This is a genomic window from Ignavibacteriales bacterium, assembly GCA_016700155.1.
In the GTDB taxonomy this organism is placed as follows: domain Bacteria; phylum Bacteroidota; class Ignavibacteria; order Ignavibacteriales; family Ignavibacteriaceae.
Map to the genome: position 1 here is coordinate 749,727 of CP065001.1, position 115,343 is coordinate 865,069.

Here is a 115,343-nt window from a genome sequence, read left to right on the forward strand (position 1 = left end):
AATATAAAATCGCTAAGACAGTGTCAGACTATGTAGGTGTATTTGAAGATATTACTTCAAAGTTAAATATTAAACCTGTCTTTACCTGCAACTGTATTCTTAATTATATTTATTCTGGGTTGGAAGGAAAAAGAACTGGTAGTATGACAGGTCCAATGACCTTTGGTGAAATCGCTTACCAGTTATTGAATCAAACACTTGTTTATTTAACTATTGAAGATGCTATTGACTAATGATAAGAGTGTATTAAGGTGGCAATACAAATGATAGAGGGGATATGCCGGCAATTCAGAATCTACATAGAAGTTGTGACATCGTTCAATCAGAAATAATTGAAAATGCGCACTTAAAATTCGCATGGGAATGCATCGAAGATGGTGTATGCTTCTGGGATTCTAACCAAATAATACAATTTGTTAACCAGAGTTTCTGTAATATCTTTTGTAAGGATAAAAATGACTTACTGAACCACAGTGTTAAAGATGTTTTTTCATCCCAACCTTCGCTCAAAAAATATCTCCTAAAATTAGATCTGAACACAACTCCTTCAGATTCGTTCCATTGTGCAGTTTTATCTAACGGGAAAAAACTAATAATAGAAAATTTTGTTTACAAACAAGTTTTCACAAACACGGATCATTTTTTCTGCTGGATAATAAAAGATAAAACCGACTCTATCGAATCGGTTGAAAAGTTGAAATTAGAAAATGAAGAACTTCGGATTTCGATGAACAGCATTGGTGATGGAGTTATTTCAACTGACTATAATGGTATGGTGGTCAGAATGAATCCAGAAGCTGAAAGACTTACAGGCTGGAAAATTAACTATGCTAAAGGAAAACATATTAATGAAATCTTATTATTGCAGGATAGCACAACTCATTCTGATATAGTCTTCCCAATCCAAAAAATAATCAACGAAAAAATAAAATTAAATCCATCCAACCATACATTATTAATAGGAAAATCTAACACAAGAACACATGTGAGTTATACCGGGTGCCCTATATATGATGATTCAAAATTTATTAAAGGATCAATAATAGTTATCAGGGACGAATCTGAGAATTATAGAAAAGCCCACTTACTCAAGGAGAGTGAGGCGAAATTTTCCGCTGTATTTAAATCAAAATTAGCGGGCATCACGTTAAGTAAATTTCCTTCAGGAACATTCATTGATGTTAATGATACATTTCTGAGTATGACCGGGTTTATTAGGGATGAAATAATTGGTTATAGTGCAATAGATCTGGGCATTTGGGTAAATATTCAGCATAGAAATGAATTCATTAAAAAATTATCTGAGTTAGGGAAAGTAAAAAATCTGGAATTTGAATTCAGAATAAAAAATGGAGGATTACGCATAGGGCAGATATCTTCAGAAATAGTAGATGTAGGTGATGAAAAATTAATATTGACCATGATAAATGATGTAACTGATAGAATAAAAACAGAATTTTTTCTAAAAACAAGTCAGGCTCAATTGGAAACAGCACTAGAGTTAGCTTCACTCGGTCATTGGGAGTATGATTTTAATAGTGACGTGCTAATGCTTAATGATCATTTTTACAAGTTGCTTCATACGACTATAGATAATGAAGTTAGTTATAGCATGACATTTCAACAATATCTGGACAGATTTGTGCATCCGGATGATATTAGTAGTGTGAAAGAACAATTGCAAATTTCATCATTAAACCCAGACCCCAATTTAGTGCACGAGATGACACACAGGATCATTTATGCAGATGGAAATGAAGGCATTATCCTTGTGAAATATTTTATGTTAAAGGATAAACTCGGTAGCACACTAAAATCATACGGAGTTAATCAAGATATTACCAAACAAAAGTCGGCTGAACAGGTACTTAAAAATGAAAAAGAACAGTTAAATGTTACATTAAAAAATATTCGTGACGGTGTAATCTCAACTGATATAGATGACAAGATCATTCTAATAAATAAGGCAGTTACATTCATTACAGGCTATGAACAGGATGAATTAATAGGTAACTCCATTATTGAATTTTTTGAGTTTTTAAAAGCCGATTTCACTTCACTTTCAGGTAAATCGGAGTATAGCACTATTTTTGGAATGAATTTCGAAGATCAGAATTTAACCAGTGAAGCTATTGAAATAGTTTCTAAAACTGGTGATAAAAAAATTATCTATTGTAATTCAGCTCAAGTTAAGGAGGTTGACGGAAATTTAAGAGGATACGTGTATGTACTTAAAGACATAACTGAACAGGTTAAAACAGAGACACAGCTTCAGCTTTCTCAAAAAATGGAAGCAGTTGGTCAGTTAGCTGCAGGCATTGCTCATGAGATTAACACACCGATGCAGTACATTATGGATAATACAGCATTTTTAAAAAATTCATTCTCAAGTTTGAAGGAATATATCGCATTTTGTGAACACACATATCAATACTGCGAGGAGGCTTTTAATGAAATACAAAACAAGAAAGATCTGCTTGATATTATCTATCTGTTAGATGAAATACCGGCGGCAGTGGAACAGACTGAATCCGGAATCCATAGAGTGAGTAATATAGTAAGAGCAATGAAAGATTTTTCTCATCCCGGTAAAAAAGAGATGGTTCTAGGAAATATTAATAATGGTATTGAAGTAACTGCAACCATAAGCAAGAATGAATGGAAATATATTGCCGAACTGGAACTAGATCTTGACAGTAACCTCCCTCTTGTCCTATGCAATATAGATGAAATCAATCAGGTAATACTCAATTTAATTGTTAACGCTGCTCAAGCTATAAATGAAAAAATGATAAATAATAAAATGAGTGGAAAGGGTAAGATTCTAATAAAAACTTTCCAAGATGCAGATAATATAAATATAGAAATTAGTGACACAGGGACAGGCATTCCGAATGAAATAAAAGATAAAATTTTTGATCCGTTTTTTACAACTAAAGAAGTGGGGAAAGGAACGGGGCAAGGATTATCAATCGTACACAATATAATAATCAAAAACCACAAAGGAGCTATAACTGTTGAATCTGTTTTGAATTCCGGAACAACATTTAAAGTAAAATTGCCAGTGAACAAGAATCCTTAATTACCATTTTCCATAAAATGAGCATGAATCAAATATGCCGACTAAACTGCTATGATAAGTATCTTATTTGTTGATGATGAAGAAAATATAATCCTTGGGCTAAAGCGAATGTTACGCCCGATGAAACGGGAGTGGAATTTGTATTTTGCTGAAAGTGGTGAAGAAGCACTAAGAATCCTAGCAACAGAAAAGATTGATATTATAGTTACCGATATGAGAATGCCAAAGATGGATGGTGCAACATTATTGCAGCACGTTAAAAAGGAGTATCCGGGCATTACAAGAATTATCCTTTCAGGTTATTCTGAGAAAGAATTTATAATGCGCACTTCAAGTACGGCTCATCAATTTTTACCAAAACCATGTGACCTCGAGATTCTTAAGAGTGCTATATATCGTTTAATCAAGCTAAGGCAACTAGTTCTGAATCCGAAAATCAAAGAAAAAGTTTCTATAGTATCAAATCTTCCTAGCTTACCTAAATTATATCATGATTTAGAAAATGAATTAAATTCCAATACTGTATCGCTAAAAAAAATTGGGAATATCATTTCTCAAGACTTATCAATGACGGCGAAAATTCTTCAGATGGTAAATTCTGCTTTTTTTGGTTTACCGCAAGCTATTAGCGATATCATTCAGGCTGTAAGTTATCTGGGGGTTGATACTATTAAATCACTTGTTCTTTTCCATCATCTTTTTACAACATATGATAAGGATGAAGAAATGACAAACAGTTTAAAAGCATTATGGAGCCATAGTCTGTATATTGCCAATATTTCAAAAAAAATATTATCTCTTAAAGTGAGCAATGCACAACAAGTAGAAAATGCTTTTATCGCAGGTATGTTGCATGATATCGGAAAGTTAATCTTACTACAAATTCCTGAGTACAAAGAAAAAATATTGGAACTTAATAATTTGAGTGGAATGCAAATCAGAGAAATTGAAGAACAACTATTTGATACGGATCATGCAATAGTTGGTGGATATCTCCTTGGTTTATGGGGCTTACCTGATGTAATTGTCGAAGCCGCAGCTTTTCATCATATACCATCTTCAGTTGGAGAAACAAATTTTTCAATACTTTCTGCTGTACATTTAGCACATTTAAGTATGAAGCCACAGGAAATAGACCAGTCGTATATTAATGCGCTTGGTATAGAAAACGAAATCCCAGCATTTTTAAATACAATAGAGAATAGTGAGGTAAATAATATTGAATAACCGAATTTTATTCGTAGATGACGATGAAAGTATTCTTGAGGGATATAAGCGGAGTCTAAGATCAAAGTTTTTAGTTTCAACAAACTCCAATCCTCTCGATGCATTGAGCAAATTAAAAAATGCAGACACATTCAGCGTTGTTGTATCAGATTATAAAATGCCGGTTTTAGATGGCATCACATTTTTATCACAGGTTAAAGAAATCTCTCCTGATACAATTCGAATAATACTGACCGGATATGCTGATATAACTATAGCGATAAATGCGGTAAATGAAGGGAATGTATTTCGTTTTCTTACTAAACCTCTCAACAGCGAATCACTAATAAATGCATTAAATAGTGGCGTGGAGCAATATCGGCTAATCACCGCAGAAAAAGAATTATTAAACCGAACACTTAAAGGTAGTATAAAAGTATTAATTGATATTCTGTCAGCAGTTAATCCTACTGCATTCAGATTTGCAAGTGACATCAGCAGGATATCAAAAAGTATTGCAGAACGTTTGAAAATGAAAGAAGTTTGGGAAGTTGAATTAGCTGCACTACTTTCACAAATTGGATGTGTGACCATACCACAGGAATTAATAGAAAAAAGAATCTCTGGTATAGAATTAACTGTTGAAGAAAACAGAATTTATTCCTCTCATCCTACAGTTGGTAGTTCATTTCTACAAAACATTCCAAGACTTGAAGAAGTTTCCAATGCCATTAAATTCCAGATGAAAAGATATGATCAGCAGTCTGAAGAAACATTTAAATTTGTAAATAGTGATTCAGTTTTAAAACTTGCTGGGATTTTAAAAGTTGCTTCGGATTTTGATGCTTATATTAAATCAGGGTTGAGTGAACCAGAAGCATTAAAGCTGATGGACAAAGACAAGGGTAAATATAATCCTGAAATTATGAGTGCGTTGGAATCTGAAATGTCTGGAGTCGGAAGAAAATTTATGGTTAAAAATCTTAATGTTTCTGAATTACGGGATGGTATGATACTCGGGCAGGATATTTATGATAGTAATAATTTTATTCTCTTAAGAAAAGGCATTGAAATAAATAGTATTCTTAATATCAGGCTATTAAACCTGGCAACCGTAAAAAAGATAGTAGAACCCATCAAAGTGCTTGTGCCTATCTAAACAATATGAAAAAATTATATTCTTTTCTCACTTTTACTTGGAACTAAGAGTTAGTTATTTTATTCGTCAAAAAACTTTAAATGTAATAGTAATCTTTTTTTTCCTTGGTATTAAAAAAAATCAAAAAATATGAATTTTACTAAACTCTACAGAAAATCATTCGATTCTAAAATTGAGCTATTCCAGATTCTATTCCATGATGTTATTCCAAGGCTTGAAAAAATAATGAAAACGTATGGTTAATTATCCGGAAGTTTGGAACTCATTTTCCTCAATAATAATTTATCAAGAATAAATTATTCTTGATTTTTTTTGGATTTTGTTACTTGTATTATTACCTTTTAATTGATTGGGGAACAATCACACGTAAAAATTGGAGAGATATTTTCTGACTGATGATTGTAATTGATTTATTATACAACCTATCTACTTTAATTGCACTAAGCGCACTTTCCGGATTTATTAACCTCAGATTCAACCGAGAAGAAATAAAGGGAAAACTATTACAGGGATTGTTATTCGGAATAACTGCTATTATTGGAATGATGAATCCTTATGTATTATCTGAAGGAATTATTTTTGACGGCAGATCAATAATAATAAGTTTGTGTGCGCTATTCTTTGGACCACTATCAGGAATTCTCGCCTCAATAATTGCATTAGTTTACAGACTATCACTTGGCGGCGGCGGAATGATGATGGGATCATTTGTAATCCTAAGCTCATTTCTTGCTGGAATTTTCTTTTACAAAAGGAAGAAGTCACTCGCAGCAAAAAAATATCCAATTTTAAAGCTATATATTTTTGGATTAATTGTTCACGCATTTATGCTTTTATTCATATTACTCTTACCATCCAAAAGCATACTTAATGCATACCAGTTAATCACAGTCTCAGTGATTGGAGTATACCCTATCGTCACTGTAGTAATCGGGAAAATATTATTGGATCATGAAGAAAATCAGAAATTCATAAAACAGATTAAAGATAATGAAAGATTATTCAGAACAACACTCTACAGCATTGGTGACGGTGTTATAATTACAGACATTGACCGGAAAATTCTGAATATGAACCGTGTGGCGGAAGATCTTACAGGCTGGAAAGAGGAAGATGCCAGAGATAAAATATTAAAAGACGTTTTTAGAATTTTTAATGAGGACACAGGAGAAATAATAGAAAATCCTGGTGAACGAATTTTGCAGATTGGTCAAGTTGCAGGCTTTGCAGACAGAACGATATTACATTGTAAAGACGGAACGAAAAAACCTATATCTGAAAGTGGTTCAACAATAATAAATGATGACGGAAGTATTGCGGGAGTAGTAGTAGTTTTTAGTGATAAAACCGATGAGAGGATCAGGGAAACAAGACTGGCAGAAAGTGAAGAAAAATACAGAACACTTATTGAGAACCAAAGTGATCTGGTAGTTGAAGTAGACAACCAGGGATTATTTGAATTTGTCAGTCCAAGCTACTGTGTCCTTTTCGGGAAGAGACCAGAAGAATTAATTGGTAAATCATTTATTCCATTGGTACACGAGGATGACAGAGAAGTTACCCAAAATGCAATGAAAAAATTATACCTGCCGCCTTATACCTGTTATGTTGAACAAAGAGCAATGACTACAAAAGGATGGAGATGGATTGCATGGAATGATAATGGGATACTGGATAAGTACGGTAAAGTAAAATCAATTATCGGAGTTGGACGTGATATCAACGACAGAAAAAATGCAGAAATAGCATTGCAGCAAAGTGAAGAAAGATACAAGAGCTTATTCGATTCATCACCGGTTGGTGTATTACTTGAGGATGAAAAAGGTATTATTATAAGTGTGAATGATGCGTTTTGCAAAATAACCGGGTATGAAAAAAGTGAATTAATCGGAAACAATATCAGACTTCTTTCAACACCGGATAAGTATGGATTGATCGAACAAAACATTCAACAACTTCTTAGTGGATCTATACTTGATCATGATGTTGAGACCACCAGGAAGGACGGAACAATCATCATTGTTCATCTGAATGAAACTACAATAATACTGCCTGATGGAAGAAAAGGAATACTCTCAATTTCAGAAGACGTGACTGAGAAAAAAAAATCAGAGATGGAGTTAAAAAAACTATCAAGTGCGGTTGAGCAGAGTCCTGTTACAATTGTAATGACGGACCTAAAAGGAGATATAGATTATATAAACCCCAACTTTACAAAGAGTACGGGCTATACTTCAGAAGAAGTTCTTGGTAAGAATCCAAGAATACTTAACTCAGGAGAACAAAGCGGGACTAACTACAAAGAATTATGGGAAACAATACTTTCAGGCAAAGTGTGGCAGGGAGAGTTCCTGAACAAAAAGAAAAACGGTGAACTTTTCTGGGAATCAGCAACGATATCACCACTGATTAATAAGAATGGAGTGATTACAAACTTTATTGCAGTCAAAGAGGATATCACAGAGAGAAAACAACTGACGGAAGAACTGATACTCGCAAAAGAAAAAGCGGAAGAAATGAACAGGATTAAATCATACTTCTATGCGAATATGAGCCACGAATTACGTACACCATTTGTCGGTATACTTGGTTATTCTGAAATGCTTTCTGAAATACTGACAGACCGCGAACAAAAAGAAATGGCTAACCTGATTTTATCTTCATCAAAAAGATTGACTGAAACTTTAAATAAAATTCTCGACGTAACTAAACTGGAATTTGATAAAATAAAAACCGAAGCGACTAATTTTAATTTGTATGAACTGATAGTTCAACTGAAAACACTTTTTCAGTCGACAGCCGACCAGAAAGGTAATTCAATAGACATTGTATTTAACCTTGATAACAGAAAATTTTTAAGCGATGAAAAACTATTAAGAGAGATTCTGATTAACCTGTTAAGTAATGCAATAAAGTATACAGAGAATGGAAAAATAAAAATACTGGTTGAACCTGATGAGAAAAACCCCGATGAATCGATATGGATAAAAATAAGTGATACAGGTGTCGGGATTCCAAAAGAAAAACAGAATCTTATCTGGGATGAATTCAGACAGGTTAGCGAAGGTATTAACAGATCGTTTGAAGGCACCGGGCTTGGATTGACAATTACAAAAAAATACACCGAATTAATCGGTGGAGAGATAAACCTGCAAAGTGAACCAGGTAAAGGCTCCACATTCAGTTTAAAATTACCAATACTCAAAATTATGGATAACATTAAAGAGACAAGTTCTGGTCAGTCTGGAAATTTAATTATCAAAGGAACCCGGGATAAATCAAGCATAAGAATATTGTATGTTGAGGATGATCATATATCTCAGGAGTTTATAAGACTAGTACTTACAAGGGAAAAATTCAATCCTGAGATTGTTAGCACAGGTAAGTTTGCCTTAGAAAAACTAAAAGAAAAAGAATATGATTTGCTGATGATTGACATCAACCTTGGTATTGACATGGATGGATTAGAACTAACACATAAAATCAGAAATGAACTTGGACTGAAAACCGTTCCTATTATTGCTATTACTGCATACGCAACTGAATCAGACAGACTTGAATTTTTATCTAAAGGATTTACACATTATTTGAGTAAACCTTATACAATAAATGAACTCAGAAACACCATTCATGAAGCATTAAATAATTAGGAAGTTACCTGCTGAATGTGATAATAGATTTATTTCTTCGCATCACCCCAGACATTAAATAAACTGTCATAAATATTATTCAATAATTGCGGGAGGTTAACTCCAATTACGAATACAACTCCTAAACTGCCATAACCCTTATTAGTAACTGGTAAATCAGCAAGTAGTTCAAGAGAAGAAAATTTATCTACGCCCGGTAAAACAAAATCAACATGTGCTTTAATATTTAACCTGTTTGGATCCGATGCTATTGAATCACTCAGCTTCCAGAACTCGTCATAAAAATATGCTATATCAAGAAATCCATTGTCAAAATCTCCGGTAAGCGGGAAAAAGTCAATAGTAAATCCTGCACCGAAACGTTTCTTAAAAATAAGATCAGGACTATAAAAGGTTCTAACCCCGCCACTAAAAAAAACACCAAAATATTCCTGATGCCACGGCTTAAACCAGGGATAAAGGATGGTTCCAACCTGGAGATTCAAAATTGATCCTCCTTCAGTAAATATTTTATGCGAAGGGATATTAGCAGCAGAATCCTTGACAGGGGCAATTGCAGTGAAATAAAGCTCAGAGAATAAAGTAGCCCAGTTGGTTTGTTTGGAATAAGCAGAAAGAGAAACATTTGGATAACCCTTGATAATACCATCTTTACCATATGCAAACAAGATTCCGATATCAGTATAGAAGGTATGTAAATCTTGCAGCACAACAATTGTATCAGAATATCTGCTGGTTGAATCAATTTTATATTTGATTTTTACTTTTCCTGCATTTCCTACAATATCATAATCCTTTATTCTGAATACTTGATGAGAATATCCATCACACATAAAAATATCTTTAAATGTATAAATGGTGATTTCATCGTTGGATTCGCCAGGCAGTGAATTGATTTTTATCTCTGATATAAATTTCAGACTGTCAGCCTTGATAGTCAGTTGGATAAGATCAATGCCAATATAGTCTAATTCAAATGAAGGTCGTTTCCCTTTATACGAATTGGACCAAAGCAGAGGATTAAAAATCAGGATCAGAAAGAATACTATGGTAGATATGCATCGATAGTTCATATTATCTCCAAATAATAATTATGACCTTTGTTGATTTATGATCTCACGGAGTGAATTGATCAATAAGAAAGCGTAGAAGTGAATACTCTTTTATCTTTGTTAAGATGCTTAGAACTCACGTCAACAAATAAAATTATAAAACCATATTCTGGATTGTTATTTGTCTTCTCCTCACACCACCAACTGATCTCAATGTGCTTGCTTTTATTCTGCTTGACTTTATTTCGATTGCTCTTGTATCAGTAAACGGAAACTTTACATTCTTCCAGTTAAACTTTATCCCGGTTATTTTCTCGATAAATGAAACCGATACCTGGTATGATTTCCTGTCCTTGAATTCAATGTTTTCAAAAACATCTCTTTTCTTTAACACTGTCTTTGGTACGGATTTAGGTTTCTTAACAATTCCATCATCAACTAATAATTGTTTTTGACTCATGACAAATCCGACAGCGTGCAGTCCTTTACCTTTCTTATCCCAGACAATCACTTTCCAAAATCTGTCAGGGATCAAAACACTCGTCCCGCTTACCTTAGTTACAAATTCAGGATCATCCTTATCCAGGACGGGACCTGTAAATACACTTATCTTAAGTTTATTTGCGACCGCACCGGAATGTAAAACGTGATCTTCAAGTTCCTTCCAGGTGTATCCATTTAATTTATGTATTTGCGGTACAGCGTTGGTATAATGAAAAGTATCCTGGTCTGCTTTTGTTGCGATCTGTAAGTTATTACCCCAGGCAGGGTCTTCACGCCGGGTCATATGACCCTTATCAAAATCACTTTTAGAGGCAGAATAAAGTTTACTGCCCCATTGAAATGATTTTGCTCTTGGATCATTTCTCCAGTTGTTTTTCCGGCTTGTATCCTGAAAACTTGATCCATTGATATTGCACGCCGTAAACAAAGGAAACTTTCTTTTCATATTTAGAATAACACTGAAATTCTGATACGGAATTTCATAAGGACTACCAGGCTTTATCGAAGGTTTAAATAAATTTGATACACTGGAAAAATCAGGAAGGTGTAAGGTTTTATTATTCGCTATGAAATTTGCCTGGTATCCTGACCGATCTCTATAGTCATCAACTGCTTTATTCTTGTCTGCCATTTGTTCACCTCCTACAAAAATACTTTCCATTTTTTCATTTGACTGGAACCAAACAGATTTGGAGATTGTGGATATTGCTGTGAAGGTAAAATCTTTTTGATTGCTTTATACCAGTCTGAATAAGTTGCATTTGCTTTTAAGGCTTTTAAAGTTTTAAGAGCTGCAAAAGTAAATGCACCATTTGGTCTTCCCTGGAAGTATGCATCGTAACTATATTCAGTATCCTGACAGCCGGACATTAATAATCCTGCATAACGTCCCGGAGGACTTGATCTGCGAAGAGTTTTTGTAATTCCAAGTTTGGAGACTGTTCTTTTTGATAAGAAACTCTCCGGTGGTAAAAACCGAACTTTTCGCTGAGGTGGTTTAGGTCCTCTAACAGTTGGAGGAGTAGTTATAGGTGCGAATCTGGCAACAGATCCTGAATGACAGGAATCTGAAATAATAAAAAGTTTTACACCCGGGAGTTTGTTACTATATAATAAGAACAGTTCATCATCTGTAATATATCCCTTGGTACGCACATCATACGGACAGATACACTCATCCGTATTGTCTGGTTCATCACCATCTTCATCAGGCACAAATGAACCGTGCCCTGAGTACTAAATAACAACCGTATCGCCGTTTTTGCCTTTTGCAATTACTGATTTGATAGATTCTCTGATCCCCTTACCGGTTGCTTGTTTGTCAAATAATTTTGAAACTGTGAACCCACGATTCTTAAGAGCCTCCGACCAATCTTTGGCATCATTAACACACCCAGCAAGATCACTTCCTGTACCTGGATAGTCATTGATACCGATACACAAAGCATATTTAGACATATCGTTATCCTCCAATATTTTTTTTAATCCGGTGGTCTTCCCGGAAGATCAATGTACTTTGATAACCATTCCAGGCTGCCATCTTTTTTTGTGATGAGAACCAGCACAGGAAATTCACCATAAACAGATAGCCATAAATCAAATCCGGTTTTGTTTGATTTAGTTGAAATGGTTGGCTGATTAAAATCACCATATATCCTGTATGTGACACTTTCAATTCCATCCAGCGATTTGTCATTCCAGGATTCAATCCAGATTTTTACTTTATATCTGCCTGATCCCGGTACAGTCCTTTTGACCGTCACCTCAGCATTATGCAAAACAAAATAATTATCAACTAATTTTTTATAAGCGTTATCAATTTCAGATTGGATTTTCTCAGAAGGGAGTGATTTAATTCCGTCTTTGTCAGAAACAGCTACTGCGTCCGGACCACCATCAGTTAGCTTGCGGGGCGGCTCTCCTATGGATATTGATCCAAAAGTAAATGCAGCACCCTCACCAATCCTGCGTTTTAACAAATTAACGATTTCAAAAAGATTTTTTCTGAAAATAAAAAGCAGTGAAGACCAGAAGACAATCCAAAGAATTGATTCATACAGCGGTACTAATTTTTCATCAAACATAATTTTAAATGAAGTTTAAATTTTAAAAGCATTTGTATCGACCCATTCACTCTTAATAATACACCACCAATCTTCGGCAAGATCTGAAAGGATATATTCATACGGCAGCCACCCGTATCCGTTTTCACCCCAGGATTCTCCCCAGGAATTTCTTATTTGCAATGCGCCGGTGGTTTCCTTAGCTGAAAAAGTATTTTTTATTTTCAGTTTATCGTCGTAACCGATTGCGACAATCGCGTGACCACCGCTGATCCTATCTGTTTTTGCCGGGAAAGGTATGAGACCGGTATTATTTGCCTGCGAGATTGAGTTAAAGACAGTGAACCCAAACATTGATGGAAGTCCCGCCGCTAAATGTTTTTTTATATTGGTGAGAAGTACATCCTTTGAAATTCCGGGAGAGTCTAAACGATAGTAACTGATTGCCTGATAGTTCTGTGCATATGCATAACAAAATGCGGAAGGTTCAAGATCAAAATCAGCAACATTATATTGCCAGTATTCTTCAGGGGGAACACCAAACAAAACCAATGCGCCCATAGTGTTTCTTAAAAATGCGCCAGTATCACCGATCCAATTGAGTAAATTCCTCGTGGTTTTATAAAGAAATAATCTCGATGCGTCAATGTGTTTACCGAAAGCCCTTTTCTCAAAGTATTCAACAAGTCCAACTCCGGCGTGTGCAGTACAGGAGCCGATTGATTCCTGATCTTCTATCGGTGAACACCATTCTTTTAAACTTACTTTTAAAGGGAGTGATTTAGCTGCTTTGGTAACTCCGATGGCACCAAGCATTTTACTGATTGACTTTTCCTCCCCAAACTTTTTTACCCGCTCGGATAAGGTATCCTGATTTACAGTGTAATCCCTAAAATCCGGATAGTCGGGCAGCCAGCCCATGCTTAATGATTTTAAATTGCGATCCATATCTTTACCTCCTTTCGCTTTAGCAGTAAAGCGATTTGTTATGATTGTTAAAAAACAATTAGAACATTTTCCGGAAAAGACTATGAATAAATCAGATTGATATATGTGGAGATATCTGACTGAAGGAAATTTATCAGAACACTACTTCTTTTTAATCACCTCAATAAAAACACCGAAACAAAAACTACAGACAGTATAGTTTTTAATTTTTGATTCATAGAAATAACGGAATGCTTCATCGTTTCCGTTATCAATGATATCGTCTACTTTGCACTGAGGCTTTTCATTATCCAGGTCGTGAACTTCCTTTGTCAGTTTGTTCCCGACGTACCTCTCACCATTTGTATGGCTTTTATAGCGCCTCATCAATATTTGTACTCCTTGTAAATCGGGTTAACAGTTGTGCTGCCCGATTTCCCCCAGCCCCTCAACAATCGGGAAGATCATCCAGATTGTTTTTTGTCGTTCTGTCCGGATCTGTCCGCAAGTATTTCCCGCCATTACCCTTTATTACTTTAATATACACTTGCTGGTTCTCTACAATTACATAATAATCATATAGCTTCATTTCTAAATCATTGATCACTTCGGAAGCAATTCTTGGTGACCACCATTCCCCGTTATTACATAAAGCCAGGATATTTCCTGAACTATCCTTACTGCTGCTTGTCACTTTTCTCTCTACCATACTTTTTCTACCGGATTTTTTTCATTCCAAATGTCATATCATTTTTTGAAAATAGAAATACGTACTTATACTGATTTTTCAACTATGAATACGTATATATACTGATGACAGAGTGAAAATTTTATGGTATTATTACTTTTGTAAATGGGTGAGTTAATGATGGACATAAAATTTATTCATTTAATAATGTGTTATAATGGATAGCACGTCTTCAAAGTTCTTCGAGATACTTTCAAGCTGGTCAAGCCCGGTATTTATTCTGGTCATTATAGCTTTAGTTGTAATCGCTTTGATTTATTACCTGAACAGATATGTTGTTAAACCAACAGAAGAAAAGCATCTTATAGAAAAACAGGAGATTGAATTAAAGAACAGCCAGTTGATGGCATTATTTGCCACACTTGATCCGGATCCAATAATTAGAATCAATGCAGATGGAGAAATATTATTCTTTAACAATGCAGCATCAAAAATTCTGAATGTCAAAACAGGGGAACTGATCACGAATCATTTTACTAATATCAAGGAAATCAAATCCAAAATTGAAAACAATCTTGTTTTAGCTATTCCCGTTCAAATAAATGATATTCATTTTGACGGACTTATGGTTGGAAATTCAGATCTGAATATTGCTCAGATATACCTTCGTGATATCTCTACAATTAAATCCCTCGAAATAAAATTAAAACAATTATCTCAGTATTTACAAAATCAGATTGATGAGGAAAGATACCGGATTGCAAATGAGCTTCACGATGGGGTTGTTCAGGAACTTTATTTAATTAGAATGGGAATGAATAAAATAGAGGAAGAAAACCGTCTTGATCAGGATACTCATATGACGTCCGTTAAGTTACAGTTAAAATCTTTAAGTGATGAACTAAGAAGAATCATTTACGATCTTAAGCCCAAAGTACTTGATGAAATGGGATTGGAACCTGCTCTGAATACTTTGTGCAATAATGTAAGCGCTGAAAGCGGAATTGCCGGGAGTATACAATTGATAGGATTCACAGGAAGGTTAAATAAAAAACACGAATTATTTTTTTACAGGATAATACAGGAAGGATTGAGTAATATTATTAAGCATTCAGGTGCCAGTGAATTCAGTGTCTTTATGGTAAAGAATGATTCATCAATAAAAGCAATCATTACAGATAACGGGTGCGGATTAAAAGAAAAACACTCTGACGATAACACCAAGCACTTCGGGCTAATGAATATAAGGGAAAGAACCGAGGGCTTGGGAGGAACATTAAAAATTAACTCGAACACTAATGAAGGTGTTACACTTATTGCCGAGATACCATATAACTCTTAATATTTATGAAAAAAAATTCTATTAAACTATTAATTGCAGATGATCACGAACTATTCAGAAAAGGAATTATCAGTCTTCTTTTAGGCGAGGAACGGATTAACATAATAGGGGAAGCTAATAATGGGAAAGATCTCATATATAAAACCCTGTTGCTAAAACCCGATTTGATAATTACCGACATCGCAATGCCAGAACTATCAGGACTTGAAGCCGTAAAATTATTGCGTCAGCAAAACCAGGCAACAAAGATTATTTTTCTTACAATGTACAGCGGGGAGGATTATATCTATCACTGCTACAAATCAGGTGGGGATAGTCTGATCAACAAAGATATTTCCAAGACTGAACTTCTTCAAACTATTGAACTGGTTTGTGAGGGTGGAAAATATTTTGGGAGTAATTACTCCGGAGCTAAACTAGATGAGTTCATAACAAATTATGAGCAAGAACCTGCGAATGAAATCACGGCTGATCTGAATGAAATATCACCAAAGGAGGCCGATATACTTTTCCTGATCGCTGAAGGGCTAACGAGTAATGAAATAGCAGAGAGAATGTATATTTCAAAAAGAACCGTTGACACTCACCGGATCCATCTTATGCAGAAATTAAATCTTAAATCATTTCCTCAGCTGATGAAGTTTGCTATAAATTTTACAACAGATAATAAACGAAAATAATATTCTCTTCGATAACAGGCTATCAGTATAATTACTTACTTTATCTGAAATTCTAAGACAAAAAAGTCGAATTGCTTCATTATTCTCATTTTTCACTAATTTTAAAATACGTATATATACGTATATACTATCAGTTGTCAGATGAATAATTTTCTCTGAATTTTTTATAAGAATAAGGAGAAAAGATGTTCAAAGTTTTAGTGTCAGTTGTGATGTTTTTATTATTTAACATTGCAACTTTATCACAGGGGAAGATCATTTCAAAAGAAAAAGCAGATGAATTGTTCGGGCAGGTATTAGTATCAATTCAAATACCGTCAACCGAATTAAATGCTTTTGCAACCCAATCATCAGATGTTTTAATGTTTAAAATTCTGAATAATGAATTGTATATTTTAGATAATAAAAGAAAAACTTTAAAACCATTAGGTGTTACAGTTAACAGTACAGACACTTTTTCAGTTTATTCAGTTGAAATTGTTAAAAAATTATTAATAGATGGAAACAGTACAATTACTTATATTGAAAAAAGAAATGAAGTTTTAACAATGACAAATGGAATCTTTACTTTGGAATACTCTGCTGATTGCCCACCATTTTGTACTGATTAATGGAATTTTTAGAAATAATTATCTATTCAAATTTAGTAACCTGGTTTTTAGTGCCTATTAGGCAATACCGAACCAGGTTTTTTACTTTCTTTTTTGTTCTAGCATTATTTGATCCGATTGCAATAATCGCATTTTATATAGCCTCAATCAATATTCAACAAGTTTATATAGTTGGGACAATAATAATTTTTTATGTTGTGTTGTTTGATATTAGAAATGAAATAAAAATAGGTGCAATAACACTGTTAGTGCTGGCAAGTATATTTGTAGTTTTTTTTTCACAAATAAATGTCAGAGTAATTCATTTATTAGTTCATATAATTATACTTATTCAATTCTTAAAATTTTTAATTAAATATTTTAGTGCAAAAAGACGCATATTATTATTTCATATTGTGTTGATCGTTTATGAAGCGTCTATTCTTATAAAATATTTTATTATTATAACCGAAGCGGAAATCGGGCCGGTTTATTTTTATACCACTACTTTAATTCAGATTTTTATCGGAATTTTTTTTCTTTTCGTCAATGAGAAAAATAGTACTTCTATAAAAGTTTGAATTTTTAGAGTAAATAATATTCCCATTTTAAAAATTAGTATATATACGTATTTACATTAAGTCCAACTTGTTGTAGGTTAGAATAGTATTGAAATTATTGGGCTAATAAAGACGGGGTCACAAAATTGAGAGCACAATGTTCAGAGTTCCGAGATAAATTAAAAGCTGAATTGTTGCATCATAGGCAGATTTTAATTTATGAATTGATCATTTCTAAAAACTACTATTTATTACTTCCAAAAAATTTTAGGCTAAAAAATGATAAAAAGAACTAGATGCAGAATGAGTTTTATAAATTTGACTATTATTATTCTATTTATTCCATTTGGATATGCTTGCAAGGATGAAGCAATTCCGTCACATCCGGAATCAGTACTTACTCTTTCACTTGAAGATGTAAGTTGCGTAGAAGCGTGGTGAACACTATCGACGACCAATCTCCAACTTCCAACTAAATTGAGTTTATTAAAGGATGACAACATCATTAAAACAATAAGGTTGCTATCAACAGACACATTGTTTTATATTGATTCACTGCTTCTAAATCAATCATATAAGTTCCAAACGGCCATTTAGTCATTCAATCAATCAGGCAACGAAGTTAGTGTAATAACGTTTGACACCATAGCAACAACTTTACTTTTGAAATGTAGGAGTTTGGAACAATAGACAGTAATGTGCTCTATAATGTTGCTCTATAAATGAAAATACTATTTGGGCTGTTGGTAAAATATTGATCGCAGATACGAGCTAATGTGGTTAAATGATTTATAGTGGTGTGTATTGGGATGGGAATGAATGGGGCCTGAAACGAATAGTGTTTTATACATTTTGTGGACAGCAACATCACTACCCTTAGAAACAAACAAAAGGTAGTCTATATAAGTAAATGAATTACTCTGCCTTTTTATTTGCCTAATAAAACATTGCATCTTAATGAAAGATGTAACACCAAAATTATGAAGAACTACGTACTTCTACTGACATACTTTCAGTAGTTCTACTGATTTTTTCAGTTTCTTTTCGAATTAATTTACCGAAAAAGATTGTATAGTGAATTTTCGATCTGATTCAGGTTATGCCTTACCCTCTGTGCTATTAATAAGTTTACTTATTACCAGCATAATTTTATCACTTCTTGCAATTTTATACTTTTCCGCAAAAGGAACTAACCGAATACTCGAAAAGAAAAAACTTAAACTTGCCTGCTTTTCTGCAGTTCAAATGGTACTTGCAGACTCTTCATTTCTGACAACAGATAGTCTCCTTATTGAATCAAATTCTATAGAAGTCTCGCTTCAGATTCGCAACTACGGATTTTATAAAGAAATCACAACCAAAGCCAATGGACTAAATGATTCAATAAATCTACGATACACTATCGGTTTAGCACCATCAAGAGAAGATTTGTTTAACTATGCTATCGTTTTCACTCGTCCAAATCTACGGGCAACTGTGGCAGGTGATACAAAAATTAAAGGAAATATTCTATCAACCACCGACCGTATAACAATTGGAAACATATTCGGACTCCATCAGGCTTCAGAAAATTACTTAGAAGGAGCAATCAAAGTTGACAAAAAACTAAAAGCACAAATTATTCCTGACAGTCTATTCGATAATATAAAAAATTTAGGATTAAGTGGTTCTCAGTTTTTTCATAATCAAGCAGACTATTTACTTGATGAATTTAGTTTTGAAACAATATTACCAGAAGTAAATAATTACATGGAAATGAACTTAATCGTAAATGGAAAGATAAAGACTAGTGATCAGCGATCAAGGAACATACGGGCGCCAGGAATTATTGAATTCTCTAAAGGTACAGTGAGTAAGGAAAGACTTGAACTATTTTCTGATTCCTTGATTGTCATTAACCCAAATTGCCTGGTTGAGAATGCACTGCTGTACTGTGACGGGCCGATCATAGTTAAAGGTAAATCACATTTTAAAAATGTTCAATTGTTCTCGAGAGATAGCATATTCATCAATAAAAGCCAGTTTGATTATCCATCTACTGTTTGCCTTAATATTGATGATTCCCAAAATGAAAAAAAAGATAATGCTTTGGTAATTGAAGGGTCAGTAATAAATGGTAATGTAATTCTGATGACGAAGTCATCCGGTTTTATTAGTAATCGAACTAAAATTAAAATTGATAAAAGCAGTAAAGTTCAAGGATTGGTTTACTGTGAGAATAACCTTGAACTAATGGGCGAAGTTATAGGAACTGTTATTACCTATAATCTCTGGTATTATAAAGAACCCTCTGAATATCTTAATTGGCTTATAAATACAAAAGTCGATCGAAATAATCTGGATGATTGGTTTCTTTTGCCAACGGTATTTGAAAATAATGGCAGACTTCAAATTCTGAGGGAAGAATGGATCTACTGAATAATGAAAATGGATCAACGATTCTTGAAGCTTTGGTGGTGATTGTATTGATTGGGATTCTTGCAGTAATGACTACTTCTATATTTAACATTGTTTTAAACAACCCAGTCTCAATTAAACAAGAAGCTCTTAATTTCGCTTATCAAGAGATGAACAGAGTGATTAGTCAATCAGCAATGACTGATAGTGTCTATACTAATGATAAAGGCAATATGATCGTACAAAGAAATATTACTGAGTTGGATAGTAATTTAATTGTTGAGATAAGTGTAAAGAAGAGTTATTCCGATTCGACAATAGTATCGCTCAAATCTGTATACAAAAAATGAAATTCATAGTTGAAACTAAAGGGTTTACATTAATAGAAACACTTGTTGCGATAAACCTGTCATTTATAGGTCTCACATTTGTTGTTTCATTCTATCTATTTGTCCTTAAGTTTACGCAGACGATTTCCGAGCATAATACTAATTTATTTATATATCAAAATTTCTTTTTTGAACTTGAAAAATGTATCGAATGTTCAGACGCTTTCAGAATCGAATCCCATCCACAATATGCACTTCTAAGTACTACTAATTCAGATACCTTAATAATTTATAAAGACTCACTCATACTCAATGGTATTTTGAAACTCAGTGATATTGATGGATGTATAGCGAGTATTTTTAATTACAATATCGATTCACCAATACAATTATCTGGTAACAATAGTAGTTATGAGTCTCATCATTTTACAGCTAGCTCGAAAGAAATAAGATCAATCCACTTCCAGATTAAAACCACTCAGCAATTCTTCAGTTACGAAATTTTCGTCAGGGCATTTTCAGCTAATCGATTTATTGATCTGGTGAAAGAAGAATAAAGCAAAAATTCTTTTAAAATGAATCTATGCATGTCCGTAGAACTACGTAATAAAAATCGCGTAGTTCTACTGATTTTCTTTTGTTTTTTTTAAAATACTTTACTTCCCAAAAATTTTCTCTTACTACTGTTTGAAATTTAACTATTGGGAGGCACTATGCGTCTGATCTTCTCCATTTGCACCATCTTTACTCTATTCTCGATTATTAACTTTGCACAATCAGATCTTATCCCTGTAAGCACAGGTGAGAAACATAACGAAAGAGGTTATCAGAATAGTATAAGTAAAAATATTAATGGAAATGAAATAATAGGTGACTACGATGGAAATTTCAGCCTTTTATATAATCAGCGAATGAGTCTGCCTAATGAAATGAGAGGTGATCTTACAGTGACATACAACGCAAATGTAGAGCATCGTGTATTTTTGGAACAGTTTACAGCAGTTCCGACTGAATTAGAGGGATATTCAGTTAATGCCCCTGAATGGATAATTGGTTTTAATGGTTTCGCTCTGCAAACATTGAACTTCGAAGTTAATTTTTACTCGCATGCTTTAAACATACCTAGTCAGCAAATTAATTTAATTGGAGAAGAAACCTCAATGCTGATACCAGGATTTCATTATTCTAACAAACTTTGGTACTGGAGTGAACAACTTCCACATAGCTATCAACAATATGATTATATTCAATTCCTTCAGTCTGATGGTTCAAATAAAGTAATTTATAATGAAGTAGCAGGGCAATTTTCTGGTCTGTACCATGAAACAGGTCCCGATCAGATCGGTTATGCAATCGTAGAAATATATGATGAAGTCGAAAAACTTCGAAATATTTGGTACAAACCTGGGGATGGACTAACCTACTATTTTCAAGAGGAAGGAATAGAATTTAATGATGGAAGAATTGGAGGTTATTGGAGTAATGAATTTAAGCCAAAGACTATTTATCTTAAATCAATCAACAATGTATATGGTGACACGCTATTTATAAACTATGATCCTATAATGGTGTCACGTCCGGATCTCTTATTGGGAAGGAAATTGTTTTCTTCTGTGGATGTTAGTCAATACGCGAGTTTTGTTCCGCCCGGCACTAATTTTTCAGGAATCCTCGGCTCCAACATACTTCAACTTTTTTCAATCGACTATATTACTGTTGGAACTCCAGGAGGACAACCGAGTAATACACTTAGAGCATTCGACATTTTTGATAATTGGGAGAAAATAAAAACTCGATATACACTCTTATTGGATTATACTTCCGGATCTAACTGGTATAGTGCAGATCGAAAAAAATCATCAATATACAACTCAAAAATAAAGATGATAAATTTAATAACAGATGAGTTAGGTCGAACAGATCGGATTCATTATTTAAAGGATTCGAGAACATATCGATATGATCCTCAATCCACACCCTTATTTCAGTACTGTGTACCAGCTTTATTGATTGATTCAATCTTTCATCATAATAATAAAGTAACGGTGTTGACATATGAAAATGGAACAAATGATGTCTATACTTATAATCGGGGGACAGGTTACTTTGATACAAACGGTTTTTTAAGTGCTAGCAAGAGAGATCGAAGAACAAACTTCATGGTTAAATCTAAAGAGCTATTAAAAAAGGAAGAAAATCAATTAATCCGGATAGAAAAAGATAGTTATACATATGGAAGTGCTGATCAATTTACATATTCACACCAGATTCCATACTATGGTATTTGGACAGAAATTATCACTGAAAAACCATTCGGAGATAGTGACGATTCTTCTCCTAGTCAAGTAAGAGTAAAAAAATACTTTGATAAAATTTATATAGGTTCAAGACGTAATGCTTTACATGATATAACAACAACAATTAAAATAAGAAAAGAGGTTGTTGAGTTAAGCGCTGCCGAATACATTTCAACAGATTACTCCTACAATCTTGGTAACTTAGTTAATGGGTTGACGGATTGGCCTTACTTTGACGGAACACTTTGGCTAGCTTCTATTAACCAGAATACATGCAAAGACCAGCTTGTTGCACAGAAAACGACTACTTTCAACTATGAGTATAGCTCAATTTATTCACCAAACTTTCAGCAGCCTCGTTACTGTATGACTTCTAAGACTGAAATCGAACCGTCAGGATTAAAGACTCAATCACAGTTTAAAAATTTCATCCCAACAGATTTTTTGAATAAGACCAGATACTTTTCGCTTGGAAAACAGGAACTGAAAAAGATTTTTACTGATACAGAAATTCTTAGTAGTGATAAGAATGAATTCCACACTTTAGGTGCATTAATTGGAAGAGTTCGTAAAACAATCAAGAATAGTCATCTTGCCGATAACAGGAGGGACATAACAGAATACTTTTACAAGAGTGAGGGTGAACTACAGACGATCGGAGCTATATTGCAGTTGCAGCTGCCCAATGTCTACAAAGGTTTTTTGGACAGTACAGTTCACAATTCCCTTGTCAAGACAAAATTGATTTATAATATCGATAAAGCGGTTGAATCTACAATGTACGATCCGGGTGGATTCATGTATATATTTGAGGGTGGTAATATTGTTGACTCCATTTATATTCCACCAAAATATAAATACAGATATTCTTCTCCCATTCAAGCTAAAGTATTAAGAACTGATGGATCATACGTCGATTCAACTTTTGAACCTTACATCCCTTTATATTCCAATTCTCCTGTAAAAACGAGAATATTTTATAATTCGGATCAAGATACCCTCGAATTAATACAAATATTTGACGAAAAAAATAATTTAACCTTTGAGGTAAGTGCAAATAAATTTGCATCGCAATTTGACTATGATATTCTTGGAAGGTTGACAAGAGTCAGACTCCCAGGCAGTTATCCTACTACCGAAGAATCACAAGTATCGCAAATAATTGTTCAGTATAATGATGATTTTACCTTCACACGAAATTTAGCTATTCTAAGTGATGGATCGATCTATGAAAATGCAAATCACAATGCTAATATCTGTAGTTATTCAAATACTGAACCACTGGAAACAGATAATCCCATTGGAGGTGATGCAGAAGAAGATCCTGGTGAAGAAGGCGACGAGCCTATTGGCGGCGGCGGCGGTGGTGGAACGTATATCCCGCCAAACAAATACTATTATATTTTCTTGCCTGAGATGTTAAAAACAAACAACATAGAAGTAATTGATTTTGCCACACTCTTTTTAAATTGCAGACACTACAATATTTCCGAAGGACAGAATTTAACTTTTGAAGTGTATGCAATTACACAGGAATACCAATCTGGACTAAATACTTATCAATCTATCGGACCATTGGTCGTAACTTTTCAGGAAAATCAACTAATGAGTATAAATGTGTCCTCATTACTCTCAGAACTTAAAAATTCAAACAAAAATTTGTATGGATTTAAATTTGTCGCTGAAGGTGTGTGGACAAGAGATGACGATTATAAATTGTTCTTTTTTTCACAGGACATTTTGCCTACTATGTCACTGAGTTTAAAAATAAGAAAAGAAGTACCAGGTAATTCAAGTTATGAATATGTTTACGATGATTTAAGCAATAAAGTGGATATAATAAAAAATATAAAATTTGATATACTTTCTCCTTTAACCACTAACATCATTGACCAATATGATGTTAGAGGAAATCTCATAAAATCAGAAGTAAAAAATGAATCCGGTATATTCGAAACAAAATCATTAATGACATACAACTATCTTGGACTGACCTCAAAAGTTACGGACGCTGAAAATAGAAATCTCTTTAACAAATACGATTACTTCTCCCGGGCAAAAGAGACACGAATGGTGACCGATGATGTTGGAGCGTCCAAAATCAGGTATGAATATGATCCTATCAATCACACAACGGAATATGAAAAGCAGACAATCTTTGATGAATCGAATAATAAGACTGAAAAAATTTTAGATAAATCTGGAAAAATATTAAAAGAAATTAAGTATGATAATTCAGTGCCATTTATCACCACCTATTCATATAACACATTACAACGACTAGCCGCCGTAATTACACCTAATAACAAAACTACTAACTATTTCTACGATGATCTTGGCAATATCTCAAAGAAAGTGGATCCTAATTCCGGAACTGTACAGTTTAAGTATGATAGATTTAAGCAACTAAGATTTGAGGTTCAGAATAGTCAGCTTTTATCAACTGATTCTATTATTTTCAATTCATATGATAGTTTCAGTAGACTTAAAATAAGAGGAATGAAAGATAATGCATCGGAATTCTCTGCATTAAACCCAGATCAGACATATTCTTTTGAGAGTGATACTTCCAAACTCTTAGTTGTTAATATGTATGACAAGTATTACAAATCTGGTGTATTCACTAATATGCCTGATCCTTATGTATCCACAACAATACTAAAATACGGCAATCACAAAGGCAGATTAGTAGCTACTGCCTTTAGGAATAAATTAGGTGAGCCCTGGAGTTTTAAAGTATATAGTTATGATGCTGTAGGAAGAGTTGATGATTTTTGGGTAAAGTATGAAAATCAAAGTTGGAAATGGGTTAAGAACTCATATGATCATGCCGGTAACTTAACTAAACAGTGTGTTGAAGGTGATATGTACTACTGGTATGACTATGATTCACAAAGCAGGTTAATTGAGGTCAGGACCAGTATTCACGATAATAAATCCACTGCAAAGCTTGAAGCTGTTTACAGTTATAATAAGGATAATAAAATCTCCAGATTAATATTCAGTGATCTCCAAACTACTTATGATAAAATCAACTATACTTATGACAACAGGGGAAGATTGTTAAATATTTCAAACTTGTATAATTATACTGATGGAGAAATATTAATAAAAAATCATCCCAGATTTATCGAAGGTCTTACTTATTATCCGAATGGTAATATTGAATCCCAATATCTGAAAAATACAGGCATACCAAATTCACCGGATTTAATGTTCAATTATTATTACGATGAGCTTAATAGGTTAAGAACAACTAAGAATTATGGTAGCAATTTCGAAATGTACACTTACGATCCTGATGGAAATTTTATTACCAAGACAAGATCTGGAAAACCTATGATCTATACACCTTTTCCAGGAACAGATAGGTTACAAAAAGTTGATATAGGCGGGGTAGATAAATTCTATCAATATGATAACCGAGGTAACGTAATTAGTGATGGATTAAGACAAATAAGTTCCATAAGTTATGACAGAAGAAATTTACCGTTATCAATGACAACAACAAACGGAGCAAATTTTAAGTATAAATATGATGACAACGGAAACAGGTTACTAAAGCACGCAAATGGAGTGAAAGAATTTTATCTTAGAGATCATACAGGAAAAGAATTGGCAGTGTATAATCTTTATACAAACAGAATTAAAATGGCTAACTTATACGGCAATGGATTGCTGGGCAAAGCAAATGCAATATGGGATTCCGTACTCACAGAAGTTGATCCTGGAAACTGGGAATATGTTTATTCACGAACAGATGAACGCCACTATTATATAAAGGATCATCTCGGAAATATCAGGATTGTGCTAGACAAAGTTGGAGAAGTAGTAAGCGCACAGGATTATTATCCTTTCGGAGAAATCATATCGAGTAGAAGCCACGTAACCGGGGCAAGTATAAACGACAAATACAAGTTTACTGAAAAAGAACGTGATACAGAATCCAACTACGATTATTTTGGTGCAAGATATTACGACAGCGAACTTGGCAGGTGGCTGCAGGTTGACCCGCTTGCAGATAAGTATCCGGGTTGGAGCCCGTATAATTATTGTTTGAACGCTCCTCTTGATTTAATTGATCCGGATGGAATGGATATAAAGCCATCAAGGCCTAGGGCTGTTGCAGCAGCAGAACATCAAGTAAATGTTACAATGACAGAAGTCTCTGGACAAATTGGAGATTTTGCTGGAGTTTGTTATTGGGGGTTCAAGACTGTTGGAACCTTTTTAGAACTTAATCCGGTGATTGTTGCTCCAGAGCCAATGGTAATCGCTTCCGGACCAGCTAATACAGTAACAAAAGTTACAAGCAATATTCTCAAAAATGCTAAGATTGGAAAACAAGGAGAAAAAATTATCTCTGAAGTATTTGAAGAAAGTGCAAAATCTTCTAATACTACAATTGTTAATCAAGTTACTGGAAGATTTAAAGATGGAAAATCCATAAGATTTGATAATCTTGGTGTTAATCAAAGTACCGGAAAAGTTACTTTGATAAATGAAACCAAAACAGGGGGCTCTTTACTTAGTCAGAGTCAGAAAAGATTTTTTAATAATGGAGAGTCTGTTGTACTTACTGGGAAGAAATCAATTGATGCAGGAATTTATGGTCAAACTGTGAGCAAAGCAGATGCAACGACAACAGTAATAAGGATTAAATTCAATAAAGAGTGATTTTTTGGGATAAGGAATTACAAAATGGAAAAAAGATTGGTAAGAAGTTTAATTATTGAGAGATTAGGAAAAGTTTTTAAAGAACATAAATTTATTTGGAGTTCTAAATATGATCAATTCATAAGGAAAGAAGATGATATTATCTACATTTATTCCCTTAGTTTTTCAAAGAAAGATCAACATATTTTTATTAGGCCCTCAGTGAAGATGAAATTTAAGAAGATTGAAGAAATATATTTTAAAGCTGCTAGTCAAAAAGATAAGGATTATCAGCATTCAATAATTACATTAGGAAATACCATAAAACAAATAATTCGACATTTTGATGAAAATACTGATATATGGACTAATGAAATTCAGGAATTTTTGATTGAGAATGAAGAGGATACTAGTCGAACTGTTTTAGCACTCGAAAATTTATTTTTTGAATATGTTTTACGTTATTTCAATAATTATAATAATATTGAGAGTGTAGATAAATTACTTAATTCCGATTTGATGGTTTTATCGATACATAATTCTTTATATCCGTTAAGAGCTTGTATTGGTCTTATTACTGCAAAATTAATACAGCGGAAAGACTATGAGCTAATAAAATCTACTTACAGTTCTAAGATAATTACTTCGATTGATGAATACAGAAATAACTTTTCTCGATTGGTCAAATTATTAGACTGATTTATTTCATAAATAAATTTAAAAAAATGTTATGTGAATGTTTACATGTTTATTTTGCAAAATTTCCTGACAAAAAAGGAGTAAAATAATAATTTATAAAATTTATGTTTTAAAGATGAAAGATTTTTAAATTATAAAAATCACAATTATAGAGTATTTAGGTATATGAATCTATTCACAATAGAAACAAGTCACTTATAGTTTAAATCTATTAAGTAGAACTACGTACCCCAAATTCCGTAGTTCTACTGATTCCTTAAACCCGCCAAATAACTAAAATACCACCAGTAATTTTAGAAACATTAATTAACTGGTGTATTGTGTTCAAAAAAATACCACATAAAGAAATTGTAGATTTTACAAGAGTCTTAAGTCTCCTATTGTACTCAAGGGTTTCTATTATCCAGGCATTTGAGTTAATACATAAACAAACAAAAAATGAGAAGTTAAAAGGCATTATAAAGAGTATTCTCAAGGATATTAAAAGCGGGTCTTCACTCTCAAAGAGTTTTGCAAAATATCCAAATGTATTTGCAGATATTTTTATAGCCAACTTAAAAGTCGGAGAAGAAACAGGAGAGATAGCAGAAGTGATAGGCGAGTACTCACTGTTTCTACAAAAAATGCAAAGTTTAAAAGGTAAAATACTTCAGGCAATACGTTATCCGGTTATGGTGCTCGTTGTGGCACTTGGTGTTGTAATCTTTATGCTTGTTTTCATCATTCCAACTTTTGAAACTCTTTTCCAATCCGTTAATGCAGAACTACCGGGCATCACACAGTTTTTATTAATTCTGAGCAGAGGGCTTGTCGGCAACAGCACACTTTTGTTTTTCATTTTAATAACTAGTGCAATTGTAATTTATTTTGGAAGCAAGAGTGATTCATTTCAAAAAAATATTGTTGATAAAACATTAGTAAAACTCCCTGTAGTATCAAAGATGTATGTAACAAATCTGCTTGCAAGATTTTCATTAAGTATGGCAATATTACTAAAGAGCAGGGTTGGTTTGGTGGAGTCACTGAAGATTTCAAAAAACATTACATCAAATCACCTGTTCAGAAATCAAATAGATCATCTGCTTAAAAAGACAATTAAAGGTGAGACATTGTCTTCTAATGTAAAGGCTTCACTATTCTTTGATCCAACATTTACAAGGCTGTTAGCTGCAGGTGAAGAGAGTGCGGAACTCGATAAAGTTTTTTTGCAGATGAGCAACTATTACAGCAATGAATTCGACCACTACTTGGATAATGTAACATCATTACTTGAACCGGCACTCATCTTAATTGTGGGTGGAATAGTCGCGGTAATCCTGATTGGATTATATCTGCCAATGTTTGAAATAATAAATTATTTCGGAGTATGATATGTTAAAAAAGATCTTAAAAAATCAGTCAGGTTTTTCAATCACAGAACTACTCGTAGTGCTCGTAATTATTGGTGTGCTGGTACTTCTCGCACTTCCAAGATTAATGCCGGTTGTAACAAAAGCAAAAACCACTGAGGCGAAATTAAGTCTTAAACAAGTTTATATGCTTCAGAAGTCATACAAATTTGAATATGATAAGTATTCAGCCAACTTGAATGAAATTGGTTTTGAGCAAGAAAAATTTATTGAGGAAGGTGGTTCAGCAAGGTATAGAATTGAAATAACAGAAAGTGATATAAATAGTTTTAAGGCAGTCGCAACGTCAACGGTTGATTTTGATAATGATGGAACTTTCAATGTTTGGGAAGTTAACCAAGATGGACAAATTAAGGAAGTGGTACCTGATTAATCAACGCCTAAAAAAGAGAAAGAGTAAAATATTTATTTACGATTACAAAATATTTATAAAATGGATAAACATATGAAATACGAGATAACAATTTTTTTAATTCTTGTTTTTATAACGGGTTGCACTCCAACTAAAGAAGTAATGATATTGAAAGAATTTAATGGAGATGGAGTAGCAGTAATAAATTTTTCAACCCAGGGTTCATTTGTGGAATCGAGTATAGGAAAAAACGCTGCTGACAGATTAACAGATGCTTTTTTTCTTAAGAGAAATCTCAGAGTGATTGACCGTTCAAAAATAAATGATGTGCTTATTGATATGGAAATCAAAACTCCGGAAACTCTTTCAAAAGAGCAACTATTAAAAATCGGACAACGACTGAATGCAAACTATGTTGTTCTTGGTAGGATAATTCAAACCTCTGAAAGTAATTTGATTTCAACAACTAGTTATATGGGTTTATATATAAGTTTCAGAATTATATCAACTGCAAATTCAGATGTTGTAGGTATGGCTTCATATTCGACTACTTATAAATCAGATCTTTTTAAGGAAATAGATCAAGCGATGATTAAACTGGCAGAAGAAATAGAGCTATGATTGAAATAGTCATTGTCATTTTGTTTGCATCGGCATTAGGAAGTTTCGGGAATAATGTCATTTCATATTTTATTTCAGGCAATGGATTTGATTTAAATCGTTCAACTTGTTTTTGTGGTGAAAAAAAACTGAAGGCAATTGAATTGATCCCTGCTTTATCATTCCTGTTTCAAAGAGGTAAATGCACACAGTGTACAAAGAAAATTCCGATTCGTTATTTATTTGTTGAGCTTAGTTCTCTTGTTCTCGGTCTAATCATCTTCTTTAACTATGGATTTTCATTTCAAGGTTTAATCAGTTTCTTAATTTTCTATGTATTACTTCTTGTAAGTGTTATAGATTATTTCAAATATATTATCCCGAATAAACTAACTTCTGTTTTAATCATCCTTGTCACAATTTATTTAATTCTCAATTCTGAAAAAATCTTAGAAAAATTGCTGCTGTCTGCTATAATATTTACTGTTTTTTTAATCATTCAGTTTTTATTTGAAAGGTTAAAGGGGAAAGAAGTAATTGGAATGGGTGATATAAAACTGATTTTTGTTTTGTGTTTCTTATTTGAAATCTCTGATTCCTTGTTGGCGATTTGGATATCGAGCACTATTGCACTTATAACTGCGTTAACATCTCAATGGTTTAAGAAAAAAAGCATAAGTGCAGTCAAGATGCCATTCGGACTATTTCTATCAATAGGTTTTTTTACCGTATTCATATTAGATATTAAATATGAATTTCTACCTCTCCAAAATTTAGCAGAGTTAATATGGCACTAGATCTTAAAATTGAAGACGAAGCGGTCTCAAAAATTACTGCACAGCAGGCATTCGAATGGAATATCCTTCCTATTAAAATCGAGAATAAAATTTTACAAATAGGGACATCATCACCCAATGATAAAAAACTGATTGATGATATCACTTTTTTTACAGGTTACAAAGTCAAGACTCTGAAACTTCCAAGTGATATTATTCTGGAATACTTAAAAAAAATATATGGCAGTAATCCAAATACAAGCAGACAGAATGAACAGCAGATAAAAAATCTGCAAAACGAAAGTTCAAATGTTGAACTAATCAATAAAATAATAGAGGAAGCAATTGAAAATTTCGCGAGTGATATCCACCTTGAGTCATTTGAGAATAATTATAGAGTGAGGTTTCGTGTGGATGGTCATCTCCGTGAAGTTATGAATTTACCGATACAGAGAAGTGCACAGATTGGAAGCAGGGTTAAAATAATGGCGGGACTTGATATTTCTGAAAAAAGAAAACCGCAGGATGGTAAGATTAAATATAAGGTTAAATCAAATGATGTTGATATTCGTGTTTCAACTTTACCTACAAACTTTGGTGAAAAAACAGTACTTAGAATATTAGATAAGTCCCACCTTGAATTAGATATTGAAAAGTTAGGGCTGTTCAGCGAGCAACTGAATGTTATTAAAAAAAATCTGGAACGTCCATTCGGAATGATACTTGTAACCGGTCCTACCGGCAGCGGTAAGACAACTTCTTTGTATTCTTTCTTACAACACATACACAGGATTGACAAAAATATATTGACGGTTGAAGATCCAATAGAGTATAATCTTTATGGGATCAACCAATGCAACGTCAAACCAGATATCGGTTTCAACTTCGCGTCTGCATTAAGATCCTTTCTAAGGCAGGATCCAGATATTATAATGGTGGGAGAAATTAGGGATAGAGAAACTGCCGATATTGCGGTACGTGCAGCATTGACAGGACATCTTGTGTTTAGTACACTTCACACAAATGATTCAACTTCAGCGATTACAAGATTAATAGACATGGGAGTAGATTCGTTCCTGGTTGCTGCATCAGTAAAACTTATTATTGCGCAGCGATTGATAAGAAAATTATGTAATTGTAAAATAAAATCAACTGCTTCAGGTAATGGCTCACAATCTGAAATCTTTGTGAAGTGTGGATGCACTGAATGCGGGAATACCGGTTACAAAGGCAGATCAGCTTTATTTGAAGTTTTCGAGATTACTGATGAAATATCCGAAATGATTTCAGTTGATTCATCTATTTCACAAATAAAAAACAGAGCCCTTGAAAAAGGGTTTATGTCCTTAAGACAAGCAGGATTAAAAAAAATTCAGCTGGGAATTACAACTAATGAAGAAGTTATTAGAGAAACCACATTGTAAAGCTTTTTTCATCTGCATTTTATTATTGCTGTCGTGCATTGATAAATATATTTATGCTCAGTCAATTGATTTTCCTCCAAATAGTTCCTCACTTATAAATGCAATAAATATCAAAGACACTGATATTAAAGATATCTACCGTTCAATTGCCTTCGAATACGAAACAAACATCGTAGTTAATAATGACATAAATAAACGGGTTTCGGTAGCCCTATTCAATATGACTGTCTTTGATGCGATTAAAACAATAGCTGAAGACAATGAACTGGTTTTTCAATACGACAACCGCAGATTTTTTATTTCATCACCTCAAATTTTAAAAACTCCGGAACCATTACCTGGTATTCCAATTGTAGAGTTTTCAAAAGACAAGCTATCGATTGAACTGGACAATTCAGAAATATCAGAATTCGTGAAAGTTCTTAGAGAAAAGACAAAACAGAATTTTTTATTGACTCCCGGTACAAATGGGAGAATTACAGGTAAGCTTTTGAATGTCGAATTAGAAAAAGGTCTGAATAATTTATTGGGTAATAATGGATATTATTTGATAAATAAAGATTCTATTTATTTTATATCTCGCTCTGCATATTTCTCAAGCCTTGAGAATTCTAATGACTTAACAAAAAGACCTTACTGGGTAAGTGCCCAAAACAATTTAGTGACTCTTGATGTAACCCAAGCTGATTTAGGACGGATACTGAATGATCTTTCTAATCAGTTAAATCTACAGCTACTAAAACTGGCAGATCCTAATGCAGTTGTAACTATCAAATGTAAGGATGTTTCTTTGCGCACTGCGATGGATTATCTGTTTAAGGGAACTGAATTTACATACAAATTCGAAAATGGTGTCTACCTCATAGGAAACAAAACGAGTAAAGGGCTGGATGAAACAAGACTTGCATATTTAAACTATTTAAGAGCAGACCAGGTAAAAGAAAAAATTCCCGCGTCAATAATTCAGAATGTCCATACTAGTATTTCAATTGAACATAATGCACTTGTCCTGAGCGGATCTAATGAAAATATAAATGTCGTTATGGACTTTATAGAAAAGATTGATCAGCCCGTACCACAAGTTTTAATTGAAGCATTAGTTGTGGATTATAATCTCGATAATATTAAATCATTCGGAATCAATGCAGGGTTCGGTGATTCGACAAAACTTACCAGACCTGATAAATGGTTTCCCGGAATTGATGTTACTGCAAGTGGAAAAAAAATAAACAGCTTGTTGAGTGACATCGGCACAGTTTCAATATTCGGAGAAAATGTTGATATAGGTAAACTTGGTAAACTGCCGGATAACTTTTATGTAAATATAAAAGCAATGGAACAAAATGGATTGGCTAATATAAAATCCAAACCGATACTATCAACACTTAATGGGCACACTGCATCATTAAAAATCGGTACGGTTCAGAACTATATTTTTAAAGAAATAGTCCCGATTGTAAATGCAGTAAACTCTACATTTATTGAAAAGGAAAGAATAGAAAAAATCGAAGCAATAATTTCATTTGAGATAACACCATTTGTTGGAAATAATGGTGAACTGACTCTTGAGATTAAACCAAATTTCGAAACACCGGTTGGAAGTTTCTCTCCTGACAAGGATCAGATACCTGCAATAAATACAAGATCTTTTGTATCGACTGTGAGACTGAGAGATGGTGAAACTATTGTTTTAGGGGGTGTTGTCCAGGAATCCGAAATAAACAATGAAGCAAAATTTCCGATTCTTGGAGATATCCCGATTTTAGGTGAGTTTTTCACCGACAAGGAAAAGTCGGTCCGCAAGGGAGAACTAATGATATACCTAACACCTAGAATATTTTATGGTGATGAACTTACCATGAATCAAAGTAGAAATAAATGAATAAATGAATAAATGAATAGTAAAAAGTTTAAATCATATTTTGATGGAATAAGCACACTCTGGTTTTTAGGCATAAAAAATTATGTTGTAATCGATATCGATGATTCATTAGCGAGGATCTCATTATTCAAACTTGCAGATGGAACTTTAAAATCAATTTATGCAAAAAAAATTCCTGCTTACAAATTGATCTCCTCCCGTACCTGTGAAGTAAACGAAGATGGTTACGAAATCAGAAGACAGATTAACTTATTGAAAGAACAAAATAGTATTAAAGAATTTGTTCTTGCGGTGAGTATTAATAACTATAAATATTTTAACGTATCAATACGTAAGGACATTGATGAAGATGAACTTGAAATTGAAGATCTGATTCGAAAACAACTTCCGGAAAATCTTAATTCAGACGATTTTGTTTTGAACTTTGGTATATTTTCGAGTGATGAATCCATCGCCAACTATTTGGTTACAATATCACGAAGAGAAGAATTCTGCCAATATCTTGAGTTTACCGGAAGATCAGGTGCAAGATTCACTTTTTTAATTCCTTTTCATTTTTCCTTAATAGGCTCTGGTTTTATTCAAGGGGACAGCAGCGATTTTATTGATGTTCAGAATAATAAAATCTCCCACTACTCAATTGATGCAAATAAAGTGATCACTAAGGATGAGTATTTATTTAATTCAGAAAATGCACCTGATCGAAATGAGTATGATTTTCAGTTGCTCGAAGTGATCAAGAAGATTTTGGAGCGGAAGGAAAAAACTAACAAGATCTCTCAGAGAGTGCCTGGAAATTATTTAATTGAATCCAGTCTGGAGAATAGTATTAATGTAGGACGGGTATTACGAAATTTAACATTAGAGGATGGTCAAAAATTTAATTATCAATTTGAGCAGAACAGCAAAACAAATATAGTGTTTGAATCTCTTTTCAATGATAGTGTTTTCAACTTTGAGATGTCAAATTATGCAAATCAAAAAAAAGAAATCGACGTTGAGAAGGCAATCAGTACAAGGTTATTAATTTGGACTTTTTCATTTTTACTTCTGTCACTTCTCGTGATGAACATACTGGGGATGTTGACTGACAATGCATTATCCGAACAAAATTCTGAAACTCAGGTGGTAAAGGAAATCGAAACCGCTACCCAAAAAATGGTTGAAAAGAATAACGAGTTAACGTACGATTTAAATTCATTAATTAATGTTAAAAATAAAAAAAGTTCTCTTTCGGATGTATTAAAGATATTTTCTGAATCATCATTGCCTGGTTTGAGATTAACAGAAATCAAATTGAATAGAAATAATTCTGACGGATATGAAGCTATAATAATTGGAGAAGCTTTCGCAAAGGAAGAAGTGATCCAATACATCAAAACACTCTCTGGAAATTCGAACTTAAATAAAATTGAATTGTTGTGGTTTGATAAAAAGAAATCAGGATTTAATAAACCAATCGAACCTGAAAATCCATTTAGATTTTCCGTAAGTATGAGTTACCGTGAAAATAAAAAATCGTAAATACAAACATACAATTACAATTACTTCCATAATTTTTATTCTGGTTTTATTATTTGAGGTTATTCCCAATTACTGGAAATTATCAGAAACATTATATTCACTTGTATCAGAGAAATTAACTAAAACAAACGCTGAGGATTTAGAAGCAGAACTCAACAGCCTGAAAAGGAATCATATTCAACTAAAAAAAATGCTTTATGGAGAATTTAATTCTGTGTCTGACAAAGACAATTATTTGAATGCATTGGAAAAATTCAATATTGAGGACAGTAAGTTCAGAGTTTCGTTTAACTCCATTAAACCTATTAAGAAGATAAAAAAGGGAAGGTTAAATTTTCAACGATTTAGCCTTGAGTTCAGCTGTGACTATGAAAATGTGTATAACTATTGCAGGTGGTTGGAGTATAAAAATCTTGCAATGAATTTTGAAGAAATAGTTATTTCAAAACAAAAAGATTCAGAAAATCTTCAAATATCGGGAACAGTAGATGTGTTAATTGCAGGTGGGATTGATGAATAAGAAAATCAACTTACCATTAATTCTTATCACAATCACAATATGGGGATTGATATTATATAATTTTGCTGATGCTATCTGGTTAAAACAGAATGACGCAATCATTGAAAATAAAATTGAAAATTCGTTTTCTGATAAAAGGGATAAACCATTTCCCATTAAAATGTTTGAGTATGAAATCCTTGATCAGGATCCATTTGGGCGAAAATCGGCTGCCATCGTTAACGATAGAAGGGAACCGATACAAACCGAACTTCCGATCATAAACAATTATGACAGAATTAATTTTGGAGTGACAGGGATTGTTATTAATGGTGAGAACAAAAATATTGTTCTAAATGATGAGACAAATTCAAAGATTGTATTTCTTAAAGAAGGGGACATATATCAAGGATTGAAAATCCACCGTGTGTCAAAGCAGCAAGTTGAACTTGTTCACATTCTCTCAGGTGAAAAAATTATTTCACACCTCAAGTAATTTCCTAAATCTAATTTATTCACACTTGCCTTTTATATCCGTAGAACTACGTAAATAAAAATCGCGTAGTTCTACTGATTCATCCAAACTGTCAGCCCATTAAGTTAATTCTTGATATTTCAGAAAATATTTTTAATGAGGTGGAAAATGAAGCGAGCTTTGACATTTGCAATCATCGTTATCTGTGGAATGATTTCTTTTAAACTGTATGCACAATCCCAATACATTCCTCAAAGCACAGGTGAAAAATTTAATGAAAGAGGTTACATCAAGAGTACAAGTAAAAGTCTGACTAATAACGAAATAGTATCAGACTATGATGGAAATCTAAGTATTGTATATTCTTCTCCTGTTAAAGCTCCAAATGATATGGGGGGTGACATTACAATAACGTATAATGCAAATGTTGAACACAGAATGTTCGTTCGAGATGAATATTATTCTTGGGATAATAATTATGGTTATCCAGTCAATTCTTCAGAGTGGATAATTGGTTATAAGGGGTTCGCCTTACAGACTTTGAATTTTGAAGCTAATTTTTATTCTAATAAACTTAATGATCCTTATACCATTAACAATTTACAAGGGGAAGAAATTCCTCTACTTATTCCAGGTTATAGTTATTCAAATAATATTGGTAATAGTACAAACGGGTTGCCTCCCGAATTCTATCAAACAGATTATATCGTTTTACTCCTAGCCGATGGCTCCTCAACAACTTTAACTAATTCACAGGCAAATTCACGGGTCGGAATGTATGTATCAAATTCTCTTGATGATCCAACATACGCTATAGTGGAGTTTATAAATTCCAATCAATATTTAAGACGTATGTATCTAAAAAAAGGTGATGGTTTAACGTACTTCTTTGTTGAAGATTCTGCAAAATTTTATGACTACTCTCCATATTCACTTGAACGGGATCCAAGAATTATGTACCTGACTGAAATATGGTCACCTAATGGTGATACTTTAAGATTTAATTATGCATATGCAGGTGATCAACAATGTCTTGTGTCTGGTCATGATTATGGTAGAAAACTATTCACCGGGATGGGTGTCTCAAAAGGAAGTACTTTTTCCGGAGCTGAATTTTATCTTGATTATATTACAGTGGATTTATATGGCGTATCACATGTAAGACAGATTAAAATTGAGAATACTTCAAGAGATGATGATTATTATTTAAATATTTTGTGGGGTACAGAAACTGGGTCCTCTTGGTTCAGTCCAAACAGGGCAAACAGTATATCAAATACAAAATCAAAGCATGTGGCTTCAATTGTGGATAATATGGGTCGAAAAGACGAATTTTTTTATCAAAGTGATAAGAAATTTTATAAAGATTTTGATGAATATTTTAGTTTTTTTGCACCACTATATAAACTGAAAAGTATTGAATATTTTAATGGTAAAAAGTCAGTCTTCAATTACTTGGATCATCTCCCCAATATTGCGTTCAAATTTCAGAAGCCCGGGTCTTTCGCTTTCAATTCTGAATTCCTTAATACCACACAAAGAGATAAAGAAACTTCCATAATGATGGATTCGATTAATCGTTATAACAGTTTTGAGGAAATTCAATCAGAGTTTCAGACAGTTAAATATGAATATGGAAGTTCATATACAACTTTTAACCCAAATCGACTACAATCAATAGGAATATGGACCCAAACAAGAACAACAAATAAAGATTTCTTAGACAACTCATCTCCAAATGAAATTAATTCTGCAAAATACTTTTCGAAATATATAGCAGGCTTTGCCATTAACTGGAACATGGATTTTACTTCTGTGATAAAGCTTGAGAAAGAAATTGAAGTATCAGATAATATTCGAAGAGTTAAAATACATAATTATGATATTGGGACTGAACAATTAAATAGTTTTTATAATGGTACATTTAGGTTAATTAATGATATAGTGTCAGATAGAAATTTGGCGATGAATGATTCTTTGGTAAGAACTATTAATTATGAGTATGTTCATGAATCAATAAATTTTATGTCTTTACATCCATATTTTACGAAAGATTTCGTCACGATTGAAAAAACCATCGATTCAAAAGGACTGACAACGTCACGATTATTTTATAATATTTTTGATTCGAATGGTTTAATGAACCCAGAATCACGTTATAAAATGTCAATACTGAAATCATCCAAAATTTATAACGGATCTTTAATAAGTGATTCGGTAGTTTATAGTTATGATTTAAACTACTCTGGAACAAAATTCGGTAAATTATTATCCGAAATAAATTATACTGATCCTTCTAAACCGATTACAACACTATTTGAGTACAACACTTCGGGAACCTTGCCATCTCCATGGAATAACATGTACCCAAATCTTTATAAATGGCATTTGAACAGCACAAATTTAGACAATAAAGTGTTTACGCATTATAAATATTCAGAAAGTGCTTTTGATGTGGATTCGGTAGTATACGATCCTGGTGGTTATCAATATGTTTTTAATGAAAACTGGGAAATAATAGACACAATTATTGTCCCTCCTAGATATAAATATTTTTTAAAATACAGTATAAATGGAAAACTTGAATTGACAGATGGTACTATCAAAGATTCTACAATTAAGTGCTTGGTGAACGGTTTTTATATGCAGGAACCACTCAAAACAAGTGTTGTTTTCAATGGTGACGATACTCTTACTTACACTGCAGTGAGAAATTTAAAAGGAAATGTAACACAAGAAATAGATGTAAATGGTTTTTATTCAGAATATTTTTATGATGGTGACGGAAGGATAGTCAAAGCGAATCTGCCCGGGAGTTTTCCTGTTGGCAGCCAAGTGTTTATCGATACAACAGCAATCCGTTACATTGATGACCCAAAACTTGAACGAACTTTGTTAATGCGAACAGACGGTTACTTTTTTGTCGATCCGATCGGCATTAGAATTGAATCATATGCCGGTGATGAAGTAGCGCAGGGAGATGGTATGGTTGGCGAAGACTCAGAAAGCGGAGGCGGTGAAGAACTGCCGCAAAATCCGTGGGATCCGCCATTACCGGGAGAAACACCACCATCTGTTTTTTATTATGGCTTTCTAAATGAACCTATGATTTTATCAAATGTTATTACTGTAGATGAAGCAATGTTGACATTGAAGATGGACTGGTCACAAATTTCTGGTGATCAGGAGAAACGTTTCGGAATATATGGCATAACGCAATCGTACAACTATGGTCAAGCCAGCTATAACACTATTGGAAATATTACAGTTGACTTTACGGATAATTCCATATCAACAATTGATGTCTCCTCGATTGTGAATGCAATAAAAGCTGCCGGACAAAATTTATATGGATTCAAATTTATAGCATCTCTTGAAGACTATTCAAGAGATTGTTATACCACACTCACATTTTCAACCGATACACTTTTATATCTTGATGTTTCGTTAGTTGTAAATAGCATAGATACTTCTACAACCGCCGGAAGTGTATTATACACGTATGATGATATCGCGGACAAAATTGAAATGACAAAAAGATTTAATTTTGATCCACTAAACCCGCTTAATGAAGAATCATTATTCGAGTATGATGCGATGGGTCAGTTAAGACGAGCTAAAGTTTTAGGTACGAATGGATACGAAATTAAAGAAGAAACAAAACCAAATTATTTGGGATTGACTTCCGAGACTAAGGATGCAGAAAACAGAAAACAATTTTTTAAATACGATGGTTTTTCACGTCCGAAAGAACAAAGATATGTTACTGATAGTCCAAGTTCTCCCAAAAAAACCTTTACATATGAACCACTTTTAAATTATGAGGTTAGTACCAGTACTGATGAGGATAATAAGTATGTAAAAACATATTCAGATAAAGTTGGCAATATTATAAAAGAGGAGAAAGATTCTATTATCACCGAGTTTTATTATAACGGAATAAATCAATTGGATTCAGTTAAAACTCCGGCCGGAAAAATTCTTAAATATAAATATGATAGTCGTGGAAGATTATCCGAGAGAACAACACCGGATGATGGAACTTATAAATTTAAATATGATAAGCTGGGCAACCTGAGGTTTAAATATCACAACAGCGGCAACTACCCGGTATTCTTTACAAAGTATGATACACTTAACAGACCTGAGATAGTTGCAGAAGCTGTTGTCTCTGGTGGAATTGAATATCTTAATCCTGAGTCTACATATGCCTCAGAGACTAATGAATCAAATCGCTTAATGCAGTATATGTATGATAAGTATGAAAAAACCGGCGCATTTGTTAATATGACAAACCCAACAATTCTCAGTCTTATTAATAAGTTTAATCACAAAGGCAGGCTTGCTGCCATTGCTTTCAGGAGTAAGACTACAGATCCCTGGAGTTATAAAGTTTTTGCATATGACTCGAGAGGAAGAGTGAAGGAACTGTGGGTAAAATTTGAAGATAAATCCTGGAAGCAAATTATTAATAAGTATGATCATTTTGGAAATCTTGTCAAGCAATCAATACCTGCTGATTTTCACTATTGGTATGATTATGATCGTCAAGGCAGATTAAAAGAAGTAAGAACAAGCGCTGATGATAATAAATCTCTGGCTAAGCTTGAAGCAGTTTTAGACTATAATAAAGACAATAAAATCTTACAGCTGGCATACCCGGATTTACAGGAAACACAGGACAGAATCACGTATACTTATGATAACAGAGGCAGATTATACAGCTTGCAAAACTTAATTATCTTTGATACAGGAGAAGAATTAATTGATGAGTACGGACGGTTTGTTGAAAACCTTACTTATTCAGCAAATGGAAATATCATATCACAATACATTTCCAATATGAGTAATACGAGTTGGTCACCTTTAAATCTAAGTTATACATATGATGCACTAAACAGACTAACACAGACTAAAAATAATGGAATCGAAATAGAAAGTTACACTTATAACGCTGATGGTAATTTCGGCACAAAAAACAGACCTGATAAAACGATGTCATATAATTATTACTCGAATACGAACAGACTTTATGCAGCCCAGATAAATGGAATGTTTAAGACGTATAATTACGATGCAAAAGGAAATGTAATTAGTGATGGATTAAGAAATGTAAACTCCTTAACTTATGACTACAGAAACTTACCTTTATCAATGGTAAAACCCGGAACCGGAACATTAAGTTATAAATATGATGAAAGCGGAAACCGGATTTATAAAGACGCTGTATCTACTAAAGAGTATTATTTGCGAGATCACTCGGGAAGAGAATTAGCAATATACGATGGCACTACAAATAAAATTAAAATGACGAATATTTATGCAAATGGTTTGATCGGCAGAGCTGATGCACATTGGACTCCTGATTCTTTGTGTGTAGAGGAAATACCTGGACAACCTTGCTATTATATATATTTCGATTCAAGAAAGGATGAAAGATTTTATTATATAAAAGATCACTTAGGTAATATAAGAGCCGTTGTTGATTCTACGGGAGTACCGGTTTCAGGATATGATTACTACCCGTACGGAGAAGTACTGAGACAGTATCAAACCGGTGCCAGCGTTACTGACCGTTACAAATTCACTGAAAAGGAACGCGACATTGAAACCAACTACGATTACTTTGGTGCGCGGTATTACGATAGTGAACTTGGCAGGTGGCTGCAGGTTGACCCGCTTGCTGATAAGTATCCGGGCTGGAGTCCGTATAATTATACGATGAATAATCCTTTAAGATATTTTGATCCGAATGGAATGAGTGTCGCTACACCTACACCTGATGATGAAAAGAAAAATTCTAAAACTACAGAAAAAAAAGAAACTAAGAATAATCAAAAGGGCCTAAATATTACAGCATTTAGCGGGGCCATAGCATTAGGGGGAGGATATAATTTCGAAATAGGAATTGGAATGGATGCTCAGGGGAATTTTAAACTTTTTGGCAGTTTTGGACCTAGTGTTGGGGTTGCTGCAAATATTGGATTAGAATCAGTATATATGCCTGATTTTACAACAGAAGACCTGCAGACTACGAATAATATGAATGAAACTACTAGTGAGATTGAAATACCATTGGTTGCTCCTGGACTAGGTATCAATGTAGTTTTAGATTCACAAAATAACAGCCACACACCTAGAGGAGTAGGGCTTAATCTAAGTGTTGGTGCGGGCGGTAGCATGAATGGGAGTTTTGGAGTTGTTACTACTAAAAGTCAGAATCTTATGGAAAAAGCAGATAAATTAATAAAGGAAAATATGAGGCTGGAAAAAAATCGTAAACCTGTTCTGTTTTTTACAAAATAAACATGAATAATTTCATTATCTATATATTATCTCTTATCGTTGCTGGGTTGATTAATTTAGCTTTGAGATTAAAAGCACTTAAATTATTAAAAAATGAATTTGTTGTTTTTAAATTTAGAATACTTTTAAATTTGAGATTCCCAACTAAAGAATACTTTATGGGAAACGGCTGGAGTTATTGGCTCGTTCATATGATATTAGGCTACATTGAAATTTTTATTTTTATAGTTGGTTATTTTATTTTTATACAAAAATAATAATTTGACAATGAAAATTTTGTAGGCTTAATGAATCTAAATGCTCAAGATTAAGCATTTATTTAAACTAACTACTTTTTCATTTTCAATTCGAAAAAATATCGGATGTCAATTATTTAACTGAAAGTAAACAATGCCTCAGCTTAGATTGCTTTTTGTAATCTTTTTACTTTTTATATTTTAACAATTAATTTTATGTTAATCTAATTCATTATGCATTATTACTACTTAACCTTGTAAAAGATTCTTAGGAGTTATGTAGTTGATTGTCAACATTAATGACAAATACAAGCCTGCCTGCCGGCAAGGCAGGTTCACACCGAAAAGGAACGCGACACAGAAACCAACTCTGATTACTTTGGTGCAAGATATTACGACAGCGAACTTGGCAGGTGGCACTATCTTTAACTCTTTGTGGTGAAGTATCTTTTTGTCTCATATAATAGCTGAACAAACTAAGTTGTAATTTGCAATTTTTAATGCTTTACTCAAATTAGTAGAACTATAGATTCCTTAAACCCACCAAATAACTAACATTCCAACGGTGATTTCATAAACATTAATTAACTGGTGTAGTGTGTTCAATAAAATACCACATAAAGAAATTGTAGAGTTTTATACAAGCACAAAACGTAATAAAAATAAACATTATAAGATTAGCTTTTCTGCATTCAAGCCCATTAAACAAGCTTATGTTCTTCTTCATTTTTACTCAAGACTTCGTGAGCAAAATGAACTAATTCAGTGGAGCTATGTAAATTGTATTTTTGAATAATCTTACTCCTATGAGTTTCCACTGTACGGGTTGAGACATACAGCTTTTCAGCAATTTCTTTAGAAGTAAATCCTTTTGCCAGGCAATATAAAATTTCATTTTCTCTTTTCGTTAAACCCTCTAATTCAATCAGTTTTTGTTTTGTTACCGTTTCAGGTTTAAATGGTTTTTGTGAAAAACGGAATAGGAAGACATCACCAAGCATCACACTTTTTATTGCCAGGTTTAATTCATTAGGGCATATATTTTTGCTTATCACACCCTTAGTCAGATCCCATAGTCTTGTCCTACAAATTTCCTGATCTTCACTTAGTGACATAAGAATTATTTTAATTTTTGAATTCAGTTCCTCGATTGCCTCAACTGTCGGCAATATTTCCGGATTGGAAATACACATATCTAATAACACAATATCTGGCGGATTTTTTTTACACTTGGATAAAGTCTCTGCCCCATCTTCAGCTTCATCAATTACAATGAGGTGAGGTATTGAATTCAAAAGCTGAATAATACCTTCCTTAACTAATCTCTGGTTCTCCGCAACGATAATTTTAATAAGATTCCCTTGTACCATAATGCCTGCTCCGTGTTAATTGTTAAATTTTTTGTTCATCTCCATTTTTAAATTTTGCTTTGGTTCAAAATTGAAAACACAATTTTAGAATAAAATAATTTGCATAAATATTTTATTAATAAATTATGTACAGCGTAGTAATTGAATTTTATTTTAAGGACAGATAAAATCGATGTGCTAGATAAGAAAAATGAATGGAACTCTTTTCGAACTGTAAACCCATTGCCAAGAAATTGCATCCCAAGACTCTGCTCGTTAATGGAACCCACTATGTATTTATCTACCATTGGAATATGTCATTCACAATGGAGTGCCAACATAAAAAAAACTATTGGATGGGTCAAGATTAAAATTACATTTTATGTATTAAGAAACTAATATCAAATTTGATCGGGATCCAAAAGTGTAAAGAAATGTTGCAGCAGGTAAAAAATGGCATAGCTCCATTTTTTTATTGAAATAAAATGTGTGTCTAGATAAAATTTTACGGCGAATCACAGTTACTACGTCAGTGTTATAAATAAAATTCTGAACTGATATGTATTGTCAATTTTCCATTAAAAGAGATAATAGAATTATTTTTCCGTATTGCTTGATTTTTATTCTATTCCTTTAGAAGTTGCAAATGGCTTTTGAATGATGACTTTGATGAGGGTGGAAAAAACGGAGTTACGAAAGCTGATTTCCTACCAGGTACTGCTGCGGATATATTATGAACAGGGGTTGATAGTCAACAAATAACAAAATCACTAATTCTTACTTTCTAACTTAATTCATATTCAGAATTATAGGGCGAAGGGTTTTGACGCATTTACAGTTTAATACAATTTCACTCTTTTACTTTTTACAGACTCAAATAGTTTTTGAATACAGATACACATCTGTAATCGAAATGGATAGAGTATTAATAATTTATTGGAAAGTTTTTTGGATGGGAAAATTAAAAAAGCAAACTCTGCCTGAAATTGAATCAACATTAGTTTCTAATGATACTGCAGTTACCAAGCCTAGACTTAATAAATTGATTATAAAAAACTTTAGAAGTATCGGGCAGAAACCTGTAGAAATAGAATTAGACGATATAGTAGTACTTGTTGGACCTAATAACGTAGGGAAAAGTTCTATTCTAAAAGCCTATGAATTAGTGATGAATCATGGTTCAAATAAATGTGCTATGTCAACAGAAGATTTTCCTAATGGTAAAATTGAAGATGGACGATATCCCGAAATAGAATTACAGACTATAGTTTATGATAATAGCCCTGGTGAGCAATGGATATTTATAACACAGTCAAAAGAAAAACTTGTTAGAGAAAGATGGATATGGAAAAAAGAAGGGCAACCAGTAAGACAAGGTTTTAATGTAGAAAAAAATGATTGGGACGATAAAGTTCCTTGGGGCGCACCAAATATCGCAAAATCACGAAGACCTGAACCGCACCGAGTAAACGCATTTGATCCACCAGAAGAACAATCCAAAGCTATCACAGACCTTTTAATAAAAATTTTAATTGATAGGATAAAGAGTATAAAAGGTGACGATAAAGAAAAATCCACCTATGATTCGATCCTTGAAAATGTTAAGGAATTTCAAAAAAAGGTTGTAAATGATTCACAAGCTGAAATTAAAAAGGTTGAAGATGAATTATCTTCTTCGATAAGTCAGGTATTCTCAAACCATACTATAAAGTTCGATGCAAAACCCGAAGATAATCTTGATAAAGCAATTTCACTATTTAAAGCTAACCCGCTTTTGTTAATGGGACCTAAAGACGGATATCTAAGTACAATTGATAGACAAGGAAGTGGAGTTAGAAGAACACTTTTATGGACAGCTCTTAGAATTATTACAGAAAACCAAAAGACTTCAAGTAAAACCGATGAAACTGTTACAGTTCGACCAAATGTTCTTTTATTAGATGAACCGGAAATATGTTTACATCCAAATGCAATCAGAGATGCTTGCAATGTATTATATAATCTCCCCAAATCTGGAAGATGGCAGGTTATGGTAACAACACATTCACCGGCATTTATTGACATATCAAGAGATAATACAACAATCATAAGGGTCTATAAAGATGACAGAGGTGATGTTCAAGGAACAACAGTATATAGACCTAGTACAGTGAACTTAACAAAAGACGATAGAGAAAATCTTAAACTACTAAATATTTTTGATCCTTATGTAGCTGAGTTTTTCTTTGGTGGTAAAACAATAATCGTTGAGGGTGATACTGAATACACTGCTTTAAAATTCGTTATTGCCCATAAACCAGAATCATATAAAAATGTACATATCATAAGGGCTAGAGGGAAGGCAACAATTGTTTCGCTGGTAAAAATCCTAAATCATTTCGGTTCAAACTTCTCAGTATTACATGATAGCGATATCCCTACAGCGATAAGGAATGGTAAGACAATTGTTAACGGTGCATGGACTAAAAACAATGATATAATGAAAGAGATTAAAAATAAGCAAAGCAATTTCAAAGTACGACTTTTTGCCTCAGTCCCAAACTTTGAGTTTGCATTTCTTGGAGTAAAAGTCGATAACGAAAAACCCTACAACGCATTGTTGCAACTAAAAGAAAGCTCTGAAGTTTTTAGCAATATCGAAAAATTATTGAGTGTTCTTATTTCAGATTCTAAAGATTTACCTGTTGGATGCATTGAATGGAATTCGATTGAACAATTAAAAAAGGAATTGGAGGAAAATTAAAATGAAAGTAAAAAATCTTTTGTTTATCGGTCTTGTTTTTATCTTGCTTATGTCTTGTGGAGGGAAAGAGGATAATAAAATAAAAATAGGGGCAATCGTTTTTTTATCGGGGGATGCCGCAGAATATGGTGCCTGGGTAAAAAATGGACTTGAATTAGCTAAGGATGAAATAAACAGGAAGGAAGATATAAATTTTGAAAAAATTGAGATAGTATATGAAGATGATAAATCAACTCCTAAAGAAGCCGTGACTGCTTTTAATAAGATGATGAGTGAGTTTGCATATCCTATAATCATTGCAGGATTAACTAGTTCAAGTACACTCTCAATTACTCCCTTAGCCGAAAAAAACAAGGTGGTGCTATTTTCTCCTTGCTCCTCAAATCCTAAAATTTCATCCGCTGGAGATTATATTTTTAGGAATTGGCCATCAGACAATTTAGAAGGTGAAGCGATGGCTAGATTTGCATATAACGCATTGAATATTAAAAAAGTGGCGATCGTTGCATTAAATAATGATTATGGTTTAGGTCTTAGGGAAGTATTTACAAATAATTTTATAAGTGAAGGTGGTGAAGTTGTATACTCTGACCAAATTAATGAAGGACAACGAGAATTTAGAACAATTATTCAAAAATTAAAATCTGCTAATATTAAGGCAGTATATATCCCTTCGCATGCTCAAGAGTGTGCTCATTTTATCAGACAATCTAAAGAACTGGGATATACACCCCAATTTTTAAGTTGTGTAACTTTTCAATCATCTGAGTTATTCAAAATTGCAGGAAATGCAGCTGAAGGCTCATTATTTACTACTCCGGGTTTTGATATAAATAATAATGATTCTTTAGTTGTTGATTTCAGAAAAAAATATAATTTAAAGTATAATACTGAACCTGAAGTTTTTGCTGCTCAGAGTTATGACGCCTTAAAAATAATTGCATATGTAATAAAAAACTATGGGTATTCTTCAGAAATAATAAAGAATGAGTTGTATAAAATAAAAAATTACCCAGGAGTTAGTGGATTAACAACTTTTGATAGTAACGGTGATGTTCAAAAACCAGTAATGATAAAAAAAGTTCAAAATGGTGAGTTCAAAGTTCTTGTAAAAAGTTATTTATGATTGCATATAAAACAATAATTCAGAGCGTAAATTCATTTTATGATAATATTGGACCGTTATATGATATTATCTATCCAAATTATGAAAAAATTGAAGCTGGACTTATAAAATCATTGTCCCAAAAAAAAATAATCAATAATAACCAAAAAATATTGGATGTAGGATGTGGCAGCGGATATTTTTTAAGGGAATTAGAAAAATTAAATAATAATCTAGTGCTGACAGGATTGGATATCAGTAAAAAAAGCATAGCTAATGCAATTATATTAACAAAAAAAGAATCCAAGATTAGATATAAAAAAGAAGATATCATTGAATACAATGGAGATAAATTTGATGTAATTGTATGTTTAGGTAATACACTTATTCATTATCCTCTTCTGTACCAAAAAAAAATACTTAATAAGTTGTATACCTTACTAAATAGTAGCGGATTATTGCTAATTGATATCTACAAAGACTGGCAGAAATATTTTAGTGATATTAAAAGATTTGAACCGAAAGGTTATAAAACAAATAAATTAACTTACTTTTCCTTTATTTATACAATTGGATCTAAGCATTATATAAAAAGAAATGTCTGTTTTGCCAAATATAAAAACAAAAAAAAACAAGAAATGCCCTTTGAATTCAAACAATATGTAATAAAACAATACCCTTTTATTTTAGACCGGAATAGGAGAGGATTAAGTTTTAAAGATATTGAGGAGGTTGAATTAGAGGATAAACTTAAACTTTATAAGTACTTTATGTTAAAAAAATAACTATGAAGAAAAAAATATTGTTATATCGTTTTTTTGCACTTTTATTAGTATCAATTCTTTCTATAGGATTTGGTTTTTTTAGAATATTGAATAATCCCAATATAGTAGGCAAAGAATTGTTTTTAGTAATTTTTAGTTTAATTGTAATCCCAATAGTTTCTCAAATAACAAATTTATTTTTTATCATTTTTAGGTTTGATAAAATTGTAGAATCTTTTAATGAAGTAAAAAAAGAAATTGATATATCATTAGATAAACTCAAAACACAATTCCCACAAATAATATTCCCTCAAATTTATTTAACTAGACTAGAAGTAAATTCAAAGTCTCTTGTTTTATTTTCTTTCTCAAAACTTCTCCATAAAAAATATGAAACAGATCTCAATGATCTAAGTCAAGGACACATTTATGAATATATTCCCTTTAAGTACCACGAATTTGTAAAAAATATTTTTAGTCATTGTAATACAAAGATATTAGCTACTAGCATAGTAAACCCAAAAAGTTTTTGGCAGCAACCGAAATCTGAAGACTATTTACAATACAATCAGGGATTAATAAAAAGCGGTAAAGAAATAAGGAGATATTTTTTTCTAATTTCTGGCAAAGAAAATGAGTACAAAGATATCTTAGCTACAAACCTAACTATTGGGGTCAAAGTTTTTCTGATATGTGAAAATGATATACCTGATGAATTTAAAGAAAAATTAATTCAAGATGTCGGATTAATTGATGATGAAATAGCAATCACAAGTGAAGTAAATATGAAAACTAGAACTATTACTAAAGTTGAAGGTTGGATGGGTCAAGATCAAATTGAAAAAATAAATGAAGTTAAAGAAATATTTACATCATTAAATACAATAAAAAAGACAATATTCGAAGTATATAATTGTTCTGAAGAGGAGATGAAAGCAACCGCAAAAACTTTCTGGAAAAACTAAATTGTGTACACTCAAATTATCATAAATATATTGTTTTTAACTTTTATCTACATTTTATTTTCTTTGAGTTTCAATATAATTTATGAAAATACAAAATTCTTTCACTTTGCCCACGCTGTAATCTTCACATCCAGTGCTTACTTCACTTTTTTATTTATTCAAATATTAGGCTGGTCTTTTTTCGTTGCAATTCCTACTGCAATAATATCTGCTTGTTTGGTTGGTTGTATGACTGAATGGTTTATTTATAAACCACTGCGTAAAAAGAAATCATCTTCAATTATTTTGCTTCTTGCTTCACTTGGTATTTACATTGTATTGCAAAACTTAATTTCACTTTTCTTTGGGGATGATACAAAATCAATACGCAACTGGGAGGTAAAAGAGGGAATTGAGATTGCAGGAGCTTATGTAACGCCGGTTCAAATAATTATCATCGTTACTAGTTTGTTGCTGGTTGTATGTTGTGCTGCGTACTTACATTATACTAAAACAGGTAAAGCAATGCGTGCAGTTGCAAGCGATAGCGAGCTTTCAAAACTTTCTGGTATTAAAAGCGACAGGATAGTTTTAATTTCATTTGCTATCGGTTCTGCACTTGCAGGTATTGCAGGCATCCTTGTTGCGCTGGATGTCGATATGACTCCAACTATGGGTATGAGTATGCTTTTAATGGGAGTCGTTGCAATGATAGTAGGTGGTGTTGGCAGTATTTGGGGAATTGTTCTCGGTTCGCTTCTTCTTACAACAGCACAAAACCTTGCAGTGTGGTATATTAGCTCCCAATGGATGGACGCGAGCGCGTTTGTAATTCTGCTCATCTTTCTTCTCTTCAAACCTGAAGGTTTTATGGGGAAGAAGATTCGAAAGGCGAATGTGTGATGGGTCAGGCAGGTGGAATACAAAAAATAAAAAATTACAAAATTTAAAGATTGAAAAATTGTTCAAATAGCAAGTTGAGCGTTATATATAAAAGTATATAATTGTATAAAAGCATATGGAAGTTTCTGCAGGAATTTGAAAACAATTTTTAGTTAGAGGTGTATATGTCAATGAACGAATTGAAAAACCTGATACATAACCTGGTGGATAAATCAGAAAATAAATATCTGCTTGAGGCTGTTCTTAATCTCTTTTCACTTTCAGATGAAGAACCGGGAGATAAGTTATGGCAGAACCTGACTGATCAACAGAGAAAATTGATTCTTAAAGCATTTGAACATAGTGAATCAGGCAACGAACTTTTAGATCACAGTAAAGTTCTAACGCAGATCAAAAATGAAATATAAAATTCGCTGGACCACCGAAGCATATTCCGATCTCTCACATATTGTTCATTTTATCAAGAATAGTTTTGGGCAAAATTCAACAGATGATTTTATAAATAAAATAGATTCAACTGTAAATTTACTATCGCTTTTTCCTCAACGTGTTAAAAGTAAATGAAGGTATAAGCAAATATGAAGCTTAGGAACGGATTGGCTTTTAAAACTCTTAATTACTTTTTCAGAGAAGAGAAGGGAAGATAAGTTCCTGGAATACTTACTTCATATACTGATTCTCATCGCTATTTATTCGATACTTGCTGTGTCACTAAACTTATTAGTAGGTTACACCGGAATTCTTTCAATTGCTCACGCTGCGTTTTATGGTGTAGGCGCTTATGTTACTGCTTTGATGGCATTAAGATTAGAGACACCATTCCTGCTTAATCTGTTTTTGTCTATAACTGCAGCCGGAGCTTTTGGTGCTTTAGTCGGCATTCCTTCACTTCGTTTAAGGGATGACTATTTTGTAATTGCTACGTTCGCTTTTCAAATAATTGTTTTTAGCATACTCAATAATCTTGTTGATTTTACGGGCGGTCCGCTAGGCTTACCCGGAATTCCTCAGCCAGTTATTTTTGGATATGAGATTTCAACTCATACTGAATTCTTGATACTCGTTGCAATTCTTGCGGGGTTAACATACTTAGCAGCTTACAGAATTGTAAAATCTCCGTTTGGCAGATTACTTAAAGCGATACGCGAGGATGAAGTATTCACACAAGCTGTGGGAAGAAATGTAGCATCAGCAAAAGTAAAAATATTTATGGTTAGCGCGGCACTTGCATCTACAGCAGGAGTGATATATGCAACATACATAACCTATATCGATCCAACCAGTTTTACAGTTACAGAATCAATATTTATCATTTCAATTGTTATTATTGGAGGCGCAGGTAATCTAAAAGGTTCACTTCTTGGTGCAGCATTTTTAGTTGCATTGCCTGAATTACTGCGGTTCGTCGGGCTACCGAATTCAATTGCAGCTAATGTAAGACAAATACTTTATGGTGCATTGTTAGTAATTATGATGATGTGGAGACCAAAAGGTTTTTTAGGTGAATACGCTTTTGATAAAGGTCAGGGGTCGGGTGTAAAAAGTAAGAAGGCGGAAGATGCTTAAAGTATCAAACATCTCTAAAAAATTTGATGGAGTTACTGCTCTTAACAGTTTTGCGCTTGAAATTAAGGAAAAGGAAATACTTGGATTAATTGGTCCAAATGGTGCGGGCAAAACTACTTTGTTTAATGTTCTTTCAGGTTTTATAAAACCCGACTCAGGCGAAATCATTTTTGAAGATGCAAACATAACCGGTTTAAGTCCTTATCAAATAGTCTCAAGAGGAATAACAAGGACGTTCCAGAATCTAAGATTAATAAGACAAATTTCAGTTCTTGATAATATACTTTTATCTTTTAATCATCAGTACGGAGAAAAGTTATTTAACATTTTCTTTAAGCAAAAAAAATGGCTGCAAGTGGAAAAGGCAGATAAGGAAAATGCTATGCGACTTCTTGAATATGCCGGGATTCAGGATAAAGCAAATGATCTTGCTAATGATCTATCCTATGGTCAGCAAAAATTGTTGAGTATAATTTGTTGTTTGGCTGCTGATACAAAACTACTTTTATTTGATGAACCGGCTGCAGGCATAAACCCTGAGATGAGAAAAAAGATTTTGAAGATTATAGCGGAACTTCCGGAAAGAAATAAATCAGCCATAATAATCGAACACGATATGGATTTTATATCAGAACTATGCGACAGGGTTTGTTTTATGGATATGGGAGTTAAAATCAGTGAAGGTACACCGGAAGAAGTAAAAAATGATCCCAAAGTAATTGAAGCTTACCTTGAATAACATGCTGCAGATAAAAAATCTAAATACAGGTTATGATAAGAAGCAGGTTTTGTTTGATGTTTCAATTGAACTGAAACCTGGAGAAGTTGTATCAGTTATTGGTCCAAATGGTTCAGGAAAATCCACATTGCTAAAAACGGTTTGTGGATTTATTCCAAGCTGGTCAGGCGAATTATTTATAAACGAAACAAAGATTAACGGAAATGAACCACCTGAAAATTTAAAATTGGGGATTAGTTTTTGCCCGCAAGGTAATAGGGTTTTTAATGACCTGTCTGTGAAAGAAAACCTTGAAATTGGCGGTTATATTCTTATGAAGAATGAAATCAAAGACAGGATTGAGAAAATACTGGAGATATTTCCGAAACTTAAAGATAAATTAAAACAAGAAGCTGGCTTGTTAAGCGGGGGCGAACAGCAAATGCTTGCAGTTGCAAGAGCATTAATTCCGGAACCCAAAATTTTATTACTTGATGAACCTTCATTAGGATTAGCACCAAACCTGATCGATGATTTATTTGAAAAATTTATTGAGCTAAATAAAAATTTTAATCTTTCAATTTTAATAGTTGAACAGAAGGTAAAAGAAGTGTTGTCTATATCAAATCGTACTTATGGTTTGAAACTTGGTAAGGTTCATTTTGAAGAGAGTTCAGCGACACTATTAATTAACAAAGAAAAATTGAAAGACTTATTCTTATAGAATTTACTCTTAAACTAATCCTCATTTTTTAATGACTGATCTAATGAACCACCCATCGCGCAGGTTAAAATAATATATCTCAAAAATTCAGTCGATACAGAGTCCTTATCAAATTCAGAAACGAGGGTTTCTAAATTCTTGTTAAATGCGATCGCACTACCTCGATCAGTTATCTTTCTGAATAATTCTGTAGATATAGTCAACCTCCTAGCTTCCTCATCGATTATACTACTTATGATTTTTTTCATGTGTTATCTTGAATTGTAGGTGTAAATTAATAAAAACAATCAATACATGATTACAGAACAATTTATTTTTTGTTTCATCATTTTTATGGTTTATAAATAATCATCTACATGAGCAAGACAATTTGAGCTATCTAATTGCTAGAAATATTAAAATTCAGAATGGAGTTTAGAATTCAATTAAGCAGAAATTATTGCATTTAAACTAGTGTGAATGATGTGTGAAGAAACACTCATTTACTTTTAACTCATTATAGTAAAATGACTTAGATGTAAACCTTTGACTCCCCGCACCTCCACAAATGTTTTATTTTTTAGTCGGTATAATAAATCGTACCGTGGTGTATTTGGAGAAGCAGGTTTTGCTTTCAAAAATGTCTATTTATTCCCCCTCACATTAATAATTCGCTTACTTTTATTCTTCCAATAGCCTTATTCCAAGATTATTGACTTTATATCTTAATTATTTTAGCTTTGCAATCGTTTGCGGGAACGTTTGCAAGAAATGAAACAAGTAACAATAAAAAATATTGCATCTCGTCTTAATCTTTCAGTTTCAACTGTTTCCCGTGCATTGAATGACCATCCCGATATTCACTCACAAACAAAAGTTTTAGTTAATAAAGTTGCAGGGGAACTTGGCTATAACCCGAACATCATAGCAAGAAATTTAAAATCAAGCCGCTCAAATCAGATCGGAGTGATAGTTCCCGAAATACGCCATGACTTTTTTGCAAATGCTATAAGTGGAATCGAAGAAGTTGCTTATCAAAAAGGTTATACAATTGTTATCGCTCAATCGAATGAGCAGCAGGAGCGGGAAATAATAAATTTAAACTCAATGTACCTGCATAGAGTTTCAGGAATTATTGCATCTGTCTCACAAACAACAACTAAAAGCGACCATTTTAAAAGACTTATTGATAACGGTGTTAAAATGGTTTTTTTTGACAGAGTATGCGATGATCTAAATACTCCAAGAGTGAGAATTGATGATATGCAAAGTTCTTATAAAGTGGTTGAGTATCTAATCAAAAAGGGTTATGGAAAAGTAGTTCACTTTGCAGGACCGCAAACTCTGGAAATATGTAAGAACAGAAGATTGGGTTATGAAAAAGCACTCAATGATCTAAATGTAAATTACAACCCGATTATTTTTGAAGGTGGTATGCATGAAAATGACGGATATAGTCACGCCGATAAATTAATTAAAGATGGAATTACTAACTGTGCAATATTCGCTGTTAATGATCCTGTTGCAGTTGGTGCAATTAAACGGCTAAAGGAATCCCAAATAAATGTTCCTGGACAAATCGGCATCGCAGGTTTTTCTAATAATCCGATTACTGAAATGATAAGTCCTACTCTTACAACTGTTGATCAGCATCCTTTTGAAATGGGAAAGAGAGCAGCAGAAATATTAATTGATGAAATAGAAGGACAAACACCATCACACCCTGATTTAGATATCAAACTTGAAACTGAATTAATAATCAGGGAATCGACTTGAAATATTTTTATATACCAACCCACAAACGGTTACAGAATATTATATGATCGCAGAACAAAGTCATAGAAGATTTAATCCGCTGACTGGTGAATGGATTTTAGTTTCACCCGGACGCACTAACCGACCCTGGCAAGGGAAGGTTGAGCAAAATTCACAAATAAAAAATCCTTCTTATGATGTTGGTTGTTATTTGTGCCCCGGAAACAAGAGAGCCAATGATGAAGTGAATCCTGAGTACAATCCAACTTTTGTTTTCACTAATGATTTTAGCGCATTAAAAATTGAAACACCGGAATTGTTAATTGATGAATCACAAATATTAAAAGCCAAATCAGAAAAAGGTATTTGCAGAGTCGTATGTTTTACACCAAAGCACAATCTCACACTTGCTGAACTTCAATTGAATGAAATTGTTGATGTGATAAAAACGTGGCAGAGTGAGTATAAAAATCTCGGTGACAAAGCTGAGATAAACTATGTCCAGATATTTGAAAACAAAGGTGAGTTAATGGGCTGCAGTAACCCGCATCCTCACTGCCAGATATGGGCTCAAGAGAACATCCCAAACGAACTGGCAAAAGAACAAGCAAATCAATTAAAATATTTTAAAGAAAACGGAAGAACACTTTTAAGTGATTATCTGAAACTCGAAAAACAAAAAGATGAAAGAATAGTTTTTGAGAATGATGGATTTATAGTTCTTGTTCCATTCTGGGCAACCTGGCCTTTTGAAACAATGATCATACCTAAAAGATCAATTCAAAATATTCTTCAATTGACTGATAAAGAAACAGAAGAATTTGCCGAAGCAATAAAAGTTATAACAGTTAAGTACGATAACATCTTCAACATATCTTTTCCTTACTCATCCGGAATTCATCAAGCGCCAACAGATAATATCGATCATCCCGAATGGCATTTTCATATGCACTTTTATCCGCCTCTGCTAAGATCGTCATCGATAAAAAAATTTATGGTCGGATACGAAATGTTAGCTGAACCGCAAAGAGATATAACTCCTGAAAAGAGTGCTGAAATTATTAGTCAATTAAGTTCGATTCACTATTTATTAAATCAGTCAAATGAGAATAAATAAAATTGTAAGTATAATAATTTTTATTTCGCTTCTTACCTCAGTAGGAATTTGTCAATACGGACAAATTAATATTGATGACTATATTCAAAACGCGGAAATGTTTGAAGAGAACCAGCTTCCGTTGCTGCCGACTTTAATTCCATTTAAAGATGTTGAATCATCTCTTAAAACATCTGAAAGTCAGTCTGAATTTTATCAAAGCCTAAACGGTAAGTGGAAGTTCAATTTTCAATATACACCATATACATTCCCTCATGATTTTTACGAACAAAATTATGATGACAAGAACTGGAATGAAATAAAAGTTCCGGCAGTTTGGCAGACTGAAGGTTACGATCATTTAATGTACAGAAATGTTCCAATGGAATTTGCACCGTATGATCCACCGCTCGTTCCCAAAGAATTAAATCCAACAGGCTGTTACAGAAGAACTTTCGATATGGATTCTGAATGGTCCGGAAGAAATATCATTCTCCATTTTGATGGAGTAAAATCAAATGCTTTTGTTTGGGTAAACGGAAAATATATTGGTTACGATGAAGGCGGAATGACTCCTGCAGAATTTGATATTACTGATTTTGTAACCGAAAAAAATAATCAGATAACAGTACTTATTACCCGCTGGTGCGATGGTTCGTATCTTGAAGACCAGGATATGTGGCGATACTCAGGAATTTACAGAGATGTTTACCTCTACTCAAAACCTGTTGTATCTATTTCTGATTTGACCGTCATTACTGACTTTGATGAAAATTATGTAAATGCAAATCTCACTTTGAAGCTTGGTATTACTTCATCATCATTACTATCTGAGAATTACAATTTTAAATTTACACTTCTCGACTCATCACAAAAACAAATTGCTCAAACATCAGCCTTAGTTGAAAATCTATCATCAACCATAACAAAGGAGATTATACAGCTGCATCAATGGTCTGATGAAAAACCTTATCTATATACTTTGATAGTTGAACTGCTCAATTCAAAAAATGAAACCACTGAGGTTGTTAAAAAGAAAATCGGTTTCAGAGAATTAGAAATCATAAACGGAAGAGCGTGTTTAAATGGAAAACCGATTTATATAAAAGGTGTTAATCGTCACGAACATCATCCTGAACACAGCGGTGCGATAACAAAAGATATTATGCTTAAAGATATTTTCCTGATGAAGCAGAACAATATCAATGCTGTGCGCACAAGCCACTATCCGAATTCACCGTTATGGTACGAACTGTGTGATGAGTACGGAATTCTTATTCAGGATGAAGTGAATGCTGAATGTCATTACAAAGAGTATTGGTTCCCGAGTCTTGAGTTCTATCATAAAGCTTTTATGAACAGGTTTATCGGTATGGTTCAGAGAGATAAAAATCATCCGTCAGTGATTATGTGGAGTACCGGTAACGAATGTGGTCTGGATGAAATTCATTACAAGATGAATGATTATGTAAGGGCAAATGACAAAACCAGGTTTGTAATGCATCAATCAAATACCCCCGATGGTGAAGCTCCTTACGCTGATATTATTGGTCCGCGCTATCCTACTGTTTCGCGCTTGATGCATATTGGCTTGACAACTGACAAGCCCGTTGTAATGGGTGAATATGCTCATGCGATGGGCAACAGTCTCGGTCAGTTTGATGAATTGTGGGATCTGATTTATTCAATGGAAAAACTTCAAGGAGGATTTATATGGGACTGGGTTGACCAGGGATTAAAAAGAAATCTAATTCTTACACCGGATCAGTCATCAAATAAAATAACATCAGCAGTAATTGGTAATCCATTATTCATCGAAGGCAAAAAAGGAAAAACAATAAAACTAAGCGGACTTGATGACTGGATTGAAGTTTATAATCATCCAGTGTTTGATGAAATAAAAAATAATCTTTCAATAGAGTTCTGGATTAAACCTGACAAGTGGTTTATTGAAAATCCAATTGTAACTCGTGCAAATCAATTCGGAGTAACACAACGTCATCCTGATTCGATTTCTTTTTACATTAATAGTTATAAAAATTCATTAACTGTTGCCGTACCTTCTGATTGGCTTAACATCTGGCATAAAGTAAAGGCTGTGTTTGATGGAAAAGAGATGAGATTATTTATTGATGACAATATCTCTGTTAAAAAGAATTATGAACATCAGATAAGATATACTCAATATCCAGTTAATGTTGGCAGAGATTATTTTCGTAATACAGATCAGCACCTTGGCTGGATGTCAAACTGTGCTATCGATGAACTGGTGATTTCTTCTGAAGATAAAATTCTGCTGAACCTTCCATTTGATGAGACGACTTCACAAGGCGATTTTGTTTACTATGGTGCAAGTTCATTCGTTTGTAATGGGGTTGTGTTTTATGACAGAACTCCGCAGCCTGAACTTTACCAGGTGAAGAAAAGTCAATCACCGGTCAAATTTGAAAAACTGAATAACAAAATCAGAATTATTAATCACTATAGTTTTACAAATCTTAATGAATTTGTTTTTAACTGGTTCCTTTACAAAGAAGGAAAATTAATCCGTAATGGTTCTCTTAGTGTTGATTGTCCACCGTTAGATAAAACTGAGATTGAAAATCCGGTTGACATTAAGGAACTAACAGACGATGGCGAATATATTCTTGAGTTAACTGCTAATCTAAAGCACCCTGCCCCGTGGGCTGCTAAAGGACATGAAATTAACTTTGAACAGTTTATTCTTGCTTCAAATTATATTGATGAAAAATATGACGCAGCAAAACAAAAAATTTCCTTTAAAGAATCAGGTTATGAACTTAGTATCACCACAAGTAAAGTAAATTTATCTATTAGCAAAACCGATGGCAGATTATCTTTCATCAACAATTCAGGAACAATAATTAATGGTCCTGAATTAAATGTCTGGCGTGCACCAATCTCAAATGAGTGGGTTGATTGGGGACAAGCCGAAGCAAGTGATTGGTATTCAAGCGGTTTGAACAGGTTAACACTTGATTCAACAGATTTTTCTTTTGTTGATGAAAACAATTTCGTCAAATGCATTTCAAAACAGTTCTACAGATTGCCGGAAAATGAAGACTATATCTTAAATCAGTTTACTTATACAATTAATTCTGAAGGACAAATAAGGATTAATCAGAAAGTGGATTTCATCGGTTACTTTAATTACGAATGGCTGCCTAGAGTTGGTATGAAATTCAATTTATCAAAATCATTTGAAGATGTTTCGTGGTACGGCAGAGGTCCTTTTGAAACTTATCCCGACAGAAAAACCGGAGCTAAGATAGGAAACTATCAGTTAAATGTAGATTCATTTTATGTCCCTTATGTAAAAACTGAAGATCATGGAAACCGTACAGATGTAAAAAAATTAAAACTGATTAATAATAACGGCAAGAATTTTACAATAACATCTGATGAGAAATTTAATTTTTCAGTGACTCCTTATTCCAATATTGATAGAACGGTATATCCGTTTCAATTAATAAACGGCGAAACACTTACACTAAACATTGATAATAAAGTTACTGGAGTAGGTGATACACCCGTTCCAACATTACCAAAATACAGAACGTATCCTGTCAGTTATGATTATTCAATAATTATTACACCGGAAGAGTAATAAATGTTTTTAGTTGTTTTATGTTATGCAATCGTTAGTAAATAGAATAGAATTAAAGATGCTGCAAGTTATTAGAGGAAATGTAAAATGAAGAAAATAATTTTGCTGATATTTTTTGTGAATTATTTTTTATCCGCTCAGCAGGATGAGTTCATAAAAGGATTTGATGTTTCATTCATTCCGCAGATAGAAGATCTTGGTGGACATTATTATGTTAATGGCACTGAGACTGATCCGTTCGAAATATTTACTGACAACGAAATTAATTATATCAGGCTGCGTTTATGGCATACTCCGGCAAACGGGTATTGCGGACTTGCAAGCACACTTGAGACCGCGTTAAGAATAAAACAAAGCGGCACAAAATTTTTACTTAATTTTCACTATTCCGATACCTGGGCTGACCCTGAACATCAGACAAAACCTGCCGCATGGCAGTCATTAACTTATCAGCAATTAGTCGATAGTGTCTATGCTTACACATTTAATGTGATTCAAGCATTCAATGCAATTGATGCATTGCCTGATATGGTTCAGATCGGAAATGAAATTATTGTTGGGATGCTATGGCCTGATGGAAGAGTCGGCGGTTCATTCAACACAACCCAGCAGTGGCAGCAGTTTACAAATCTTTTAAAGACTGCGCGCAATGCTGTAATAGATGCTGTTCCTGATACTACAATCCCGATAATGATTCACATTGACAGAGGCGGAGATAATGCGGGCAGCAGGTGGTTCTTTGATAATCTGAATTCATACCAGGTCCCATTTGATATAATCGGACAATCATTTTATCCCTGGTGGCATGGAACATTAACTCAGCTATCTCAAAACCTAAACGACCTTGCGTCAAGGTATGGCAAAAAAATAATTGTGGCAGAAACCGCGTATCCTTGGACGCTTCAGTATTTTGATAATGTTAATAATATTGTTGGAACTGCTTCCCAATTACATTCAGGTTATCCCGCCACCGTACAAGGACAGTTTAATTATTTACGTGATATCATTCAGATCATCAAAAATGTACCGAACAGCAGGGGCATCGGAATTTTTTATTGGGCGCCCGAATATATTTCTGTTCAGCCGATTGGATCACCATGGGAAAATTTAGCACTCTTTAATTTTAGTAATTCAGTTCTTTCTTCTATTACAGCATTTCATGACACCGTTTCAACTTTAAATGAAGAGATTGAAAATAATATTGTTGATTTTAAACTTCATCAAAACTTCCCAAATCCTTTTAATCCTGTTACAATAATTGATTATGAAATGTTTGAACAATCGAATGTAAAAATTATTGTTTACAATTCTTTAGGCGAACAAATCAATGTGTTGCTTGATGAAATTATAAATGCAGGCTCACACTCGATTGAATGGAATGGAAAAGATTCTTACAATCTTCAATTGCCATCGGGAGTATATTTTGTAAAACTGATAACTGAAAAAAATTCTTTATCAATTAAAACTGTTCTTCTCAAATGAAATTTTATATCAAAATATTTTTTGTTGTTGCTTTAATTAACGTTGCAGGCTTCTCACAATCAGGTGATGATTTAATTTTTGTTGATTCACAGGGAAGAATGAAATGGAGTTCAGGTAATGAAGAAGCATTTTTCTTTGGTGTGAACTATTCAACTCCATTCGCGTTTTCATATAGGGCGATAAAGAATAAAAATTTATCGCACAAAGAAATTATTGATATGGACGTTCAGCAGTTTAAAAGACTTGGAATGAACGCATACAGAATACACGTTTGGGACAGGGAAGTATCGGACAGAGAGGGCAACTTACTTAACAATGAACATATTGAACTTCTTGATTATCTCATCTATAAGTTAATTGAGAATGACATTTACATTATACTTACACCGATTGCATGGTGGGGCACTGGCTGGCCTGAACCGGATATTGAAACTCCGGGCTTCTCAAGTTTTTATTCTAAGATTGAATCGACAACTAAACCGGAAGTGTTAAAAGCTCATTTCAATTATCTTAAACAGTTTGTCAATCACAAAAATTCTTTTACTGGCAAAACTTATAAAGATGAAAAACATATAATCGCGTTTGAGGTTTTTAATGAACCAAACCTTCCTAAAGATTCAGACAGTGTTTCGAACTATGTAAATGCAACTGTAAAAGTTTTAAGAGATGAGGGAATAACTAAGCCAATCTTTTTTAATATCAGTGAAAATCCAGGCAAAGAGCAATGGATAGGAGTCGCGTCGTCAAACATACAAGGCATTTCATTCCAATGGTATCCAACAGGGTTAGTAAAGTATAGTGAACTTAAAGGAAATTATATCCCGAATGTTTTTTCTTACCCGATTCCAGATTACACTGACAAAATAAATAACAAAGCAAAAATGGTTTATGAATTTGATGCCGCCGATATAGGCAGATCATATATGTACCCCTTGATGGCGCACGGTTTCAGAGAAGCCGGGATGCAATGGGCGACAATGTTTGCTTATGATCCAACACCGCTGGCACAGTATAATTCGGAATATTCAACACACTATTTGAACTTGTTATATACTCCGCAAAAAGCATTGAGTTTTTTAATCGGGGGTCAACTTTTTAATCAGAGAAAACTTGCCCAAAAGATATTTGATAACACATCAGTAAAAATGGAAAACGTGTTTTTTGATTATGAAAATGATCTGAGTGTCCTGAATACAAGTGATAAACTTTATTATTCAAATTCGACAAATGAACAACCAATTGACGTGCAACAATTAAAACATATTGCCGGTTATGGAAATTCCAAAGTAGTAAAGTATGATGGAAGAGGAACTTATTTCTTAGATAAGATTAAAGATGGCTTGTGGAAACTTGAACTTTACCCGGATGCAATTTGGTTAAGAGATCCTTTTGGCAGAAATGGTCTTGATGAACCTGCGGCAAAGCTAATCTGGAAATCACATGAGATGAAAATATCTTTACCTGATTTAAACCCGGACTTTAAAGTTTATTCGATTGAAAATAAATCTTATTCGGCTAACGAGCAGACAGTTATGATTGAGCCCGGAGTTTATTTCATAACGAATGATAAAAAATTATCTGTGGATGATATAGATGAAAGCTATACTGATTTCAATTTCATTAAAAAATATGGAGAGTACATAAAGGATTTTCACTCAACAGAAATAAAAAATATTTCGCCTTCTTCTTTTGATGAAAATGAAGTGAAGAAAATTTCAGTCGAAGTCTATTCGCCTGTAGAAGTTCAAACTTTCATTTATATAAAGAGAACTACCTGGCGCGGGTATCAAAAATTTGATATGAAAAAAGTAAATGATTTTGTTTATGAATTTGAATTACCTGCTGAATTATCTTCAAACGGAAAGCTGCAATATTTTATTTGCGTCAACAATGGTAAAGATGTGCTCACTTTCCCGGGGAAACTAAAACATTCACCTGACTATTGGTCGTTTGACGCAAAAGAATCATATGAACTTTCAATCTTTCCTGCTTCAAACAAAGTACTACTGTTTGATCCTTCAAGTGATAACGAAAATATTATTTCGCCAAATATCTGGAGATATGTTGATCATCGCTTGGATTATACTTTTGATGATAACAATGAATCAGAGTTTAACATAGATATCAGAAGGGTCAGAGAGAAATTTCCAGAACTTGCAATTCAGTTTTATGTCGGAGAGCATTTAAAGAATTATTCTCCCGATAGTATCGATGAATTAGAACTGGAAATCAAAAAATCTGTTGATGGTCCTGATACAATATCAGTGAGAATAATTTATAACAACACTAACGGGTTTGAAAGAAAAATAGCTTTAAATAATAAATATCAAAAAGTTCTAATTCCTCTGAAGAAGCCGGAAGAATTTAAATACGCGTTGTTGCCAAGACCTTATCCAACATTCTTGCCTTACTGGTATGATTCAAAACCAACAACACAAAGTGAAAATCTAAAACCTGAATCAATTCAGATTGTAATTCCTTTACCCGGAACAAACGGCGAACAGGAAAACTATTCGATCAAAATTAAAAATATCTATTTACTAAAATCACATAAATGAAATCCAATTTTGAAATAGTAGAAAAGAATCAACAATCTTTGTTCTACGAGTTACAAATAAAAAATAATTTAACCGGGGAGTACATAAATATTCTTCCAAACCTTGGGGCAAGATTAAACGCAGCATATTTGAAAAGTAATGAACAATTAATTCCAGTTATTAAAGAATTAAAAAATAAAAAGCTGAAGTCGAACGATGAAAAGTTTAATAATGCAAAGTTATTTCCTTTTGCAAACAGGATAAGAAAGGGAAGGTACTCGTTCAATAATAAAGTATATGAACTGCCTGTGAATTATGTTGAAGAAGAAAATTCTTGTCATGGTTTTTTATATGATTTACAATTCAAAGTAATCTCTAAAAATATTTTTAATGATTTTGCTGAAATAAAATTCGGCTTTACCCCGGAAAATAAATATGAGGGCTATCCTTTTTGTTTTGATATGAAAATCACACACAGATTAAAAACATCATGTGAAATTGAAACAACAACGGAGATCTTTAATTCATCAGAAACTGAATTGCTTTTTTCTGATGGCTGGCATCCATACTATTGCCTGAGTGATTCCGCTGATAATTATAATTTAACTTTTAACGCTGCAGAAAAATTAGAACTTGATGATCATAATATTCCTAATGGTAATGTCATTAATATTAACGGAAGAGTACATCACAAAATTAATTTGAAGAATAAAAATCTTGATGACTTATTCCGCTTTTCGCTGTCGAACAAAATAAACTTTATTGAAATAGTCCCGAATGATTCAGATCATAAAATTAAAATCTGGCATGAAGCTGGAGAAAATAAGTACAACTATCTTGTTCTTTATATTCCTCCTGACAGAAGATCAATTGCAGTAGAGCCTATGACATCAAGCATAGATGCGTTCAACAATAAAGAAGGATTAATAATTTTAAAACCCGGGGAATACTGGTCCGCTTCGATGGGATTTTCACTTCATAAAAAGTAAGTTTAAATATGAATATAAAAATATCTATGACTGATTCTGAAATATTGTTGAATGAACTTTATAATGGTGATGAGAAAGTAATTACATGTCAAAGGAACGGGTACAAAAAATTATCTGCTGAGTTTGAACAAAAATTTAAAACGACACCTTCAAATTATTTTAGTTCTCCCGGCAGAACTGAAATAAGCGGAAACCACACTGATCACAATCACGGAATGGTAATAGCGGCGAGTATTAATCTTGATTCAATCGCTGCCGCATCTGTAAATGATAGCAACGAAGTTATTTTATTTTCAGAAGGATATAAAGAACCATTCAAAGTAAACCTGAATAATTTAAACCCCGTTGAATTCGAAGCAGGAACAACTAACGCTTTGATACGAGGTATCGCTTCACGTTTTATGGAGAAAGGGTTTTCTGCCGGAGGATTTAACGCCTGTATTACAAGTGATGTAATAAAAGGTTCGGGTTTAAGTTCATCGGCATCAATAGAAGTTTTAATCGGAACAATCTTCAATCATTTATATAATGATGGAAGAATACCGGCTTCTGAGATAGCAAAGATAGGGCTATACTCGGAAAATGTTTTCTTCAAAAAGCCATGCGGGTTAATGGATCAGATGGCTTGTGCAGTTGGTGGAATTGTTTCAATTGATTTTAATGATCTTGAAAATCCTGTCATTGAAAAAATCAATTATGAATTCGCGCAGGAAAATTATTCAATGGTAATTGTACATACCGGAGGTTCGCACATAAGTTTAACAAATGATTATGCTGCAATCCCGACTGAGATGAGAGAAGTAGCCGCCGCATTTAATAAAATGAATTGTAATGAGATTAGTTACGAAGAATTTTTATCAGGTGTAAAAACTTTAAGAAATAAAGTAAGTGACCGTGCGATACTTCGTGCATATCATTTCTATAAAGAAAATGAAAGAGTAAAAAAACAAGTCACGGCACTTCGTTCAAATGATTTTAAAAAATTCTTAACTCTTGCAAATGAATCTGGCAATTCATCATTCAAATATTTACAGAATATTTACTCATCGAATGATCCGATGTTTCAGCCTGTTTCAGTAGCGCTGGCATTTACTGAAGACTTCATTAATAAAATTGGCGAAGGCGCTTGCAGGATCCACGGCGGAGGGTTTGAAGGTACCATCCAGGTTTTTCTGAATAATAAATTTGTTAATGAGTTTATTAATTATATTTCCGACATATCGGATTCATTTAAAGTTTTAAATCTGAATATCCGGAAGGTAGGAACCACAAAAGTTATTTTAGATTAGTTGTACTTCATTTTAATATAAAGGAAACTTTATGGAATTAGGGATACTTGATATAAGTGTAATCATCCTCTTCTTCGTGGTAGTGCTTGGAACAAGTATGTTCAAAAGCAGGAAAGAAGAAACAGGTGAAGATTATTTTCTTGCAAGCAGAAGTCTTATCTGGCCAATTATAGGTATATCACTTATTGCTGCTAACATTTCATCCGAACAATTTGTGGGAATGTCCGGACAAAGTGCCGGCAATGTTGGACTTGCAATAGCAAGTTACGAATGGATGGCTGCAATAACATTAGTGTTTGTTGCGTTCTTTTTCCTTCCAAGATTTTTGAGCAGTGGTATTTATACTATCCCGGAATTTCTTGAATACAGGTACAACTCTGCCGCCAGGTCTTTAATGGCTTTTTACACAATGGTAATTTATGTAGGAGTAACAATCTCGGCAGTGATCTACTCCGGTGCAATTACTATCTACACAATATTTAATGTTGATCTTGAAATGGCAGTCTGGATAATTGGAGTTATCGCCGCACTCTACACTACATACGGCGGATTAAAAGCAGTTGCCTGGGCTGATGTTTTCCAGGGTACTGCACTTATAGTCGGCGGAGCGCTTGTACTTGTGTTCGGTTTATATGCCGTCGGCGGATTTGATAATTTCTTTACTCACAACGCTGACAAACTTCACATGGTATTACCTGCCGATCATCCGGTACTTCCATGGACTGCACTTGTCATTGGTTTGTGGATTCCTAATATCTATTACTGGGGATTAAACCAGTACATCACCCAGCGTACATTAGCCGCAAAAAGTTTACGTGAAGGACAAAAGGGAATCATCTTTGCGGCGGCAATAAAAATAATAATTCCATTTGTGATAGTGTTTCCCGGGATTATGGCGGCACAACTTTATGGTGATTCAATGAACAACACAGATGCTGCTTACCCGTTACTAATTAAGAATCTTATTCCGTCAGGACTAAAAGGATTTATGCTTGCAGCGATTGCCGGCGCTGTGATAAGTTCATTAGCATCGATGTTAAATTCAGCATCGACAATATTTACTTTAGATCTGTATAAGGTTTATATCAAAAAAGATTCATCACAGAAAAATTTAGTGTTTATCGGAAGAGTGATGACATTAATTTTTGTTGTGCTTGGATGTTTTATAGCACCTTATCTTGGTGATCCAAAATTCCAGGGGATATTCACTTATATACAGGAATTCCAGGGATATATTTCACCCGGAATATTAGCGGCATTTGTGTTTGGAATAATTGTAAAGAAAGCACCACCGGCAGCCGGTGTGGTGGCATTAGTTGCGTGCGTTCCTGTTTATGGATTTCTTCAATGGCAGTTTGGTGAAATTGCTTTTCTTAACAGGATGGCAATTACATTCGGGATCATTTTATTATTGATGACTGTCATAACAATAGCCAAGCCGCTAAAAGAACCAAAAACATTACCGAAGAGAGATGGTTTTGATTTAGCTCCGACACCACAATTGATGTGGTGGGGTGGTGCTGTTGTAGTAGTTACACTAATTCTCTACGGAGTTTTTTGGTAAGATTCGAATGCTAAGCAAACAAATCCCGTCAAGTGCGGGATTTGTTATTTTAAAGATAGAATGCTTTAATAATAATTCTCAGATCATTTGCTGCAAATTCAGTTCTAACCTGCAACGCCCAACGGTGAAAAATATACGAACACAGCGATTATAAAAACTACAACAATTAATGACAGCACAAGATCAAATGTTGTCCAGCTTGATCTTGAAGTTGCTTTATCTTCTTTTACTGTAGTTGAATATGTAAGCCCATTTAGTTGTTCTTCAGAAGGCTTGGCTGTTAATAAACTTACAATAGTCATAAGTAAAATGCTGAATGTGAAAAGCATTATACAAAAGTATAAAAAGTTCACAGTCGCAAAGTCATATAATAATCCGCTCAGTGAATCTTTACTTATCTCAAGTATGATTCTCAAAATTCCAATTACAAATCCGCCGATAAGTGCTGATAAAGCTCCGTAAGAATTAATACGTTTAAAGAAAATTCCTAATAGAAAAACTGCCGCAATTGGCGGTGCGATGTATGATTGTACACTTTGTAAGTATTGGTATAATGTTCCCGAAATATTTTTCATTAAAGGAATCCATAGAATTCCGAGTACAACTACAACTCCCGTAGCAAGCCTTCCTATTGATACTAATTTTTTTTCTTCAGCGTCAGGATTAAATTTTCTATATATATCCATAGTAAACAATGTTGAACACGAATTAAAAACTGATGCAAGTGAACTCATCAAAGCGGCTAATAAACCACCTGCTATCAATCCTCTTAAACCAACTGGTAGTAGCGTTTTCACAAGTACCGGGAATGCCTGGTCGGATTGTGTCAATTCTATTTTTCCACTGCTTGCTAATGCCGCAGCAATCAACCCGGGAATTAGAAAAACAAAGAATGGAAATAATTTTAAGTATGCCGCAAAGATAGTTCCCCGTCTTGCTTCTTTTTCATTTCTTGCCGTTAAGATTCTCTGGACTATATATTGATCCGTACACCAATACCATATACCGACAATTGGGGATGCAAATAAAATTCCAGCCCATGGAAAATTTGGATCGGATAAAGGAGGAAACATATTTAATTTTTCTGCCGGCACTGATGCAATCAATTCGTTCCATCCGCCTAATTCATAAAGACCGATTATTGTTAAAAGTATTGAACCGAACAAAAGCAGAATCGCCTGCATAGCTTCCGTATAAACTACAGCCCGCATTCCACCAACTACAGTATAAATTCCTGTAAGCACAACGAGTACAAGGGCACCTGTCCAGAAATCAACACCAAGGAATGATGTGATAACAACCGCACCGGCATAAACAGTAACTGATACTTTGGTTAAAACATAACTTACAAGTGAGACAACTGAAAGGAACCATCTTGCTTTATCGTTATATCTTCTTTCAAGAAACTCGGGCATGGTAAATACTTTGCTTCTAAGATAGAATGGAACAAACACCCAGCCAAGCATAAGTGCAATCCATGAGTGAAGTTCGTAATGACCCATTATCAAACCTGAATCAGCGCCGGTTCCTGCGAGTCCGACAACATGTTCCGAACCAACATTTGAGGCAAGGATTGACGCGCCGATTACAAACCAACCTACATTCCTGTTAGCAAGAAAATATTCCTGCGCAGAATCTTTTTTCTTTTTCATTGACCAGTATGAAATTCCTGCAATTACCAGGAAGTATAGAAAAACAATTATCCAGTCTGCAGTTCCAAGAAAATCCATGTTTCACCTTCAACTTTATCCGGATTTAATATTATATTTGCTCAGAATAACTAAAAAATTAAAACGGTTTAATTAAGTTCAAAAATTTATTAAACCATGTGGGAAAAATAGAATAATATACTTATCAAAAAAATATGATCACTAAATCTTTTTACGGTAACCTTTCTGACGGCAGGGAAGTTAATCTTTACTCTCTTCTCAATTCTCATGGTATGATGGTCAACATTATAAACTACGGCGCAATTGTTACAAACATTTTTGTGAAAGACAAACACGGTAAACTTGACGACGTTGTTTTAGGTTATGACTCACTCGATGGTTATGTGCAGGATAAAAGTTTTATGGGAGGTATCGTTGGCAGATACGGCAACAGGATTTCTAAAGGAAAATTTTTTCTGAATGATAAACCTTACTCATTATCTATTAATAATGGGAACAATCATCTTCACGGGGGAACCACAGGCTACCACAAAGTATTGTGGAATGCTATAACTGAATACAGGGAAGATTCAAAATCTGTTAAGCTTACTTATAATAGTATTGATGGTGAAGAAGGTTATCCGGGTAATCTTATTATCGCTGTGAAATATTCTCTTACTGAAAATGATGAATTGAAAATTGAGTACCACGCTGAAACAGATATGGCAACAGTATTGAATCCAACGCATCATTCGTATTTTAATTTATCGGGGAAGCCAGGTAGTTCAATCGGAAATCATCAACTAAAAATAAATGCCGACAGATTTTTAGCTGTAAACGATGAACAGATTCCCGTTAGTATAGAAGTGGTTGAAGACACTCCGATGGATTTCAGAAAACTAAAATTTATCAGAGATGTAATTGATTCAGATACAGATCAGATGAAGATCGGAAACGGTTTTGATCATAACTGGCTCATCAATAATTATAATGGCACAAAAAAACAAGTTGCGGTTTTGTTTGAACAAAACTCAGGAAGAATGATGGAGATGTACAGCGATCAGCCGGGACTTCAATTTTATTCAGGTAATTTTCTTGATGGAAGCATTGGAAAATCCGGAATTAAAAATGATTTCAGGACCGGACTGTGCCTTGAAGCACAACACTTTCCTGATTCACCTAACCATCCTGAATTTCCTTCAACCACATTATTACCCACTCAAACGTATAGGCAGGAAACTATTTATAAATTCATGGTTAAGGATTAGATTTTATGAAGTACAGAAAATTTGGAACCACCGGATGGAAAATTTCGGAAATAAGTTTTGGCGCCTGGGCAATAGGCGGAACATGGGGAAGTGTAAATGATAAAGACTCAATGACAGCACTTCATACGGCACTTGATTCAGGTATTAATTTTTTTGATACGGCTGATGTGTATGGTGACGGCAGAAGCGAAAAACTTCTGGCGAAGTTAAAGAAAGAACGAAAAGAAAATTTTTATATCGCGACAAAAGCAGGCAGACGACTTAACCCACATATTGCGGAAGGGTACAGCAAAAAAAATATCATCAGGTTTGTTGAACGTAGTCTAAAAAATCTTCAGGTTGATTCAATTGATCTTCTTCAGCTCCATTGTCCTCCGACAAATGTTTATTATATGCCGGAAGTATTCGATATTCTCGATGAACTTGTTGAAGCAGGTAAAATCAGGTTTTACGGTGTAAGTGTTGAAAAAGTTGAAGAAGCGTTGAAGGCAATAGAGTATCCGAATGTTCAATCAGTCCAGATTATCTTTAATATGTTACGACAAAGACCATCTGAATTATTTTTTCAGCAGGCAAAGTTAAAACAAAAAGGTATCATCGCCCGTGTTCCGCTTTCATCGGGATTATTAACAGGAAAGTTTACAAAGAGTACAAAGTTTGAAAAAGATGATCACAGACATTTCAACAGGAATGGGAAATATTTTGATAAAGGTGAAACATTTTCCGGGATTGATTATGAACTGAGTTTAAAAGTTGTTGAAAGTCTAAAAGCAATTTGTCCACAAGCGTTTTCAATGTCGCAGTTCGCGTTAAAATGGATACTTATGTTTGATAAGATCAGTTGCACAATTGCAGGTGCGAAAAATCATTTACAGGTTATTGATAATGCTAAAGCATCGGAATTGCCGGCGCTTAATAATAAAGTAATGAAAGAAGTAAAAAAGATTTATTCAGAATTGATAAAAGAAAAAGTTCATCAGTACTGGTAAAAAATATTTGAACATTTATTAAACCTCGTTGCCTTTCTGAATTTTCTTTTATATAATTGAACCGGTTAAAATATTTTTTAACCTAACTCAAAAAATGAAAAAAAAACTAACATTCATTCAATCTCATATCTCTTTTTTATCCTTTCTATTAAAAATAATTTTGGAAGCTGAGGATTAGCTTGTGAAAAAAATTACAATTGAAGATGTTGCAAAACGCGCTGGTGTATCTAAGGGAACTGTTTCAGCAGTTATCAATGGTAAGAGTACGGTTAAATCTGGAACCCGCAATCACATTCTGGAAATAATGAAGGAATTAAATTTCCGTCCCAAAGGCATTGCAAGGAACATGAAAAACGGTTCTCCTGACAAGAGCATTGGAATTATAATTAAGGATCTCACTTACCCGTTTTATACTTCAATCGCACTTGGCGTTAAAGACTACGCAAACAGCAAAGGCTATTCTGTAATTGTTGCAAGCTCGGAAAATGATCACACCTGTGAAAAAAAATTCTCCAACTTTTTCTCTTCAAAAGATATTAAGGGAGTTATTATAGCTCCAATTGTTGAAGGTGAAGCAGAGATTGAACATCTATTCAAATTAAAGATGATTAACTATCCTTTTGTTTTGCTTGAGGATGTTAAAGGTATCCAGGCTAATGTAGTTGCGATAGATAATATCAAAGCAATTAAAAAAGCTGTGAAGTATTTGATAGATAACGGTCATCAAAAGATTGTACACTTTGCCGGTCCGCCTCATTCATCTCATACGCAGGAAAGAATAGAAGGGTTTCGCCACGCATTCAGTGAACGGACACTTGTATTCAAGAGTGATATGATTGTTAACATAGGTTCAAAGTATGACGAAAGTCATTCACGTACACTTGAATACTTCAAGGATAAAAAGAAAAAAGATTACCCGACCGCAATTGTTTGTTTCAATGATCAGCAGGCACTTGCTGTAATGACGGCAATGAAAGAACTCGGAATAAAAGTTCCCGAAGATATTTCAATTGTCGGTAACGATGATATTTACTATGCAAGGATTTATCCGGTGCCATTAACAACTATAAGCGCACCGAAAGAAGAGATAGGGAGAACTGCTGCTGAAATATTAATCAGAAATATTGAAGCTCAACATTTGTTAACACCGGAAAAAGTGATTCTCGATACTGAGTTTGTTATTCGGGAATCAACAAGAGTTCTTACATAACAAATTAAAATAAAAATTGGGGAAATGCCGTTATAGATTCTTCAGTAAAATACTTGAAGTATGAGGGAGATAACATTTAACAATTCTTAATCAAATCTATGAATAAAAAATTTTTGTTAGGATTAGATATCGGAAGTTCATCTGTAAAAGCATCATATATTGATGCCATAACCGGTGAACTTATTGCTTCTGCAAATTCACCCGAGACCGAAATGAAAATTGAATCATCAAAATCCGGTTGGGCTGAACAACATCCGGAAACCTGGTGGCATCATACTGTTGAAGCTGTAAAAAAGATCACATCAAAAGTAAATGTAAGTACATTCGAAGTTTTAGGAATTGGAATTTCATACCAGATGCATGGATTGGTTCTTGTCGATGCAGATCAAAAAGTTTTATATCCTTCAATTATATGGTGTGACAGCAGAGCGGTTGAAACAGGAAACAAAGCATTTAAAGAACTCGGCGAAGAGTTTTGCCTGGAACATTTTCTTAATTCGCCCGCAAACTTTACTGCATCAAAACTACGATGGGTAAAAGAAAATCTTCCCGATATATATTCGCGGACTTATAAGTTCATGCTGCCCGGCGACTACATAGCTATGAAATTAACAGGCAGGATAACAACAACTATTTCCGGTTTAAGTGAAGGTATATTCTGGAATTTTAAAAATGAACGTATCGCAAATGAAGTTCTTCATTATTATAAAATTCATGAAAACCTGATTCCTGATATTGTTCCAAATTTCGGGGACCAGGGTGTTGTTAATAAAAAGGCAGCAGATGAACTTGGATTAAAACATGGAATTCCGGTTGCATACAGAGCCGGCGATCAACCTAATAATGCATTATCATTGAACGTATTAAATCCGGGAGAGATTGCAGCAACGGCGGGTACATCAGGTGTTATTTATGGTGTGGATAATAAAAATATTTTTGATCCGCAGAACCGTGTTAACACATTTGCTCACGTTAACTATACAAAGTCAAAACATAATGTCGGCGTGTTGTTATGTATCAATGGAACGGGCATTCAGTATAGCTGGATAAAGCAGCAGTTATTTGAAAATAAATATTCATACAATGAGATGAATACATTCGCATCTGCAGTAAGTCCCGGGTCACAAGGTTTGATGTGTTTTCCATTTGGTAACGGAGCGGAAAGAGTTTTAACAAACAAAAGAATTGATGCTCATTTTTCCGGGATTGATTTCAACCTTCATAAGAAGGAACATGTAATTAATGCTGCACAGGAGGGTATTGTATTTACATTTAGATACGGACTTGAAGTAATGAAATCAATGAACATGAAATTCAATGTTGTAAGAGCAGGTAATTCAAATTTATTTCAGAGTCCGGTTTTCAGAAAAGCATTTGTTAATACATGTAACGTTGCATTAGAACTATATAATACCGACGGTTCACAGGGAGCCGCGAGGGGTGCAGGTATAGGAACAGGATTGTTTAGTGAAGTTGCTGCCTTTAAAGGATTAAAATTAGTTGAAGAACTTTTACCTGATCCTGAACTTGTCAATCAATACGATTCAGTGTATAAAAAGTGGGAAGAAATCCTTCGTTCAAAACTGAATGTTAATTAAAAATGTTGGAACGAGTGCTTCAATAAAATTATTGTTCATTTATTAATCGTTAATAGTTTGCACATAAAAATGGAGATTAATTTTGTTGACATTTAAAATTTTTATTTATAATATTAAACCGGTTCAATAAATATTGAACTGATAAAAAGAATAATTTATTGTTTAATTGTATGAGCAAAGTAAAATTATCTATGAAGTGCTTGCTAAAACACCAGATCATTTCAATTCACTATCACACACCAATTCCAGAGTAAATCAATGTTGAACAAATTTTTCCCCAATATTAAAGAAATAAAATTTGAAGGTAAGGAATCAAAAAATCCATTCGCTTTTAAATACTATAACAAACAACAGGTTGTCGGTTCCAAAACAATGGCTGAACATCTTAGATTTTCAGTTGCATACTGGCATACACTGATGGGAGATGGAAGAGATATTTTTGGTAGTCCAAGTTTTAAACGTGAATGGCATAAATCTTCCGACCAAATCACACGCGCTAAAGATACGATGGATGCTGCGTTCGAGTTTTTTCAAAAACTGGGGATAGATTATTATTGTTTTCATGATCGCGACATTGCACCGGAAGGAGATACTTTTACCGAGTCTTGTAAAAATCTTCAGACAATGGTTGAATATGCAAAGTCACTTCAAAAATCTACCGGAGTAAAATTACTCTGGGGAACAGCAAATCTTTTTGGCAATCCGATATATGCACAGGGTGCGGCAACAAGTCCTAATGTAAATGTGATGGCACTTGCAGCGGCACAGGTTAAAAATGCAATTGATGCTACTTATGAACTTGGCGGAGAGAACTATGTTTTCTGGGGCGGTAGAGAAGGTTATGAAACTCTGCTTAATACTGATGTTAAGAGAGAACAGGAGCAGATGGCAAAGTTCTTCCACATGGCGGTTGCATATAAAAAAGAAATCGGTTTTAATGGACAGTTTTTAATTGAACCAAAACCTGCTGAACCTTCCAAACATCAATATGATTTTGATGCTGCTACTTCTTTATACTTTTTAAAAGAACATAACCTGATCGATAATTTCAAATTAAACATTGAAGCAAATCATGCTACTCTAGCAGGACATACATTTGAACATGAATTAGCAGTTGCATCAGCAGCAGGTAAACTTGGTAGTGTTGACGCAAACCGGGGTGACCTTATGCTTGGATGGGATACAGATCAGTTTCCAACAGACATTTATCAGACAACTATGGCAATGATGATAATCCTTAACCAGAACGGTTTAGGTACCGGCGGATTAAACTTCGATGCAAAACCAAGACGCAGTTCGACCGATCCTTATGATCTGTTTCATGCTCATATCGGGGGAATGGATGCGTTTGCACGCGGATTATTAATTGCTCACAAATTAATTGAAGATAAAGCATTGAGTGATTTTGTTAAACAGCGGTACTCAAGTTTTAACAGTGAGATAGGTAAAAAGATTATGTCAGGTAATGCTACATTAAAAGAAATTGAAACGTACGTTATTGATTCAGACGCACCGGTACTTGAAAGCGGAAGACAGGAAATGCTGGAGAACATTCTTAATTCATATTTGAGCTAAAGAGATATTTATAGATTGTTAAAATAAAATGACAGAAAAAATTGTTAACGGTGAAATTCAGGTCGATGTTCTGGATTATAAAAATCCGGCGCTGCCTGTAAAACAAAGAGTGATTGATCTTATTTCAAAAATGACCCTCGAAGAAAAAGTAGCTCAGATGCTTTGTATATGGGGTGATAAGAATACTATCCTCTTTGATGAAACAGGTAATTTGAATTCCTCTGTTCTTGATGAACGATATAAAAACGGTATCGGGCATATAGGGAGATTAAGTGATACCGCTGGCGGCGTGACTCCGGCAACGCAGGTTGAACTTGCAAATACATTACAAAGATTTTTTGCCGAAGAAACGAGATTAGGAATACCTGTAATTTTCCACGAAGAATGTTTGCACGGTTTAGCCGGAAAAGAAGCAACCAGTTATCCGCAGCCAATCGGACTTGCATCAACATTCAATACAGAATTGATAAAAGATATTTACGCTTCAATTGCAAAAGAAGCAGGCAGCCGGGGTGTACACCAGGCACTTAGTCCTGTTGTTGATGTTGCACGCGATCCGCGGTGGGGAAGAGTCGAAGAAACATTTGGTGAAGACCCTTACCTCGTTTCGCAAATGGGTATTGCTGCAGTTCGAGGGTTACAGGGTGATAATGACTTCAGTTCACATAAAAACTTAGCTGCGACTTTAAAACATTTTGCTGCACATGGTCAACCTGAGTCCGGCTCAAATTGCGGTCCGGCAAATTTTTCTGAAAGAGTACTACACGATGTATTTCTTTTTCCGTTCAAAGAAGTTCTTAAGAAAGCAGATGCTATAAGTGTGATGGCTTCATACAATGAAATAGATGGAGTACCGTCTCATTCAAACAACTGGCTGCTTAAAAAAATTCTGAGACAGGACTGGGGATTTACAGGTGCTGTTGTTTCAGATTATTATGCGGTTACAGAACTGAATAACAGGGAGGATACGTTCGGACATTCCGTTGCTTCTGATAAATCCGAAGCTGCAAAAATTGCAGCACTCGCGGGCGTAAACATTGAACTGCCTGATCCTGATTGTTATCCGGCATTATATGAGTTAGTAAAAAATGGAGAGCTATCGGAATCAGTACTCGATGAACTTATTACCCCGATGCTTGAATTAAAATTCCGTATGGGGTTATTTGAAAACCCTTACATTTCATTTTCTGAAACTACATATAACACGATGATAGAAAAACATCGTGACATAGCATTAAAATCTGCTTATGAAACAATGGTGCTGCTTAAAAATGAAAATGAAATTCTACCGCTTGATGAAAAGAAATTAAAATCAATTGCTGTTATTGGTCCGAACGCAGACAGAAAACTTCTCGGTGGTTACAGCGGCGAACCAAAATATTACACAACTGTACTTGAAGGTATAAAAGAAAAAGCTGGCAGAAAAATTAATGTTCTGTACAGTGAAGGATGTAAAATAACTATCGGCGGTTCATGGAATGATGATGAGGTTGTATTAGCTGATACGAATGAAAATGAACAACTCATCAGTGAAGCAGTTGAAGTTGCTAAAAATGCAGAAGTAGTTATTCTTGCTCTTGGCGGCAATGAACAAACTTCAAGAGAAGCATGGAAAAATATTCATCTCGGTGATCGTCCAAGTCTTGAACTTATTGGCGAACAAAGCAGACTGTTTAACGAAATAAAAAAACTTGGTAAACCGGTAATCGTTTTACTTTTTAACGGACGACCAAATTCTGTTAACCACATTTACTCAAATGCAAACGCTTTGTTTGAATGCTGGTACCTGGGACAGGAAACAGGTAAAGCAGTCGCAGACGTATTGTTCGGCGAAGTAAATCCTTCAGGTAAACTTCCAATTTCATTTCCCCGTTCTGCGGGACATATACCTTGTTATTATAACTATAAACCATCTGCAAGAAGAGGTTACCTGTTCGATGACATTTCACCTCTTTTCAGTTTTGGATATGGATTGAGCTACTCAAAATTTGAATTCAGCAATTTAAAAGTGAATAAGAATTCAATCAGCGAAAATGAATCAGTGATAGTCACTGTGGACGTTAAAAACGCTGGTAGTTATAAAGGCGAAGAAGTTGTTCAACTATATATTCGAGATATGGTAAGCAGTGTTACAAGACCAGTAAAAGAACTTAAAGGATTTAAGAAAATCAGTGTTGAACCTGGTCAGATGAAAACGGTTACATTTGAAATTTCATCTGAACACCTGGCATTTACAAACATTGATATGAAGTATGTAGTTGAACCAGGCGAGTTTGAAATAATGATCGGCAATTCCTCAAGGAATGAAGATCTGTTGAAAGTTACTTTTTTAGTTAAATAAAAATTAAATCAATCTTTAAGGTGAACAGTGCAGATTGATATTGAAGAGAACAAAGATTTAGAGTACGCTCAAATCACAGTCGTTAAAGACCGGCTTACTTTAAAAGAGAAAATCGGTTACAGCCTGGGAGATGCTGCGTCCAACATTTACTTCCAGACGTTCATAATATTCCTTCTTAATTTTTACACAGATGTATTTGGTTTACCTGCCGCAGCGGTTGGTACAATGTTCCTTGTAACCAGAATTTTTGATGCAGTTAATGACCCGATAATGGGAACAATTGCAGACAGAACAAATTCCCGCTGGGGAAAATTCAGACCATACCTTCTTTTCTTCGCTTTACCATTTGCAATAATTGGAGTGCTTACATTTACTACTCCGGACTTCACTGATTCAGGCAAACTGATTTATGCATACATAACCTACAATTTACTGATGGTACTTTACACGATTGTTAACGTACCGTACTCTGCTCTGATGGGTGTAATAACTCCTAATTCACTTGAACGTACAGGACTTTCATCATACAGATTTGTTGCTGCTTTTGTGGGAGGGCTGATAGTGCAAGGCTCCGCAATTTCCCTTGTAAAATATTTCGGAAACGGGAATGATGCTGTTGGCTGGCAATGGGCTATGGCATGTCTTGGTGCGCTTGCTGCAATTCTTCTGATTGTAACTTTCCTCACAACCAAAGAACGTGTTCACCCTCCTGCAAATCAAAAAATAGAAACCAAGCGGGACCTTAAAGATTTATTCAACAACAAAGCATGGTTATTGATTGGCGGCGCAACTGTATTCCAGTTGATATTTATTGTGATGAGAAGTTCTTCGATAGTTTATTATTTCAAATACTATATACTTGATCAGCAGTTAAACCTGTTCGGAAGTGTAATAGACCTCTCTTATGAAGTTTTCACATCATCTTTTCTTTTGATTGGAACTATCTTCAATATACTCGGTGCTATACTAACCAAATGGATTGCAAAGAAGTTTGATAAAAAATACACATACACCGGGTTCTTATTCATAAGTTCATTGCTTTGCACATTGTTTTATTTTGTAAGTCCGCAGGATGTCATACTTATATATTTAATTAATATTCTTATTTCATTTGCATGGGGTCCGGTTTCAGTTCTGCAATGGGCAATGTACACCGATGCCGCAGATTTTTCTGAATGGAAAAATAAAAGACGCGCAACAGGGTTGCTTATGGCTGCTTCTCTGTTCGCATTAAAACTTGGACTAACACTCGGCGGCGCATTTGTTGGATGGATACTTGCTTACTATGGTTTTGTTGCGAACCAAACACAAAATCCCGAAACAATTAACGGAATAGTTTTATTGATGAGCCTTTACCCGGCAGTCTTCGGAATAATCGGTGCGGCATTAATGTTCTTCTATCCTTTAACAAATAAAATGATGAGTGATATAGAACATGATCTCACTCTCAGAAGACAAGAATCATAATTGATATGAAGAAAAGTCATCTGAAAATATTATCACAAAAATTTTTAGTCGTAGCAGCGGCACTATTACTGAGTCAGATTTCTTTCGCGCAAAGTGATGGACCATTACGTGAAGTTTATAAGAACAACTTTTATATCGGCGCAGCATTGAATGAAGAAAATATTCTTCAAAAAAATGATGCATCAAATATTTTACTCGAGAGTGAATTCAATTCAATCACTGCAGAAAATGTTTTCAAGTGGGAAAAAATTCATCCATCAGAAGGTGAATATAATTTTGAACTGCCTGACAAATTCGTAGCACTTGGTGAAAAACTGAATATGCAGATGATCGGTCACACACTCATCTGGCATCAGCAGACACCTGAATGGGTATTTAAAAATTCTGACGGAAATTATAAAAGCCGCGAAGAGTTACTTACTCTTATGGAGGAACACATTACCACAGTAGTTGGAAGATACAAAGGAAAAATAAACGGCTGGGATGTTGTTAACGAAGCATTGAATGAAGACGGTACACTCAAACAATCAGAATGGGTGAAGATTATAGGTGAAGATTACCTGCAAAAAGCTTTTGAGTTTGCGTGTCAAGCGGATCCAAATACTGAGTTGTATTACAATGATTTTTCATTAGAGAATGAACCTAAAAGAAACGGCGCAATTGAATTAATTAAAATGCTGAGATCAAAGGGAATCAAAATCGATGCTGTTGGTTTGCAGGGACATTATAAAATGGACTGGCCCACAACATCACAACTTGATTCAACAATAAAAGCTTTTGCGAAGCTTGGTTTAAAAGTGATGATAACTGAATTGGATATTGATGTACTGCCGTACAATAACATTCCCGTTGGCGCCGATATATCAATGAATGTAAAATTGAGAGAAGAATTTAATCCATATCCTGATCGTCTGCCTGAAGAAAATCAAAATATGCTGGCTGAAAGATATGCTGATCTGTTTAAAGTTTTTTTAGTGAACGATGAATCTGTTTCGAGAATTACGTTTTGGGGTATAAGTGACGATGAATCCTGGCTGCACGACTGGCCTATAAAAGGACGGACAAACTATCCGCTTTTATTTGATCATAGTGGAAAGCCTAAACCTGCATACTATGCGGTGAAAAAAATTCCTAAGGAAAGTAAATAGTTGAGTTAAGGAAATTCGCGCCTTAACTAATTACAAATTGAAAATAACCTGACATCAAATGCAGGTAATAGTTCTAAGCTGTTTAAGAAAAAATTGTGAAGAAAAATTATCAGACAACTTCACAAAAAAATTAAAAAGGAATTTAAAAGAGGAGGAAGGAGTTATGTCATTTTGCTACTCATTGAGTAAAGTATTGCTTGGTGCTTTAGTCTTTGTGCTTATTAGCACAGATGTTTTATCGGCACAAACGGGCACACTTAAAGGAAGGGTAACTGATAAAACAACAGGTGAAGACTTGCCCGGCGCCAATATAATTATTGAGGGAAGTACACTCGGGGCAGCAACTGATCTTGATGGCGGGTATTCCATTTATAATATTCCATCCGGCACACAGAGAGTGAAAGTTTCATATTTGGGATATGAACCTCAAACTCACGAGGTAAATATTCCGGAGAGAAAAACGCTGCAAATGAATTTCCAGCTTTCGGCAACTACTCTGCTCGGGAAGGAAATTGTTATTACTGCACAGGCTCAGGGTCAGCTTGAAGCTATCAATCAACAATTATCTTCTGATAAAATTGCCAACATAGTCTCTGAATCAAGGATACAGGAACTACCTGACTTTAACGCCGCACAGACCATAGGTCGTTTGCCTGGTGTATCCACTCTGCAAAGTTCAGGTGAAGCAAATAAAATTGTGATCAGGGGATTAGCACCACAATTTAATTCAGTAGAAATAGAGGGCTTCAAGCTTGCAACCACAGGCAGCACCAGCATCGGTGTGATTTCTCAAGGTAGTTCAACTGATCCCTCAAAATCAATTACGAATGACCGAAGTGTCGATATAAGTATGATCTCACCTTATATGTTAAAGACAGTAGCAGTATATAAGTCCTTAACACCTGATCTTAATGGTAACTCTATTGGTGGCACGGTTAATATGGAATTACGTGAAGCACCATCAGAGTGGCATACAGATTTGCTATGGCAATCAGGGTATACCGCCAAAAGTAAAGAGTATGGTAACTACAGGGCTGTAGGTTCGGTCAGCACAAGATTTTTTGATGATCTTCTTGGAGTCTACTTGCTTGGAAACATTGAAAGCTATGACCGAAATGCAGACAATATGGAAGGTAGATATAACGTACCGTTACTGAATGTAGGTGTAAATGGTTTTAGGGATATAAGAGCTACTTATGTCGAACAAGTTAGACATTTTGAGACCAGAAAACGTTATGGTGGAAATCTTATACTCGATTTTAAACTACCCTCTGGTTCAATAAAATCAATTAATATGTTTACTCGTTTGAATTCAAAGTTTGAAGACTTCAGACAATTCCTGAACTATTTTGAAGGAAGAATTAATTTTAATTACAAAACAGGGGAAAACGATATTGATGCTGCAATCAATACTTTAGTCTTTAATTATAATTATGAAGGTATTGAGTTTGATTTGAGATTTGCAAATACGTATGCATTTAACTCATTACCCAATTCACCGTATTTACAGTTTTTCCAGGATGCAGGAATAACAGTCCCGGTTCCTTTCAACACTATTCCTGAACAATTAACATCGTATCAAAGATATGAAGCAAGTGGAGGACATTCGGGTACATATCTTTCTACGGCTAATTTGTTCAGCACTCGTTATAAAGAAAATAATCAGGTTTACAAGACAAATATTAAAATTCCTCTCCCTCTTGGTCCCACAATTTCCGCCTATTTAAAGACTGGTGTTCAGTATGGTTATCAGAATCACTCAAATGATCAGGAAACCCCTTATGCCAATTTAAACTCAACTGGGTCTTATAATCAGTTCATAATGGATTCTCTTGCAGCCAGATATGGATTGCAGTTGGTTAATGGAAGATTCCCGGTTACGAATTTTACTGCTTCTGATAATGAACTATACAATAATTTTCTCGATGACAAATTCGGAAGGTTGTATTGGATGGCTGATCCATCAATACCAGTGGATATGACTTACTTCATTTCTCGCACTGCAGAGTTTTCGGGCATAGGCGGGGGACAAAATCCAGGTGGATGGTTCAATGGTCCATTCCAATCATTGGCAAATGATTATAAGTACAAAGAAAAATATTTTGCAGGTTATTGGATGACAGAGGTAAACATTTGGCGTTTTGGAATTGTTGGCGGTATTAGGTATGAGAATGTAAGGACGAACTATGAGGTTTATAACATGGTTGATGCTCGTAATCCGTTGGCTCAAACTATCGATACTGTAATTTCAACTCCCGACAATGAATTCTGGCTGCCAATGGTACAAATAAAATTCAAACCATTAGAATGGGTCGATGTCCGTTATGCCTATACTAATACACTCGCTCGTCCGGACTATCATCAATTATCACCTCGAATAGCGATGGATTATACTTTGAATAGCGTATGGGCAGGCAATCCAGATCTATTAACTGCTAAATCCTTTAATCATGATTTAATATTCTCATTTCACAATAATGAAATAGGGTTAATCACAGTTGGTGGATTTTGTAAGACTATAAAAAACTTTTCCTACTATACAACTTATTCTCTGCACACTACTGCTCCTGCCGGAATCAATACGATTTACGATTACGAAATAAATGGAGCTATACCTAAGGATGCCGCTAAAGTTTATACTTTTATTAACAGTCCATATGAAGCAACAGTCAAAGGAATCGAATTTGATTTGCAAACAAGGTTATGGTATTTACCTTTTCCTTTAGATGGAGTCGTATTGGGGCTTAACTACACTCACATTTCATCTGAAGCTACTTATCCACTTAGAAATGATAGGAGTCGTCCAAACCCCAACTGGTATCCTGGTTCAACTGAACCCAGAGTTATCGTAGAAGTTTTTGATAGCACAAGAGCAGGACGATTGATTTACCAGCCAGATGATATTTTGAATTCTTATATCGGATATGATTATGGAGGATTTTCTGCAAGAGTATCATTCGTATTTCAAGGTAATTCAGTCAGTTATATCGGAGGTTTCCCAGAAGAAGATGGTTTTACCAGAGACTATTTTAGAATGGATGCTTCGGCAAGACAAATTCTTCCCTGGGCTAATATCGAAGTGTACCTGGATATGTTTAATCTGAATAACAGAAGAAATGCATCTGCCCAGCAAACAATTGGCGGATTAACAAATGAACAATACTATGGTTTTACAGCAAACGTTGGTTTACGATACAGACTTTAACAAATAAAATATTTACATGAAAATTTTTATAAATCATAAAGTAGAAGGAGAATCTAAATGAAACATTTTTTCAAACTTCTGATTATTACTGTAGTACTGCAAACCACATTGTTTGCACAAACTATAGTTAACGTTCCCAGCGACGCACCAGGTAGTGCAGGTAACCTGAACAATGCCGTGCAGCAAGCAATAACGAATGGAACATTGTCCACCACAGTTTTTAATCTTGAGCACTTTGGTTACTATGTTCTGAGTGGTTTAATAACCATTCCAATGGGAGAACACTTAAGGATAACTGCTCCAGAACCCGGAACTACGCAGTTAACTTCTCCACCACAAATTTTATGGACGCCCGATGATTTGGTGAACAGAGATTTTATGTTCCAGTGTCTTGGTGATCTAACTATGAGTAATGTCTGGTTACGATACGCAGATGAATCCGGTGCGCAGGTTAGTTCACAAATCCGTTTTATCGGTGACACGCTTGGTACATCACAGGTAAGGGGTACTTTTGAAAATGTCATCTTTGATTACTCACCAACACCCCAGGTAGGTGCAGGCGGATCTGTAACAGTAACCGCAAATCATTTTGTTGGTAAATTTAAAAACTGCTACTGGAAAAATTGTATTGATACACACCTGCGATATTATGGCAGAGCAGTTTCCTTCCCTTATGAATCGACTAAATGGCACATCGATAGTTTGTTATTTGAGAACTGCACATTTTCAAATATTGGATATGTCTATATGCAGGAAGGAAGTGAGTATGGAGACAATGTTCACTTCAATCACTGTACATTCCACAACGTAAATATGTTTACACTTGAAAGCGGCTGGTGGTACAAGATGTCAGTTACAAACTCCTTGTTTGTTAACACATATATGTACGGAAAAAGACCTCTTGACGGTGATGCAATAAACGGAGGAACAATTAGTATCGCGCTTGTTGATAGCTTCGGTTTTACGGTACCATTTACTGATCAGGACAGACGGATACTATTCGCAAATAATAATTATGTGATTGAACCATGGTTAGTTGATTGGATGGCGAACAGCCCCTGGGCTCAGTTCCTTACTCAACAAAGAAGAGAAGATGAAATACCGGAACCACAGCCTATGCTCAATAACCAGACTATTGCTTTCTTCGACAGTGTTGACGGCGGTGGAAACAAAGTATATCCATATATGAATTCGGTCAATCTCTATGATGGAATTGATCCGGGTTTAATACTAAGCCCAACAAATATTGATTCTATAAAACCCTGGCTTAATTGTAAATGGGATTCAGGCTGTGATGTTAACTATGCATGGAAACCTGATAATGGATGGTTCCAGTTATGGCCGCTTGAAGAAAATATGGCTTATACAAATGATGTAATTAAAACCGCAGCACTTGGCGGATTCCCGTTAGGTGATCTCTACCGCTGGTGGCCTAATGAATATAATCTCTGGAAAGCACAGGCAGATGCTGAGTATCAAAAAATTTATTACGCACTTGAAACAGGTGATATATCAAATATATCAAGCGTAGAACCGCAGCCAGGTATTGTTCCGGCTGAATATCAGTTAGGACAGAATTATCCTAATCCATTTAACCCTGAAACAAAAATTGAATATTCAATTCCGGTTTCTGGTCATGTTACTTTAAAGATTTACAACATGCTCGGACAGGAAGTTGCAAGCTTGTTTGAAGGCGAGCAGAGAGCTGGTAACTACCTTGCTACATTTAACGCAGAAGGTTTGGCAAGCGGTATTTATATGTACAAACTGGAAGCAGGTAATATTTCACTTACAAGAAAATTTGTTCTGATGAAATGATGAGTGACCGGTAAGAGCTAATTATCCGGAGGTCATCTATCTCCGGATAATTTTAATGTCACTTTAATCATCAAAATATTTATTGAAAAAAAAACAGTTCATTAACATTCGGAAAATTATAAACAACTATAAGGAAGGAGCGTCATGAAAAGAGTTATATCTACACTAGTAACTCTGGTAATTGCACTTTTTGTGTTTAGTGAAATTTCCATGGCACAGACTCCGATTGATCAGTGGGGATCGATTGGCAGACATGGCTGGCCTATAATCAACAGTACAACCCCGGGAAATGCCGGAATGGGTGGAACGGGTTCACCACCTGCAGGCGCCTGGGCAACTTTGCGCGGTGGATTTGCGCCTCTAACTGCTACAACAACAAATGCGGTTGTTGTTACAGGTAAGGTTGAATTCGTAGGCGGAGGTCCAACAAGCTGGAGCGCATTGCGCTATGGAATTTTCAGACATGATAGTGCGGGTACTTTGATAAATCTGAATACTGATACCGTCCGCTGGTCAGGTTTAGAAAACAATGCTTACGGATATATGTTCTCGCCGCACAGCGGAACAAATGACCAGGTAAGCGGTAACGGCGGAAATGGTACGCAGTGGTCAGTAAACGGAGGAAGCTGGATAAGTACTTTCAGCGGAGGTAACTATACTTTAGGTGTTGTTAACCAGGCACCAGCTCGCGCACCAATGAGTGCAGGCATTTACAACTGGGCTTTCTCAGTCAGACCAATGGGTGATGGCACTCACGAAGTAAGATGGTACATCGTTAAAGAAGATAACGGTTACTGGTTCGGCGGAATCAGGATCGACACATCATCAGTCGGTTCCAATTCATATAATGGAGTTGTATTCGGTATTAACCCCGGCAACGATATTGGTACAACAGGATTAACCCAAGTAAACTTATCTGAAGTTCAGGCAAGTCTTGGTACACCAATAACGATTCCGGAAGCTCCATTCGAACCATTCTATGTTGAGGATTGGGGTTCAATTAACAGACATGGCTGGCCAATCATTCCGGGTGGTGTTATAGGTAACTGCGGAATGGGCGGAACAGGTTCAACACCAAGTGGTGCATGGGCTACTTTGCGAGGTGGTTTCATTGAACCATTAACGGCTACTCCGACAAGAGCAATCATTGTAACAGGTAAAGTAGAATTCGTAGGCGGAGGTCCAACAAGCTGGAGCGCATTACGATATGGTTTATTCAGACATGACAGCGCCGGCACGGTGCAATATGCTAACACCGATACAGCCCGTTGGGGAAGAATTGTAAACCCGGGAACAGATACAGCAATGTTTGTATCCGGTAAAGAGAATGATGCCTATGGTTTTATGTTCACTCCTCATAGCGGTACGAATGACCAGGTGAGCGGCAACAGCGGTAACGGTACACAGTGGTCAGTAAACGGCGGAAGCTGGATAAGCACATTCAGCGGTGGTAACTACACAATGGGTGTTATCAACCAGGCACCGGCTCGTGCACCAATGAGCGCCGGTACATACAACTGGGCTTTCTCAGTAAGACCTATGGGTGACGGCACTCACGAAATCAGGTGGTACATTATAAAAGATGATAACAGTTACTGGTTCGGCGGAACTCACATAGATACATCTTCAAGAGGGTCTGATGTTTATAACGGAATTGTATTCGGAATAAATCCCGGCAATGATATCGGAACAACAGGAATAACCGGTGTAAACCTGACAGATGTTTTTATTGATCTCGGTGATCCTATTAATGTACCTGAAGCTCCATGGCAAGGTTACTATCTTGATTCATGGGGATTTATGGGTGACAGAACAGGCGGATGGGATTTCTTACCCGGCGCAGTAATTGGTAATGCGGGAGCCGGCGGAACTCAGCCTAATACAGACTGGGTTGCAATGCGCGGCGGTCTAATAAGTACTGTTGATATTTCAGCAGGAAGAAAAATAACCTTCACCGGAAAAATGATTTTTGAAGGCGGCGGTTTTGAAGGATGGAGCGGATTACGTTATGGATTATTCTACGGAGAAAATCCCGGTAACGTAGTTGACGGAGATACAACTTTGGCAAGGTGGACAGGTTCAGAAGACAACCACTCCGGATATTTATTCTTACCTCCAAGCGGTACTAATGAACTTCCCATCTGGGCTGGTGTCGGCGGTGCCGGTTCATACGGCGGTGTAATTAATTCAACCTGGCTGATGACAAACGGATCTCAGAGTTATGTACTTGGTGCAAATGGTCAGCAGCCTGCAAATGCTGTTGCCGGACCGGGCACTTATGACTTCTCAATAAGTGTTGCTGATGTTGGTCCTGCTAATGAAATAATTTTCAATCTCGCTAAGGATGATGGAAGCTATACATTCAGCGGAACAAAATTAGATTATCACAATGTCATCGCAACCGAGAAGTTCAATGGTATTTACTTCGCGCTTAACAGTTGGGAAGGAAGTACAACAACTTCAATGAAAGTCATCGATGTATTTGTTGATCGTGAAGATGTTACAGGTATTGAAGACGAATTTGACGGTCAGATACCTGCAGCATACGATCTGAAACAAAACTTCCCGAATCCGTTTAACCCGGCTACAACAATTCAGTTTGCTTTACCGAGAAGCGGCGAAGTTAACCTGGTTGTTTATGATGTACTCGGTAAGGAAGTTGCAAGACTTGCATCAGGTGAATTCAGTGCTGGTACACATACAGTACATTTTAATGCTTCAAACCTGGCATCGGGTGTTTATTTCTATAAACTTGATACCGGTGATTTTGTTAGTGTTAAAAAATTATTGTTAGTGAAATAATGAAAGACTTCTTATCCTACTCTGAAATAACAGCAGGATAAGGGATCTATTTTGTAGAAGCCTGTCCGTAGATCATGGACAGGCTCTTTTTTTAGAATTATGAATGCGTTTTTTTTAATAAGTTTTCAATAAGAGCTGAATCTTTTTTGTAACTACTTTTTATTTCGGCTCAAAATTATTTCAGGTAATGCTTAGTTCTTTTGCTTCAACTGCCCGGAAAAAATTCCGCATGAAAAATGATAATTTCCGGCAGATATAAAATTGAGTTGAAATCCTGAATGTTCATTACCGGAAAGGCTGCAAAATGAGAGTTTCGTTAAAATCCTTCTTTAAAATTAATTTTTCTGCGTTAATAGTTTTGATCTTGCTGATGCTTTCAGCAAATGCCAGTGCACAATCAGATACAATTGAAACAAATGTTCCGCATCTTAAAGATGTATTCAGTGATGATTTTTATATCGGCTGTCTTCTCTCGTATGCTCACGTTGGTTTTCCTACTGATCCGTATGTACCCGGTCAGTCAAATGTAGTTGCTGCTAACGGTGGATATCTGATTAAGTATCATATGAATTCTATGAGCCCGGGCAACTGGATGAAGCCCGCGTACATTGTTGATATAACCGCGAGTGCGAATGCATATAGTTCAGCTTCCAATCAACAGGAAAGGGATTCAATTGATATTCATCCTGTAATTACATTCAACGGAAATATTATTGCTCAGTTGAATTGGGCTAAACGACAGGGATTTACTTTCCGCGGTCATACGTTAGTCTGGCATAGTCAAACTCCCGGAACTGCATTTTTCCGTTCCGGTTATACTGCGGGTGGAGTCAGACTTACAAAAGAGAAGATGACTCAGCGGATGGAAAATTTTATAAAAGAAGTCATAAGAATACTCCACGAAACCTGGCCCGGTTTACTTAGTGCAATGGACGTAGTGAATGAAGCGATCGATGATAATTCCGGTAACGTAAGAACAACAAATAACGAATGGTATACAACTTTCGGAGATAGCACATATATCATGAAAGCTTTTGAGTTCACAAGAAACTATTGCAATCAGTACGGTGAAACTCAAATGAAATTATATTACAATGACTATAACACGCACAGTTCGAGAAAAGCTGACGGCATCGTAAGACTTCTCACACCTATATATCAAGCCGGGTTGCTTGATGGTATCGGTATGCAGGAACATGATGATCTGTATTATCCGACTGCAACTGACTGGATAGCTTCGTACAATAAATTTTATCCTATCTGTGATGAAATGGCTGTCACAGAACTTGATGTAACAACAGGATCAGCAAATCCATCAGCTTCTGTTTTACAGCTTCAGGCAAACCAGTACGGACAATTATTTAAATGTTTTGTTGAAAGAAGTTTTTTTTCGGGTCGCGGTAAAATCATCAGTGTTTCAAAAGATGGTTTAAATGATCAGTGGACATTCAAAACAAACCAGGCTTCATCGCTGTGGAATACACTCAACAAATGTAAACCGGCTTTTTTCGATGTTGTAGATGTAGGAAATTATTTCAACGGACTTGATTCGCTGTATGCTTATTGCGATACACTGACAGAAATTAATTACACTCCGCAATCATGGAGTCAATTACAGGCGTACTTAACTGCCGCCGTTACAGTGACAAATACAAATTATACAGTTAATCTTTCTGCAGCAGATGCACTGGAGGAAGCTTATACAAATTTACAGGATGGAATTGAAGGTCTTCAATTAATAACCTCTGTTAATGATTTAGCCGATGTACCTGTTTCATTCACACTTGAACAGAATTATCCGAATCCTTTTAATCCTGAAACAAAAATTAATTATTCACTTGCGGAGAGCGGATATATTTCGCTAAAAGTTTATTCATTACTTGGCGAAGAAATAGCCGTGTTGTTTGAAGGTTACAAACAAGCAGGATTCTACGAAAGTATTTTTAACGCTGCATCTCTACCAAGCGGTATTTATATGTACAGACTTGAAGCAGGAAGTTTTACCCAAACAAATAAAATGATATTAATGAAGTAATCCATTTTATAAAATAAAATTGTTCAGGAGATGAAAATAAAATTTCACCATTTAGTTTTTCCTACACTGTTGGTTGTGTTACTATCTATAAATTTATTAGTAGCGCAACCTTCAGGGGGACCATACGGACCCATTCATCAGACATATGAATTACCAAATGTAAGCGGTAGTATTATTTATGTTTCAGTTGATGGAAGCATTAAGAGTAACGGTGAATCAATAACAAATCCAACTACCATTGAGTCGGCTTTTCAAAATGCAAATTCTGGTGATGCAATAATTCTTAGAGGCGGAACATACAGGACAGGCAATTTAATTTTCAACCAGGGAATAACTATACAACCATACCTTGATGAAAAAGTTATTGTTAAAGGAACTTATGTTGCTGATAAATGGGAAAATCTTGGCAACGGGTTATGGACTACCAAATGGAATTATCTCTTCCCCGAAAAACCCGCTGACTGGTGGCGGAGAAATCGTGAAGGGAAAAAAACACCGCTTCACAAATTCAATAATGATATGGTTTTTGTTGACGGAAAATTTCTTCAATCAGCAGGATGGGAAGGCGAGGTTGATGAAAATTCTTTTTATATCGATTATGAATCCGGTACAGTTTATATAGGAACTGATCCTTCTAGCAAACTGATCGAAATAACCGCATTTGATGCTGCGCTAATCAGAACAACCAAAGATGTCAACGGAAAAAAAACTGATAAAAAAGGTCCGGTGATAAAAGGAATTACGTTCACTCATTATGCTTACAGGGCAATTGAAATTGAAGGAACAGAACCCGAAGGTATTTCAAATGAAAAAGATCATGGCAAAGCAGTAATAGGAACAACGTTTGAAAATTGTTCAATTACTTTTTGCTCAAGAGTCGCCGGATATTTCAGAGGTGATTCACTTGTTATCCGTCATTGCAGGATAAGTGACACAAGTACAGAAGGTATTTATGTCATCGCATCAAATGATGTGCTGCTTGAAAAAAATATTTTTACAAGAAACAACATCGAGAACATCACAGGTTACTATCCTGCCGCAGTAAAAATATTCAATCAATCTTACCGCGTAACATGCAGAGATAATCTTGTTACAGAACTCCCAAATTCAAATGGCATCTGGTACGATGTAGGTAATGTGGATGGTGTATTTGTCAACAACTGGATACAGGATGTCGGAAGAAATGATTATGAAATCAGAACCGACCAGGTCTGGCCAAGTGATAACGGCTTCTTCTTTGAGATTTCAAAAGGTGCTGTTTGTGCCGGGAATGTTTTTGTTAATTGCGATCATGGGATTATGGTTCTTAATGCTTCTGATGTTAAAGTATATAACAATACTTTTTACAACAGCATAGTTTGCTTTGGAAGAAATGAACGAAGTGCGCAGGGTGATCATTTTGGTTGGCATCCAGCAACGGGTCCTGATGTTGATGAACGATTCGGACACGAGTTTGTAAACAACCTTATGTACTGCAGTGAAAATTTTAACAGACCATTGATGTTTGTCTGGCAGCCGGTATCACTTTGTTCAAAATTGAGTAAAGACCAGTTAGCTAAGTTTGATTACAATGAATTTGTATATAACTCAGATAAGAAAAAATCTTCAATGATATTATGGAGTCCGGCAAATAATGACAAATGCCAATCAGCGTTCAACTCAATAGATGAATTAAAAAATTTATATCCCGGTTATCTTTTAAAGAGCAGTAACGTTTTTGATTTTCAGGGTACATTATTCAAAAGTGTTGAGCTTGGAAATTTTCAACTTTCAAAAAACTATAAGAGAATTAATGGATCAACACTTCCTGATAATATTATGAAGGCAGTCAGGTTGAGTGGAAAAGTAAAACCTTACATTGGCGCATATCAATTCGATGAATAAAATTTTTGTTCAATAATGTTCCGGAGATCAATTATGAAAATGAAGAAATTATTTTTAAAGAAAATATTAACAGTTACATTGTTCCTTATTCTTTGTACTGATCTGTCGTTTGCGCAGATGGCAATCAACAAACCAAAATTTGTAGGGAACATTGTTCGCGATGGCAATAATATCCGTGCTAACTTTGATGATTACTGGAACCAGGTTACCGCTGAGAACGCAGGCAAATGGGGTAGTGCTGAACCAAGCCAGGATAACTATAACTGGACTCAACTAGATAACATTTACAACTATGCACTCAACCATAACTTCCCGTATAAACATCATACATTGATCTGGGGAAACCAGGAACCCGGATGGATAAGCAGTCTTGATTCAGCGAGTCAGTATGAAGAAGTTGTTGAATGGATTACACTCGTTGGACAAAGATATCCTGATGCAGATTTTTGTGATGTTGTTAATGAACCGCTGCACGATCCGCCTTCTTATAAAGATGCACTTGGCGGTGACGGTACGACCGGCTGGGACTGGGTTATCAAATCGTTTGAACTTGCGAGACAATATTTATCGCCCGGTACAAAACTTCATATTAATGAGTATAGTGTAATCAATGATAATACTGCCAATGCAAATTTTATTCAGATCATAAATCTGTTGAAAGACAGGGGACTGATTGATGGTATCGGAGTTCAGGGTCATAATTTTGAAGTGAACGGCGGTGCTTCACTTAATACTTTGGTTAACAATCTTACTAATCTTGCTAACACAGGATTGCCAATCTATATATCTGAGTTTGACATTAACGAAGCAAATGATAACACGCAGTTGACGAAGTATCAATCAATCTTCCCTGCGTTGTATGAACATCCCGGAGTAGTTGGAATTACATTATGGGGTTATGTTCAATTTGAAATCTGGCAGACGAATGCTTATTTGTTAGATGATCGACTTGCAGAACGTCCCGCAATGGTGTGGTTGAAAAATTATCTTCGTGCACCTTTCAGACCTGTACTTATTTCACCTAACGGGACAAGTAATGAACCGCGCAATCCTGTTCTTACATGGCATTCATCAGAAACTGCTACTTCATATAGAGTTCGGGTAGCAACAAATTCAAATTTTACAAATGTTGTTTTTGATTCTACTCTTAGCGATACAACAATACAAACGAGTGTTCTTGCAGCAAACCAATTTCACTACTGGCAAGTTAGTGCGGCAAATCCTCAGGGAACAAGTCCTTATTCCACTTCAGCAACATTTACAACCGGCGAACAGGTGACTGATGTTGATGAGGGAAATTCATTGCCTTTACAATTCAGTCTTGAACAGAATTATCCTAACCCGTTTAATCCGGCGACGACTATTGAATTCAGTGTTGCTGAAAGAAGTTTTGTTAAACTTGAACTGATAAATATGCTTGGACAAATTGTGAAAGTGCTTTCAACCAGCGAATTCGATAAGGGCACATATATGATCAATGTTGATTTATCTGATTTAGTTTCAGGGACGTATATATACAGGATCAGTGCAGGTAATTATATCAGTTCAAAAAAATTATTGCTATTGAAGTAGGATAAAAACTATGCTGAAAAAAATCTGTCTGCTGCTAGCGCTCTTTATTCTTCCTGCTTATGGACAGGTAACATTACCAAAACTTATTAGCGATGGAATGATACTCCAGCGCGATGTCAAGCTTTACATCTGGGGTTGGGCTTCTGCTGGTGAACATGTTGTCGTTAATTTTCTGGATGCTTCATATTCAACCGAAGCAAATTCAAAAGGCGAATGGAAAATTGTTCTTCCTGAACTTGAAGCAGGTGGTCCTTATGATATGACTATTTCATCAAGCAATAGAATTATCATTAAAGATATTCTTATTGGGGATGTTTGGATTTGTTCAGGTCAATCAAATATGGAATTGACAATGGAACGCGCAAGCCCGTTGTATGAAGATGTAATAGCTAACTCAGAAAATTCTTTTATACGCCAATTCGAAGTCCCTGACAGATATAATTTTAATACGCCAATGAGCGATCTTCATGCAGGTGAATGGAAGAAAGCAAATCCTAAGAACGTATTAACATTCTCTGCCGTTGCTTATTTCTTTGCAAAGAAAATTTATGAGGAATATAAAATTCCGGTCGGACTTATCAATGCAAGTCTTGGCGGCTCACCTGTTCAAGCGTGGATGAGTGAAGAGGCTTTAATTGATTTTCCTGAACAATATTCAGAAGCCATAAAGTTTAAAGATGATAACTTTGTAAACCAGATAATTGAATCGGATAAACAAAGAATAAATAAATGGTATGCGGAACTTTGGAAAAAAGATAAAGGCATTCAAGGTTCACCACGTTGGTATGAAAACAATTTGAATACTTCGGACTGGAAAAGTATGAATATACCCGGTTACTGGGCTGAAAGTACAGACCTTGGTTTGAAAAACGGAGTGGTTTGGTTCAGAAAAAATTTTGATGTCCCAGCCACCTTAGCTGGGAGAGAAGTAAAACTATTTCTTGGAAGAATAGTTGACGCTGATTCAGTTTATGTAAACGGAGTTTTTATCGGAACAACAAGTTATCAATATCCGCCAAGGCGTTACAAAATTCCTGAAGGTGTTTTTAGGCAAGGTGAAAACACAATTGTTATTCGTGTAATTAATAATTCAGGCAGTGGAGGATTTGTACCTGACAAAGATTACAACATTGTTGCAGAAAATTCTACAATCGATTTAACAGGTTTATGGCAGTATAAACTTGGTGCGGAAATGAAATCGTTAGCTCCTGAAACTTTTATTCGATGGAAGCCGCTTGGATTGTATAATGGAATGATAGCGCCGCTGTTAAATTATAAAATTAAAGGAGCCATCTGGTATCAAGGCGAAGCAGGAGTTAATGTTGATAATCCGGATGAGTACGCAAAGTTGTTTCCCTCATTAATAAAAAACTGGAGAGAGAAATGGCAGCAGGGAGATTTTCCTTTTTTGTTTGTGCAGCTTCCCAATTTTATGGAAACAAAAGATGAACCTGCTGAAAGCGGCTGGGCGCGGATACGTGAAGCACAATTAAAAACATTGTCTGTCAAGAATACAGGAATGGCAGTTACAATTGATATCGGTGAATGGAATGATATTCACCCGTTAAATAAAAAAGATGTTGGTGAACGATTATTTATAGCTGCACAAAAAGTTGCTTATGGAAAAAATGATGTTGTTTATTCCGGTCCGATATATAATTCGATGAAAGTTGAAGATGCTAAAGTTATAATATCATTTACAAATACAGGAAGCGGATTAAAAACAAGTGACGGTAAAAAACTGAAATATTTTTCAATTGCCGGTGAGGATAAAAATTTTGTCTGGGCAAATGCAAAAATAGAAGATGATCAAGTAATTGTGTGGAGCGATAAAGTTAAAAATCCTGTTGCGGTACGTTATGCCTGGGCTGATAATCCTGATGGTGCCAACTTATGTAATAAAGAAAATCTTTTAGCATCTCCATTCAGAACTGATAACTTTTAGATTATAATGAAAGAGATTGTAAAAGAAATATTAAGTCTGAATTTTTTACTCTATTTCACTTTCTTTCTGTTCATTGTCTCCCAATCATTTCATTTTGCACAATCAAAGACTAATTATATAACTTCACAAAAATCCGATCACACATTTACTATTGCCCGAGAATCACACGTATCAAACATTTATGTAAGTGAGGAAGATTATCCCGGTGTTATTCGTGTTGCGGATATTCTTAAATCAGATATTCAAAAAGTAACTGATAAAGAACCTCAACTTGTTGTAATAAATTCTGAAAGTTTTCTTAAAGAAAAAGAAATAATATTAATTGGTACAATTGGTAATAACAGGTTGATCGATAATTTAGTCAGCGAAAATAAAATTGATGTAAATGATATTGCCGGAAAGTGGGAATCATTTTTAATCCAGGTTGTTGAAAACCCATTTCCGAATGTAGCTAAAGCACTTGTAATTGCGGGCAGTGACAAACGCGGAACAATTTTCGGAATGTTTGATCTTTCAGAAAAGATAGGTGTCTCCCCGTGGTACTGGTGGGCAGATGTTCCTGTTAAGAAAAAAGAAAATATTTATGTTTTGCCAGGCGTTTATAGTTCAGGCGAACCAAAAGTTAAATACCGGGGAATATTTATTAATGATGAAGCACCTGCTTTATCCGGGTGGGCTAAAGAAAAATTCGGGACGGAATTATTCAATCACTATTTTTATGATCATGTTTTTGAACTGATACTTAGACTAAAAGGAAATTTTCTCTGGCCCGCAATGTGGGGAAGAGCCTTTTATGATGATGATCCGCTTAATCCAAAGCTCGCTGATGAATACGGAATTGTGATCAGTACATCTCATCACGAACCGATGATGCGCGCACACGTTGAATGGCAGCGTTACGGTTCAGGTCCGTGGAATTATGAGAAGAATGAAAAGACTCTGAAAGACTTCTGGCGAAATGGTATTGAAAGAATGAACGACTATGAAAGCATAGTTACACTTGCAATGCGCGGTGACGGCGATGAAGCAATGAGTGAAGAAGCTAACATCGGGCTTCTTGAAAAGATACTTAACGATCAAAGAGAAATAATAAAGGATGTTACGAAGAAAAACATTGAAAACATTCCGCAGGTCTGGGCATTGTATAAAGAAGTCCAGGAATATTATGACAATGGAATGAGAGTCCCCGATGACGTAACAATTTTATTGTGTGATGATAACTGGGGCAACATACGCAAACTTCCCGGGTTAAATGATAAACCGCGCAAAGGCGGATATGGAATTTATTATCACTATGATTTTGTAGGCGGACCAAGAAATTATAAATGGCTCAACACAACTCAGATCGAAAGAGTATGGGAACAAATGAATCTTGCTTATACTTATGGCGCTGACAGAATCTGGATTGTGAATGTCGGCGACATAAAGCCGATGGAGTTTCCAATAAGTTTCTTTCTTGATTATGCATGGAATCCTGAAAAATTTTCTGCTGAAAATCTTCCCGAGTATTACATCAACTGGGCTGAAAAACAATTTGGTTCAGAGTACTCAAATGTAATCGCAGAAATATTATCTGCTTATACAAAGTACAACTCACGCCGTAAACCGGAAATGTTATCTGCTGAAACATATAGCCTAATTAATTATCGCGAAGCAGAAAGCGTTGTCAGTGATTACAATAAGTTGTTGACGAAATCACAAATGATTTTTGAATCAATTCCGGATGAATATAAGAGTGCTTATTACCAGTTGGTTCATCATCCTGTTGAAGCATGCAAACCTGAATGAACTTTATTTCACAGTCGCTAAAAATCATCTTTACGCAAAACAGGGAAGAGTAGAAACAAATAATCTTGCGGATAAAGTGTGTGAGTTATTTGATAAGGATTCGGTTATCACATATTACTATAATAACATTCTGGCTGATGGTAAATGGAAACACATGATGGATCAGACACACATCGGTTACACAAGCTGGCAGCAGCCTGATTTCAACATCATGCCAGATGTCATGAAAATTGAAAATCAAATTGAACCGCAAATGGGTGTATATGTTGAAGGTTCTGGCGAATGGTTCCCTGATTCAAAAAGTGATTTAACCCTTCCTGAGTTTGATAAGTTTTCTGAACAGGAATATTACATTGAAATTTTTAATCAGGGTAAAACTCCGTTTAATTTTTCTCTAACTACAGGTGCAGAGTGGATAAAGTTTAGCAAGTCGAAAGGAACAATCAACACCGAAGAAAGAGTTTTTGTTGATGTCGATTGGGATAACGCCCCGGCAGGCAAAAATATTGTGCAAATAAAAATTAATGGGTCTGAAGGAAGTAGTGTTGTCATTAATGCGATTATAATTAATCCATCGGACAGCAAAAATGATATAGCAGGTTTTGTTGAAAGTAATGGGGTTGTTTCAATTGAAGCTGTAAACTACTCAAGGAAAGTAGAAACAAATGAAATTACTTGGCAGGTTATCCAGAATTTGGGAAGAACATTTTCTGCAATAACTCCGGTTCCTGTAACTACAGGCAGAATTACGCCTGACGAAAATTCTCCACGACTTGAATATGATATACATCTTTTCTCAAAAGGTAATTTAAAAGTAACAGCATACTTTTCTCCGACGCTTAACTTTAGTGAGAATGGATTACAGTATGCAATTTCATTTGATAATGAATCCCCGCAGGTGATTGATATTCATAAGGACAATAAAATTCCGGATTGGAAATATCCCCAATGGTGGAATGAAGGTGTTGGAAACAATATTATAGCATCGACTACAACACATGAAATTACAGCAGATGGAAGACATACTTTGAAATTCAGGATGGTCGATCCCGGTATTGTTCTTCAAAAAATTGTTATTGATACGGGAGGATTAAAACCATCCTACCTGGGTCCGCCGGAAAGTGTAAACATTAAACATAAGAATTAATATCAGAGTAATTAGTGAACAAAAATATTCAGTAAACGGAGAGTTGAGGTTGAAGAGACTTTGTGCACTCCTTTGTTCTCTTATAATTTTGCTCTCCGTTTGTGGTAAAGAAATTTCTGCGCAGCATAATACTAACTATGCAAATCCTATCCTTTCAGGATTCTATCCTGATCCAAGTATATGCAAAGTAAATGATGAATACTTTCTTGTCACTTCAACATTTTCATACTATCCCGGGCTTCCGGTTTTCAAAAGTAAAGATCTTGTTAACTGGAAATTAACCGGATATGTTTTGAATACACCTGAACAACTTGATCTTGAAGGACAGGGAGTTTCGCGTGGTTTGTTCGCACCGGCAATACGTTTTCATGACGGATTATTTTATGTGACCTGTACTCTTGTTGATATCGGCGGCAACTTTGTAGTAACATCAAAAAGTGCTGAAGGTCCGTGGAGCGATCCGGTATGGCTTCCTGAAGTAAATGGAATTGATCCCTCACTCTTCTTTGACGATGACGGTAAAGCTTACATTATTTATAACAGCGATGCGCCTGGTTACAAACCTCTTTATGATGGTCACAGGACTTTGAGGATGTATGAATTCAATTATAAAAATCTCAAAGTTGTCGGTGAAGAAAAATTAATAATTAATGGTGGAACTGATCTGAGCAAAAATCCTATATGGATTGAGGCTCCCCACATCTTTAAAGTTGACGGTCATTACTATCTCATTGCTGCTGAAGGTGGTACTGCTGACTGGCATTCTGAAGTAGTATTCAGAAGTAAAAATGTTTTTGGACCATATATTCCTTTTAAAGATAATCCGATCTTAACACAACGACATCTGGATAAGAAAAGAGTTAATCCAATTACATCTACAGGTCACGCTGATTTTGTGCAGACAGAGAATGGTGATTGGTGGGCTGTATTTCTTGGCTGCCGACCATATTCTCTTGAACACGATGGTATGTATAATACTGGAAGAGAAACTTTTTTAGCTCCTGTAAAATGGATTACAGATGAAGAGGGCATTAAATGGCCAATTATTAATTACGGGAATGAACTTGTTCAATATCATTATCCGCAACCACTTAAATCCGGTGATGACATTTCTATCAGACCTTACGGAGGAAACTTTACAATCAGGGATGAATTTGAAAATGCGGAGTTAGATCTTAACTGGATGTTCCTCCGCACACCGAAGGAAAAATGGTATAGTATAAATTCTGAACAAGGAATTTTGACACTTGATTTGAAACCTGAAACTTGCGGCGGAAAAAGTAATCCGGCTTTCATCGGGCAAAGACAGCATCATCTGAAATGTAGTGCAAGCACTTCATTTGAGTTTAAACCTGGATCAGAAAATGAAAAAGCCGGGCTGTTAATTTTTCAGAATGAAGAAAATTATTATTTAATCTGTAAGTCAGTTGAGAATGGCGAACAGGTTATACAGCTTTTGAAATCGGGTAATGAAGAAAGTTATAAAGTAATCAATTCTGTCAGGATTACTGAAGGACACAGTCACAATAAAATATCTGTTAAGATATTTGCCGATAAAGAAAAATACACATTCTCCTATTCAATAAATGATGAATGGAAATTACTTGCAGAAAATGTTGATGGTAATTTTCTAAGTACCGGAACAGCCGGTGGATTTGTTGGCTGTATGTTTGCATTATATGTAACATCAAATAATCAGCAAACAAGTAATAAAGTTCATTTTGATTTTTATGAATACTCGGGTGATGATGAAGTTTATAAATAAATTTTAAAGGATAATCTGCTTTGAAAAAAATATTATCAGTTATCTTTTTTGCGATAGTTTTCTGTTCAAACTTAAAAGCAGAGAACGGTTACAGGCTATGGCTTCGGTACGATTTGATCACCAATAAAAACATGTTGGAAAATTATCAAAGCAAAATCAGTAGTTACTTTTGTGAATCTGTAACTCCTACAATGAATATTGCCTGCGAAGAACTGGAAAATGGTTTGAAAGGATTGCTCGGTAAAGAATTATTAAAATCCTCCTCTGAACAAAATGGAACAATTGTTCTTGGCGCTTATGATAACTCTGAAATCATCCGGAATTTAATTCCCTCAGATCAAATCGAAAAAATTAATGATGAAGGATTTATCATTAAATCAATTAAGCATGAACAGAAGAATTTGATTTTGATCGCTGGTAAAAAAGATGTTGGCGTACTTTACGGAGTTTTTTATTTCCTTCGCCTTTTACAAACTCATCAGTTAATTGAAAATATTTCGATAACAAGCTCACCCAAAATAAAACTAAGGCTGCTCAATCATTGGGATAATCTTGACAGAACAATTGAGCGTGGTTACTCCGGCTTTTCCATCTTTGACTGGCACAGGCTTCCGGGTTACATTGACCAAAGATACTTTGACTATGCAAGAGCAAATGCGAGCATAGGTATCAACGGCACAGTCGTCACAAGTGTTAACGCAAATGCTTTGATACTAACTTCATCTTACCTGTTAAAAGTAAAAGCACTCGCAGATCTTTTCCGCCCGTACGGAATAAAAATATATCTGACTGCAAGATTCAGTGCGCCGATTGAAATTGGCGGATTAAAAACCGCAGACCCGTTAAACCAGGTAGTACAAAACTGGTGGAATGAAAAAGCAAAAGAAATTTATAGCTTGATTCCGGACTTCGGCGGGTTCCTTGTAAAAGCAAACTCTGAAGGTCAACCGGGTCCGCAGGATTATAGAAGAACTCATCTTGACGGCGCAAACATGCTTGCACAGGCTCTTAAACCGTTTGGCGGAGTTGTTATGTGGCGTGCATTTGTTTACAGTAATGAAAATCCCGAAGACCGTGCAAAGCAAGCATACAATGAATTTAAACCGGACGACGGAAAATATTCCGACAATGTTTTTATTCAAATAAAAAATGGCGCAATAGATTTTCAGCCGCGTGAACCTTTTCATCCTTTATTCGGTTCTATGCCGGAAACAAATCTTGCAATGGAGTTTCAGATAACACAGGAATATCTTGGACAGGCAACAACACTCGCATACTTAGCACCGATGTATAAGGAGTGTTTTGATTCTGATACATATGCAGATGGAAAAGGTTCAGCAGTCGCTCAAGTTATAGACGGAAGTATTGATGGACATTCTCTAACTGCTATTGCGGGAGTTTCCAATGTTGGTAATGATATTAATTGGACGGGTCATATTTTCGGACAGTCAAACTGGTACGCTTTCGGCAGGCTTGCATGGGATCATAATCTGACGTCAGAAGAAATTGCTGATGAATGGATAAGAATGACTTTCACAAACGATAAAGAATTTGTTGATGTTGTTAAAGATATGATGATGTCATCAAGAGAAGTGATTGTTAATTATATGACACCTTTAGGTTTACATCATCAGATGGGATGGGATCATCACTACGGACCGGGACCCTGGATAAAAGATAAACAGCGCGCGGACTGGACTTCTGTTTATTATCACAAAGCAGATGAACAGGGAATAGGTTTTGACAGAACTGAAACCGGCAGCAATGCAATTGATCAGTATCATCCGGAAGTTGCAAAAATATTTTCATCACTTGAATTATGTCCGGAAGAATTCCTGTTATGGTTTCATCATGTTGACTGGAATTATAAAACTAAATCAGGAAGAACTTTGTGGGATGAAATGTGTTACAGGTATTATTCAGGAACTGATGAAGTTGGAAAGATGATAAATACATGGTCATCATTAAAAGGCAGTATTGATGATGAAAGATTCAATCATGTATTAATGTTACTCAAGGTTCAGTATGAAGAAGCAAAATGGTGGCGGGATGCTTGTGTACTTTACTTTCAGACTTTTTCCAAACGGCCAATTCCGGAAGGATATGAAAAGCCACAACATACGCTTGAATATTATCAAAGCCTGAAATTTCCATACGCCCCCGGAATCAAACCTAAATGGGAATAAAATTAATTTATCTTGAAACTCTGCCTGAAGCGTCACCCTTCATCAGTTTTTCAACTTCATCTATTGTTACAAGATTGAAGTCGCCTTCAATTGTATGTTTCAAACATGAAGCTGCAACAGCAAAGTTCAGTGCTTTCTGATCATCATCTTTGTATGTGAGCAGACCGTAAATCAAACCTCCCATAAATGAATCACCTCCGCCAACACGATCAACAATGTGGGTGATGTCATATTCTGGTGCGGTGAAAAAATCTTTACCGTTGTATAATACGCCAGACCATTTATTGTGATCTGCGCTTATTGATGTTCTGAGAGTGGTAATTACTTTTTTCGCTTTGGGAAATAATTCCATAATTTTTTTTGAAACCGACAGGTACGCATCAGCACTTACGTGACCACCGGTTACATCAACACCTTCGGGTTTTATTCCAAGACTCATCTCGGCATCCTCTTCATTCCCAAGAATAACATCACAGCCTTTCACTAATTGCGGCATTATTTCGTTCGCTTTCTTTCCATACTTCCAGAGATTTTTTCTGAAATTAAGATCACATGAAACTGTAATTCCTTTTTCATTTGCTTTGCTGATTGCTTCAAGACAAACATCAGCAGCACCCTGTGAAATTGCTGGTGTTATTCCTGTCCAGTGAAACCACGTTACGTCCTTAAATATTTTATCCCAGTCGAACATTCCCTTTTGTACCTGCGATATCGAGGAGTTTGATCTGTCATAAACAACTTTACTCGCACGGCTAACCGCGCCTTTTTCTAAAAAATAAATTCCTAATCTTTCACCGCCCCGCTCAATAAAGTTTGTGCTGACTCCGTACTTTTTCAGATTCATTAAACATGACTCACCTATATCATTCTTCGGAATCCTTGTAACAAACTCAACAGGTATTTTATAATTTGCTAATGATACCGCAACGTTGGCTTCGCCTCCGCCGTAAGTCGCTTCAAAATTTGCTGCTTGTGAAAATCTCTGATGTTGTGGTGTTGCAAGCCTGAGCATTATTTCACCGAATGTAACTACTTTCATTTCATTTCCTGTATTTAATTTTCAAATGATCTTAAAATTGCCGTCTGCATTCCCCGCAATTCAGCAAGCCCTTTCATTCTTCCACCTAAAGAATAGCCGGGATAAATATTTTTATTCTGCTGTTCAGCTAACATAAGATGCCCATGATCCGGGCGCATCGGCATTCTTGCATTCAACTGACCGTGAGCAGCTCGTCTTCTTTGTTCCGTCAGAAGTGTTTTCATTATTTCATAAATATCAACATCGCCTTCAAGGTGATACGATTCCATAAAATTATTATCGGCATCTCTTGTAAGATTCCGGAGATGAACAAAATTAATTCTGTCAGAAAAACTTTTTGCAATGTCAGTCAGATTATTATTGAAGCCCGCGCCGAGTGAACCGCTGCAAAATGTAAGTCCGTTATGATTGGACTGGTACGAATCAAGTATGAATTGTAAATCATCTTTACTGCCTACAACACGCGGTAAACCAAGTAAAGACCATGGCGGATCATCAGGATGAATAGCAAGATAAACTCCTGATTCTTCTGCTATGGGAGTAACTTCTTTTAAAAAATAAGAGAGGTTTGCACGAAGTTCATTGTGACCAATGCCGTCGTACTGTTTTAGTGCAGATCTGAATTCATCAAGTGAGTATGCTTCAAGTGAACCGGGCAATCCGAACAAAATAGTTTTTTGTAATTCGGATTTTTGTGATTCACTCATTCCTTCAAAAACTTTTTTTGCTCTTGAGATTTTTTCGGATGTATAATCGTTTTCAGCATTTTCTCTTTTGAGTATGAAAAGATCGAATGCCGCAAATGTATCGGATTCAAATTTTGTTGTTATAGCTCCGTCTTTGTACATGACATTCAGATCAGTACGTGACCAATCAAGTACAGGCATGAAGTTATAACAGATGATGTTGATTCCGCATCGGCTTAGATTGCGGATAGTTTCTTTATAATTTTCAATGTATACCTTAAACTTTCCTGACTGCTTCTTAATGTCTTCATGAACGGGAACACTTTCAACAACAGACCAGGTGAAGCCTTCGTCTTCAACAATTTTTTTTCTTTTAAGAATTTCATCGACTGTCCAGACTTCACCCACAGGGATTTGATGAAGTGCTGTTACAATTCCTGTTGCACCGGTTTGTTTTATTTCTCTTAAAGTGATTTGATCTTTTGGACCAAACCATCTCCATGTTTCTTCAAATGCCAAATTATTTCCTTTGCTTAATCCAAGTGAATGATAAAATGTTATACTCCGCTAAACACGCTGAAGCCTCCATCAACAGGGATGACTGTTCCGGTTATAAATTGTGATGCATCGCTTGCAAGAAATAGCGATACACCTACAAGTTCTTCCGGTTTTCCGAAACGTTTAAATGGAGTTTGTTTAAGTATCAATTTTGATCTTGGTGTAAGCTTACCGTTTTTTGTTACGAGAATATTTTTATTCTGGTTAGTGATAAAGAATCCCGGAGCTATTGCATTAACGCGTAAGCCGTCACCAAACTTGAGAGCCAGTTCAACAGCCATCCATTTTGTAAAATTATCAATCGCTGCTTTTGCCGCAGAATAACCAACTACACGTGTTATAGATCTTATCGCCGCCATTGATGAAATATTAATAATTGAGCCGTGTTTTTGCTTAGCCATTGTTTTTCCAATAACAAAAGTAGGAAGAACAGTACCAACAAGATTGAGTTCGGTTACTTTATTAAAGTTTTCTATTCCGAGTTCAAACACAGGCTGCTGGGGTTTTAGTGTTGTGCCCGGAATCTGACCGCCGGCTGCATTTACAAGAACATCTATCCGTTTAAATTTTTTTATGATCAAATCATTAACGGAACTGATACTTGATTCATCAAGAACATCGCAAGTATAACCGAAAGTATTTTTATTTATTTTTTTTAGCTCATTTACTTTTGTGATCAGTCTTTCTTCATTTTTATCGAGCAAAATCACCTTTGAATCTGCTTTTAAAAATCCTTTGGCAAGCTCACTTCCGATTACGCCGCTGCCGCCGGTTACCACAATAATTTTGTTATTAAGGTTGAACAGGTTTTCTAAATATTTCATCAAAAATCCTTAGTAAGATAAAGTCCTGGGGTTAGACAAAAATCCTTTATTTGCAGCCAAAAATAAGGATTTATAAGCAATAATGATAATATTTCTCTAGTAAGTTTTGAAGCAATTTTTAACTCAAATTTCGGATGCTTTAGGATAAGATTACGGGGAAATTATTAGACGGGATTTTGAATCAGTGGGCACCATCCCTCACATATTTCATGAAAATTATTATAGAACATAAAATTCATTTAATAACAATGAATAGTACTTTAGTTTTTTCTTTGGCAGTTACTAGGTAATGTATGTTTGAAGTGAGATGATAAAACTCATTCATCTTTATATGATTTATGGTTCCATTAATTTTTATTTCAATTGTGCCTTCTATAACAAGCAGCATAATTTCATTCGGGGTCGAACTTTCCATAAGCGACTCATCTTTATCGAAAGCATAGAGTGTAACCGAGCCATTGTTTCTTTTAATTATCTGTTTGCTGACAATTGCATCTGATTGGTAGTTAATAAGCCCGATAATTGATTTAGGTGTAATGGGGAGTAACATTTGATTCATGTATTGTGTCTTCTTTAATTTTTTTTGAAATGCATATTGATAAAAAACCCGCTCCAACCGGAGAGGAGCGGATTATTTTGGAGATCTGGATGGACGGCTATTTATTTTTTAACATGTAATCATTTCCTGTCTGATCAACTATCGTTTACCGGTATTCATATTCAGCTTATCTTTGCCGCCGTTTCCTACTCCCGAATTACTTTCAGAAACAACTTTATGCACATAATTCAATTCGTCGTTAAGTAATGAAACTGTGCAGAGTGCTTCTGAAGACTTTTCCAGTGATGAAAATTTTAGTTTAGGATGATTGTTAAAATTATTTAATGAAATGTTCTCAACATTGTTTAACTGAAATTCCGTGGGCTTAGTTACTGCTGGTGCCTCCCACACCAGCAGAGCAGAATTAATAATCACTTTTGCTTTTAATTTTTCAGGTGGGTCATTCCCCGCATAGATAAATGCCGCAATTAGGGTTACAAAATAAATTACTGAAAGATAGAACATCTTTTTGTTATTCATTGTAACCTCCTTGCACCTTGGTTTTCAATTCTTTCTCACGCATAGAAAACCAAATTTTGCGCCAAGTGGTTCAATGGGAAATTGATTGTTTATTGTTCAGAAATGAAATTATTAATTGAAGGAATTGCCCGCTGAATGCCGGAATCTGATTATTCCTGCATATCTACTTACTAAATGTTTTTAAATTATGAGTGGTTTAGCTTATCAGCTATTCTATGACCGATTTAATTTAATTTGTCAGAGTTTTTGTTCTGAATAACATTTTCGTCATAGTAATAATGTTCAATCAGGGTTATCAGGTATGGATGATATTTGTTTGGCATTTTTTTAAACTTTATACCAAGCTTTTCCTTTAGCTCATCAATGGGAATTTCCCTATCAATGTAAACCGTAAGGTTAGTGATGTACTCATTCAATTTATTTGTTATACGGGTCTTTACATTTTCATCCGAAGAAGTTGTTATACTTCTTACAGTTTTTTCAAAATCAAATTCGTTGTTGCAAAACTCTCTGAAGAAAACTCCGCGGATGTATTCAGAAATTGTACTTCTGTGAAGTCCGCCAAGTTCTGCCGCGGTTTCTGAAATCGCACTATGAGAAAATTCTTTTGCATTCAGTTTTTCAAAAATTCTTCCTTCAAGATTCTGATTGTTTTTCATGCTGCCTATTATTTCAGGAGGAAGATATTTCAGATTAATAAAGCCGCTGTTATCAACTTTCGCAAGAATTGAAGCTCTCTTGATTACGTTTTCAAGCTGCCTGATATTGCCGGGCCAGTGATAGGATAAAAATGCTTCAAGTGAGGAATCGGCTAATTTGATATTTGAAGTCCCTTCTTTCTCAAGAAAATAATTTGTCAGCGCAATTAAGTCTGACTTTCGGGATTTTAAAGGCGGAATTTTAACTTTGATCACATTCAACCTGTAATAGAGATCTTCCCTGAATTTCTTTTCACGAACGAGAGTCTCAATATTTTTATTTGATGCCGCAATTATTCTGACAGCAATTTTATTTGTTTTAGTGCCGCCAACACGGTTGAATTCACCGGACTGAAGCACTCGCAAAAGTTTTATCTGAAACATTTCGCTGGTTTCAGTTATTTCATCGAGAAAAATTGTTCCTTTGTCCGCAGTTTCAAAAAATCCTTTGCGCATTTTTTTTGCGCCGGTAAACGCGCCTTCTTCGTGCCCGAACAACTCACTTTCAAGCAATGACTCGGGGAGTGCACCACAGTTGATAGTTATAAAGTTTTCATTTTTTCTATCACTCAGATCATGTATTGCCTTTGCGACAAGTTCTTTCCCGGTACCGCTTTCACCAAGTATAAGAACTGTTGCATCGGTTGGTGCAATTTTTTTAATCAGATTAATTATCTCAACAAGTTTACTGTTCTTTGTATGTATGATGTTATGGAAATTTTTTATTTCAGCATCAACGACCGGTTTAACTTCTTCCACTTCATCAAGTCTGGATTCAATTTCAGAAACTTCATCAAGATAAGTCTGAATTATTTCAGATGATGTTCCGTTGCCCAGGTTATTTTTATACTCCGATAGGGACTCTTCTAGTTTTTGAATTTTTTGACGACTCTTATTCAGCAGTGCTTCAATACTTAATTTTTCTTTCTCAATTGATCTTGTGTGGCTCTGAAGTTTATTAACCTGGTATACTCCGGCTGCAAATACAGAAAGCAGTATCACAAAAAGCGGTTCTCCCGAAAGAGCAATATTTTGTGTAAAGAGTAATACAGATGCTATCACGTATATCAAGATCATTAAACCACCGCTGATGACAAGGCGTGAAAACAGGATCTGTTTTTTGAAAGAAAAGAAAAAAATAATTGTAATGAGAAACACAGATGATAAAAGCGTAACCCAGTATGGAGTTTTTGAAATAAATCTTTCGCGTAAAATTGTATCAAGCGCGTTTGCATGAATACCGATCAAAGGGAACTCATCTGCAAACGGGTTTGATGCGAATTCAGTATTTCTCGTTCCCAGCATTCCTATCAATACAATTTTATCTTTAAATCTTGCAAGTTCCTCATGCACTTTTTTATCTGAAGAATATGCCCTGTATAAATGAAGGAAATCCGATATTGCAATTGAGTTTAACGAATTAACTCCGCCGCAATAATTTATAGGCATTAAAGATTCATCTACTGGAATTTCAATTGAGTTTATTCCATTCTTTAATATCACTTTTGCCTGTGAGGTAATTATTGAATCAGCGGGCAGATCAAAATATACTCTTGCCAGTTCAAGACTAAGTGAAGGGACAAAAGATTTATGATATAATTCACTGACAGCAGTGTCATTGTTAACTATGAATAACGGTAGATTCCGTTTTGAAATTCCTTGTTCAAAATTAAGATGTCCGAATCCGGCAGCCGCATTTAAGAGGTTGCTGAAAGGGACTTCCATATTCTTACCGGAATAAAAAATATTCTTACTTAACGGAATAGTAGCAGAATCTTTTTTATCAGTTCCTTCTTCAGATAAATGTTTTTCAATTTGATTGAAGATGCCACCAAGGCATACCTTACCTGATTTTCTCACAGAGGAAAGTATCCAACCTGTTTGAGAAGGATAATCAGGACTTTTACTATCGAACACCACATCCAGACCGATTGCCTTAACTTCAAGTTGTGATAGAGCATTTATCAGCAGTGAATAATAAACCCATTTTAACGGTGCTCTTCCCAGCGAGTCTGTTATTGCGTCATCAATAAAAAGTGTTATGATGGAAGAATCCTGTTCAACTTCTCCTCTCATCCTAAAAAGCTGATCATTATATACTTTATCAAATTGTGATAAAGGTGCAGACAGAAGAATGTGAAACAGAATTATTGCCGCGATGATTAATAAATAAAAATTCTTCTTATTAATAATTGTCACTTCTTTTACTTGAAAATAATTGTGAGAAAACCAGCATCTTTTAGTCAATCGCCGCCATTATTTACTGAACTTGCGGTTTACTTTCTTGTCCGGGCTTCTAAACTTTATATAAATTTAGAACTATCTCCCTTAAATTAAAATGAATTTATAGGGTTGTTGCAATTTACGGGTTAATTAATTCGGGATATTAACAGTTTGACGGTATTTCTGTAAAATCCTTTCACTTTTATTTTGATGCAAGATGACGCAAAATCACCTGAAGATTGTCGTAAATACACACTACTAATACATAACTATAATTATAAATTCATATTGAACGAAAAACGAATTTAAATTCTTTATGGCAAGGATTGTTTTATCAAATTGTTACTTAAAAAAACTTACTTTGATTCATCGCATTTTTTTTTAAGTTTAAATGAAACGATAAAATATTTATTCCTTCCGTTATTGAAATAATCAGATCAGAAATGTTGCTATGCGAAGTACTCAAACTCGTACGGAAGAAGAATCTTATTGTATTACAGTTATTGTTTGAACAAGAAACTGGTAATTCGATTCGTAAAGAATCAGTAAAGTTACCATAGTCCAAAGGTAAACTTCAGGTCTCAGTTTTATACCGATCCCGAAATACAAAACTCAGTTTTCTTTGTTCAGACATCAAACCATCTCCCAATTATAGTTATTGATAGAACCGGAAAGAATATTTTTTCTCTCTGAGTCATTTTGTTTTGTCAGATATCTTGTGAACAATCAAGGAAAATTTATGCTGAATAAATTCAGGTGTTTCTGTTTTGTAATACTTTTGTTTTTAATTCACTCCTATCCGCTTATTTCTCAGAATTCAATCAAGCCTGATAGTGCGCTTCAGCTTATCTTAACTGAGCTTGATGGAAGTGAATTGTCTCTAACCACAACCAAAGAACTGGCTGAGAAAAATGCCACATTCTTAAAACGTGCTGAAGCTAATTATCTTGCTGCTCTTGGTTCATTAAGACGTGAAAGAGGTTCATTCGATCCCGAGCTTTATTTTAATCTGATGTACAGTGATATGAATGAACCGACGGCATCATTTTTTGCCGGTGCAGATGTTCTTATTACTGAGCGCACAACATCTCAAACCGGATTGAGATTGAAGCTTCCGTTCGGAACTGAACTTGACCTTGCTTTAAATACAGTGACACTTAACACAAATTCACAATTTGCATTTCTAAACCCTGAGTATGATGCTTTTGGAAGTCTGAGTTTCCGGCAGCCGTTACTGAGGGGATTAACATTATCAGGAAGAAAGAATCTTACAAAAGCTGAGTTTGATTACGAATCGGCAAAAGCACTTTATGAACAGGAATTATTGGCTATTAATGCTGTTGCAGAACAGTTGTACTGGAATTTATATACCGCTGAAAGAGATTATGCAGTTCAAAAACTTACTTATGAAAGAGCGGAAGCTTTCTTAACTGAAACACAGCTTAGAAATAATGCTGGTTTAGTTGGTCCAAACCAGGTTGCGAGCGCAAAAACTTTTTTTGCTGAACAAAAATTAATGCTGATAGACAGGGAAGAACAACTTGATACAAGATCTGATTTACTTGCTACGCTGATTGGCATGCGACCAACTGATAATAATGTAAGATTTAAAGTTACTGATAGCCCGCCTTCATATTTTGAGGTTGAACCTGTTGATTTATTGGTTGAGCGTGCACTGAAAAATAACCTTGAACTGATTGCAGCGCAAAAGCAACTGGAGTCTGCAAATTCACTTGTTGATGCCGGTAATTGGGAATTTCTGCCTAAACTCGATATTGTTGGTTCGTTAGTTAGTACCGGTATAGGTGGGGAATCTCAGGATGTAATTTTCGGCACAGACACATTAAGATCAACAACTAACGGAAGTTTTGGAGATGTACTGAGCCAGGTATTTAAAAGAAAATTTCCCGGCTGGAGTGTTGGTGTTGAATTAAGTCTGCCGATCGGATTAAGGCCTGGGCTTGGAGAAAAGGACAGGCTTGAAGCTGAAGCAATGAATTATGAACAAAGATATATCGAGCTTTCACGGATTTTAGAACAGCAGGTAAGAAGCGCTCACCGCGAACTGGTTCATGGCAATAGCAGGCTTATCGCGGCTCAGGAAGGGGTTGAAGCAGCCCAGGAACAGGTAAGAATAGGAATGATTGAATTTCAGAACGGAAGAATTACAGCTTTTGAGCTGGTAAGATTAAGTGAAGATTTTGCAGTGGCTCAAAGACGATATTCGGAAGCTCTTGTTAAAAATGTAAACGCGGCGGCAACATTAACGCTGCTTACTTCAGGTACATATTTAAGTGAACGAAATTAATTCAGGAGGTTTTATGAAAAATAAAATAAATTTTTTAGTCATCGAAAAACTGTTTACAAGTTTATCCATATCAACAACGGTTGCAATAGTCATATTATTGATGAGTATCAATTGCGCTGACCAGCAGGCATCGGGCGGAGATTTTTCCATGCCTCCAATGCCCGTGGAAGTTGCTAATGTTACCGCACAAACTGTTTCAGATAAGTTTGAAGCTGTCGGAACTATCGAGGCAATTGAAGAGATTACGGTTGTCTCTGAAATTGATGCTTCAGTTATCTCACTTCCGTTTGATGAAGGCAGTTACATAAAACAGGGTGACCTGATTGCGCAGCTTGATGACTCACAGCTTTCAGCAGAATTTATTCGTGCTGAGGCTTTGTTTACACAAAGCAAATCAACTTACGAAAGAGTAAAATCCATCGTTGAACAAAATGCCGGTACACCGCAAGATCTTGACGACGCGCTCGCTTCTTTAAAAGTAGCTGAAGCGAATCTAAAACTTGCAAAAGCAAGACTCGATAAAACAAAAATTACTGCGCCATTCAACGGATTGATCGGTTCAAGAAGAGTTAGTGTTGGAAGTTTTTTAAGAACGGGTCAGACTATTACTGAACTGGCAAATCTTAATGAGATCAGAATTAATTTTTCCGCACCTGAAAGATTTTTATCACAGCTTAAAAGGGGAGCTGACGTTATTGTCAGTTCACCTGTTTATCCGGGACACCAGGTAAGAGGAAGGATTATCGCAATAGAACCTGTTATTAATCCTGATACACGTACAGCAAGAATTGTCGCAAGAGTACAAAATCCCGGTCAGAAATTCAGAGCAGGTATGTCTGCAAATGTATCAGTTATCTTAAGCGAACGTAATGAAGCGTTAACCATCCCGATGGAAGCAATATTTGAAAGCGGCAACCAGTCATTCGTATTCGTTGTTAATGCCGACAGTACAGTTAAGCGTGTTGCAGTTACAACAGGACTTCAAATGCCTGATGTTGTTGAAGTGCTTCAGGGACTTGAAAACGGAATGCAGGTTATTAAAGCAGGTCATCAAAAATTATTTGAAGGTGCTAAGGTAATGCCTGTAAATCTTCAGTCACAACCGATGAATCAATAAGAAGAAACAGATTTAATACTAATGATCTTGACAAGGAGTTTTCTAAATGAAACTTAGTAAAATATCAATTGAAAGACCTGTACTTGCTACTGTGATGAGCCTGGTAATTGTTCTCTTCGGAATAATTTCATTTACGCAATTACCCGTACGTGAATATCCGGATATTGATCCGCCTGTAGTGTCAGTCGTTACTTTATACCGCGGAGCCAGTTCAAGTGTGGTTGAAACTGAAATAACAGATGTACTTGAAGAACAATTCGCGACACTTGAAGGTGTGAAGACAATTAAGTCATCAAGCAAAGAAGGCGGTTCTGTAATAACAATCGAATTTGAATTGAGTATAGATGTCAATGAAGCGGCAAACGATATACGCGACAGAGTTTCCAGGATAAGAGGAATTCTGCCTGCGGAAATAGAAGATCCCGTAATTTCCAAAGTAGATGCCAACGCGCAGCCTATTGTCTGGCTTGCTTTGTACAGCAAGACTCAATCGACACTTGAGCTCTCTTATTTTGCTGATCGGGTACTGAAAGAAAAAATTCAAAGACTTCCAGGTGTAGGCAATGTATTTATCGGTGGTGAACGTCGTTATGCAATGCGTGTGTGGATCGACCCCTTAAGAATGGCTGCACATAAACTTACTACTTATGATCTTGAAACAGCAATAAGAAGTGAGAATGCGGAAATTCCCGGAGGAAGAGTTGAAGGTGAAAAGAGAGAATTTACTGTTCGTACCCGCGGCGAACTTTCCGATCCTAATGAATTCGGAGCGATCATTGTTTCTCAGCAGGGAAACAGCATTGTAAGACTCCGCGATGTTGCAGAAGTGACAGTCGGAGCAGAAGATGAAAGAACAACAGCGCGCTGGAACGGTGAACCCGCAGTCGGACTCGGTATTGTTAAACAATCAAAAGCCAGTAC

Annotated in this window: 77 protein-coding genes and 2 pseudogenes (2 of these 79 cut by a window edge); 63 read left to right on the forward strand and 16 right to left on the reverse strand. The window is 35.0% G+C overall.

Annotation, left to right across the window (positions count from 1 at the left end):
• The 5 genes from IPM56_03060 to IPM56_03080 form a co-directional block, all read left to right on the forward strand.
• Positions 1 to 233, forward strand: the 3' end of a protein-coding gene (locus IPM56_03060; protein QQS36950.1) for a hypothetical protein. Its footprint begins 757 nt before the window's first position; only the last 233 of its 990 coding nucleotides appear in the window; its start codon lies off the left edge, out of view; the stop codon is at positions 231 to 233.
• Between the two features lie 44 nt (positions 234 to 277).
• Complete coding sequence (locus IPM56_03065; GenBank protein QQS36951.1) at positions 278 to 3,082, forward strand: PAS domain S-box protein; 2,805 nt, start codon at positions 278 to 280, stop codon at positions 3,080 to 3,082.
• A gap of 51 nt (positions 3,083 to 3,133) precedes the next feature.
• Positions 3,134 to 4,309, forward strand: coding sequence for an HDOD domain-containing protein (locus IPM56_03070; protein QQS36952.1), 1,176 nt, complete (start codon positions 3,134 to 3,136; stop codon positions 4,307 to 4,309).
• A complete protein-coding gene (locus IPM56_03075) occupies positions 4,302 to 5,447 on the forward strand; it encodes a response regulator (GenBank protein QQS36953.1) in 1,146 nt (381 codons plus the stop codon). Before IPM56_03070 ends, IPM56_03075 begins: the two co-directional genes overlap by 8 nt.
• A 395-nt stretch (positions 5,448 to 5,842) precedes the next feature.
• Positions 5,843 to 9,097: a PAS domain S-box protein gene (locus IPM56_03080; GenBank protein QQS36954.1), complete on the forward strand. Its 3,255-nt coding sequence runs from the start codon at positions 5,843 to 5,845 to the stop codon at positions 9,095 to 9,097.
• A gap of 29 nt (positions 9,098 to 9,126) precedes the next feature.
• Here IPM56_03080 and IPM56_03085 read toward each other — a convergent pair whose 3' ends face one another.
• From IPM56_03085 to IPM56_03115, 7 genes and pseudogenes are all read right to left on the reverse strand, one after another.
• Complete coding sequence (locus tag IPM56_03085) at positions 9,127 to 10,170, reverse strand: hypothetical protein (GenBank protein ID QQS36955.1); 1,044 nt, start codon at positions 10,168 to 10,170, stop codon at positions 9,127 to 9,129.
• Between the two features lie 133 nt (positions 10,171 to 10,303).
• Complete coding sequence (locus IPM56_03090) at positions 10,304 to 11,284, reverse strand: DNA/RNA non-specific endonuclease (GenBank protein QQS36956.1); 981 nt, start codon at positions 11,282 to 11,284, stop codon at positions 10,304 to 10,306.
• Positions 11,285 to 11,295: 11 nt separating this feature from the next.
• A pseudogene (locus IPM56_03095) lies at positions 11,296 to 12,111 on the reverse strand (caspase family protein).
• 23 nt (positions 12,112 to 12,134) lie between these two features.
• Positions 12,135 to 12,737: a hypothetical protein gene (locus tag IPM56_03100; protein QQS36957.1), complete on the reverse strand. Its 603-nt coding sequence runs from the start codon at positions 12,735 to 12,737 to the stop codon at positions 12,135 to 12,137.
• Between the two features lie 15 nt (positions 12,738 to 12,752).
• Positions 12,753 to 13,664 (reverse strand): cysteine protease, encoded by a 912-nt coding sequence (locus IPM56_03105; protein ID QQS36958.1) that lies wholly within the window; start codon positions 13,662 to 13,664, stop codon positions 12,753 to 12,755.
• Between the two features lie 141 nt (positions 13,665 to 13,805).
• Positions 13,806 to 14,030 carry a hypothetical protein gene (locus IPM56_03110; GenBank protein QQS36959.1) on the reverse strand — a complete coding sequence of 75 codons (225 nt, stop codon included), beginning with the start codon at positions 14,028 to 14,030 and terminating at the stop codon, positions 13,806 to 13,808.
• A gap of 61 nt (positions 14,031 to 14,091) precedes the next feature.
• A complete protein-coding gene (locus tag IPM56_03115) occupies positions 14,092 to 14,352 on the reverse strand; it encodes a DUF3892 domain-containing protein (protein ID QQS36960.1) in 261 nt (86 codons plus the stop codon).
• A 196-nt stretch (positions 14,353 to 14,548) separates the two neighbouring features.
• On the opposite strand from IPM56_03115, the gene IPM56_03120 reads away from it, so the two are divergent.
• The 19 genes from IPM56_03120 (at position 14,549) to IPM56_03210 (ending at position 43,128) form a co-directional block, all read left to right on the forward strand.
• Complete coding sequence (locus tag IPM56_03120) at positions 14,549 to 15,673, forward strand: sensor histidine kinase (protein ID QQS36961.1); 1,125 nt, start codon at positions 14,549 to 14,551, stop codon at positions 15,671 to 15,673.
• A 5-nt stretch (positions 15,674 to 15,678) separates the two neighbouring features.
• Entirely contained in the window at positions 15,679 to 16,353 is a 675-nt protein-coding gene (locus IPM56_03125) for a response regulator transcription factor (protein QQS36962.1), read from the forward strand.
• 185 nt (positions 16,354 to 16,538) lie between these two features.
• Positions 16,539 to 16,964, forward strand: coding sequence for a hypothetical protein (locus tag IPM56_03130; protein ID QQS36963.1), 426 nt, complete (start codon positions 16,539 to 16,541; stop codon positions 16,962 to 16,964).
• An 842-nt stretch (positions 16,965 to 17,806) separates the two neighbouring features.
• Complete coding sequence (locus tag IPM56_03135) at positions 17,807 to 17,944, forward strand: hypothetical protein (protein QQS36964.1); 138 nt, start codon at positions 17,807 to 17,809, stop codon at positions 17,942 to 17,944.
• A 633-nt stretch (positions 17,945 to 18,577) separates the two neighbouring features.
• The gene (locus tag IPM56_03140; GenBank protein QQS36965.1) at positions 18,578 to 19,921 is read left to right on the forward strand and encodes a hypothetical protein; all 1,344 of its coding nucleotides are present in this window, start codon (positions 18,578 to 18,580) and stop codon (positions 19,919 to 19,921) included.
• Positions 19,909 to 20,250: a type II secretion system protein gene (locus tag IPM56_03145; protein ID QQS36966.1), complete on the forward strand. Its 342-nt coding sequence runs from the start codon at positions 19,909 to 19,911 to the stop codon at positions 20,248 to 20,250. Before IPM56_03140 ends, IPM56_03145 begins: the two co-directional genes overlap by 13 nt.
• Entirely contained in the window at positions 20,247 to 20,786 is a 540-nt protein-coding gene (locus IPM56_03150) for a hypothetical protein (GenBank protein QQS36967.1), read from the forward strand. The genes IPM56_03145 and IPM56_03150 overlap by 4 nt, the downstream gene beginning before the upstream one ends.
• 156 nt (positions 20,787 to 20,942) lie before the next feature.
• Positions 20,943 to 27,203 carry an RHS repeat protein gene (locus tag IPM56_03155; protein QQS36968.1) on the forward strand — a complete coding sequence of 2,087 codons (6,261 nt, stop codon included), beginning with the start codon at positions 20,943 to 20,945 and terminating at the stop codon, positions 27,201 to 27,203.
• A 24-nt stretch (positions 27,204 to 27,227) separates the two neighbouring features.
• Positions 27,228 to 27,881, forward strand: a complete 654-nt coding sequence (locus IPM56_03160; protein ID QQS36969.1) for a hypothetical protein — start codon at positions 27,228 to 27,230, stop codon at positions 27,879 to 27,881.
• Positions 27,882 to 28,201: 320 nt separating this feature from the next.
• Positions 28,202 to 29,251, forward strand: coding sequence for a type II secretion system F family protein (locus IPM56_03165; GenBank protein ID QQS36970.1), 1,050 nt, complete (start codon positions 28,202 to 28,204; stop codon positions 29,249 to 29,251).
• Position 29,252: 1 nt separating this feature from the next.
• Positions 29,253 to 29,663: a prepilin-type N-terminal cleavage/methylation domain-containing protein gene (locus tag IPM56_03170; protein QQS36971.1), complete on the forward strand. Its 411-nt coding sequence runs from the start codon at positions 29,253 to 29,255 to the stop codon at positions 29,661 to 29,663.
• Between the two features lie 72 nt (positions 29,664 to 29,735).
• On the forward strand, positions 29,736 to 30,263 hold the full coding sequence (locus tag IPM56_03175) for a hypothetical protein (GenBank protein ID QQS36972.1): 528 nt from the start codon (positions 29,736 to 29,738) through the stop codon (positions 30,261 to 30,263).
• Positions 30,260 to 31,039, forward strand: a complete 780-nt coding sequence (locus tag IPM56_03180; GenBank protein QQS36973.1) for a prepilin peptidase — start codon at positions 30,260 to 30,262, stop codon at positions 31,037 to 31,039. The genes IPM56_03175 and IPM56_03180 overlap by 4 nt, the downstream gene beginning before the upstream one ends.
• Positions 31,030 to 32,442, forward strand: coding sequence for a type II/IV secretion system protein (locus tag IPM56_03185; protein ID QQS36974.1), 1,413 nt, complete (start codon positions 31,030 to 31,032; stop codon positions 32,440 to 32,442). Before IPM56_03180 ends, IPM56_03185 begins: the two co-directional genes overlap by 10 nt.
• A complete protein-coding gene (locus tag IPM56_03190; GenBank protein QQS36975.1) occupies positions 32,411 to 34,324 on the forward strand; it encodes a secretin and TonB N-terminal domain-containing protein in 1,914 nt (637 codons plus the stop codon). Before IPM56_03185 ends, IPM56_03190 begins: the two co-directional genes overlap by 32 nt.
• A 12-nt stretch (positions 34,325 to 34,336) precedes the next feature.
• Complete coding sequence (locus IPM56_03195; protein QQS36976.1) at positions 34,337 to 35,848, forward strand: hypothetical protein; 1,512 nt, start codon at positions 34,337 to 34,339, stop codon at positions 35,846 to 35,848.
• The gene (locus tag IPM56_03200; protein ID QQS36977.1) at positions 35,829 to 36,368 is read left to right on the forward strand and encodes a hypothetical protein; all 540 of its coding nucleotides are present in this window, start codon (positions 35,829 to 35,831) and stop codon (positions 36,366 to 36,368) included. Before IPM56_03195 ends, IPM56_03200 begins: the two co-directional genes overlap by 20 nt.
• Entirely contained in the window at positions 36,361 to 36,843 is a 483-nt protein-coding gene (locus IPM56_03205) for a hypothetical protein (GenBank protein ID QQS36978.1), read from the forward strand. Before IPM56_03200 ends, IPM56_03205 begins: the two co-directional genes overlap by 8 nt.
• Before the next feature lie 147 nt (positions 36,844 to 36,990).
• The gene (locus IPM56_03210; GenBank protein ID QQS36979.1) at positions 36,991 to 43,128 is read left to right on the forward strand and encodes a hypothetical protein; all 6,138 of its coding nucleotides are present in this window, start codon (positions 36,991 to 36,993) and stop codon (positions 43,126 to 43,128) included.
• 937 nt (positions 43,129 to 44,065) lie between these two features.
• On the opposite strand, the gene IPM56_03215 is transcribed toward IPM56_03210, so the two are convergent.
• On the reverse strand, positions 44,066 to 44,734 hold the full coding sequence (locus IPM56_03215) for a response regulator transcription factor (protein ID QQS36980.1): 669 nt from the start codon (positions 44,732 to 44,734) through the stop codon (positions 44,066 to 44,068).
• A gap of 931 nt (positions 44,735 to 45,665) precedes the next feature.
• On the opposite strand from IPM56_03215, the gene IPM56_03220 reads away from it, so the two are divergent.
• From IPM56_03220 to IPM56_03265, 10 genes are all read left to right on the forward strand, one after another.
• Positions 45,666 to 47,456, forward strand: coding sequence for an AAA family ATPase (locus IPM56_03220; GenBank protein QQS38213.1), 1,791 nt, complete (start codon positions 45,666 to 45,668; stop codon positions 47,454 to 47,456).
• A 1-nt stretch (position 47,457) separates the two neighbouring features.
• The gene (locus tag IPM56_03225; protein QQS36981.1) at positions 47,458 to 48,582 is read left to right on the forward strand and encodes an ABC transporter substrate-binding protein; all 1,125 of its coding nucleotides are present in this window, start codon (positions 47,458 to 47,460) and stop codon (positions 48,580 to 48,582) included.
• On the forward strand, positions 48,579 to 49,346 hold the full coding sequence (locus IPM56_03230) for a class I SAM-dependent methyltransferase (GenBank protein ID QQS36982.1): 768 nt from the start codon (positions 48,579 to 48,581) through the stop codon (positions 49,344 to 49,346). The genes IPM56_03225 and IPM56_03230 overlap by 4 nt, the downstream gene beginning before the upstream one ends.
• Before the next feature lie 2 nt (positions 49,347 to 49,348).
• Positions 49,349 to 50,290 (forward strand): hypothetical protein, encoded by a 942-nt coding sequence (locus tag IPM56_03235; protein QQS36983.1) that lies wholly within the window; start codon positions 49,349 to 49,351, stop codon positions 50,288 to 50,290.
• 3 nt (positions 50,291 to 50,293) lie between these two features.
• Entirely contained in the window at positions 50,294 to 51,172 is an 879-nt protein-coding gene (locus IPM56_03240) for a branched-chain amino acid ABC transporter permease (GenBank protein ID QQS36984.1), read from the forward strand.
• Positions 51,173 to 51,342: 170 nt separating this feature from the next.
• A complete protein-coding gene (locus IPM56_03245; protein QQS36985.1) occupies positions 51,343 to 51,579 on the forward strand; it encodes a hypothetical protein in 237 nt (78 codons plus the stop codon).
• Positions 51,569 to 51,736: a type II toxin-antitoxin system RelE/ParE family toxin gene (locus IPM56_03250; protein ID QQS36986.1), complete on the forward strand. Its 168-nt coding sequence runs from the start codon at positions 51,569 to 51,571 to the stop codon at positions 51,734 to 51,736. The genes IPM56_03245 and IPM56_03250 overlap by 11 nt, the downstream gene beginning before the upstream one ends.
• An 87-nt stretch (positions 51,737 to 51,823) precedes the next feature.
• Complete coding sequence (locus tag IPM56_03255) at positions 51,824 to 52,738, forward strand: branched-chain amino acid ABC transporter permease (GenBank protein ID QQS38214.1); 915 nt, start codon at positions 51,824 to 51,826, stop codon at positions 52,736 to 52,738.
• A complete protein-coding gene (locus IPM56_03260) occupies positions 52,731 to 53,477 on the forward strand; it encodes an ABC transporter ATP-binding protein (GenBank protein ID QQS36987.1) in 747 nt (248 codons plus the stop codon). Before IPM56_03255 ends, IPM56_03260 begins: the two co-directional genes overlap by 8 nt.
• 1 nt (position 53,478) lies before the next feature.
• Complete coding sequence (locus IPM56_03265; GenBank protein QQS36988.1) at positions 53,479 to 54,180, forward strand: ABC transporter ATP-binding protein; 702 nt, start codon at positions 53,479 to 53,481, stop codon at positions 54,178 to 54,180.
• 14 nt (positions 54,181 to 54,194) lie between these two features.
• Here IPM56_03265 and IPM56_03270 read toward each other — a convergent pair whose 3' ends face one another.
• Positions 54,195 to 54,428, reverse strand: coding sequence for a hypothetical protein (locus IPM56_03270; protein QQS36989.1), 234 nt, complete (start codon positions 54,426 to 54,428; stop codon positions 54,195 to 54,197).
• Between the two features lie 502 nt (positions 54,429 to 54,930).
• Here IPM56_03270 and IPM56_03275 point away from each other — a divergent pair.
• From IPM56_03275 to IPM56_03310, 8 genes are all read left to right on the forward strand, one after another.
• Entirely contained in the window at positions 54,931 to 55,935 is a 1,005-nt protein-coding gene (locus IPM56_03275) for a LacI family DNA-binding transcriptional regulator (GenBank protein ID QQS36990.1), read from the forward strand.
• Positions 55,936 to 55,978: 43 nt separating this feature from the next.
• Positions 55,979 to 57,031 carry a UDP-glucose--hexose-1-phosphate uridylyltransferase gene (locus tag IPM56_03280; protein ID QQS36991.1) on the forward strand — a complete coding sequence of 351 codons (1,053 nt, stop codon included), beginning with the start codon at positions 55,979 to 55,981 and terminating at the stop codon, positions 57,029 to 57,031.
• The gene (locus IPM56_03285; protein ID QQS36992.1) at positions 57,018 to 60,638 is read left to right on the forward strand and encodes a DUF4981 domain-containing protein; all 3,621 of its coding nucleotides are present in this window, start codon (positions 57,018 to 57,020) and stop codon (positions 60,636 to 60,638) included. The genes IPM56_03280 and IPM56_03285 overlap by 14 nt, the downstream gene beginning before the upstream one ends.
• An 87-nt stretch (positions 60,639 to 60,725) precedes the next feature.
• Positions 60,726 to 62,120, forward strand: coding sequence for a glycosyl hydrolase 53 family protein (locus IPM56_03290; protein QQS36993.1), 1,395 nt, complete (start codon positions 60,726 to 60,728; stop codon positions 62,118 to 62,120).
• A complete protein-coding gene (locus IPM56_03295; GenBank protein ID QQS36994.1) occupies positions 62,117 to 64,678 on the forward strand; it encodes a cellulase family glycosylhydrolase in 2,562 nt (853 codons plus the stop codon). Before IPM56_03290 ends, IPM56_03295 begins: the two co-directional genes overlap by 4 nt.
• Entirely contained in the window at positions 64,675 to 65,646 is a 972-nt protein-coding gene (locus IPM56_03300; GenBank protein ID QQS36995.1) for an aldose 1-epimerase, read from the forward strand. Before IPM56_03295 ends, IPM56_03300 begins: the two co-directional genes overlap by 4 nt.
• A gap of 8 nt (positions 65,647 to 65,654) precedes the next feature.
• A complete protein-coding gene (locus IPM56_03305) occupies positions 65,655 to 66,935 on the forward strand; it encodes a galactokinase (protein ID QQS36996.1) in 1,281 nt (426 codons plus the stop codon).
• A 31-nt stretch (positions 66,936 to 66,966) separates the two neighbouring features.
• Positions 66,967 to 68,499, forward strand: coding sequence for a solute:sodium symporter family transporter (locus IPM56_03310; protein QQS36997.1), 1,533 nt, complete (start codon positions 66,967 to 66,969; stop codon positions 68,497 to 68,499).
• A gap of 104 nt (positions 68,500 to 68,603) precedes the next feature.
• Here IPM56_03310 and IPM56_03315 read toward each other — a convergent pair whose 3' ends face one another.
• Complete coding sequence (locus IPM56_03315) at positions 68,604 to 70,229, reverse strand: sodium:solute symporter (GenBank protein QQS36998.1); 1,626 nt, start codon at positions 70,227 to 70,229, stop codon at positions 68,604 to 68,606.
• 134 nt (positions 70,230 to 70,363) lie between these two features.
• Here IPM56_03315 and IPM56_03320 point away from each other — a divergent pair, with 134 nt between their 5' ends.
• The 18 genes and pseudogenes from IPM56_03320 (at position 70,364) to IPM56_03405 (ending at position 103,891) form a co-directional block, all read left to right on the forward strand.
• Positions 70,364 to 71,416, forward strand: a complete 1,053-nt coding sequence (locus tag IPM56_03320; protein ID QQS36999.1) for a galactose mutarotase — start codon at positions 70,364 to 70,366, stop codon at positions 71,414 to 71,416.
• A 5-nt stretch (positions 71,417 to 71,421) separates the two neighbouring features.
• Positions 71,422 to 72,405: an aldo/keto reductase gene (locus tag IPM56_03325; GenBank protein ID QQS37000.1), complete on the forward strand. Its 984-nt coding sequence runs from the start codon at positions 71,422 to 71,424 to the stop codon at positions 72,403 to 72,405.
• A gap of 181 nt (positions 72,406 to 72,586) precedes the next feature.
• Entirely contained in the window at positions 72,587 to 73,615 is a 1,029-nt protein-coding gene (locus tag IPM56_03330; protein QQS37001.1) for a LacI family DNA-binding transcriptional regulator, read from the forward strand.
• 98 nt (positions 73,616 to 73,713) lie between these two features.
• Complete coding sequence (locus IPM56_03335) at positions 73,714 to 75,213, forward strand: carbohydrate kinase (protein ID QQS37002.1); 1,500 nt, start codon at positions 73,714 to 73,716, stop codon at positions 75,211 to 75,213.
• A 261-nt stretch (positions 75,214 to 75,474) separates the two neighbouring features.
• The gene (gene xylA / locus IPM56_03340; GenBank protein ID QQS38215.1) at positions 75,475 to 76,788 is read left to right on the forward strand and encodes a xylose isomerase; all 1,314 of its coding nucleotides are present in this window, start codon (positions 75,475 to 75,477) and stop codon (positions 76,786 to 76,788) included.
• A 28-nt stretch (positions 76,789 to 76,816) separates the two neighbouring features.
• Positions 76,817 to 79,129: a glycoside hydrolase family 3 C-terminal domain-containing protein gene (locus tag IPM56_03345; protein QQS37003.1), complete on the forward strand. Its 2,313-nt coding sequence runs from the start codon at positions 76,817 to 76,819 to the stop codon at positions 79,127 to 79,129.
• Positions 79,130 to 79,201: 72 nt separating this feature from the next.
• Entirely contained in the window at positions 79,202 to 80,596 is a 1,395-nt protein-coding gene (locus tag IPM56_03350; protein ID QQS38216.1) for an MFS transporter, read from the forward strand.
• Between the two features lie 5 nt (positions 80,597 to 80,601).
• Positions 80,602 to 81,744 carry an endo-1,4-beta-xylanase gene (locus IPM56_03355; GenBank protein ID QQS37004.1) on the forward strand — a complete coding sequence of 381 codons (1,143 nt, stop codon included), beginning with the start codon at positions 80,602 to 80,604 and terminating at the stop codon, positions 81,742 to 81,744.
• 163 nt (positions 81,745 to 81,907) lie between these two features.
• Positions 81,908 to 84,949, forward strand: coding sequence for a carboxypeptidase-like regulatory domain-containing protein (locus IPM56_03360; protein QQS37005.1), 3,042 nt, complete (start codon positions 81,908 to 81,910; stop codon positions 84,947 to 84,949).
• A 57-nt stretch (positions 84,950 to 85,006) separates the two neighbouring features.
• Positions 85,007 to 86,767, forward strand: coding sequence for a T9SS type A sorting domain-containing protein (locus tag IPM56_03365; GenBank protein QQS37006.1), 1,761 nt, complete (start codon positions 85,007 to 85,009; stop codon positions 86,765 to 86,767).
• Positions 86,768 to 86,911: 144 nt separating this feature from the next.
• On the forward strand, positions 86,912 to 89,569 hold the full coding sequence (locus IPM56_03370; protein QQS37007.1) for a T9SS type A sorting domain-containing protein: 2,658 nt from the start codon (positions 86,912 to 86,914) through the stop codon (positions 89,567 to 89,569).
• Positions 89,570 to 89,873: 304 nt separating this feature from the next.
• Positions 89,874 to 91,604: an endo-1,4-beta-xylanase gene (locus IPM56_03375; GenBank protein QQS37008.1), complete on the forward strand. Its 1,731-nt coding sequence runs from the start codon at positions 89,874 to 89,876 to the stop codon at positions 91,602 to 91,604.
• 30 nt (positions 91,605 to 91,634) lie between these two features.
• A complete protein-coding gene (locus tag IPM56_03380; protein QQS37009.1) occupies positions 91,635 to 93,488 on the forward strand; it encodes a right-handed parallel beta-helix repeat-containing protein in 1,854 nt (617 codons plus the stop codon).
• 33 nt (positions 93,489 to 93,521) lie between these two features.
• A complete protein-coding gene (locus tag IPM56_03385) occupies positions 93,522 to 95,060 on the forward strand; it encodes an endo-1,4-beta-xylanase (GenBank protein ID QQS37010.1) in 1,539 nt (512 codons plus the stop codon).
• Between the two features lie 10 nt (positions 95,061 to 95,070).
• Positions 95,071 to 97,005, forward strand: a complete 1,935-nt coding sequence (locus IPM56_03390) for a beta galactosidase jelly roll domain-containing protein (protein QQS37011.1) — start codon at positions 95,071 to 95,073, stop codon at positions 97,003 to 97,005.
• Between the two features lie 6 nt (positions 97,006 to 97,011).
• A pseudogene (locus IPM56_03395) lies at positions 97,012 to 99,940 on the forward strand (glycosyl hydrolase 115 family protein).
• 49 nt (positions 99,941 to 99,989) lie between these two features.
• A complete protein-coding gene (locus IPM56_03400; GenBank protein QQS37012.1) occupies positions 99,990 to 101,705 on the forward strand; it encodes a glycoside hydrolase family 43 protein in 1,716 nt (571 codons plus the stop codon).
• Between the two features lie 20 nt (positions 101,706 to 101,725).
• Entirely contained in the window at positions 101,726 to 103,891 is a 2,166-nt protein-coding gene (locus IPM56_03405; GenBank protein ID QQS37013.1) for an alpha-glucuronidase, read from the forward strand.
• A gap of 7 nt (positions 103,892 to 103,898) precedes the next feature.
• On the opposite strand, the gene IPM56_03410 is transcribed toward IPM56_03405, so the two are convergent.
• The 6 genes from IPM56_03410 to IPM56_03435 all read right to left on the reverse strand — a co-directional run bounded on the left by IPM56_03410 (position 103,899) and on the right by IPM56_03435 (position 110,973).
• Positions 103,899 to 104,930, reverse strand: a complete 1,032-nt coding sequence (locus tag IPM56_03410) for a sugar kinase (protein ID QQS37014.1) — start codon at positions 104,928 to 104,930, stop codon at positions 103,899 to 103,901.
• Between the two features lie 14 nt (positions 104,931 to 104,944).
• Complete coding sequence (uxuA, locus tag IPM56_03415) at positions 104,945 to 106,135, reverse strand: mannonate dehydratase (GenBank protein ID QQS37015.1); 1,191 nt, start codon at positions 106,133 to 106,135, stop codon at positions 104,945 to 104,947.
• 38 nt (positions 106,136 to 106,173) lie between these two features.
• A complete protein-coding gene (locus tag IPM56_03420; GenBank protein ID QQS37016.1) occupies positions 106,174 to 106,998 on the reverse strand; it encodes an SDR family oxidoreductase in 825 nt (274 codons plus the stop codon).
• 235 nt (positions 106,999 to 107,233) lie between these two features.
• Complete coding sequence (locus IPM56_03425; protein QQS37017.1) at positions 107,234 to 107,548, reverse strand: cupin domain-containing protein; 315 nt, start codon at positions 107,546 to 107,548, stop codon at positions 107,234 to 107,236.
• 147 nt (positions 107,549 to 107,695) lie between these two features.
• Complete coding sequence (locus IPM56_03430) at positions 107,696 to 108,076, reverse strand: hypothetical protein (protein QQS37018.1); 381 nt, start codon at positions 108,074 to 108,076, stop codon at positions 107,696 to 107,698.
• A gap of 224 nt (positions 108,077 to 108,300) precedes the next feature.
• A complete protein-coding gene (locus tag IPM56_03435; protein ID QQS37019.1) occupies positions 108,301 to 110,973 on the reverse strand; it encodes a sigma 54-interacting transcriptional regulator in 2,673 nt (890 codons plus the stop codon).
• A gap of 763 nt (positions 110,974 to 111,736) precedes the next feature.
• Here IPM56_03435 and IPM56_03440 point away from each other — a divergent pair.
• The 3 genes in view from IPM56_03440 to IPM56_03450 are tightly spaced (at most 46 nt apart) and all read left to right on the forward strand, a layout consistent with a single transcriptional unit that may run on beyond the window.
• Positions 111,737 to 113,305, forward strand: coding sequence for a TolC family protein (locus IPM56_03440; GenBank protein QQS37020.1), 1,569 nt, complete (start codon positions 111,737 to 111,739; stop codon positions 113,303 to 113,305).
• Positions 113,306 to 113,318: 13 nt separating this feature from the next.
• Positions 113,319 to 114,422, forward strand: a complete 1,104-nt coding sequence (locus tag IPM56_03445) for an efflux RND transporter periplasmic adaptor subunit (GenBank protein QQS37021.1) — start codon at positions 113,319 to 113,321, stop codon at positions 114,420 to 114,422.
• A gap of 46 nt (positions 114,423 to 114,468) precedes the next feature.
• A protein-coding gene (locus tag IPM56_03450) for an efflux RND transporter permease subunit (protein QQS37022.1) crosses the window boundary here: on the forward strand, positions 114,469 to 115,343 show its beginning. It continues 2,242 nt past the right edge of the window; the window shows 875 of its 3,117 coding nt (coding positions 1-875); the start codon lies at positions 114,469 to 114,471; the stop codon falls past the right edge of the window.

Excerpts from the sequence above, each read along its gene's own strand:
- IPM56_03425 (QQS37017.1), bottom strand. The coding sequence starts at position 107,548 with ATGTTACTCCCCATTACACCTAAATCAATTATCGGGCTTATTAACTAC.
- IPM56_03120 (QQS36961.1), top strand. The coding sequence starts at position 14,549 with ATGGATAGCACGTCTTCAAAGTTCTTCGAGATACTTTCAAGCTGGTCA.
- IPM56_03250 (QQS36986.1), top strand. The coding sequence starts at position 51,569 with ATGAAATATAAAATTCGCTGGACCACCGAAGCATATTCCGATCTCTCA.
- IPM56_03085 (QQS36955.1), bottom strand. The coding sequence starts at position 10,170 with ATGAACTATCGATGCATATCTACCATAGTATTCTTTCTGATCCTGATT.
- IPM56_03335 (QQS37002.1), top strand. The coding sequence starts at position 73,714 with ATGAATAAAAAATTTTTGTTAGGATTAGATATCGGAAGTTCATCTGTA.
- IPM56_03180 (QQS36973.1), top strand. The coding sequence starts at position 30,260 with ATGATTGAAATAGTCATTGTCATTTTGTTTGCATCGGCATTAGGAAGT.
- IPM56_03130 (QQS36963.1), top strand. The coding sequence starts at position 16,539 with ATGTTCAAAGTTTTAGTGTCAGTTGTGATGTTTTTATTATTTAACATT.
- IPM56_03135 (QQS36964.1), top strand. The coding sequence starts at position 17,807 with ATGAGTTTTATAAATTTGACTATTATTATTCTATTTATTCCATTTGGA.
- IPM56_03205 (QQS36978.1), top strand. The coding sequence starts at position 36,361 with ATGAATAAGAAAATCAACTTACCATTAATTCTTATCACAATCACAATA.
- IPM56_03065 (QQS36951.1), top strand. The coding sequence starts at position 278 with ATGCCGGCAATTCAGAATCTACATAGAAGTTGTGACATCGTTCAATCA.
- IPM56_03300 (QQS36995.1), top strand. The coding sequence starts at position 64,675 with ATGAAATCCAATTTTGAAATAGTAGAAAAGAATCAACAATCTTTGTTC.
- IPM56_03275 (QQS36990.1), top strand. The coding sequence starts at position 54,931 with ATGAAACAAGTAACAATAAAAAATATTGCATCTCGTCTTAATCTTTCA.
- IPM56_03225 (QQS36981.1), top strand. The coding sequence starts at position 47,458 with ATGAAAGTAAAAAATCTTTTGTTTATCGGTCTTGTTTTTATCTTGCTT.
- IPM56_03445 (QQS37021.1), top strand. The coding sequence starts at position 113,319 with ATGAAAAATAAAATAAATTTTTTAGTCATCGAAAAACTGTTTACAAGT.
- IPM56_03355 (QQS37004.1), top strand. The coding sequence starts at position 80,602 with ATGAAGAAAAGTCATCTGAAAATATTATCACAAAAATTTTTAGTCGTA.
- IPM56_03175 (QQS36972.1), top strand. The coding sequence starts at position 29,736 with ATGAAATACGAGATAACAATTTTTTTAATTCTTGTTTTTATAACGGGT.
- IPM56_03155 (QQS36968.1), top strand. The coding sequence starts at position 20,943 with ATGCGTCTGATCTTCTCCATTTGCACCATCTTTACTCTATTCTCGATT.
- IPM56_03090 (QQS36956.1), bottom strand. The coding sequence starts at position 11,284 with ATGGCAGACAAGAATAAAGCAGTTGATGACTATAGAGATCGGTCAGGA.
- IPM56_03265 (QQS36988.1), top strand. The coding sequence starts at position 53,479 with ATGCTGCAGATAAAAAATCTAAATACAGGTTATGATAAGAAGCAGGTT.
- IPM56_03080 (QQS36954.1), top strand. The coding sequence starts at position 5,843 with ATGATTGTAATTGATTTATTATACAACCTATCTACTTTAATTGCACTA.
- IPM56_03430 (QQS37018.1), bottom strand. The coding sequence starts at position 108,076 with ATGAATAACAAAAAGATGTTCTATCTTTCAGTAATTTATTTTGTAACC.
- IPM56_03370 (QQS37007.1), top strand. The coding sequence starts at position 86,912 with ATGAAAAGAGTTATATCTACACTAGTAACTCTGGTAATTGCACTTTTT.
- IPM56_03215 (QQS36980.1), bottom strand. The coding sequence starts at position 44,734 with ATGGTACAAGGGAATCTTATTAAAATTATCGTTGCGGAGAACCAGAGA.
- IPM56_03190 (QQS36975.1), top strand. The coding sequence starts at position 32,411 with ATGAAGAAGTTATTAGAGAAACCACATTGTAAAGCTTTTTTCATCTGC.
- IPM56_03305 (QQS36996.1), top strand. The coding sequence starts at position 65,655 with ATGAATATAAAAATATCTATGACTGATTCTGAAATATTGTTGAATGAA.
- IPM56_03315 (QQS36998.1), bottom strand. The coding sequence starts at position 70,229 with ATGGATTTTCTTGGAACTGCAGACTGGATAATTGTTTTTCTATACTTC.
- IPM56_03105 (QQS36958.1), bottom strand. The coding sequence starts at position 13,664 with ATGGATCGCAATTTAAAATCATTAAGCATGGGCTGGCTGCCCGACTAT.
- IPM56_03125 (QQS36962.1), top strand. The coding sequence starts at position 15,679 with ATGAAAAAAAATTCTATTAAACTATTAATTGCAGATGATCACGAACTA.
- IPM56_03185 (QQS36974.1), top strand. The coding sequence starts at position 31,030 with ATGGCACTAGATCTTAAAATTGAAGACGAAGCGGTCTCAAAAATTACT.
- IPM56_03295 (QQS36994.1), top strand. The coding sequence starts at position 62,117 with ATGAAATTTTATATCAAAATATTTTTTGTTGTTGCTTTAATTAACGTT.
- IPM56_03160 (QQS36969.1), top strand. The coding sequence starts at position 27,228 with ATGGAAAAAAGATTGGTAAGAAGTTTAATTATTGAGAGATTAGGAAAA.
- IPM56_03220 (QQS38213.1), top strand. The coding sequence starts at position 45,666 with ATGGGAAAATTAAAAAAGCAAACTCTGCCTGAAATTGAATCAACATTA.
- IPM56_03410 (QQS37014.1), bottom strand. The coding sequence starts at position 104,930 with ATGAAAGTAGTTACATTCGGTGAAATAATGCTCAGGCTTGCAACACCA.
- IPM56_03150 (QQS36967.1), top strand. The coding sequence starts at position 20,247 with ATGAAATTCATAGTTGAAACTAAAGGGTTTACATTAATAGAAACACTT.
- IPM56_03170 (QQS36971.1), top strand. The coding sequence starts at position 29,253 with ATGTTAAAAAAGATCTTAAAAAATCAGTCAGGTTTTTCAATCACAGAA.
- IPM56_03260 (QQS36987.1), top strand. The coding sequence starts at position 52,731 with ATGCTTAAAGTATCAAACATCTCTAAAAAATTTGATGGAGTTACTGCT.
- IPM56_03195 (QQS36976.1), top strand. The coding sequence starts at position 34,337 with ATGAATAGTAAAAAGTTTAAATCATATTTTGATGGAATAAGCACACTC.
- IPM56_03100 (QQS36957.1), bottom strand. The coding sequence starts at position 12,737 with ATGTTTGATGAAAAATTAGTACCGCTGTATGAATCAATTCTTTGGATT.
- IPM56_03235 (QQS36983.1), top strand. The coding sequence starts at position 49,349 with ATGAAGAAAAAAATATTGTTATATCGTTTTTTTGCACTTTTATTAGTA.
- IPM56_03420 (QQS37016.1), bottom strand. The coding sequence starts at position 106,998 with ATGAAATATTTAGAAAACCTGTTCAACCTTAATAACAAAATTATTGTG.
- IPM56_03390 (QQS37011.1), top strand. The coding sequence starts at position 95,071 with ATGCTGAAAAAAATCTGTCTGCTGCTAGCGCTCTTTATTCTTCCTGCT.
- IPM56_03270 (QQS36989.1), bottom strand. The coding sequence starts at position 54,428 with ATGAAAAAAATCATAAGTAGTATAATCGATGAGGAAGCTAGGAGGTTG.
- IPM56_03310 (QQS36997.1), top strand. The coding sequence starts at position 66,967 with ATGGAATTAGGGATACTTGATATAAGTGTAATCATCCTCTTCTTCGTG.
- IPM56_03285 (QQS36992.1), top strand. The coding sequence starts at position 57,018 with ATGAGAATAAATAAAATTGTAAGTATAATAATTTTTATTTCGCTTCTT.
- IPM56_03380 (QQS37009.1), top strand. The coding sequence starts at position 91,635 with ATGAAAATAAAATTTCACCATTTAGTTTTTCCTACACTGTTGGTTGTG.
- IPM56_03115 (QQS36960.1), bottom strand. The coding sequence starts at position 14,352 with ATGGTAGAGAGAAAAGTGACAAGCAGCAGTAAGGATAGTTCAGGAAAT.
- IPM56_03280 (QQS36991.1), top strand. The coding sequence starts at position 55,979 with ATGATCGCAGAACAAAGTCATAGAAGATTTAATCCGCTGACTGGTGAA.
- IPM56_03360 (QQS37005.1), top strand. The coding sequence starts at position 81,908 with ATGTCATTTTGCTACTCATTGAGTAAAGTATTGCTTGGTGCTTTAGTC.
- IPM56_03210 (QQS36979.1), top strand. The coding sequence starts at position 36,991 with ATGAAGCGAGCTTTGACATTTGCAATCATCGTTATCTGTGGAATGATT.
- IPM56_03375 (QQS37008.1), top strand. The coding sequence starts at position 89,874 with ATGAGAGTTTCGTTAAAATCCTTCTTTAAAATTAATTTTTCTGCGTTA.
- IPM56_03365 (QQS37006.1), top strand. The coding sequence starts at position 85,007 with ATGAAACATTTTTTCAAACTTCTGATTATTACTGTAGTACTGCAAACC.
- IPM56_03325 (QQS37000.1), top strand. The coding sequence starts at position 71,422 with ATGAAGTACAGAAAATTTGGAACCACCGGATGGAAAATTTCGGAAATA.
- IPM56_03290 (QQS36993.1), top strand. The coding sequence starts at position 60,726 with ATGAAGAAAATAATTTTGCTGATATTTTTTGTGAATTATTTTTTATCC.
- IPM56_03145 (QQS36966.1), top strand. The coding sequence starts at position 19,909 with ATGGATCTACTGAATAATGAAAATGGATCAACGATTCTTGAAGCTTTG.
- IPM56_03385 (QQS37010.1), top strand. The coding sequence starts at position 93,522 with ATGAAAATGAAGAAATTATTTTTAAAGAAAATATTAACAGTTACATTG.
- IPM56_03245 (QQS36985.1), top strand. The coding sequence starts at position 51,343 with ATGAACGAATTGAAAAACCTGATACATAACCTGGTGGATAAATCAGAA.
- IPM56_03070 (QQS36952.1), top strand. The coding sequence starts at position 3,134 with ATGATAAGTATCTTATTTGTTGATGATGAAGAAAATATAATCCTTGGG.
- IPM56_03440 (QQS37020.1), top strand. The coding sequence starts at position 111,737 with ATGCTGAATAAATTCAGGTGTTTCTGTTTTGTAATACTTTTGTTTTTA.
- IPM56_03345 (QQS37003.1), top strand. The coding sequence starts at position 76,817 with ATGACAGAAAAAATTGTTAACGGTGAAATTCAGGTCGATGTTCTGGAT.
- IPM56_03110 (QQS36959.1), bottom strand. The coding sequence starts at position 14,030 with ATGAGGCGCTATAAAAGCCATACAAATGGTGAGAGGTACGTCGGGAAC.
- IPM56_03230 (QQS36982.1), top strand. The coding sequence starts at position 48,579 with ATGATTGCATATAAAACAATAATTCAGAGCGTAAATTCATTTTATGAT.
- IPM56_03320 (QQS36999.1), top strand. The coding sequence starts at position 70,364 with ATGATCACTAAATCTTTTTACGGTAACCTTTCTGACGGCAGGGAAGTT.